Raw genomic sequence first — 112466 nt, 5'->3', positions numbered from 1 at the left:
CGCGGGCGGCGGTGTGCTTCGGTGTGCTACTCGCCGGCACCACCAGCTTCACGCTCGGCACGGCCCCCACGCGGTACGAGCAGCCGATCGCACCGGCCGCCCGGGTGGAGGGGGTGCCTCCGCTGGGCGGGCCGGAGAAGCTGACACCGCAGGACCTGAGGCTCCAGAAGGCACTGCGCGACGAACTCGCGCACGGCCCGGAACGCCTGGTGCCGCAGATCCCCTGACGAGCCGTCCGGTACCGCCCGGGACAGGTCCGTACGGGTACGGAAACGGCGTGGGCCCGCGCCCCTGCGAGAGGGGTGCGGGCCCACGCCGTTTCCGCGCGATGCGGGTGACGCGGTGCCGCGGCGGACGGGCCGCCACGGCGCGCGATCAGCCGGCGAGGATCTCGCGCGCCAGCTTGGCGGTCTCGGTCGGCGTCTTGCCGACCTTCACGCCGGCGGCCTCGAGGGCCTCCTTCTTGGCGGCGGCGGTGCCGGAGGAGCCGGAGACGATGGCGCCGGCGTGGCCCATGGTCTTGCCCTCGGGGGCGGTGAAGCCCGCGACGTAACCGACGACCGGCTTGGTGACGTTCTTCGCGATGTAGTCGGCGGCACGCTCCTCGGCGTCGCCGCCGATCTCGCCGATCATCACGATGAGGTCGGTCTCGGGGTCGGCCTCGAACGCCGCGAGGGCGTCGATGTGCGTCGTACCGATGACCGGGTCGCCACCGATGCCGACGGCCGAGGAGAAGCCGATGTCACGGAGCTCGTACATCATCTGGTAGGTCAGCGTGCCCGACTTGGACACGAGACCGATGCGGCCGGGCTTGGTGATGTCGCCCGGGATGATGCCGGCGTTGGACTGGCCGGGGGTGATGAGACCCGGGCAGTTCGGGCCGATGATCCGGGTCTTGTTGCCCTTCGCACCGGCGTACGCCCAGAAGGCGGCCGAGTCGTGGACCGCGATGCCCTCGGTGATCACGACGGCCAGCGGGATCTCGGCGTCGATCGCCTCGACGACGGCGGCCTTCGCGAACGCCGGCGGCACGAAGAGGACGGACACGTCGGCGCCCGTCTTCTCCATCGCTTCCTTGACGGACCCGAAGACGGGTACCTCGGTGCCGTCGAAGTCGACGGACGTACCGGCCTTGCGCGGGTTCACGCCACCGACGATGTTGGTGCCGTCGGCCAGCATGAGCTTGGTGTGCTTCATGCCCGTGGCGCCGGTCATCCCCTGGACGATGACCTTGCTGTCCTTGGTGAGGAAGATAGCCATGGTGTTGGAGTCCCTCGTCCCTTACTTCGCAGCCGCGGCGAGCTCGGCGGCCTTGTCGGCCGCGCCGTCCATGGTGTCCACGCGCTGCACGAGCGGGTGGTTGGCGTCGGAGAGGATCTTGCGACCCAGTTCCGCGTTGTTGCCGTCGAGGCGCACGACCAGCGGCTTGGTGACGTCCTCGCCCTTGGTCTTGAGCAGCTCCAGAGCCTGGACGATGCCGTTGGCGACCTCGTCGCAGGCGGTGATGCCACCGAAGACGTTGACGAAGACGGACCGGACGTCCGGGTCCCCGAGAATGATCTCCAGGCCGTTCGCCATGACCTCGGCGGAGGCGCCGCCACCGATGTCGAGGAAGTTGGCGGGCTTCACGTCGCCGTGCTTCTCACCGGCGTACGCGACGACGTCCAGGGTCGACATGACCAGACCGGCACCGTTACCGATGATGCCGACCTCGCCGTCGAGCTTGACGTAGTTGAGGTTCTTGGCCTTGGCAGCGGCCTCGAGCGGGTTGGCCGCGGCCTTGTCCTCGAGGGCCTCGTGGCCGGGCTGGCGGAAGTCGGCGTTCTCGTCGAGAGACACCTTGCCGTCCAGCGCCAGGATGCGGCCGTCCTTGGTCTTCACCAGCGGGTTGACCTCGACGAGGAGGGCGTCCTCGGCGACGAAGGTGTCCCACAGGGTCACCAGGGCCTCGGCGACACCCTCGGCCACGTCGGCCGGGAACTTCGCCTGGGCCACGATCTCGCGGGCCTTGGCGATGTCGACCCCGTCCACGGCGTTGACCGGGACCTTCGCGAGGGCCTCGGGGGTCTTCTCCGCGACCTCCTCGATGTCCATGCCGCCCTGCACCGAGGCCATGGCCAGGAAGGTGCGGTTGGTGCGGTCGAGGAGGTACGAGACGTAGTACTCCGCCTCGATCTCCGGGGACAGCTCGGCGATCATCACCTTGTGGACCGTGTGGCCCTTGATGTCCATGCCGAGGATGTCGGTCGCCCGGGCGACCGCCTCGTCGGGGTCGGCGGCCAGCTTGACGCCGCCGGCCTTGCCTCGGCCGCCGACCTTCACCTGCGCCTTGACGACGGACTTGCCGCCCAGCCGCTCGGTCGCCTCGCGGGCTGCCTCAGGCGTGTCGATGACTTCACCGGCCAGCACCGGTACACCGTGCTTGGCGAAGAGGTCCCTCGCCTGGTACTCGAACAGGTCCACGCGCGTCCGTCCCTTTTAGTGGTCTCGCGGTTCGTTTTCTGCGTGGGCGTGCCGCGAGGGCAACGTGACTGCGCGGTCACAGGGGAGGCGCACTCGGTGTTCCGGTACGCGGCATGTCCATCCGGCAGGTTATCCCCGCGCCCGGCAGGACCCTAAATTGCGGATCACACCTGAGCGGTGATAACGGTCACAGATCGCCCTGGTGACCGGGGTGCCGGGGACAAAACGGCACGTCGGCCGGGCCGCTCCGCAGTCCGCGCACCCCTCGCCGCGGGTCCCGTCGGCCGCGGCCGACGGGTGCTCCGAGCGGGCCTCGGCGGTGTCTCTCCGTGTCCGCCCGGACCTGCCGGCCGGTCAGGCGGTGTCCGGTACGGGCAGCGGCCGCCTCTCCAGGGCGGCCGCCATGACCTCCGGGAAGAGGTCGGGCGTACAGGCGAAGGCGGGGGTGCCGAGCGCGCCCAGCGCCGCCGCGTGCTCCCTGTCATAGGCCGGCGCCCCCTCGTCCGAGAGGGCCAGCAACGTCACGAACCGCACCCCGGAGGCCGTCATCGCCGCTGCTCGCCCGAGCATCTCGTCGCGGATGCCGCCTTCGTAGAGGTCGCTGATGAGCACGACGACGGTGTCGGCCGGACGGGTGATTCTCGACTGGCAGTAGGCGAGCGCGCGATTGATGTCCGTGCCCCCGCCGAGCCGCGTACCGAACAGCACGTCGACCGGGTCGTCCAGCTGGTCCGTGAGATCGGCCACGGCGGTGTCGAACACGACGAGCCGGGTCGTCAGGGTGCGCATGGAGGCGAGCACCGCTCCGAAGACCGCGGCGTGGACCAGGGAGGCGGCCATCGAGCCGGACTGGTCGATGCAGAGGATGACGTCCTTCTTCACGGACCGCGCGGAGCGGCCGTATCCGATGAGCCGCTCGGGAACGACCGTGCGGTGCTCGGGCAGGTAGTGCTTGAGGTTGGCCCGGACGGTGCGGCCCCAGTCGATGTCCTGGGGGCGCGGCCTGCCCGTCGCGGCCGAGCGGTCCAGTGCGCCGGTGAGCGTGGCCCTGGTGCGGGTGGCCAGCCGTCTCTCCAGGTCCTCGACGACCTTGCGGACGACGGCGCGTGCCGTCTCCCGGGTGGTCTCGGGCATCGCCTTGTGCAGGGAGAGCAGCGTGCCGACCAGGTGCACGTCCGGCTCGACGGCCTCCAGCATCTCCGGCTCCAGCAGCAGTCCGGAAAGCCCCAGGCGGTCGATCGCGTCGCGCTGCATGACCTGGACGACGGAGGCGGGGAAGTACGTGCGGATGTCGCCGAGCCATCGGGCGACGGCCGGTGCGGAGGCCCCGAGCCCGCCGGAACGCCCGGCCCCGGTCCGTCCGCCGGGCTTCTTCCCGCCGCCGTAGAGCGCGGTCAGCGCGCCGTCCATCGCCGTGTCCCGGCCGGTGAGCGGGCGTCCGGTGCTCTCGGCACCGTCCGGCCCGAGCACCATGCGCCAGCGCCGCAGCCGCTCGTCGTCCACCCCGCCGGCTGCTGTCTCCCCGGCTGCCGTCTCTCCGGCGGCCGTCTCTCCGGCGACTGTCTCTCCGGCGGCCGTCGGTGCCTCGTGCGGGGCCTTCTGCGGTACCTCCTGCGTGCCGCTGGTGTTCCGGGGCGGGGTCATCGGCTCGCCGTCCTCTCCTTTTCGGGCGTGCTGCCCGTGGTGGTGGTCCGTTCCTCGGTGCCGAGCCCGAGCAGCAGCCGCAGCACCGGGACGACCGCGTCGGCCCGTCGCTCGTCGAGTCCCGGGCCGAATCCGGCGGTCAGGGCGTCGGCCGTGCGGTGGGCGCCGCCGGGCTGCGGGCCGCAGCGGACCAGCTCACCCAGGGTGCGGCGCACCCCCGGGTCGTACGTCGAGAAGGTGCGCCGGAGCAGCGGCAGCACCGCGGTGAACGACGCGGGGGGTATGCCGGTCAGCCAGTCGTCGACGAGGCGCAGGAGGCGCTCGTCGTGGACGAGGAGCATGCCGCCGCCCGCCGCCCCGCCGACGAACCCCTCGATCCAGGCTGCGGCGTCGGCGGGTGGCGCGCCGGGCGAAAGGGCCAGGCCCATCAGCCGGGCGGCCTCTTCCTCGGGGAGGTGCCCGTCGTCGAGGAGCAGCCGGGTGGCTCGGCCACGGACGACTCCCGCGACCGTGTCCCGGGACGCCAGCTTGCGCAGGACACCGGCCCAGCGGCCCCGCAGTCCGTCTGTCGGTGCGTCGGCCGGTGCGTCTGTCGCCCCGTCGGCCGGTGCGGGCGCGTCTCTGTCCGTCGGATCGGCTTCTCCTCCGGCTCTGGCTCCGGCCAGCAGGGCTATGGCGCTGTGCACCCCGTCCACCCGGCGACGCTGTTCCTGGGCGCCGTCCGGGTCGAGGCCGGTGCAGGCGGGTGGCAGGCCGACGCAGACGCGTTCGGCGAGACCCACGGCGACCGCCGCCAGCGCGGCCGTGTCCGTGCCGCGTACGTCGCCGTAGCGCAGCGAACGGGCCAGCGCCGGCAGCGCGTCCGCGAGGTGGCCGACGTCCGCGTCGAGGGCGGCGCGGTCCGCGAGGGCGCTCATGACGACGGACAGCGCGTCGGCGGGCAGCCCGGCCGGCAGGCAACGCTCGGCGAGCGCGGTCACCCCGGCGAGCGTCGTCGCCGCCACGGCCTCGGACTCGGCGCGTGCGCTCGCGGCGGTCAGCACCGTGGTGCCCCACACGCCGGCCTCCGCGACCCGGACGAACAGCTCGGGCCGCCAGTGCAGCCGCCAGCTCTCCCGGAACGTACCCGTGCTGCCCCGGCCCTCCACGGGCTCGCCCCAGCCGACGCCGAGGAGCCGCAGCCGGTGCAGGAGTCTGCTGCGGGCCGCGTCGGTCTCCTTGCGCAGGTCGAGCTCCAGGTCCCGCCGCTCCGCCACCGGTCGCAGCCGGAGCGTGCGCTGCTGCCGGGTGAGGTCCCGCTGCAACGGCACGGCGGGCGCGCTGTCCGGCACCTCTCCGAGGGTCTCGCCGACGACCAGCCGGTCCTGGACGAGGGCGAGCGGGACGTCGGACCCCTCGCACATGACGGCGCGGACCGCGTCGGTGGCCTCGGCGAGCCCGGCGACCGGGCGGCCCCTCATCGCTGCCAGGGTTCCGGCGAGGCGCACCGCCTCGATGACGTCGGCGGAGGACACGAAGTGGTCCTCCTCGCGGAGCAGCCCGGCGGCTTTCGTCATCCAGCGTTCGAGAGGTCTGTCCCGGGCGTCGAAAAGGTGTCCGTACCAGCCGGGGGACTCGATCCCCGCGCCGTATCCGCTGTGCCGGGCGAGCCTTCGGTGGGTCCAGGGGACCCAGGTGGTCTCCGTCCTGACCTTGGGGATCCCCTTCAGGAGTGCCTTGTCCGCGGCGATGGTCGTGCGCGCGGCGAGCGCGGGGACGTGCCAGGCACCGCAGACGACGGCGACGCCGTCCCCGAACTCCTTGCGGGCGGCGCGCAGCCGGAGCCGCATGGCGGCCTCCCGGACGGCGTCCCGGGGCCGCCCACCGTCGCCGTGGACCTCACGCAGCGCCCCCATCGCCTCGGCGAGGGCGGCGAACGGTGCCCGGGGGTCGGCCGGTGCCCCGTCCGCCGTGCGGTGCTCGACCACGTCCTCCCACCAGCGCTCCGCGTCGTCGTACCCCGCGGCCGCGGCCAGCACGCCGATCGGGTCGACCGCCGGGGCGTCGTCCGGGCGGGCCTCCGGCTGCTCAGGCACAGCCAGGCCGTGCGCGGCGGGGAGGTCCATGAACCGCACCGGGACCCGGTGCTCAAGCGCCCAGCGGATCGCCACCCACTCCGGCGAGAACGCCGCCATCGGCCAGAACGCGGCACGCCCCGGGTCGTCCACCGCGTGGACGAGCAGGGCGACGGGCGGCCGCATCCGCTCGTCGGCGGCGAGCGGCAGCAGGGTGTCGGCCTCCGGCGGACCCTCGACGAGCACGGCGCTCGGCCGCGCGTGGTCCAGGGCGGCGAGCACCGCGCGGGCGGAGCCCGGGCCGTGGTGGCGCACCCCGAGCAGGAGCGGGTCCCCGGACGCAGCGGGCCGGTCCGTGCCCGCACCGACGCGCCGCGCACGCGCGGTCGTCTCACGGGCCGTCATGCGGAGACCTCGCGGCAGGCGCGGTAGAAGTCCTTCCAGCCGTCGCGCTCACGGACCACGGCCTCCAGATACTCCTGCCACACCACCCGGTCCGCGGCCGGGTCCCGGACGACCGCGCCCAGGACGCCGGCCGCCACGTCTCCGGGCCGCAGGACGCCGTCGCCGAAGTGGGAGGCGAGGGCGAGCCCGCCGGTGACGACGGAGATCGCCTCGGCCGTGGACAGCGTCCCGGACGGTGACTTGAGCTTCGTGCGGCCGTCCGTGGTGACGCCCTCGCGCAGTTCCCGGAAGACCGTGACGACGCGTCGGATCTCCGCCATCCCGTCGGGCGTCGGGGGCAGGTCCAGCGAGCGGCCGATCTGCTCCACGCGCCGGGACACGATGTCGACCTCGGCCTCGGGTGTGGCGGGCAGCGGCAGCACCACCGTGTTGAAACGTCGGCGCAGCGCGCTGGAAAGCTCGTTGACCCCGCGGTCGCGGTCGTTGGCGGTGGCGATCAGGTTGAACCCGCGGACTGCTTGGACCTCCTGGCCGAGCTCCGGGACGGGCAGCGTCTTCTCCGACAGGATCGTGATGAGCGCGTCCTGCACATCGGCAGGTATGCGGGTGAGCTCCTCGACCCGGGCAGTCATGCCGTCGGCCATCGCCCGCATGACGGGGCTCGGCACCAGGGCGTCGCGGCTGGGCCCGTGGGCGAGCAGCCGCGCGTAGTCCCAGCCGTAGCGCACGGCTTCCTCGGGGGTGCCTGCCGTGCCCTGCACGAGCAGGGTGGAGTCCCCGCTGACCGCCGCCGCCAGGTGCTCGGACACCCAGGTCTTGGCGGTGCCCGGCACGCCGAGAAGCAGCAGCGCCCGGTCGGTGGCGAGGGTACTGACGGCGACTTCGACGAGGCGGCGGGGCCCCACGTACTTCGGGGTGATCACGGTGCCGTCCGGGAGCACGCCGCCGAGGAGATAGGTGGCGACGCCCCACGGCGAGAGCCGCCAACGGGCCGGCCGGGGACGGTCGTCCGCGGCGGCGAGGGCTGTGAGTTCGTCCGCGAAGGCGTGCTCGGCGTGCGGCCTCAGCGCGCTGCCCTCCGCGGGGTCCCCGGCCCCCGCGGAAATGGTCGAGGCGGTGGTGGTCGAGGCGGTGCGTACGGACTCGGACACGGTCATGGATCCCCCTCCAGATCGTTCGACCCGATGTGTCCACCACCGTGCACCATGGCACTGACAATCGGCGGCCGAGCAGCGAACGCGCAGGTCGGAGGGGCTTGTCAGTGGTGCGTCCTACCGTCGTCACCATGCTGCTATCTCACGGGGGAGAACCCGCGCGCGCCACCGGGCCGGTGGCGCGCAGGACGGTGGAGCAGGTCCTGGCACTTGCTCCTGACGAGGTGTCACGCTCGGCCGGGCGCGCGCTCGGTTCGGGGCGTCTGTGGGCGGACGCGGGGCGTTCGGAGCCGAATGCGCTGTGGGGGCTGTGCCCGGGCGGCGGCGACCGCGTGTACCGCACGGTGGTCGACACCGACGGACCCGCGTACGGGTGCGACTGCCCCGGCCGGAAGGGGCCGTGCGAGCACGCGCTGGGGCTACTGCTGATGTGTGCCTCCGACGATCCCGCGCTTCGGGCGGGCGGGGCCGCGCCGGAGTGGGCCCGGGCATGGCTGGAGGGCCGCCGCCCGCCCGGGGCCGGGGAGTCCGGTGGGACGGGCGACGCCGGGAGCCCGACGGTCGGCGCGGCCACCGGCGCGTCCGGCCCCGCCGACCGGGAGGCGGCCGCACGGCGTGCGGCCCGCCGGGCCGAGCGCATCACGGGAGGCGCCCAGGAGTTGGAGCAGCGCCTCACCGACCTGTTGCGGGGCGGGCTCGCCGAGGCCGACCGCCCGGACTACGGCCTGTGGGAGGAGACGGCAGCGCGCATGGTCGACGCGCAGGCGCCGGGCCTCGCCGCCCGGGTACGGGAGTTGGAGGCGGTCGCGGCGTCGGGGACGGGCTGGCCGGTGCGCCTGCTCGAAGCGTGCGCGCTGCTGCACCTGCTGGATTCGGCGTGGCTGCGGCGCGAGCGGTTGCCCGCCCCGTTGGCCGCGACCGTCCGGACGAGGGTCGGGCTCACGGTTCCCGCCGAGGGGCCGCCCGTCCGCGACCGGTGGCTGGTGCTCGCCCAGCAGGACGGACCGGACGGCACGTTGGTGACCCGCCGCGTCTGGCTGTACGGCCAGGAGTCCGGGCGTACGACGCTGCTCCTGTCCTTCGGCGCCGCCGGACGCGCCCCCGCCCTCTCCCTCACGGTGGGCACGACGATCGACGCGGAGATCACGCCCTTTCCAGGCGGCGGCCGACTTCGGGGCGACCTGGGCGAGCGGTTCGGGACGCCCACCGAGGAGGCCCTCCCCCCGTCGGGTGGCACGCCGGCCGACGCCACCGGTGCGTACGGGCGCGCCCTGCACGACGATCCCTGGCTGGACGCGTGGCCGGTGACCCTGCATGAGGTCATACCTGTGCCGTCGGAGGGCGGTTGGCAGCTGGTGGGGGCGTCGGACGGCTCGGCCCTGCCGCTCACGGCTACGGCGTTGTCCCGCGCCGGTCTGTGGAAGCTGGTCGCGTTCGCCGGGGGCCGCCCCGTCTCGGTGTTCGGCGAGTGCGGCCATCAGGGGTTCGACCCGCTGGCCGCCTGGAGCCCGCACGCGGCGGCCGAGGGCGACCGCCACACAAAGGCGTGGGACGCGGAGGCATGGCCCCCGGACACCGCCGGGATCGTCGCCCTCACCTGACGCGGCCTCACCCTGGCCGCGACCGCCCGACACCGGAGGACGAAACCGCATGCCCGATCCAGCTCGAACCGCCCCCTCCGCATCGACGCCCGACACCAACGACACCGACGCCGACACCGACGCCGGCGTCTGCGGCGTCGGCGTCGGCGTCGAGAGCCGTGCCGCCGTCTTCGCACCGCCCGCCGCCGAGCGCGGTCTGCCGACGGGAGGTGTCCCCTGGGAGGAGCTCGTCACCGCGGCACTGCTGGGCACGGACCGGCGGCCGTTGCGGTCCGGCCCGTCGGCCCCGGGGACTTCGGGCCACCCGGCATCGGCTCCGGGTGCGTCGGCCGGTCCGGCGGCGCTTCTGGACGCGGCCGCGCTGCACACGGTGCGGCGACGGGCAGCGCTTGTGCCCGCCGTGGGCGCCGCCCCGCCCGTACCCGCGCCCACCGATCCCCGGCCGCCGCTGCCACCCGCCGCGCGGCGGCGGCTCGCGCAGCTGCTGGCCGACCGGTCCGCGCCGCCCGCCGGAGGCCGCCGGGGGTCGGCGCCCGACCTCACGGAGCTCATCCCCCAGTGGCTGGCCCTGGCCGGTGAGCGCGGCTACCGCGCCCCGGCCGAGCAGTTGCCCGCGCTGCTGGACGCGGCCCGGGCGCGCACGGACCTGCGCCCCCATGTGCTGTCCTTCGCGGGGCCGCGCGGGCTCTGGCTCGCGGCGCTGAACCCCGACTGGCGGTTCGCCCTGCGTGCCTCGACGGGTGCCCACCGCACCGCCACCGGGAGCCCCGGCGAGATACGACGGCTCTGGGAGGAGGGACTCTTCGCGGAGCGGGTCGCGCTGCTCGGTGCCGTACGGGCGCAGGACCCGGCGGCCGCCCGGGAACTGCTGGCCGGGACCTGGTCAGCCGAACGGGCCGAGGACCGGCTGATGTTCCTCGATTCCCTCCGTGCGGGGCTCGGCGCGGCGGACGAGCCGTTCCTGGAGGAGGCGTTGTCCGACCGGAGCCGCAACGTCCGTTCCACCGCCGCCGAACTGCTGTCCGCGCTGCCGGGCTCGGCACTGGCCCGGCGGATGGCGTCCCGCGCCACGACGTGCGTGAACCCCGACCGTACGGGCGACGCCTTGACCATCGCCGTGGAGGCCCCGCACGAATGCGACGCGGACATGCAGCGTGACGGCGTGACGCCGGTGCCGCCGTCCGGGCGCGGTGAACGCTCCTGGTGGCTCGGTCAGTTGGTGGAGGCGGCGCCGCTCTCCGTCTGGCCGGAGCGGTTCGGCGGACGCAGCGCACAGGAGATCGTCGCACTGCCGGTGGCCGACGGCTGGGAAGCGGAGCTGCACGCAGCCTGGTGCCGGGCAGCGGTGCGGCAACGGGACCCCGCCTGGGCCAGGGCCCTGCTGGGCGCCCCCTCCATACCCCCCGCCAACGGCCCCGGTACGGCCTCCCTGGCCGAGCGCTCACAACTCCTGGCGACCCTGCCCACCGCCGAACGGGCGGACTGGGTGGCCGGTTTCATCGCGGCGCACGGCTTGTCCGAGGCCTTCCAGCTGCTCGGCGTCTGTGCCCTTCCCTGGGCCGGCCCGCTCGGCCGCGCGGTGGTCGACGCGTTGGACATCGCCCGTGACGCGGGGAGCTACCCGTGGAGCTTCAGCGGTGTCATGGGGCTGGCCGAGCGGTGCCTCGACCCGGCCGAGGCGAACCGGCTCGAAGTCCTGACCGCCATCCAGGACGAACCGGAAGGCGCCTCACCGGGCGCGGGCGGCTACTGGTCGGAGGCGTTCCGGCGCCTGGTCTCCACCCTGCGCCTGCGCGCGGCCATGGCCGCGGAGCTGACACCGGACGGCACCACGGACGACGCAGCTCCGGAGCACGGCACGGAGGCATCGCCGGAAGGGCGGGCGGCAGCATCGTCCGCCACCTCGGACCGGGATCAGGGGGCGGCTGCTCCCGGCGCTCCGGGCACGGCGACATGACCGGCGGGCGTCCGCCGGTCACGTACCGGCAACGCCGACGGCCGACGAGCCGGGGCCGACGGGACCGGCGGGCGGGCCCGAACAACCGGTCCGATCCGGCTCAGCGGGCACCCACGGCTCGGGGAACCACAGCTCGGCCAGGCACCGGCTCAAACAGGCACCCGCTCAGACAGGCACCGGCTCAGCAGACAGCCAAGGCTCACTCGGACACCGGCTCGAGCAGCCACCCCCGGCATGGAGACCCCCGGTACGGAGACCCCACTCGGCTCGGGCAGCCCCGCCCCGACCTCCCGCCGGTCTCAGGCCTCCGCCGGCTGACGGACGTGGGCGTTCACCCAGTCCACGATCGAGGCCGTCGTCGCGCCGGGCGTGAAGATCTCCGCGACGCCCTGCTCCTTCAGCGGAGGGATGTCCGCCTCGGGAATGATGCCTCCGCCGAAGACCTTGATGTCCTCCGCGTCGCGCTCCTTCAGCAGCGCGATGACCTTGGCGAACAGCGTGTTGTGCGCGCCCGAGAGGATCGAGAGGCCGATCGCGTCGGCGTCCTCCTGGATCGCGGTGTCCACGATCTGTTCGGGGGTCTGGTGAAGGCCCGTGTAGATGACCTCCATACCCGCGTCCCGCAGCGCCCGCGCGATCACCTTGGCCCCGCGGTCATGGCCGTCGAGGCCCGGCTTGGCCACCACCACACGGATCGGACCGGTCACACCCATCACTGCCTCCACATGCGTCTCCCGTGCCTGACGGACCGGGGATGTGAACGAACGTTATCCACAGCATCCCGCACGGGGCCGTTTCGCGGTGGGCGGGGAGGGGGAAATCACACATGGGACATGTTCGCCAAGCGTCGCTCTCCCCATCGCGCGGCACGCCTGCCGCGCAGGGACCGACGTCAGGGGAGCCGCACGAGGTCGTCGTGCCACCGCGCCGTCAGCCGCACGGCACGGTGGCGCGGCCCCGGTCCACCCAGGATCGTGCGCCGGACCGCCCGGGCGGGCGGGACGGCCGCCGCGACTCCCCGTGAGGGCATACGGGGCAGGGAGCCGCCACCCCGCATGCCGTGCAGGAGGTCGGCCGATGAAGGTCCTGTCCTTCCTACCCCCGCTGCTGAGCCGGTCGTGTCCGCGCCCCGCCTGGCCCGCGTCGACACCACTGAGAGCCGCCGCCCTGGAGCTGGCGATCCTCGCCGGGCACCTGCTGGTCTACCCCTCGGGGCTGATCCCGCAGCGCCGCCCCCTCTCCCCCTCGCCCCGGTCCGACACGCCCGACACGCCCGACACACAGGACGGCACACCGGGCGACGGCACCGATCCCACCCGCCTCCCCCATCCGGCGGACAGCACAAAAAGCCTCACCGACCGCGCCGGGAACAACACGACCGGCAAGAAGCGCACGAAGAACACGAGGCCGCCGACCGCCGCGGCACCCGGCCGACCGTCCGCCGGTCCTGCTCCTCCACGGCTTCATCGACAACCGCTCCGTCTTCGTGCTGCTCCGCCGCTCGCTGGCCCGGCACGGCTGGCACCATCTGGAATCGCTCAACTACTCCCCGCTGACCTGCGACATCAGGGCGGCGGCCGAGCTGCTCGGCCGACACGTCGAGGAGATCCGGGCCCGCACCGGGCACAGCGAGATCGACATCGTCGGCCACAGCCTCGGCGGCCTGATCGCCCGCTACTACGTGCAGCGGCTGGGCGGCGACCGGCGGGTCCGTACCCTCGTCACCCTCGGCACGCCCCACGGCGGCACCGCCTTCGCCCCGCTGGCCGGAGCGCACCCGATCGTCCGGCAGATGCGCAGCGGCTCCGACCTGATCGAGGAGCTGCGCCGCCCCGCGCCGGGGTGCCGGACCAGGTTCATCAGTTTCTGGAGCGAGCTGGACCGGATCATGCTCCCGGTCGAGACGGCGTGCGTCGACCACCCCGACCTCGACGCCCTGAACGTCCGTGTCACCGGCATCGGCCACCTCGCGCTCCCCGTGCACCCGGCGGTCGCGGCCGCGGTCCGCCAGTACCTCGAATCGGACGCCGTCGCGGAGCGTCCCGGAGCCGCATCCGTCGCCTGAAACCCGATCCAGGACCTCGGGAATAGAACAAACATCGAACATAGGACCAAGCCTCCGCTTTCCGTTCACCGAAAGGCGGGCGATTGCCCCTTTCCTGGGGGCTCGGTGCCTGCGGAAGATTGTCGTCGTCGCATACCGCCGGGTACAGTCGCCGCCACTGCTCCCCCCTGGGATCCCCCCACCGGACCCCAGCACAGGTCCTGCTGCCGAGGCGAGAGAGAAGTTGGTGAACGACCAGCACCCCCACGCCGGGTATGCCGGATACGACAGTGTTACCACCGGCAGCTTCGACATCGATCCACTCTTCGGAACGCTCCCTGGTCACCAGGAAGACAGTCCCGACACGACGTACGGCAGCGGTTCCAGTACCCCGTACGGCGCGCCGGACACCATGTACGGCGGCTACGCCGAGACCGGCGGATCCGACCGGCAGCCGCAGCACGGCGGCGCGTACGACACCGGTCCGTACGTGACGAACGACCGGTACGGCACCGGCCACTGGGACACCGGGGCCCATCAACAGGCCTCCGTCTACGAGACCTACGGCGGCCAGAACCACCCGCAGGCTCAGCAGACCTACGAGACCACCGCCGTCTGGATGCCCCAAGTCGGCCTCCCCACCCAGGCCGACGCCCCCGACGCGACGGGCCAGTGGGACACCACCGGCTGGCAGCACGCCGCCGCCCCGGCCGACCCGTGGGCAGGCGGCGACACCGGCGCCTTCCCCACCGCCACGTTCGCCGACACGGCCTACGCCACCGGCACCTACGCGGCCCCGGACTTCCCCACCGGCGCCTTCGACACCTCCGGGTACGCGACGGCCGACACCGGGGCCTGGGACGCCACCGCCTGGAACACCGGCGACACGCCCGAAAGCGCCGCGTACGCCACCGAACAGACGTCGTACCAGCCGTACGAACACCGGGCCGATTCCCACGAGCCGTACGAGACGGCCGAGTTCAGCACCCACGACTACGCCGACGAGGCCCCCGCCGAGGAGCAGGCCCGCCCGTCGTCCGGGACCGAGGACGAGCCGTCCGCCGGGACCGACGGCATCCACGACGCGGTCACCGAGATCGCCGAGGTCATCGACATGACCGCGGCCCGCGTCCCCTCCCCCTCGGCCCCGGCGGGGCGTTCCGTCCAGCGCGGTGGCGGTCGTGGCCGCCGCCGTACACCGGCGAAGCGCTCCGCACTGCTCACCGTCGCCGTGCCCTCCGCCTGCGTGATGAGCGTCGCGGGCATCGCCGCGGCCTCCGTGGGCGGTGTGGGCGGCTCGGACGAGAAGAAGGACGACACCGCGTCCATGGCGGCCGCCGACACCGTCAAGCCGGCCGTGGCCAACAACAAGTTGGACACCCAGCTCGAGAACCTCAGTGCCGCCGGCGAGAACTTCGCCGACCGCGCCAGCCGTACCCAGGAGCGCCTGGACCTGAAGGAGCGTCAGGCCGCCGAGAAGAAGAAGCGCGCCGAGGAGGCGGCCCGTCGTGAGGCCGCGCGTCCCAAGTTCGTGCTTCCGGTCCAGCAGCACGGTCTCAGCGCCTCGTACGGTCAGGCCGGCGTGAACTGGATGTCCGTCCACACGGGCATCGACTTCCCCGTCTCGTACGGCACCCCCGTGATGGCGGCGACCGACGGCACCGTCCGCACCCAGTGGAACAGCGCCTACGGGAACATGGCCATCGTCACCGCCGCGGACGGCACCGAGACCTGGTACTGCCACCTCAGCACGACGCGGATCCGCGCCGGTTCGGTCAAGGCGGGTGACGTCATCGCGTACTCCGGGAGCTCCGGCAACTCCACCGGCCCGCACCTCCACTTCGAGGTGCGCCCCGGCGGCGGCGCGGCGATCGACCCGACACCCTGGCTCCGCAGCCACGGGGTCAACCCCAACTGACGTACCACGGACGGAGGGCCGGGGTGGCGAACAGCCGCCCCGGCCCTCCGTCCGTCCGGCCCTCCGGCCGTCAGAGCTTCTCGACCGGCGCGTACCGCAGGAGCAGCTTCTTCGGCCGCTCGTCGCCGAAGTCGACCGTCGCCTTGGCCTGGTCGCCGAACCCCTCGACCGCCGTCACCGTGCCCAGCCCGAACTGGTCGTGCGTGACCCGGTCCCCCACCACCAGGGTGACGACCGGCTTCTCCGACGTGCGCCGCGTCGCGAAGCCCGAAGGGCCGGACTTCGCGCGGGACGAGGAGAGCGAGGAGGTGATACCCGAGGTCGGGCCCGCCGGGGCCGCCATCGGGCCCTTGCGCTTCCACTCCAGGTGCTGGTCCGGGATCTCCTCCAGGAACCGCGACGGCGGGTTGTACGAGGGCTGCCCCCACGCGCTCCGCATCGCCGCCCGCGTCAGGTACAGCCGCTCCCGGGCGCGCGTGATGCCGACGTAGGCGAGCCGACGCTCCTCCTCCAGCTCCTTGACCTGGCCCAGCGCCCGCATGTGCGGGAAGACGCCGTCCTCCAGGCCGGTCAGGAAGACCACGGGGAACTCCAGGCCCTTCGCGGTGTGCAGCGTCATCAGCGTGATGACCCCGGACCCGTCCTCGTCCTCGTCGGGGATCTGGTCGGAGTCGGCGACGAGCGCCACCTTCTCCAGGAACTCGGCGAGCGTGCCCGCGCCCTCCTCCTCGGCCCGGTCCTGCTCGAACTCCAGGGCGACGGCGGCGAGCTCCTGGAGGTTCTCGACGCGGGTCTCGTCCTGCGGGTCGGTGGACGCCTGGAGTTCGGCGAGATAGCCCGTGCGCTCCAGCACCGCCTCCAGCACGACGGCGGGCCCGGCGCCCGACTCCACGATCGTGCGGAGCTCCTCCATCAGTGTGTTGAACCGCTTCACGGCGTTGGCCGAGCGGGCCGCCATGCCGTACGCCTCGTCGACGCGGCGCAGCGCCTGCGGGAAGGAGATCTTCTCGCGCAGCGACAGGGCGTCGATCATCGCCTCGGCCCGGTCGCCGATGCCGCGCTTTGGCACGTTGAGGATGCGGCGCAGCGGGACGGTGTCCTCGGGGTTGGCGAGGACACGGAGGTAGGCCAGGACGTCCCTGACCTCCTTGCGCTCGTAGAAGCGGACCCCGCCGACGACCTTGTAGGGCAGGCCGACGCGGATGAAGATCTCCTCGAAGACACGGGACTGGGCGTTCGTGCGGTAGAAGACCGCGACATCGCCCGCCTTCGCCTCCCCGGCGTCCGTCAGCCGGTCGATCTCGTCGGCGATGAACTGGGCCTCGTCGTGCTCGGTGTCGGCGACGTACCCGGTGATCCGGGTGCCGGCTCCGGCGTTCGTCCAGAGGTTCTTGGGGCGGCGGCTCTCGTTGCGCTCGATGACGGCGTTGGCCGCGGACAGGATCGTCTGCGTGGAGCGGTAGTTCTGCTCCAGCATGATCGTCGTGGCGTCCGGGTAGTCCTCCTCGAACTGGAGGATGTTGCGGATGGTCGCGCCCCGGAAGGCGTAGATCGACTGGTCCGCGTCACCGACGACGCACAGCTCGCCGGGGGCGTCCTTCTCCCCGGCCGGGCCGACCAGCTCGCGCACCAGGGTGTACTGGGCGTGGTTGGTGTCCTGGTACTCGTCGACAAGGACGTGCCGGAAGCGGCGGCGGTAGTGCTCGGCGACGTCGGGGAACGCCTGGAGCAGGTGGACCGTCGTCATGATGATGTCGTCGAAGTCCAGGGCGTTGGCCTCGCGCAGCCGTGCCTGGTAGAGCGCGTACGCCTGGGCCAGCGTCTTCTCGAAACCGTCCGCCGCCTGCCCGGCGAACGTCTCCTCGTCGATCAGCTCGTTCTTCAGGTTGGAGACCTTCGCCGTGAACGACTTCGGCGGATACCGCTTCGGGTCGAGGTCCAGGTCACGGCAGACCAGCGCCATCAGCCGCTTCGAGTCGGCGGCGTCGTAGATGGAGAACGACGAGGTGAAGCCGAGGAGCTTGGACTCGCGGCGCAGGATCCGCACGCAGGCGCTGTGGAACGTCATGACCCACATGGCGTTGGCACGCGGGCCGACGAGGTCCCCGACGCGCTCCTTCATCTCGCCGGCGGCCTTGTTGGTGAACGTGATCGCGAGGATCTGCCCCGGGTGCACCCCGCGCTCGGCCAGCAGGTGGGCGATCCGGTGGGTGAGCACCCGGGTCTTGCCCGAACCGGCACCGGCGACGATGAGCAGCGGGGACCCGGCGTGCACGACGGCGGCGCGCTGCTCGGTGTTCAGCCCGTCGAGCAGCGCCGCGGAGTCGATGACGGGGCGCGGGGCGCCGTCGCGGTAGTGCGTCTCACGCGGCGGCGGAGGCGTGTCGAAGACGTCGCCGAAGAGACCCTCCGGCACCGCTTCTTCGGGTGCCTGCTCCTCGGGAGGCGGCGGGGGGCCTTCGTCCGCCTGCTGGAGACCGGTCAGGAAACTGTCGTCAAAGAGGCTGCTCATCGCCATACGAGTCTAGGTGCCCGCACCGACAGTGCGGGCGGCATCGTGACGAAGCCCGCTCACGGGCACGTACGGGGACGGCGCGCTCACGGAGCGTGGGAGAACGGGCGGGCGCGCCCGCCGGAAGGAGCGCGGGGCGACGAAGGTCACGAAAATGTATCGGGCATATCGAACATCAACCTTCACAGGGGCACCACGCTTTGGCTAGCGTGCTCGGTCAGGTGACCCGTTTCCCCTCCGAGGCGAACCACGCCGCGCGGGCGCCTCCGCCGAATCCGTCCTTCCTCGCGGGAGACCGGAACCGGGGACCCACACGCAGCACCGGGGTGAATCGGTCCGGCTCCATGGACCGTAGGGCAGCCTTCCGTTCCGCCCGAACCTCCCCCAGTGCCTGAACGGACTGGTGGGACCCCATCGCCAACCCGGTAGGCGGCCCACGGAAGGAGATGCCGGCCTTGGCGTCGCATCGCAAACCGCGCACCCGCCTGAGCGCCACCCCCGCCGTCGGTCTCACCACGGCGGCGCTCGCCTCCGTCACCCTGCTCTCCACGCAGAGCGCGACGGCCGCCCCGGCCCGGCCGGCGCCCACCATCGAGGAAGTACAGAAGAAGGTCGACGACCTGTTCCGGCAGGCAGGCACCGAGACGCAGAAGTACAACGCGGCCAAGGCCGCCTCCGCGAAGCAGCGCGCCGAGGTGGACGCCCTGCTCCAGGCCGCCGCCGAACGCGCCGAGAAGCTCAACGAGACCCGCCGTGAGCTGGGCCACTACGCGGCCGCGCAGTACCGCGACGGCGCCATCGCCCCGACCGCGACGTTCTTCCTGGCGGACGACCCGCAGTCGTACTTCGATCAGGACCAGCTGATGGACCGGATGACCAGCCGGCAGCAGAAGGTGGTCGCGGACTTCCGTACGCAGCAGAAGGAGGCGGCGACGAAGCGGGCCGAGGCGACGAAGAGCCTGGAGACGCTCACCGCCTCGCAGGCCGAGCTGCGTACCAGCAAGCAGCAGGTCCAGGAGAAGCTGTCCGAGGCCCGCACCCTGCTCTCGAAGCTGACCGCCGAGGAGAAGAAGCGCCTCGCCGAGCTGGAGCGGAAGAAGGAGGCGGAGGCCAAGCGGAAGGCTGATGAGCTGGCCCGCCAGCAGGCCGCCGCCGCGAAGGAGAAGGCCGACCGGGCCGCGAAGGAGAAGACCGCGGACCAGAGCTCGGGGACGGGTACCGGCAGCAGCACCGACACGGGCTCCGGATCCGACAGCGGCTACGCCTCCCAGGCCGAGAAGGTCCTGGCCTTCGCCCGCGCGCAGATCGGCAAGCCGTACGTCTGGGGCGCGACGGGCCCGTCCTCGTACGACTGCTCCGGGCTCACCCAGGCCGCGTGGAAGGCGGCCGGCGTCTCCCTGCCCCGCACTACCTGGGACCAGGTCGAGGTCGGCACCCGGGTCGCCACCGCGGACCTACAACCCGGTGACCTGGTCTTCTTCTACGACGACATCAGCCACGTCGGCATCTACAAGGGCGACGGCATGATGATCCACGCCCCGAAGCCGGGGGCGAACGTCCGCGAGGAGTCGATCTACTACATGCCCATCTACGGCAGCGTGCGCCCGGCCTGACCCGGGACGTGCGGTGTAGGGCCGCTTTAGATCTGTCGGATTCTCAGCGAGCGCACGATCTGGGAGCAGATCGGCGGCGACCTGGACTTCACCTCTGGCCACATCGTCAAGAGCGCGTTCCTGACGACCCGGGCCCAGAAGTTTCCACATGAGGTCAAGGTTCTGGTCGAGGCGATCGGCGACAAGCTTCCCCGCCGGGACAGCAACCAATCGTGACCCCGTTCGAACTGGTCACTGCTGGCTGTTGAACCGCCTCAGCTGTCGGACAGCCGCCAGTGGCTTTGTTCACGAGAACCGGTTCTCGTGAACAAAGCCACCCAGGAGATTCAACACCACAGTGCACAAGCGGTCCCGAAAAGAATCAAGGGCGCTTGACACGATTCATCCACCATGGCGCATCTGGCGGCGCGAACGGGTCCTTCACCGTTCGCCTCAGGAACCGTTCATCAAGTGGCTCGATGAGCGCCCGCAGGTCCCGAGCCGACCTCGGAGACAGAGCATGAGCAAGTGTTTCCAGGACGCCACGACATCGCTCCGGACCAATGTCCTCGCCTGTCTCGTGGTCGTACCAATTGTCGTACCGCGTCGCCCTCGTATACATCACGCCGCGTCCAGGCTGCCGACAGATCCTCTGCCAATGCTCCAGAGCTTCGTGGGCGGCGCCAATCCACAAACGCTGCCGCTCAACGCGAGCAATCTCCGCCAATACGTGGGACGACAAGCCAGCAACCGTGGCTCGACGTTCCCATTGCCGCAAGTGCCGTGGCAGGTCACGACGGACCTGCGAAGGACGCCTACGAGGCATGGGCCTTTCGTGTGTTGGACATGGCGTCCATCATGCCCTCCCTCACGCCGCCCGTCATCCCTTTGCGGCGGTAACCAGTGATCTCCGGCAGGACACCCAAGGAATCGGACAGATTGATGAGAAGAATCTCCCGACAGAACGCTGAGAAGGCACCAAGCCTGCCCAGGTCAGCGGCCGCCCGTCGGACAGGAAGAACGAGAACCTACATGCGGCGGGGGGGCGGACCGTCCGGCCCGCCCCCCCCGCCGCACGGGGTACCGCCTCCGGCTCAGGTCCAGAGCGTGGCGATGAAGATGTTGGCGACCGTCAGCCCGCCGACCGCCGCGAACGCGCCCTTGTCGACCCTCTCCTCGTCCCGCTTCACATAGACGAGCGCCAGGATCACGATCAGGAGCAGCAGCTTCACCCCGACCTTGACGTTGTTCACGCTCTGGTCGTCGGCCTGGTTGAGGCCGACGAGGGCGACACCCGTGACGAGCATGGTGAGCGCACCGTGCAGCATCGCCGGCACGAAGCGGGCGGTACCCGCCCCCATGGCCTTCATCTGGGTCAGGAAGCCACCCAGCAGGGCGGCGATGCCGATGATGTGCAGAGCCACGACGACATGGATGAGTGCGTTCATGGCCGCAGCCTAGCCACGGGCATATCACCACTCTTCAGCCAGGTACGACTTACCTATCGGCCCGCTCGCAACCGGACCGGATGGCCGGACTCCGGTTGGCTATTGCGGTCATTTTCGAAAATAGAAACGTCACAACAGGGCAAATAGCAGTCATTACGACTCTTCCCCGTGCCTCGGGCTTAGCGTCCCTCCCAGGTACCGCCGGAAGTCCGGCGGGCCCGCCGGCACCTCCCCGACGGGCAGTCGAACGGAAGGACCCACGCCCCCGTGGCCGCCCAGCGCAAAGCCGCTCATCGCAAGCCCAAGCAGCGTCTGTTCACCGGACCTGCTGCCCGCACCGCAGCCACCCTGGCCCTCGCCGGGGCGGCGACCGCGACCGCCTTCGACGGCGCCGCACAGGCCGAACCCCAGCTGACCCCGGCCCAGGTCAAGGCGAAGGTCGACCGGCTGTACCACGACGCCGAGGTCGCCACCGAGAAGTACAACGGAGCCAAGGAGAAGGCGGCCGCCTCCGAGAAGTCCCTCGACGCGCTGCGCGACGAGGCCGCCCGCAGGACCGAGCGCCTCAACGCCGCGCGCAACGCCCTCGGCTCGTTCGCCACCGCCCAGTACCGCACCGGCGGCATCGACCCGGCCGTCCGGCTGGCCCTCTCCTCGGACCCCGACCAGTACCTGGAGCGCGCCGCCTTCGAGGACCGGGCCGGTGACCGCCAGGCCGGAGCGCTCAACGGGGTACGCCGACAGGTCTCCGAGATCGCCCAGTTGCGCGCCCGTGCCGAGAACGAGCTGGAGGCCCTCACCTCCCGCCGGGCCGAACTCCGCAAGCAGAAGGACACCGTCCGCACCAAGCTGGCCGACGCCCAGCGGCTGTTGGCCACCCTGACCGCCGCCCAGCGCGCCGACTACGAGCGCGCGGCCGACGACGCCCACGGCGGTTCCGCACGCGCCGACCGAGGCATCCCCCGCGGCGCCACCGCCGCCCCGAACGCCCGCGCCGCGCAGGCCGTCGCCTTCGCCTACGGGGCCCTCGGCAAGCCGTACGTCTGGGGCGCCACCGGCCCCGACTCCTTCGACTGCTCCGGCCTCACCCAGGCCGCCTGGCGCGCCGCCGGCGTCTCCCTGCCCCGCACCACCTACTCCCAGATCAACGCGGGCAACCGCGTCTCCCGCTCCGAACTGGCCCCGGGCGACCTGGTGTTCTTCTACTCCGGGATCTCCCACGTCGGGATGTACATCGGCGGCGGCCAGATGATCCACGCACCGCGCCCGGGAGCCCCGGTCCGGGTCGCACCGATCAGCGAAATGCCGTTCGCGGGGGCGACCCGGGTCGCGTAGGCTCCGCGGGCTCAGACCAGCCGTCGCGCCGTCGCCCAGCGCGTCAGTTCGTGGCGGTTGGAGAGCTGGAGCTTGCGCAGCACCGCCGAGACGTGGGACTCGACCGTCTTCACCGAGATGAAGAGCTGCTTGGCGATCTCCTTGTACGCGTACCCGCGGGCGATCAGCCGCAGCACCTCGCGCTCGCGCTGCGTCAGCCGGTCCAGGTCCTCGTCGACCGGGGGCGCGTCCGTGGAGGCGAAGGCGTCCAGCACGAAACCGGCCAGCCGCGGCGAGAACACCGCGTCGCCCTCCTGGACCCGGAAGACCGAGTCGACCAGGTCGCTCCCGGTGATGGTCTTGGTGACGTAACCGCGGGCACCGCCCCGGATGACACCGATGACGTCCTCGGCCGCGTCCGACACGGACAGCGCCAGGAACCGCACCGGGTCCTGGACCGCGCCCATCATCGGGGCGCACCGGCGCAGCACCTCGACACCGCCGCCGCCGGGCAGGTGGACGTCGAGGAGGACGACCTCGGGGCGGGTCGCCGTGATCACGGTGACCGCCTGGTCGACGTCGGCGGCCTCGCCGACGACCTCGACACCGGTCTCCTCGGTGCGGCCGATCTCGGCCTGGACCCCGGTGCGGAACATCCGGTGGTCGTCGACGAGCACGACCCGTACCCGGCGCTCCGGGCCCCCGGTCGCTTCGGTGTTCTCGGTCATTGACCCGCCCTCTCCATCTCCAGCTCGACTTCCGTGCCCCCACCGGGCACCGAACGCAGCCGCGCCGTACCGCCGTTGCGCTGCATCCGGCCGATGATCGATTCTCGTACGCCCATCCTGTCGCCGGGAACGGCGTCCAGGTCGAAGCCCGGCCCCCGGTCCCGTACGGAGACGAAGACCGTGTTCCCCTCCACCTCCGCGAAGACCTGTACGGCACCGCCCTCGCCACCGTACTTGGCGGCGTTGACCATCGCCTCACGCGCGGCCTGCATCTGTGCCGTCAGCTTCTCGTCGAGCGGGCAGTCGCCGACCACGACGACCTCCAGGGGGACGCCGTGCTTGTCCTCGACCTCGGCGGCGGCGCGCTTGACGGCCTCGGCGAGCGTCCCGGGTTCGTCGGCCTCGTCCTTGCCGGTGCCCTCCGGGTCGTACAGCCAGTTCCGCAGCTCCCGCTCCTGGGCGCGGGCGAGCCTGCGGACCTCGCCGCCGTCGTCGGCGTTGCGCTGGATCAGGGTGAGGGTGTGCAGGACGGAGTCGTGGACATGGGCGGCGACCTCGGCGCGTTCCTGGGCGCGGATGCGCATCAGGCGCTCCTCGGAGAGGTCCTGGGTCATCCGGACCAGATAGGGCCCGGCCAGCAGCGCGATGCCGGTGAGCACGGCGATGGCGGCGGTGAGTACGTTGCCGAGCTGGGCCGCCGAGCCGCGCACCACCATGAAGACGGCGAGGCCCAGCCCGACGAGGGCGACACCGGCCAGGCCCCGGGCCAGTTGCAGCACCCGGCGACGGCGGCCGACCTCCATCCAGCGGGCCCGGCGCGCGTTGTCGGCCTGGCGCCACACCAGGACCGAGCCCGCGCCGATCAGCAGGGTCGGCCAGATGTACCGGTCGGCGCCGTTGCCCATGTCGACGTTGCCGACGAAGATCATGGCGCCGATGAGCAGTGCGACCAGGGCGAAGACCTGCCCCCGGTCCGGCTTGCGGAGCCGGCGCCGTCCGTCCGGGGCGGTCTCGAAGACGGACCGCGGGGCCTCGACCCCGCCCACGCCGAGCGGGACCACGATCCAGAACACCGCGTAGAGCAGGGCGCCGAGCCCGTCGGCGAAGAACAGCCCGAGGAAGAGGAAGCGGATCCAGGCCACCGGCAGCCCCAGGTGCCCGCCGAGCCCGCGTGCGACGCCCCCGAGCATCCGGCCGTCGGCGCTGCGGTACAGCTTGCGCGGCGGCGGCTCCTCCAGGTCCGGGGTGGCGGAGCTCGGTGCTCGGGTCGTGGCGGATGGCATGGACCGATGGTCACACGCGGCGGCCGGTGCGGGCATCAGGGTCCGCCCCGGACGCGACCCTGATGCCCGCGGGGCTCCGCTCCGTCCCGGGGGCCGCCACCCAGGGGCCGATATCAGGGACCGACCAGGGTCGCCGTGGGTCCCGGCGGCAGGCGCGGGCCGTCACCATGGAGTCATGACCGTTCCCCAGGACACCGCTCCCGGTGTCGCACCGGCCCCCGGGCCCCGGCCCCCGTTGCGGCGCACCCCCCGGCAGAAGGCCGTGGCCGGTGTGTGCGGCGGGCTGGGCCGGTACTGCGACGTGGACCCGGTCATCTTCCGGATCGTGATCGGTGTCCTCGCGGTCACCGGCGGAATCGGCCTGATCTTCTACGGCTTCGCGTGGCTCCTCCTGCCCCTGGAGGGCGAGGAGGAGAACGAGGCCCGGAAGCTGCTGTCGGGCCGGGTCGAGGGCGCGTCCCTGGTCGCGCTGCTGTTCGCGCTGGTGGGCTGCGGCCTCCTGCTGTCGATGCTGCACAACGGCGGGATGCTCGCCTTCGCGGCGATGCTGTCGCTGGCCGTCGTCGGCTTCTCGGTCTGGACCCAGCACCGCGGGACGACGGTCCACGAGGAACCGCCGGGCGCCGCGGCGCAGCCCCCCAAGGCCACCGCGCACGCCACCGCCCACGGGGCACCGCCCGAGGTGAAGGCTCCGCCCACACCGGGCAGCCCCTCCTGGTGGCGGGACCCGATCGTCAAGGACGGTACGACCGGGCCGGTGGGCCCCGGGTACCTGTGGGGCCCGGCGGACCAGTCGCTCGACGAAGGCGCGCCGCGTCGATTCAGGGCGGCCACGGCCGACGTCTCACGCGTCCGGCGCGGGGCGCCGGAGACCCGGGGGCCGCGGTCGATCGGGGGCCTGGTCTTCCTGCTCGCCCTGGTCGCGGGCGGCCTGGGCACGGGGCTGAGCTGGGACACCCACCCGCTGGGCACGAGCCTGCAGTTCGGCCTCGCCGCCGCCCTCGCGGTGTTCGGCCTCGGCCTGCTGGTCGCCTCGGTCGTCGGCCGGACCGGCTTCGGCACGGTCATGCTGGCCGTGATCACGGCGGGCCTGCTGGCCGGCGCGTCGGCCGTGCCGAAGGAGATCGGCACCGACTGGGTCCGCGAGGAGTGGCGGCCGGCCTCCGTCGCCACGGTCCAGCCCCGGTACGAACTGGGCACCGGCGTCGCACGGCTCGACCTGTCCCACCTCGACGTCCCGGTGGGTGACACCGTGCGTACCGGCGTCGAGGTCGGGGCGGGCGCCGCACGTGTCGTCGTACCGAACGGGGTGACGGTGCGGGTGGTCGCCGAAGCGGGCCTCGGCGACATCCGGCTGTTCACCGCCGCTCCTGACGGCGTGCGCCTGGCCACCGACCTGCGCACCCGGCGCACCTTCGGCCCCCTGGAGGACAGCAAGCCCGCCGGCACGGTCGTACTGGACCTCGAAGTCGGCATCGGACAGGTGGAGGTCAGCCGTGCTACGTCATGAGATCCGTCCGGGCCGTGCGGTCGCGGGCCTCGTCATGCTCGCCCTGGCGGGCGGCTACGCGGCGGACGCGGCAGGGTCCTGGCGCGTGCCGTGGACGTTCTTCCTGCCGCTGTTCTTCGGTGGCCTCTGGCTCGCGGCGACGGTGACGTGGGTGAGCTACCGGATGCGCCGCCGCCGGGACGCGAGGAACGTGTCGAGGGACAGGACCTCCGCGCCGGCGAGCAGCAGGGGCAGCCAGGCCATGAGGTAGGCCAGGTCGTTGCCGTAGTAGTAGGGCGTGGACTGCCAGCTCACCGTCAGCCACAGGCTCAGCGAGATCAGGGCGCCGCCGAGCGCCGCGATCCGCGTCCACAGGCCGAGCAGGGTGGCGAGACCGACGAGGAGTTCCCCGACGGCGATCGCGTGGCCGAAGCCCTCGGGGCTCTTCAGTCCCAGGTCGACCAGGGCCGGGATCGCGGAGCTGTCGCGGACCGACTCCATCAGCTCACCGATCGATCCCGGGCCGCTCGCCGACAGGAACGCGCTGTCCGTCAGCTTGTCGAGACCCGCGTAGACGAAGGTGACGCCCAGAAAGATCCGCAGGGGCAGCAGCGCGTACTGCCGCGCCAGGTCCCGGACGCCCCTCGGTTCGCGTAGCCCGTAGGACCCTGTGCCGTACCCCTGCATCACTGCCCGCCTTCCGTTGGCCTTTCAACAGACCTTACGGAGGCGGGGGCACGGCGTAGCCGGTGGGTCAGTCCGTGACGTCGATGGCGCAGGGTTCGGTCTCCACGCCCGCCGCGGTGATGACCTGCACGTCCACGACCCCCGGTTCGACCTCGACCGGCACCGGCACGGTCAGCACCGTGTCGGCCGGGTTGGCGAAGCCCCCGGCGACCGGGATCAGCGGCACGTGGACGTGCACCCGGCCGATCCGGACGACGACCCGGGCGAGGCGGTCCGGGCTGCCCGCGCCCGGCGGGACGAAGCCGGCGCCCCGGATCTCGATGTCGTCCCCCGTACGGATCGGGGCGTCCAGGTCCCCGGCCTCCCGGGCCCGGACCACCGACAGGACGACGGGGCGGCCGCCCTCCGCGTACTTCCCGGCGAAGTACGTCGCCGCGGAGACGACCACCAGCAGCGCCAGGCCCCACGGCAGGTCCGGCAGCTGCTCGGGACGGCGGGCGAGGCGCACCGCCGCGAACAGCACGGCGACGGTACTGACCAGCACGTACTGCACATCCGTGAAACTGCCGCGCCCGGAGTCGTCGGTCAGCAGATCGGCGGCCCGGGGCCGGTCGGCCCGCAGCTTCTGCAGCCGCTGCCCGAGGACCCGTACGGTCACCACCCGGCGCACGACGACGGCGACGGCGCACACCAGCGCGAGCACGGTGAGCACCCCGGCCGAGCGGACCAGGTCCAGCCCCTCGATCAGGGCGTCCCGGTCGGTGTGGGCGGAGGCACCGGCCAGCTGGAGGGCGAGCACGAGCACCGCGAAGACGGCGAGCAGCACCCAGGAGGCGGCGACCGTGCGGGAGGTGGAGAGCCGGTTGTCCTCGCCGATCAGCGGGGCGAGCAGCCCGCCGCGGGCCCGGTGGACCTGGGCGGCGACGGTGAGCAGGGCCGCCGTGACCAGTCCGGCGATCAGGCCCGCGGTGCGGGCGGTGGACCAGCCGGCGCCGATGGCGGTGACGGTCTCGCCCAGGGCCAGGAGGACGACGGCGCCCCAGACGATGACCAGGGTGCGCTGCCGGACGGTGTGGAGCCAGGCGTCACCGGCCTCGCGGCCGCGCTCGGCGAGCGTCCGGGCCGTCTCGGTCAGCTCGTCCGACACCCACTGCCGGGACGCCGAGGCGGACTGGGCGACCCCGGCGGGCAGCCCTTTGCCGGTGGCCAGTTCGTCCCGCAGGGTCAGGAAGGCCGCCACGGCCCGGCGGTGCCCCTCGCGCGCTCCGTGCGGGCAGTCGCCGCACGTGCAGCTGCCTGCGTGCGTGCTCTTCGCCCTCGCCTCGTCCAACGCCACGGAGAACGCCACCCTTTCCCGCTCCGGTACAACCAACTCACCTGTGATTTCTGCGAATTGTGCCGTACGGAGCGGGATCCGCCCACATCGGGGCAGCCTGGCGGCAACCCTTGCACCCATGTGCGAATTTCAGGCGGCCAGGACGAGGTAGGCGAGGCCCAGCGTCCCGCGGTGGCCCCCGTAGTAACCGGTGCGCCGGGCGTCGACGCCGCGGTCACCTCGGCGTGCAACGGGTGCCCGGGATGGGCCAGGGCCCAGCGCTCGCCCCGGCCGATGTTGGCGGCGGACTCGAAGAGGTCCCACTCGCGCTGGTCGGCCACGGTCACCTGGAGCGGCCGGAGCCCCACGGCCTCGGCCTGCCGGATCAGCTCCAGCAGCGAACCGAAGTCGTCCGGCCCCGCCAACGCGGCGGGCGACGGCTCCCGCTCCCAGAACCCGCCCCCGCACAGCACCCGGCCCCCGGGGCGGGCGCGCAGGCAGCGATCAGCCGGGCGGCGTGCTCCTCGGACAGCGGGGTGTTCCAGGTGAGGCGGTCGTTGCCGGGGCGGACATGAGGGCCCGTGCGTCGTCTGCGGTCATGGGGCGGCACCCTTCCACGGGCAGGGCCTCGTCTCCTCGGCCGGCGTACCCGGCCCATACGACGGTGCCGCCGCCCGAACCAATGGACGACGGCACCGGTGCTGACCTCAGGGGGTCCGGAGGAGGGGGGTCACTCCCACTCGATGGTCCCCGGCGGCTTGCTCGTCACGTCGAGCACCACGCGGTTGACCTCGGCGACCTCGTTGGTGATGCGGGTGGAGATCTTCGCCAGCGTCTCGTACGGAAGGCGCGACCAGTCGGCCGTCATCGCGTCCTCGGAGGAGACCGGGCGCAGCACGATCGGGTGGCCGTAGGTCCGGCCGTCGCCCTGGACGCCGACGCTCCGGACGTCCGCGAGCAGGACCACCGGGCACTGCCAGATGTCGCGGTCCAGACCGGCCGCCGTCAGCTCCTCGCGGGCGATGGCGTCGGCGTCGCGCAGCAGGTCGAGCCGCTCCTTGGTGACCTCGCCGACGATACGGATGCCGAGGCCGGGGCCGGGGAACGGCTGGCGCTGGACGATCTCCTCCGGCAGGCCGAGCTCCTGGCCGACCATCCGGACCTCGTCCTTGAAGAGCTGGCGCAGCGGCTCGACGAGCTGGAACTCGATGTCCTCGGGGAGGCCGCCCACGTTGTGGTGGGACTTGATGTTGGCGGTGCCGGTGCCGCCGCCGGACTCCACCACGTCCGGGTAGAGGGTGCCCTGGACGAGGAAGGCGACGTCCTCGCCCTCCGCGGCCTCGGCCACGATCTCCGCCTGGGCCTGCTCGAAGACCCGGATGAACTCGCGGCCGATGATCTTCCGCTTCTGTTCGGGGTCGCTGACCCCGGCCAGCGCGTCCAGGAAGCGCTTCTCGGCGTCGACGACCTTGAGCTGGACGCCGGTGGCGGCCACGAAGTCCTTCTCGACCTGCTCGGTCTCGCCCTTGCGCATCAGACCGTGGTCGACGTACACGCAGGTGAGCTGGGAACCGATGGCCTTCTGCACGAGGGCCGCGGCGACCGCGGAGTCCACGCCGCCGGAGAGGCCGCAGATGGCGCGCTTGGTGCCGACCTGCTCGCGGATCAGGGCGATCTGCTCCTCGACGACGTTGGTGGTCGTCCAGGTCGGCTCGATGCCGGCGCCCCGGTAGAGGAAGTGCTCCAGGACCTGCTGGCCGTAGGTCGAGTGCATGACCTCCGGGTGGTACTGGACGCCGTAGAGCTTCTTCTCGTCGTTCTCGAAGGCGGCGACCGGGACGACGTCCGTGGACGCGGTGACGGTGAAGCCCTCGGGGGCGGCGGAGCAGGCGTCGCCGTGCGACATCCACACGGACTGCTCGGCGGGCGTGCCCTCGAAGAGGGTGGAGCCGGACTTGGAGACGGCGAGCGGGGTGCGGCCGTACTCGCGGGCCCCGTTGTCGTCGACCGTGCCGCCGAGCGTGGTGGCCATCAGCTGGAAGCCGTAGCACATGCCGAAGACCGGGATCCCGGCCTCGAACAGCGACCGGTCCAGGCTGGGCGCCCCCTCCGCGTACACCGAGGACGGACCGCCGGACAGGATGATCGCGCGCGGGTTCTTGGCCAGCATCTCGGCCACCGGCATCGTGGACGGGACGATCTCGCTGTAGACCCGGGCCTCACGGACACGGCGGGCGATGAGCTGGGCGTACTGTGCGCCGAAGTCGACTACGAGAACCACGTCGGTGGTGGTGTCGGGGGCGGCGGGGGGTGCTGCTGGCACTGGGCGGCCTTCCGGCGGTGGAGAGGGGTGTGTCCTCCCGATTCTACCGGGCTCGCGGCTTTGCCCCGCCGGGCTCCCGTCTCACGATCCGGGCCGGGGGTTGGACCCGGTGGCTCGGCGGGGTCCATACTTGCGCCCATGCGTCAGCACACGACCTTCGTCTTTACCTATGGCACCCGGCCCGCCGGCTGCCATGGTCGTGCTGCTTGAGCAACTGACAAGCACCTTTCCAGGCGCCCCGGGCCGACAGGCCAGGGGCGCTTCGGCGTTGCGAGGCCGTCGGTCCGGGGAGCCGCACCCCACCGGGAGTCACAGATGACCAGCACCGCACCCGCGAAGACGGCCGCCGAGCGGACCGGCGCCCACACGACCGAGGCCGCCTCCCTGATCGGCGACGCCAGGACCCGCATCGACGCCCTGGACGACCGGATCATCGGTCTCGTCCAGGAACGGATGGCGGTCTCCGCGGTGATCCAGGAGGCGAGGATCACGTCCGGCGGCCGCCGGGTGAACCTCTCCCGCGAGATGGATGTCCTCGCCCACTACAGCGACGCCCTGGGCAAGCCGGGCACGGCACTCGCCATGACGCTGCTGGAGCTGTGCCGCGGCCGGGTGTGACGCCCCGGGGAGGCTGTACGGCCGCACCCGCGTTCGGGCCCGCACTCACCCGTACGGCGCGTGACCGGCGCCCCGGGGTCCTCGTTGGTCCGGATGTCCGTGCCAGCCAGGGGCGGCAGCGAGAGAGATCCACGCGTGGCTCCGCCGGGACGTGTGACGTACCTCAGGTATGGGACGTGTGACGTACCTCAGGAATGTCGTGGGACCGCGTTCCGGCGCGTGTGACCGGTCGGCAGGGGACAGCAGCCCGGTCACTCCTGTGCGGCCGGCCCCGGGGACGCCCGGGACCGGCCGCCCGCGGAGACGGCGACCGCACCGCCCGCCTCGTCTCGGTCCACACCTCCGGCCCATCTCATCCGCGCGCGGAACGGCGCCGCGTCGTCGCGTACAGGACACCGCCCGCGGCCAGGGCGGCGACCGCGGCTCCGGCGGCCGCCGGCGCGACCGTACCGGTGGAGGCGAGCGAGCCTCCGGGGGCCGAAACCGCAGAGCCGGACGTGCCGGTGGAGCCCGGCGCGGACGGGGCGCCGGCGGTGCCGGGGCCGAAACCGCCCGAGGCTCCGTCCGTGGGACCGCCCGGGGCACCTCCTGCGGAGCCGCCGGTGCCGCTGGAGCCCTCCGTCGTACCGCCGGTGTCACCGGAGCCGGGCGCGTCCCCGTTCAGCACCCAGCGGGCGGCGTTGTTCGCCGGCTCGGGGTCGAAGGGCAGTTCCTCCTCCCAGGGGCCGCGGACCAGGACCGTGCCCGCCGCGTCCGGGACCACATCGGTGATCTTCAGCTCGAACGGCAGGATCGTCTCGGCCCCGTCCCGCACGGTCATCGACGAGGAGCAGCGGTAGCGTTCGGCGCCGAGCCGCCCCTCCCCCTGCCGGTCCTCGGGGGTCACCGCCTGGCAGGACGGCGGCTTGCCGGTGACCTCGGTGCCTTCGGGGACGGTGAACTCGAAGGTGGCGACGGGCTCGCCGGAGCGGATGTTGCCGATCCAGGCCGGTCCGTCGTTGCGGTGGCCGACCCTCGCGGTCACCGTGTCGCCCACGGCACCCTCGCCGGTGCCGCCGACCGCCACGAAGTCCGCGGTGTTCTCCGTGCGGAAGTCGGCCTCCTGCTGGTTGTCCCAGGGGGCGAGATCCGCGCCCCGGGCAGAGGCCGCCGCCTTCGTCAGGGTCAGCTCGGGGCCGGTCCCTTCGCGGAAGGCGGCGCCCGCACGCTGTGCGGAGCGCTGGGCCGGGCCGTCCTCCGCGACGCGGTAGACGAACGTGTCGTGGTAGGCGCGCTCGCTGGCCTTCACGGACAGCGGGACGCCCAGCGTGTAGGTCGCGCCCGGTTCGAAGGAGCCCTCGACGGAGCAGAGCGCGGTGGACCAGGCGAAGGCGTCGAACGGGTCCTCGCCGGCCTCTCCGTTGTAGACGCAGTTGGCGTAGCGCTCGGGGATCTCCAGGCCGCGCGAGTACCTCAGGGTGAGCAGGACGCCGTCGGCGGCCCGTGTCCCCTGGTTGCGGAAGGTGATCGGGGCGGGCTGGGCGTCGCCCGGCCGGAGGTTCCGCTCGAAGGGCAGCCGCTTCGTCACCAGGTCGGGTCCGCCAACAGTGACCCTCGTGGAGAACGGCGTGAAGGTGACGCCGTCCGCCGAACCCGTCACCTCGATGGTGCCGGTCGCCCCCTCCTCGCTGCCCTCGGCGGCCACCAGGTCGAAGTCGGCGACGGCGCCGAGTCCGGCGTACACGCCGTGGTCGTGGCAGACGGCCCGCGGGCCGTCGATCTCGCAGTCGGACCCGGTGTCCTCGGCCGGGGCGAGGACGGCGACGCCCTCGATCCCGCCGAGGTCGAGGGTGTAGGTCACCTCGCCCTCGTATCCCGCGCCGTCCGGGTCCGGGTTGTGGACGGTGATCTCCAGTGCGGACGCCTGCGGGGATCCGGTCGCCGGGTAGGGGTGGACGGCGGTCTCGGCGGGGCCGCCGAGCGTGAGGACGGGGTCGGCCGCGTGCGCCGGCGCGCCCACGGCGAGAGAACCCGCCGCGAGCAGCCCGGCGGCGGCAAGACGGCCGGCGGTGCGGCGCAGCACGGTTCTCGGGGAAATGCGTGTCATCGCGAACCTCGGGGTCGGCAGAGCTGTGTGACCGCTGTGGCGCGGTACGGGGTCGACCGCGCCGCCCGCCCGCAGAGTCGCACCGGGCGTGATCAGCGGATGGGGCACAGTACCGGTGCGCCGCATCGGCGCACGAGATGTGGCGAGCACCACATAAAGATTCTGTGAGCGTGCGGACAACCGTTGACCCGGTTCACAGGTCATGCATGGCGAACACACCGGCTCGTTCCGTGCCCCACAACGGCAGGCCGTCCATTTTTTCGCCGTACCGCAACCCGCGCGGTACCACGGACCCGTTGAGGCCCACATGAAGCTTCGCCGCACCATGGCGCTCGCCGCTGCCACCGCCGTCATCGCACCCGTCGTGCTCCTCTCGGCCCCGGCCGCGTACGCCGACCCGGAGACGACCACGGCCGAGACCGCCTCCCCGGACCCGTCCGCCTCCCCGTCCGACGAGGAGACCGCTCCCGAGGAGACCACTTCCGAGGAGACCGCTTCCGGGGAGACGAAGTCGCCCTCCCCGGACACCGAGGCGTCCGAGTCCCCCGCCTCGGAGGCCACCGAGGAGGCCGGGAAGCCCGGGGAGGGCGGCACGAAGCCGTCCGCCTCCCCGTCCACGACGGCCCCGGCGACCTCGAAGCCGACCGCCACGCCCTCCGAGGAGACGGACCCCGAGGAGGAGACCCCGGCGTGCGAGCCGCGTCCGCTGGAGCTCTCCGTCAAGGGGCTCGCCGGCAAGATCGTCCGGGGCAGCGGCTGGCACACGTTCGAGCTGAACGCCTACAACGACTCGAAGAAGACCGTGCACAACGTCCTGTTCTACGCGGGCGCCTCGACGGACAAGCACGGCGACGACCTCTTCACCACGAAGCAGGTCGAGCTCCAGGCCCTCGCCGAAGGGACCTGGGAGGAGGTGTCCGAGGCAGATCTGACCGCGGGCATCGTCGGCGCGACCGACGTGATCAAGCCGGGCTACGAGGTCGACATCCCGCTGCGCGTCAAGGTGAAGAAGAGCGCCCCGGTGGGTGCGGGCTTCACCCTCGGCGGCGGGCTCGTCTTCGGTGACGACAGCGTGTCCGAGCCGTGCTTCACGGACGTCAGCTACAGGTTCCAGATCGTCGAGGCCGGTGACGAGGACGGTTCCAAGCCCCAGGAGGGCGGCAAGATCCCCGTCCCGTCGACGACGAAGCCGAACGCCGGCACCGCCCAGCTCACGGGCAGCCTCGCCGAGACCGGTTCGTCCTCCTCCACTCCGGTGATCGCCCTCGCGGGCGGTGCGGCCGTGGTGCTCGGCGCCGGTGCGATGTTCGTCGTGCGCCGCCGCAGCAACGGTGGCGCCGCCGCGTAAGGCGCGCCGGTACCGCCTGAACGCCTGAGGGGCCGCACCCGGCGAGGGTGCGGCCCCTTCGGCGTACCTTCCGGGGGCCCGGTCAGGCGTCGGTGGCGGCCTGCTTCGGGGGGACGACCGGGATCCCCAGGAACGGCAGCCTCAGCGCTCCGAACGCCTCCTCGGGCACCGCGGGCGCCTGCGGCTCGACCGCCGCCAGCCGCGCGTAGGCCTCGTCCTGTGCCGGGCGCGGGTCGTCCTCGCCCTTGTTGGGCCAGAACGACATGGCCCGTTCCGCCTGCGCGGTGATGGTCAGTGACGGGTTGACGCCGAGGTTGGCGGAGACCGCCGAGCCGTCGACCACCGAGATCCCCGGGTGCCCGTAGAGCCGGTGGTACGGGTCGATGACACCGGTCTCCGCGCTCGCCCCGATCGGGCAGCCGCCGAGGAAGTGCGCGGTGAGCGGGGTCCCCATCAGCTCCCCGATGTTGGACCCGGCGAAGCCGTTGATCTCCTGGGCGAGCAGGGTGGCGCCCTGGGTCGCCTCCGCGATCTGCGTCGGGTTCGGGGCGCCGTGGCCCTGCCGGGCGGTGAGCAGCCCCTTCCCGATGCCTCCGGGCTTGCGGTACGCCGTCAGGGAGTTGTCCAGCGACTGCATGACGAGCCCGATGATGGTCCGCTCCGACCAGCGCCGGTTGGACAGCGAACGCATCGTCAGCAGCGGGTGCTTGGCGACGTTGCCGAGCCAGGCCAGCACCCGGTGCGAGCTGTAGGGGACCTGGAGGACGGTCAGCGCCCCCATGGCGTTGGAGCCCCTGCCGTACCGCACGGGTTCGATGTGGGTGTTCTCGTCGGGGTGGACCGAGGAGGTGATGGCGACGCCCTTGGTGAAGTCGGCCTTCGCGATCCCGTGCTTCTTCCGGTAGCGGCGGTCGCTGGTCTGTGCCCCGACCAGGCCCTCGGAGTTGGTCCGGGTCAGTTCACCGAGCCGCGCCGAGATCCTCGGCAGCAGGCCCTGGTCCTTCATGGTGTGCAGCAGGGTCTGGGTGCCGTACGTGCCCGCCGCCACGACCACCCTGCGGGCGCGCAGCACGGTGGGCCTCGCCTTGCGGCGGCGGTGGGTGGGCACGGTCGACACCCGGTAGCCGCCGTCCGGGTCGTCGGTGACGGCGACGACGGACGTCATCGGGTGGATGACCGCGCCGGCCTTCTGTGCCAGGTGGAGGTAGTTCTCGTTGAGGGTGTTCTTCGCCCCGTGGCGGCAGCCCGTCATGCACTCGCCGCATTCGGAGCAGGCCCGGCGGGCCGGGCCCGCGCCTCCGAAGTAGGGGTCGGGGACCTCCGCGCCGGGCTTCGCCCGCGAGGCGCCGTCGGCGTCCTGGCCGTCGCCGAAGAAGACGCCGACCGGGGCGAAGTGGAAGGTGTCGCCGACGCCCATCGTCTCGGCGGCGGCCCTGAGGTGGACGTCCGCGGGGGTCATGGTCGGGTTCAGCCGCACCCCCAGCATCCGCTTCGCCTGGTCGTAGTAGGGGGCCAGCTCGTCCTGCCAGTCGGTGATGCCGGCCCACTGGCGGTCCTCGAAGAACGGCGCGGGCGGCACGTACAGGGTGTTGGCGTAGTTGAGTGATCCGCCGCCGACCCCCGCGCCGGCCAGCACCATCACCTTGCCGAGCAGATGCACCCGCTGGATGCCGAAGAGGCCCAGCGCCGGGGCCCACAGGTAGTTCTTGATGTCCCAGGAGTTCTTGGGGAGGGTCTCGCGGGTGAAGCGGCGCCCCGCCTCCAGGACGCCGACCCGGTATCCCTTCTCGCTCAGCCGCAGGGCCGAGACCGCGCCGCCGAAGCCCGATCCGACGACGAGGACGTCGTAGTCGTACGCGGCGTCGTCGGCCGCCGGGACGGCCCGGGCGGCCGGTTTCTGGGCAGGGCTGTCCTGGGGCATGGCTCTCCTCGGTAAGAAAGGCCGGGTTCGGGGCGGTGGCGGGAGGGGCTGGTCAGCGGAGCCGGAAGGCCTTCATCGCCTTGAGGCTGCGGCTCATGAAGGCGGCGTACTTCTCGTCGTCCATCCCGAAGGACGGGGCGAGCGGCATCAGCCGCTGCTGGGCGACGGTCTGGGCCTCGGTGTACTTGAGGATGCCCTCGGAGCCGTGCCGCCGGCCGAGACCGGAGTCCTTCATGCCGCCCATCGGGGACTGGACGCTGCCGTACGCCGGTGCGTACCCCTCGTTGATGTTGACGGTGCCCGCCCGCAGCCGGGCGGCGATCCGGTGGCCACGGGCCGCGTCCTTGGTCCAGACGCTGGCGTTGAGGCCGTAGGGGGTGGCGTTGGCGAGGTCCACGACCTCGTCCTCGTCGGTGAAGCGGTAGAGGGAGACGACCGGCCCGAACGTCTCCTCGGTGCACACGGCCATGGGCTCCTGGACGTGGTCGAGGATGGTCGGCTCGTAGAAGAGCGGCCCGATGTCCGGTCGGGCGACCCCGCCCGCGAGAAGGGTGGCGCCCTTCTCGACGGCCTCGCCGACGTGCCGGGCGACGGTCTCCAGCTGCCGCTCGCCGACGAGCGATCCCATGTCGGCGCCGTACGCGAGGGAGTTGCCGAGCCGCATCGCCTTCGTCCGGGCGGCGAAGCGCTCCACGAAGGCGTCCGCGACGGACGCGTGGACGTACAGCCGCTCGATGGAGATGCAGAGCTGCCCCGCGGAGGAGAAGCAGGCGCGGACCGCGCCGGCCGCCGCCTTCTCCACGTCGGCGTCCGCGAGGACCAGCATCGGGTTCTTGCCGCCGAGCTCCAGCGAGACGCCGACGAGCCGGGCAGCGGCCCGCTGGGCGACGTCGCGGCCGGTCCGGGTCGATCCGGTGAACGAGACGTAGTCGGCGCGGGCCACGACCTCGGGACCCACGACGGGGCCCTCCCCGAGGACCACCTGGAACACCTCGGCCGGGAGACCGGCCTCGACGAGCAGATCACGGGCCCACAGGGCGGTCAGCGCGGTCTCCGTGTCGGGCTTCATCACGACGGCGTTGCCGGAGACGAAGGCGGGCAGGGCGTCACCGACGGAGAGTTCGAGCGGGTAGTTCCAGGGCGCGATCTGGCCGACGACCCCGCGCGGCTGGCGCAGTTCGGTGACCTTGGTGAGTGTCGGCACGACACCGGTGTGCCGCTTCGGCCTCAGGTACGCGGCGGCCCTGCGCCCGTAGTGCCGCGCCGAGACGGCCACGGCCTGCACCTCTTCGTGGGCGTGCAGCCGGGCCTTGCCGGTCTCCAGCTGGATCAGGTCGAGGACCTCGGACTGGCGCTGGAGGACGAGGTCGTGGAAGCGCAGGAGCACGGCGGCCCGGGTCCGGACGGATGTCGCGGCCCAGGCGGGCTGGGCGGCGCGGGCGCGCCGGAAGGCGGTCTCGACGTCCTCGGGGGTGGACTCGGGCAGGTCGGCCAGCTTCTCCCCGGTGAAGGGGGTGTGGTTCGCCGTGCGGCCGGAGCCGACGACTCCACGGATCAGCCGGGCGATCACCTCGGGGGTGACCACGTCGGCGGCGGTGCGCACCCCCGCGGGGGCCGGGGCCACCGGGTTGGTGCCGACGCGGGTACCGGAAGCGGCGGCGGTGGTCGAGGAGGCCTGCGAGTCCGTCATGAGGGCGAGAGTATGTCCCGTCGCCCGCTTTGGGTACCCGTCGGTAACAGGTTTTCGCCGACCCTCCACCACTCCCGCCCGCGCCCGACAACCGAGCCAGCGATCACTGGCGGCATAACCGCTGATCAGGGGCTACTTCGCCGGCGGAGGCCAGGATGCGTGGGGCGCGGGACCTCAAACGACCGTGACGCGGATCTTTCCGGCCGCCCCCGCCGTGCGATGCCCCGCGGCGCCCCGCACGGGTGGTGTCAGCCCTCCTGCGCCGGGGGCTGCCAGCTGCGCAGCATCGTGTCGAAGAGCTGCCGGCTCTCGGCCCAGTCCTCCTCGGGCCCGGTCAGGTAGAGCGCGTACTCCGGCCCGCCCGTCTCACCGAAGTACATCTGGTCGATCCCGTGGCGCGGCCCCGGGTGGTCCTTGGACTCGACCCAGGTGAACTCCCACAGGGAGCCGGGGCGGTCCCGGAACACGTTCGACTCCAGCGCCAGCCGCTCGTAGTCCGGCAGCCTCTTCGCGAGGTCCTTCTCGATGCCCACCATGTGGAGGTAGGAGTTGTCGAAGTCGGGGTCCGGGTCGACGCCGATCCGTATCCGGTGCGCCCCGTCGTCGGGGGTGTAGTCGATCTGGCCGTCGTTCACCTGCCGGGTCCAGCCCTCGGGCACGGCGAGGCTGAATCCCTCCGGGTCCTCGACGCGGTTCCAGCCGTCGGGTATCTCCTTCGTGACGGGCTGCGCGTCCTCGGACGGCGTGTCGGAGGAGTCCGACGCCCCGGCCTCCTCGGGGTCGGCGGACGCGTCGGACGTCGGCGGCTCGGTGGTGGTCCCGTCCTGCGCGACGACACCCGGCTCCCGGCCGTTGTCGTTCCCGCCCATCTTCATCGCGGCCAGTCCCGCCGCCCCGCCGAGCACCGCCGCCACCACCACGACCAGCGCGGCCGTACGCCACCGGGCCCGGCCGCGCCGGGCGGCGGGCGCGGCGACGGAGGCGGGGGCAGGAACCGGAGGGGGGACGGCCTCCTGCGGGAGGCGGGCCGTCGCCCCGTCCGGCACGGAAAACGCGTGCACGTCCTCGTCGGAGAGCCGCTGTGTCGGCACGTGCGCCTGGGCCGCCCGGGGCTTGCGGCCCTCCATGGCGTCCAGCAGCATGCGCTCCGTCTCCGCGGCCGTCGGCCGGTCCTCGGGGTCCTTGCGCAGCAACGCGATGATCACGGGCGCCAGGGCGCCGCCGCGCTCCGGCGGCGGCGGCTCCTCCGCGACGACGGCCTGCATGGTGGAGATCGGCGACGTACGGCGGAAGGGCGAACGCCCCTCGACCGCCGTGTAGAGCGTGGCCCCCAGCGACCACAGGTCGGAGGCGGGCCCGGGGTCGCCGCCCCGCACCCGCTCCGGCGCCAGGTAGTCGATGGAACCCACCAGTTCACCGGTCCGGGTGATGGTGGAGTCACCCTCGATCGCGGCGATCCCGAAGTCGGTCAGCAGGACCGTTCCGTCCCGGGCGAGCAGGACGTTGCCCGGCTTGACGTCACGGTGCAGCACCCCGGCACCGTGCGCGGCCCGCAGGGCGCTGAGCACATGGAGACCGATCCGGGCCGCCTCGCGTGGCTCGATCTCACCGGTGTCCTTCGTCGCGTCGGCGAGCGAGGGCCCGTCGACGTACTGCATGACGATCCAGGGCCGGTGGTCGTACTCGATGACGTCATGGACGGTGACGACCCCGGGATGGGTGATCCGGGCGGCGGCACGCGCCTCCTTCTGCGTACGGGCGTGGAGGACGGCCCGGTCCGCCTCGGCCACGTACAGCCCTGCGGTCAACTCCTTGACGGCGACGGTGCGGTGCAGCACCTCGTCGTGGGCGCGCCACACCTTGCCCATGCCGCCGCGCCCCAGGACGTCCCCGAGCCGGTACCGGCCCGCCAGCACGAGCCCCGATTCCGTACCCTGCGCCTGTTCCACGTGTGCCCCGCCCCATTTCCTCGAGCTGCCAGGTTACGGAGGGGAGGCGCCGACGCGTAACCGGGCACGGCCCACGAGATCGCACTGTGATCCTCGGAGGACCGCCTGACGCCTGATCAGGCGCCTACCCGGTAGCTGGAGACGGCCTGTTCGTAGATGTCCGTGACCTTGTCCCGCTCATCCTCCGGGCCGATGACCTGCACGATGTGATAGCGGCCGGACACGATCATCACCAGGTTACGGACGTACACCTCACGGCCGTTGCTCTCCTGCCAGGTGAACTGGCCTTCCGCCATGACCTGTTGCCCGACGTCGACCCGGCGCAGGCCGGACGAGCTGGCCCAGCTGGACGCCCGGAAGGGCTCCAGCTCGGGCTCGCGGCTGCGCTGGTAGTCCAGCGGATCGGAGCCGTTGGCCTTGACGGTGTCCCGACCCGGCACGACCAGCACACTGAACCCGTCGCTGCCGTAACGGACCTGACGGTCCGCATTGGCCGGGCTGCGCTGGAAGTCCTTCGGTACGCCGATCTCGAAGCCCTCCGCGTCCTTGCGCAGCGCGTACCCGGGGGCGAGCGCGACGGCTGAGCGACTGGTCTGCGGCCGCTGCGACCCCGTACCGGCACCGGACGACGCGGAGGCCCCGCCCGACGGGCTTCTCCCCGGGTCCGGGTCCGGGCCAGGGTCGGCGGGCGCGGCGGATCCGGTGGGCCGGTCCCGGGCGCCGGTGTCCGTGCCGGTGCCGGAGTCGGCCCCGGGCATGAACACGAAGGCGTAGACCACGGCGGCGGCCATCAGCAGCAGTATCAGCACGAGCAGCAGCCGGCCCAGCCGTCGCGGCGACCGGCCGCCGGGCTGCCGGGCGGGCGGGGGCGTGCGCAGCACCTTGGGCCCCTTGGGCTCCCGGGGCGCGCGCGGCGGCTTCTCGTACCTCGGCTGCTCGGTCGTCTCCAGGCGCTGCCGCCTGCCCTGCCGGTGCCGGCCGTGGGCCGAGCCGCGACCCCAGCCCCTGCGGACGAGCTCGCCCCGGCGGCGTACGACGGGCAGCCGGGTGGTGTCCGTGGGCGGCAGGGAGACGACGTCGATGCCCGCCTCCGGCTCGGGGGCGGACCGTACGAGGGAACGCAGCCAGCCGCGCAGCTCCTCGAAGTCGGGCCGTTCCGTGGGGTCCTGGCGGAGCAGCGACTCGACGACCGGACGGAGCGGACCGCACTCCTCGGCGAAGGCGGGCGGTTCGCCGCAGACCATCTGGACGAGCTCGGCGGCGTTCTCCTCCGGGTAGGGGGCGTGGCCCTGGACGGCCCGGTAGAGCAGGGCGCCGAGCGCCCAGAGGTCGGTGGAGGGGCCGATGGGCGGGGCCAGCTGCCAGTTGTCGTGGACGGGGCCAGCCTGTTCGGGCGCCCAGCGCTCGGTGACGGCCCCGACGACGGCGATGCGGGCCTGCCGGGCGCGCTCGGCGGCGAGAGGGGTGGCGGGGCCACGGTAGGCGGGGGTGTCACCACCGCCCGCGACGACCTCGTCCCACCCGCCGGCGGAGGCCCGGGCGCCCACCGGCTGCGGCAGGCGGTCGGCTCGTCCGTCGCCCCGGGTCTCGGGCTTCTCCAGCCCGCGCCGGGAGTCGGCCCGCAGCTCGTCCCGCCCGAAGCCGCCGGTGGAGCCACCCGCGGGGACCGGGCGGCCGGCGCCGGGTCCGTCGTCCCAGGTCCCGGCGAGGTGCACCCGTCGCCCGGGGGGCCGGGGCCCCTCGGGTCCCTCGTCGTCCTCGTCCTCGCCCTCGTCGTCGTAGGGGTCGCCGTCGCCGTACGGGCCGTGGAAGGGCAGCTCCGCGGGCCGCCCCCAGGCCCCGGACAGCTGCGGGCGCCCCGGAACGCCCGGCCCAGGCGGACCTGGGGTGTCTTCGGACCCGCTGCCGCCGTCACCGGTGCTGCCGCTCCGTGGTGCGGGCGGGGCGTCATCGGACCTGGCACCCGGGCCGTCGGCGGAGGCCGCGCCGGAGCCATCGGCGGGCCCCGGTATGCGGCCCCAGCTCATGCCCTCGGCCGGCCCGGCTCCCGTACCGCCGTCGGCGCCCGACGGCGTCCCGGGACGCGCGTCCGGACCGGGGGCGGCGGGAGAGGCGGCGTCGGCGCCGTCCTCGCGCCGCGGGTTCTCGTGGGCGCGGGCCGCCGCACGGGCGCCCGCCCGGTAGGCGGCGATGGCTCCGGCGCGGGCGGCCCGCAGCTGAGCCGCGCTGCCCGCGCCCGGCTCCGCCTTCGACTCCGCGAGGGGCACGGCCGGGTGCGCCGGACGGGGGACGAGCTCCTGCCGCTCCGGCCCGGGACGGCCGACCGGCGGCACATACGGCGAGGGCGACGGCTCGATCTCCAGGGGCTCCCGCGATGCGGGCACCCCTACGGACGACGCCGGGCCGGGGCCGTCCTCCTCGGGCGGCTGGGGAAGTCCGCGCGGCTCGGACGGCTGGAACAGTTCGCGCGGCTCGGACGGCTGATGCAGTTCGCGCGGCTCGGGCAGGTCCGGCGAGGTCGGCGGCCCCGGCGTCTCCGGCGCGGCGGCCTCGGCCGGGAACCCCTCGTACGGTCCGGTCGGGCCCGTCTCGACCGCCGGCGGGCCGTAGCCGCCCTCCTCCTCGGGCCGCGGCACGGGCACGTACCCGCACAGCGCCTCCTCGGCGGCACCGGCCGCCAGGCCGGTCAGCACCACACGGCCGTCGTCGCAGACCAGCACCGTGCGGGCGGTGATGTTGCGGTGCGTCCAGCCGTGCGCGTGCAGCACCCGCAGGGCGGTGAGCACGTCGGAGCCGATCTCCGCGGCCCGGTACGGGTTGAGCGGACGCTCCGCGAGGAGCGCGGCGAGCGGCCGGGCCGCGACCAGTTCGCTCACTATCCAGAGCGAACCCGCCTCGGCGAACACGTCGAAGACCTGGTCCAACCGCGGGTGGTCCGGCACCTGGGCGGCCGCCTGCGCGGCCTCTATCGCCCGCCGGACAGCGGGGTCGGTGGACCTGCGCACGGTACGCCCGGTCGCCCGGCGGGCCGCCGACGCGACCCCGTCGGCGTCCAGCACCTCCGCGTCCACGACCTCCGGCAGCGGCACCTGGCGGACCAGGACCTCCTGCCCGCTGTAGGTGTCGAACGCCCGGGTCTCCACCAGTTCGTACGCATCGGACGGAGGCAGCGGAAGGCGGTAGCGGTCGGCAAGAACCCGACCCGCGTAGTCGTCCACGAGGCCTCCCCAGAGCGCACGATCTCCCGGTCACGGAGACCGCATCAATCCGTCAATTGCGGTCACTTGCTGTGCAATTGACCCATGATCCCGGATGCGTACGGTCCATGGCCTCTCACGATACGTGGCAAGTCGCCGCCGTGCCGCAGGGTCGGGGCAACCCGGTGGTCCCGACCCGGTAACGGGGCCTGCCGGGCCGTCAGTCGGTGGGTGCGAACGTGCCGAACGCCGTCTGGCGCAGCTTGGCGCACTCGGCACCGTCCCACTCGCTCTCCTCGCAGCTGATCATGATCGAGTAGCCGTGGGTGGCGTCGACCTTGAAGCCCCGGTTGAGCACCCGGACCCGCATGCCCTTCTGCGTACGGACGAACTCCCAGTCGGCGACGGTCGGGTAGCCGTTGTAGTCGACCTTGTCGATACCGATGTGCTTGTAGCCGCTGCTGCTCCCGGCAACGGCTCCCCGCAGGCCGCGCCACGCGGCCGCGGCGTCGGTGCCGGGCGAGGAGTTGTAGTCGACCTGGACGCGCGGGAAGCCGCCGTCGGCGTTGTAGATGCCGCCCGAGTTGCTGCCCGCGATGCCGTTGCGTGCGAAGTTCTCGGGCAGCGCCATGGTGAAGTGGAACCGCGTGTCGGTGACCTTCTTGTACCCGTCCGGAACACCGTCCTCGGCCGGGTCGTCGGTCACCGAGGCCGACGGTGAGGTTCCGTCGGTCGCCTCGCCCGTCTCCTGGCCCTGGCCGCCCTTCTGCCCGTCCTTCTGGCCGCCGCCGTCCGTCTCGGCGCCGCCGGACTCGTCCCCCTTGCCGGAGCCGCCGCCGGTGTCACCCCCGTCCGCACCCGCGGAGGAGACGGTGTCGCCCTTGCTCCCGCCGCCCGAGGCGCTGTCCTCGTCGTCGCCCCCGAGGGTGAGCGCGAGGACCGTACCGAGCACGGCGAGCACCACGACACCGGCGATGATCGCCAGGGTGCGGCGCGGCACGACGTCGGTGATCGAGGCGCGCGTGGAGGCGGGAGTGCCTGCCGGCCGAGGCGTCGCGGGGCCGGAGACCGCGGCCGTGGTGGCCGTGACGGCCGGGGACTTGGCGTTCCGCGCGGACCGGAGCGCGCCGCGCAGCCGCTCCCGGGTGCTCTCCCCGATTCCCGTACCGGACCCGCTGCCCGTGCCGGCGGCTCCGCGACCGGAGCCCGTTCCGAACCCGTTCGCCGGACCCGCTGCCGCACCACCGCCCGCTCCCGGAAGCGCCCCCGAACCGGCCGCGGCGCCCGCACCGGCGGCCGGGGCCTGAGCCGCGCCGGTCCCCGAGGTGCCCGCGCCGGCCGGACCGCTCGCGAACCCGGCGCCCGCCGCGCCCGCGGCCGCCGCCCCGGCCGCCTTCTTCCGCCCGGAGCCCTTCCCGCCCTTGTCCGTGCTCTTCGCGCCGGGGATGGGCAGCGCCATGATTTGTGTGGCGTCGGCCGGCGGTGCCGGCGGAACCTCCGGCGCGTTGATGACCGCGTTGAGCAGGACGCGTGCCCCGGCGTCGTCCAGCCGCTGCTCGGGGTCCCGGGTCAGCAGCCCGTAGATGACCTCCGTCAGGGGGCCGGCGTTCTTCGGCGGGTCCACCGGTTCGGTCATCACGGCCGTCAGCGTGGCGATGGCCGAGCCCTTGTCGTACGGCGGGCAGCCCTCGACGCACGCGTAAAGCAGGCCGCCGAGCGACCACAGGTCGGCCGGCGGTCCCGGCTTGTGGCCGCGGGCCCGCTCCGGCGAGATGTACGAGGGGGCGCCGACCAGCATGCCCGTCGAGGTCACGGAGGGGTCGCCCTCGACCTGGGCGATGCCGAAGTCCGTGAGGACGACCCGGCCGTCCTCGGCGATCAGGACGTTGGACGGCTTCACGTCACGGTGCAGGATGCCCTCGCGGTGCGCCGAGCGCAGCACGTCGAGGATGGCCAGGCCGACCTCCGCCGCACGCCGGGGCGTCAGCACCCCGTCCTCGCGGATCGCCTCCGCCAGCGACTTGCCCTCGATCAGCTCCATGACGATCCACGGGCGGTCGTCCTCGTCGACCACGTCGTAGACGGTCACCGCGCTGGTGTTGCGGATCCTCGCGATCGCCTTCGCCTCGCGCAGGGTGCGCGTGATCAGCCTGCGCTTCTCGTCCTCGTCGATGGCCGAGGGGAACCGCAGTTCCTTGACCGCCACCGTGCGCCCCAGCGTCTCGTCGGCAGCGCGCCAGACCGTGCCCATGCCGCCCCGGCCGAGCACCTCCCCGAGCCGGTACCGCCCCGCGAGAAGACGCCCTTCCTTGTCCCGTTGGGGCTCCCGTGCCTGCTCCGCCTCCGACATGCGTCCCCTCTGCGATCAACCCGCCCTGGCAGAGCGTTCATTGTCCCTCACCCCGGGACCGCTCATGGTCCCGGGTCCGGGGTCGGTCGTGGTGTGGCCGGAGGAAGGAGCCGCCGACCGTACCGATGCCCGAAGCACCGCGCGCCGCCCGGCCGGTGCTGGTTCCGCTCACCCCGCCGGCCGTCGCACCGCTCGGTGAACCACACCGCACCACCGCATCGTCCTACCTCCACCGGCTCGTCGTCGAGGGGCAGGCTTCCGCGCCCGCACTCCCGGCCGGTGACCCGTGCTCAGCAGCCTACGAGACGTACGGCTCGGCCGGGACCGGCATCTCATCCGGCGACCACTTACGGGCGCGCGGCGTCACCGAGGCACCAGTCGCGAGCGTCGTCCTCCGGGTCGCGGCGGAAGGAGGGCCGAGGCCGACGGACAGCGTCGCACACCACCAGCCGTGGCTGATACGCGGTCAGGGCGACGTCGGACGCAGCGTCACCTTCGCGCTCCCCGCTCACTCACGGGTCCGTCCGCGGCGGTGCCTCCCGCAGCACCGTCCGTGTCACGAGGGTCACCTCACGGGCAGTCACGCACGGACGTCCGCACCGGGGGGCGGCCGGCACGTCCGCATCCACCGGGTCACCACGGGCCGCTGGACGGCCACCGGCCTCGAACCCGGCCTCTTGCGGGCCGCGTTCCCCGGCCCGCAAGCCCCCGGACCCCCGGCATCCCGCCGGAGGTCCGCCCACCCCGACACAGAACGGCGCGGAGCGACTCGGAGCGACTCGGAGCGGCTCAGAGCGGCACGATGTCCGGCGCCCCCAGCCGCGCCGCGTCCGCCGTCAGGTCGTCGGGCTGCCGCTGCGACTCCCGCTCCGCCTCGACCCGCTTGCGGTAGTGCTCCACCTCCCGCTCGACCTGGCTGGTGTCCCAGCCCAGCACCGGCGCCATCAGGTCCGCGCACTCCCGGGCGCACCGGGTGCCCCGGTCGAAGGTCTCGATGGAGATCCGGGTCCGCCGGGTCAGTACGTCGTCGAGATGGCGGGCGCCTTCGTGCGAGGCGGCGTAGACGACCTCCGCCCGCAGGTAGTCCTCCGCCCCGGCCAGCGGTTCGCCGAGCGCCGCGTCGGCCTCCACGAGGTCGAGCACCTCCTCGGCCATCGAGCCGTACCGGTTGAGCAGATGCTCGACCCGGACGACGTGCAGACCCGTCCGGGAGGCGATCCTCGCCCGGGCGTTCCACAGGGCGTGGTACCCCTCGGCACCCAGCAGCGGCACGTCCTCCGTGACGCACTGGGCCACGCGCTGGTCCAGCCCGTGCACCGCCTCGTCCACGGCGTCCTTCGCCATCACCCGGTACGTCGTGTACTTGCCGCCCGCCACGACGACGAGCCCCGGCACCGGATGGGCCACCGTGTGCTCCCGTGAGAGCTTGCTCGTCGCGTCCGACTCACCGGCCAGGAGGGGCCGCAGCCCCGCGTAGACGCCCTCGACGTCGTCCCTGCTCAGCGGGACGTTCAGCACCGAGTTGACGTGTTCGAGCAGGTAGTCGATGTCGGCGCTGGAGGCGGCCGGGTGCGTCTTGTCCAGGTCCCAGTCGGTGTCGGTGGTGCCGATGATCCAGTGCCGGCCCCACGGGATCACGAAGAGGACGGACTTCTCGGTCCGCAGGATCAGCCCGGTCGTGGAGTGGATGCGGTCCTTCGGCACGACGAGGTGGATGCCCTTGGACGCCCGGACGTGGAACTGCCCGCGCTCCCCGATGAGCGCCTGGGTGTCGTCCGTCCACACCCCGGTCGCGTTGACCACCTGCTTGGCCCGCACCTCGTACTCGCCGCCGCCTTCGACGTCCTCGACGCGTACGCCGACGACCCGCTCGCCCTCCCGGAGGAAGCCGGTCACCCGGGCCTGGTTCGCCACATGCGCGCCGTAGCCCGCGGCGGTGCGGACCAGGGTCGCCACGTAGCGGGCGTCGTCCATCTGCGCGTCGTAGTACTGGAGGGCGCCGACCAGGGCGTCCTTGCGGAGGGCCGGCGCGACGCGCAGGGCGTGGCGGCGCGAGAGGTGCCGGTGCATGGGCAGCCCGCGGCCGTGGCCCGAGGACACCGACATCGCGTCGTACAGCGCGACGCCCGAGCCCGCGTACAGCCGCTCCCACCCCTTGTGCTGCAGCGGGTAGAGGAACGGGACGGGCTTCACCAGGTGCGGGGCCAGCCGCTCCAGGAGCAGCCCGCGCTCCTTCAGCGCCTCCCGCACGAGCGCGAAGTCCAGCATCTCCAGATAGCGCAACCCGCCGTGGATCAGCTTGCTCGACCTGCTGGACGTCCCCGAGGCCCAGTCACGCGCTTCGACGAGGCCGGTCGAGAGTCCTCTGGTGGCGGCGTCCAGCGCGGTCCCGGCGCCGACCACGCCCGCCCCCACGACCAGCACGTCCAATTCGCGCTCGGCCATCGCGGCCAGCGCCTCGGCGCGCTCCGCGGGTCCCAGTGTCGCTGTCCTCACTGCTGCCTCCCGGTATCCCGGTATTCCGGTCATCTGGGTGCTTCGGCGTGGGGAGCGCGGTCGGCCGCACGGCCGGACGGCTGCACCCACTCTCCGATTCTGTCCGCGCTCCGCGACTTCAGCCACCGCCTGTGGACAACACCCGGTCGACGAGACCCGCAGAATGCGACATATAGGTCATATATACGCCTAGTCTGACATTGCATTGTCCACAGCAGTTGCGCTTTCCGCCTCTTGGTCTTAAAGGGCCCGCTCCCCCACCCGCGCTCTGTCGCCGGGCCCCTCAAGGCCTTCGTTCGGATCAGGCCCCAGGCCCCAGGGAAGGACGGCCCTCCACATGCCCGCAGACCTCGCTGTCATCGGACTCGGCCACCTCGGCCTGCCCCTCGCCCAGGCGGCCGTCGCCGCGGGGATCCAGACGGTCGGCTACGACACGGATCCGCGCCCGTACGCCGAACTCTCCGCCGGGCGTACTCCGGTCGAGGGATCCCTCAGCGCCTCGGACATCCGCAGGATGCTCTCGGGCGGCTTCCGGCCCACCGCGGACCCCGCCGAACTCGGCCGGGTCCGCACCGCCGTGATCTGCGCACCGACCCCGCTCGGCCCCGACCGCGCACTCGACCTCGGCCCCGTCAGCGACGCGACCCGCGCGCTGGCCGCCCGGCTGCGGCCGCACACCACCGTCCTCGTCGAGTCGGCCGTACCGCCCGGCACCACCGAGAACGTCGTCCGGGCGCTCCTGGAGGAGGGCTCGGGCCTGCGCGCGGGACGCGACTTCCACCTCGCCCACTCCCCCGCCCGCCTCGACCCGGGCAACCGCACCCACGTCCTCGCCAACACCCCCAAGGTCATCGGCGGCCTCACCCCCGCCTGCACCGAGTCCGCCGCCGCCTTCTACAGCCGGCTCACGGACAAGGTGGTCCGGGCCAGAGGGCCGCGCGAGGCCGAGATGACCAAGGTCCTCGAAACCAACTTCCGGCACGTCAACATCGCGCTGGTCAACGAGATGGCGGTGCTCTGCCACGACCTCGGGGTCGACCTCTGGGACGTCATCAGGTGCGCCGAGACCAAGCCCTTCGGCTTCCAGCCCTTCCGACCCGGACCCGGCGTCGGCGGCCACGCCGCACCCCTGGACCCCGGATACTTCCCGTACACCAGCCACACGCCCGGCCACCCGCTGCGCATGGTCTCGCTGGCCAAGGAGATCAACGACCGGATGCCGAGCTATGTGATCCAGCGCTGCGCGACCCTGCTGAACGAACACGGCAAGTCCGTGCGGAGCGCCCGGGTCCTGCTGCTCGGGGTCACCTACAAGCCCGACCTCGCGGACCAGGAGGCCTCCCCCGCCCGCGAGATCGCCGGCCGGCTCATGGACATGGGCGCCCAGATCGGCTACCACGACCCGCACGTCCTGGACTGGCGGGTACGCGACGTGCCCGTCCCGCGCGCCGACTCGCTCTACGAGGCCGCCGCCGGGGCCGACCTGACGGTGCTGCTCCAGCACCACCGCACGTACGACCTCCAGGGACTGGCCGTGAAGGCCCAACTCCTCCTGGATACAAGGGGAGCCACCCCGGCAGGCGCCGCGCACCGGCTCTAGGGCCCAAGCCCCGCAAGGGATTCACGGTGCCCTGTGTCCGTCGTGCCTGCTAGCCTGCGGCGTCACTCGTCGCACAGCAGTGCGCATCTGTCCCAGGGGGAACACCACCATGAGCCAGCCCGTCCAGCCGCCGAACCCGCCTCAGCAGCCTTACGGCGGCGGACAGCCCGCCGAGGGCAACCCGTACGCGCAGCAGCAGCCCGGTACCCCGTACCCGCCGCAGCCCGGCGCGCCGACCGGGAACCCGTTCGCGGGGCAGCAGCCCGGGCAGTTCGGTGGTGGCAATCCGTTCGCCCCGGCCGCGCCGGTGCGCAACAGCCTGGGACTCGGCATCCTCGCCGCCGTCGTCGCCGCCCTCGTGTCCGCCGGTGTCTACGGCGGGATCATCGGCGCCACGGAACACGAGATCGGCTACGCGGCTGTCGGTGTCGGCTTCCTGGTCGGCTTCGCCGCGGGCAAGATCGGCGGACGCAACCCCGTCCTGCCGGTCGTCGGCGCGGTCCTCGCCCTGGTCGGCGTCTACGGCGGCCAGCTGCTGGGAGAGGCGATCATCGCCACCAAGGTCGCACCGGTCACCGTCTCCGAGATGTTCTTCGACTACTTCGGCGTGCTGAACGAGGCGTGGAAGGAAGACTCCAGCCTGATCAGCTACCTCTTCTTCGTGATCGCCGCTGTCGCCGCCTTCTCGTCCGCCAAGAAGGCCGCCGGCTGAGCACCACCACGCGTACGCCAGGGCCCGGACCACGATGCGTGGTCCGGGCCCTGGCGTATCGGGACGGCGAGGTCAGCGGCGGTGCTGCGAGTCCGCCACCGTCACCTCGACCCGCTGGAACTCCTTGAGGTCGCTGTAGCCGGTGGTGGCCATCGCGCGGCGCAGGGCGCCGAAGATGTTCATCGAACCGTCCGGGTTGTGCGACGGCCCGGTCAGGACCTCCTCCGTGGTGCCCACCGAGCCGAGGTCGACCAGCTTGCCGCGCGGCACGTCCTCGTGGACGGCCTCCATGCCCCAGTGCCGGCCGCGGCCGGGCGCGTCCGTGGCGCGGGCCAGCGGGGAGCCCATCATCACGGCGTCCGCACCGCAGGCGACGGCCTTCGGGATGTCACCGGACCAGCCGACGCCGCCGTCCGCGATGACGTGCACGTACCGGCCGCCCGACTCGTCCATGTAGTCACGGCGGGCACCGGCCACGTCGGCGACCGCGGTCGCCATCGGGACCTGGATGCCGAAGACGTTGCGCGTGGTGTGCGCGGCGCCGCCGCCGAAGCCGACGAGGACACCGGCGGCGCCGGTGCGCATCAGGTGCAGGGCGGCGGTGTACGTGGCGCAGCCGCCGACGATGACCGGGACGTCCAGCTCGTAGATGAACTGCTTGAGGTTCAGCGGCTCGGCGGCACCCGAGACGTGCTCCGCGGAGACCGTCGTACCGCGGATGACGAAGATGTCCACGCCCGCGTCGACGACGGCCTTGGAGAACTGCGCGGTGCGCTGCGGCGAGAGCGCGGCGGCGGTCACGACGCCGGAGTCGCGCACCTCCTTGATGCGCTGCCCGATCAGCTCCTCCTGGATGGGGGCGGAGTAGATCTCCTGGAGCCGGCGGGTCGCGCTCTCGACCGGCATCTCGGCGATCTCGTCCAGCAGCGGCTGCGGGTCGGCGTGCCGCGTCCACAGCCCCTCGAGGTTGAGGACGCCGAGGCCGCCCAGCTCACCGATGCGGATGGCGGTCTGCGGGGAGACCACCGAGTCCATCGGGGCGGCCAGGAACGGCAGCTCGAACCGGTAGGCGTCGATCTGCCAGGCGATCGAGACCTCCTTCGGGTCACGGGTACGCCGGCTCGGTACGACAGCGATGTCGTCGAACGCGTATGCCCTGCGGCCGCGCTTGCCGCGCCCGATCTCGATCTCAGTCACGATGGTGTGGCCTTTCCCTCTACGTCTGCGCTGTCCAGTATCCCCGACGCACGCGTGAGGGGCGGTCCCGGGAACCCCGGCCCGCCCCTCACCTGCGCTGCTGGCTTACTTCCTGCTGTAGTTCGGCGCCTCGACCGTCATCTGGATGTCGTGCGGGTGGCTCTCCTTGAGCCCCGCCGAGGTGATGCGGACGAAGCGGCCCTTGCTCTCCATCTCGTCGACGGAGGCGGCACCGACGTAGCCCATGGTCTGGCGGAGGCCGCCGACCAGCTGGTGCAGGACGTTGGCCAGCGGGCCGCGGTAGGGCACCTGCCCCTCGATGCCCTCGGGAACGAGCTTGTCGTCCGAGGACACCTCGGCCTGGAAGTAACGGTCCTTGGAGTACGAACGTCCCTGGCCACGGGACTGCATGGCGCCCAGAGAGCCCATGCCGCGGTACGACTTGAACTGCTTGCCGTTGATGAAGAGCAGCTCGCCCGGGGACTCCTCGCAGCCCGCGAGGAGGCTGCCCAGCATCACGCTGTCCGCCCCGGCGGCCAGTGCCTTGCCGATGTCGCCGGAGTACTGCAGGCCTCCGTCGCCGATCACGGGGACACCCGCGGCACGCGCGGCGAGCGCGGCCTCGTAGATCGCGGTGACCTGCGGGACGCCGATACCGGCTACCACGCGGGTGGTGCAGATCGAGCCGGGGCCGACGCCGACCTTCACGCCGTCGACACCGGCGTCGATCAGCGCCTGGGCGCCGTCGCGGGTGGCGACGTTGCCGCCGATGACGTCGATGCCGACGCTCGACTTGATCTTCGCCATCCAGTCGAGGGCGTTGCTGTTGTGTCCGTGCGAGGTGTCGACGATCAGGAAGTCGACCCCCGCGGAGGCGAGCGCCTGCGCACGGTCCAGCGCCTCGGGGCTGGCGCCGACGGCCGCGCCGACCAGCAGACGGCCTTCGGCGTCCTTGGCGGCGTTCGGGTACTGCTCGGCCTTCTTGAAGTCCTTGACCGTGATGAGGCCCTTGAGGATGCCGGCGTCGTCGACCAGCGGCAGCTTCTCGATCTTGTGGCGGCGCAGCAGCTCCATGGCGTCCACGCCGGAGATCCCGACCCGCCCGGTGACGAGCGGCATCGGCGTCATGACCTCGCGCACCTGGCGCGCCCGGTCCGACTCGAAGGCCATGTCACGGTTGGTCACGATGCCGAGGAGCTTCCCCGCGGAGTCGGTGACCGGCACCCCGCTGATGCGGAACTTCGCGCAGAGCGCGTCCGCCTCGCCGAGCGTGGCGTCGGGGTTCACGGTGATCGGGTCGGTGACCATCCCCGACTCGGACCGCTTCACCAGGTCGACCTGGTTCACCTGGTCCTCGATCGAGAGGTTGCGGTGCAGGACGCCGACGCCGCCCTGACGGGCCATGGCGATCGCCATCCGCGCCTCGGTCACCTTGTCCATGGCGGCCGACAGCAGGGGGATGTTCACCCGTACGTTGCGCGAGATGAGGGACGAGGTGTCGACCGCGTTGGGCAGGACCTCTGACGCGCCCGGCAGCAGCAGCACGTCGTCGTATGTCAGCCCGAGCCTCGCGAATTTCTCGGGCACTCCGTCGACGTTTGCAGTCATGACACCTTCCCCAAATGGCCTTGATCGGTGCGGATGTCCATGCTAACGGGCTCGCGGGCCGTCTCATTCCACCATCAAGATCACCCGGACGCTCCGTGCGTTCCCACGAAGCCCCGGGCGTGGCCACGGCCGGGTTCCCACGCGGTCAGGGTGACGAAGCTCCCACCGGTCCGGCTCCGCGGACCGCCAGATCGCCCTACTGCCCAGCGAGAGCCCGCAGCCTGCTCAACGCGCGGTGCTGGGCGACCCGGACCGCGCCCGGCGACATCCCCAGCATCTGTCCGGTCTCCTCCGCGGTCAGCCCCACCGCGACCCGCAGGACCAGCAACTCGCGCTGGTTCTCCGGGAGGTTGGCGAGGAGCTTCTTCGCCCAGGCCGCGTCGCTGCTGAGCAGCGCGCGCTCCTCCGGCCCGAGTGAGTCGTCGGGCCGCTCGGGCATCTCGTCGGAGGGCACGGCCGTCGATCCCGGATGGCGCATCGCGGCGCGCTGGAGGTCGGCGACCTTGTGGCCCGCGATGGCGAAGACGAAGGCCTCGAAGGGCCGTCCGGTGTCCTTGTAACGGGGCAGCGCCATCAGCACCGCGACACAGACCTCCTGGGCGAGGTCCTCCACGAAGTGACGGGCATCACCGGGCAGCCGGCTCAGCCGGGACCGGCAGTAGCGCAGGGCAAGGGGGTGGACGTGGGCCAGCAGGTCGTGCGTGGCCTGCGCGTCGCCGTCGACGGCACGGTGCACCAGAGCACCGATCGCCGTCGTCTCGTCGTCGCGCATCGGACCATGGTGCCTTGAGGCCGTCTGATCCGTGGCATCGCGTCCCGAGTTGTGCACCGAAGCGTTATGAGCGGGTGCGCCGGATGTCATGTCCTGCGCCCTCCCCTTCCGCTCGACCGAATCGTTCCCGAGGAACTCCACACCTCAAGGATGCGGCATCGGCCGGGAAGCGTCACATAGCACCGGCGGGGCCGGTCCGGCGGCGGGTCCGGTGCCCACGGCGCCCCGTCCGCGGGACGCGGACGGGACCGTGCGACCGCCGGGCCGCCGCGGGTGTCAGCGGACCAGGCCCCAGCGGAAGCCGAGCGCCACGGCGTGCGCGCGGTCCGAGGCCCCGAGCTTCTTGAACAGACGCCTGGCGTGCGTCTTCACCGTGTCCTCCGAGAGGAAGAGCTCGCGCCCGATCTCCGCGTTGGAGCGGCCGTGGCTCATGCCTTCGAGCACCTGGATCTCCCGCGCGGTGAGCGTCGGCGCCGCCCCCATCTCGGCGGACCGCAGCCGGCGCGGGGCGAGCCGCCACGTCGGGTCGGCCAGCGCCTGGGTCACGGTCGCCCGCAGCTCGGCGCGCGAGGCGTCCTTGTGCAGATAGCCGCGGGCACCGGCGGCGACCGCGAGCGCGACCCCGTCCAGGTCCTCGGCGACGGTCAGCATGATGATCCGGGCGCCGGGATCGGCGGAGAGCAGCCGCCGGACCGTCTCCACACCCCCCAGGCCGGGCATGCGTACGTCCATCAGAATCAGATCCGAACGGTCGGCTCCCCAGCGGCGGAGGACTTCCTCGCCGTTGGCCGCCGTCGTCACACGCTCGACGCCGGGCACGGTCGCGACCGCGCGACGAAGCGCTTCTCGGGCAAGCGGGGAGTCGTCGCAGACGAGGACGGATGTCATGACCGTCCTCCGCAGCTGATGCGCGTCACCTTGAGCCTCCAGGCTGATACAAGTCGTCACCTGTGCGGTCGACCCCCTCGGACATCTGCCCGAGCTCGTTCTCCGTCAACCGCCTCCCCCTTCTCAACGACGGTCACTCGAAAGAGTTACGGGTCGAAGCATCCGGTTCGGCACTCTAAGTGAGGGGCCGCGTACGGAGGAGAACGACGCGGCGTCCACCGCCCACCGATCGAGCCACTCACCCTCACACATGCCCCATTTAGCGGGTTTTCTTCACTTTTGCTGGCGTCTGTAGCTAGATTCGCAAGAAGTCATATTTACATCTACTAACACCATGGATGTACGGTCGGAACTCCGGCCACCGACGATCACCTCATACGGCCACCGACGGTCGAGCAAGCCGTTCCGACTCAGCAAGGTTTCGAGGGGACACGCAATGGCAGATTTCTCCCGCCTTCCCGGACCCAACGCAGATCTGTGGGACTGGCAGCTGCTGGCCGCCTGCCGCGGGGTCGACAGTTCGCTGTTCTTCCACCCCGAAGGAGAACGAGGCGCGGCCCGGAGCGCCCGTGAGACCTCGGCGAAAGAGGTCTGCATGCGCTGCCCGGTGCGCGCCGAGTGCGCGGCGCACGCGCTCGCGGTGCGCGAGCCCTACGGCGTCTGGGGCGGCCTGACGGAGGACGAGCGCGAGGAGCTCATGGGCCGCGCCCGGAACTGTCTGATCACCGCCCACTCCGGCGCCCCGCAGAACGACCCCGGCCCCTCCTGACACCCCGCACGCCGCAACCGAACGCAGAAACGTTTCTTCGGACCCACGCCCCCGGGACGGCCCGGGTCAGCGTGCGGCCGCCCGCGCCAGCTGGTCCAGGGTGGCCGCCACCGCGGGGACCTGGGCGAGGTCCGGCAGGGTGAGGGCGACGATCTCCCGCTCCACCGCCGGCTCCACCGTCACGGTGCGAGCCCCCTTGCGGCGCACCGACTCCATGGCCAGCTCCGGCAGTACGGCGACGCCGAGGCCCGCCCCGACCAGCCCGATCACCGCGGGGTAGTCGTCGGTGGCGAAGTCGATCCGGGGGGTGAACCCGGACGCCTCGCAGACCTCCACCAGCTGGCGCCGGCAGCGCGGGCAGCCCGCGATCCACGGCTCGTCGGCCAGCTCCCCGATGCCGACCGCCTCCGCGCCGGCCAGCCGGTGCCCCTCCGGGACCAGTCCGATCAGCCGGTCCGCGAGCAGCGGGCGTACCACCAGGTCGTCCCACTCTCCGCCGGTCTCCCCGTAGCGGAAGGCCAGCGCGATGTCGCAGTCCCCGTCGCGCAGCATCTCCACCGAGCGCGGCGGCTCCGCCTCGACCAGGGAGACCCGGGTGCCGGGGTGCTCGGCGCGCAGGGCGGCCAGCGCGCCCGGGACCAGGGACGAGCTGCCGCTGGGGAACGACACGAGCCGGACCCGCCCGGCCCGCAGCCCGGCGATCGCCGCGACCTCCTCCTCGGCTGCGGTCAGTCCCGCGAGGATCCCCGACGCGTGGCGGACCAGCGCCTCCCCGGCCTGGGTGAGCCGCATCTCGCGCCCCGTACGGATGAGCAGCGGGGTGCCCGCCGAGGACTCCAGGGCCTTCATCTGCTGGCTGACCGCGGGCTGGGTGCAGCCCAGCTCACGCGCGGCGGCGGAGAACGAACCGGTGGTCGACACGGCGCGCAGGACTCGGAGATGACGGGCTTCGATCACCCTTCAACCATAAGCGGTGCTTGCAGGTCGAGCGAATTATTCCGAGGCGCCTTTGAGGGCCGAATGGTTAGTGTGTGCGCCATGAAGCTGCTGACCGTGAATCTGGGACGGCCCGAGGCCTCCGTCCACACCAACGGCCCCGACGGGCTCACCGGTATCGACAAGCGCCCGGTCGACGGGCCCGTCCAGGTGAGCGATCCGGGGGCGAAGGGTGTCGGCGGCAGCGGGCTGGCCGGTGACTCGGTGTGCGATCTGCGCCACCACGGCGGTTCCGACCAGGCGGTGTACGCCTTCGCGCGTGAGGAGCTCGACGTCTGGGAGCAGGAGCTGGGCCGGCCGGTGCCCAACGGTTTCTTCGGCGAGAACCTGACGACCTCGGGTGTCACGGTCAGCGAGGCGCTGATCGGGGAACGCTGGCTGGTCGGCGGCGAACTGGTCCTGGAGGTGACGTCCGGCCGTATCCCGTGCCGTACGTTCGCGGGCCAGGTGGGTGAGCGGGGCTGGGTGAAGCGGTTCACCCAGCGGGGCGTGACCGGCGCGTATCTGCGGGTCATCCGTCCCGGGACGATCCGGGCGGGCGACCCGGTCGAGATCGTGCACCGGCCGGAGCACTCCGTCACGGCCGCCCTGCAGTTCCGTGCCGTGACGACCGAGCGGCAGCTGCTGCCGAGTCTGCTGGCCGCCGGGGACGCGCTGCACGGTGAGTCGCTGCGGACGGCCCGGGAGTTCGTGGCCGCCCGGCGTTCCTGACCGCTCCCCGGGCTGGTCGGCGGCCCGTGCCCCCGGGGCACTAACGTGCCGCGTATGACGACTGCACTGATTACGGGCGCGACGGCGGGCCTCGGCGCCGCCTTCGCACGGCGGCTCGCGGCCGACGGGCACAACCTTGTGCTGGTGGCACGTGACACCGAGCGGTTGCGGGTCCAGGCCACGGAGCTGCACGACCGGCACGGCATCGAGGCTGAGGTGCTGACGGCCGACCTCTCCACGGACGCGGGGATCGAGACGGTCGAGGCACGGCTGGGCGACCGGGTCAGCCCGGTCGACCTGCTGGTCAACAACGCCGGGTTCGGCAACAAGGGGCGTTATCTGGACGTACCGCTGGCCGACGAGCTGACGATGCTGAAGGTGCACTGCGAGGCGGTGCTGCGGCTGACGTCGGCCGCGGTGACCGGCATGCGGGAGCGCGGTCGCGGCGGGGTGGTCAACGTGGCCTCGGTGGCGGCCTTCCTGCCCCGGGGCACGTACGGGGCGTCGAAGGCGTGGGTGGTGCAGTTCACCCAGGGCGTGGCGAAGGACCTGGCGGGCACGGGAGTGCGGCTGATGGCGCTGTGCCCCGGCTTCGTGCGGACCGAGTTCCACGAGCGGGCCGGTATGGGCACCGGCAACATCCCCGGCTGGATGTGGCTGGACGCCGACAAGGTGGTCACCGCGGCCCTGGCGGACCTGACCCGGGGTACGTCCGTGTCGATTCCCGACCCGCGGTACAAGGCGCTGATGGGTCTGGTGAAGGTGACTCCCCGGGCCCTGCTGGGCGGGGTCACCTCACGTGCGGGCCGCACCTACGGCCCGCGGTAGGCGGGCGAGCCACGGCCGAGGCCCGGTGCCCCCGCGACGGGGGCACCGGGCCTCGGCTGTGTACGGAGCCGTACTAGTGGGAGTGGCCGTGACCGTGGCCGTGGCCCGCCTCGGCCTCTTCCTCGGCCGGCTTCTCGACGACCAGGGTCTCGGTCGTGAGCAGCAGCGACGCGATGGACGCGGCGTTCTCCAGGGCGGAGCGGGTGACCTTGACCGGGTCGATGACGCCGGCCTTCACCAGGTCGCCGTACTCGCCGGTCGCGGCGTTGAAGCCCTGGCCCTTGTCGAGCTCGGAGACCTTCGAGGTGATGACGTAGCCCTCGAGGCCCGCGTTCTCCGCGATCCAGCGGAGCGGCTCGACGGCGGCGCGGCGCACGACCGCGACACCGGTGGCCTCGTCACCGGTCTTGCCGAGGTTGCCCTCGAGGACCTTGACGGCGTGGACGAGCGCGGAGCCACCACCGGAGACGATGCCTTCCTCGACCGCGGCGCGGGTCGCGGAGATGGCGTCCTCCAGACGGTGCTTCTTCTCCTTGAGCTCCACCTCGGTGGCGGCGCCGACACGGATCACGCAGACGCCGCCGGCCAGCTTCGCGAGGCGCTCCTGGAGCTTCTCGCGGTCCCAGTCGGAGTCCGTGGACTCGATCTCGGCCTTGATCTGGTTGACGCGGCCCTTGACGTCGGCGGAGTCGCCGCCGCCGTCGACGATGGTCGTGTCGTCCTTGGAGACGGTGACGCGGCGGGCGGTACCCAGCACGTCCAGACCGGCCTGGTCGAGCTTGAGGCCGACCTCTTCGGCGATGACGGTCGCACCGGTGAGGGTGGCGATGTCGCCGAGCATGGCCTTGCGGCGGTCGCCGAAGCCCGGGGCCTTCACCGCGACGGCGTTGAAGGTGCCGCGGATCTTGTTGACGACGAGGGTGGAGAGCGCCTCGCCCTCGACGTCCTCGGCGATGATGAGCAGCGGCTTGGAGCCACCCGCCTGGATGACCTTCTCCAGCAGCGGGAGCAGCTCCTGGATCGAGCCGATCTTGCCCTGGTGGATCAGGATGTACGGGTCGTCGAGGACGGCCTCCATACGCTCCTGGTCGGTCACCATGTACGGCGAGAGGTAGCCCTTGTCGAAGGCCATGCCCTCGGTGAACTCGAGGTCCAGACCGAAGGTGTTGGACTCCTCGACGGTGATGACACCGTCCTTGCCGACCTTGTCCATCGCGTCCGCGATGAGCTCGCCGACCTGCGGGTCCTGCGCGGAGAGCGCGGCCACGGCGGCGATGTCGGCCTTGTCGTCGATCGGGCGGGCGGTCGCGAGGAGGTCCTCGGACACGGCCTGCACGGCGGCGTCGATGCCCTTCTTCAGGGCGGCCGGGGAGGCACCCGCGGCGACGTTGCGCAGGCCCTCGCGCACCAGCGCCTGGGCGAGGACGGTGGCGGTGGTGGTGCCGTCACCGGCCACGTCGTTGGTCTTGGTCGCCACCTCCTTCACCAGCTGGGCGCCGAGGTTCTCGTACGGGTCGTCGAGCTCGACCTCGCGCGCGATGGTGACACCGTCGTTGGTGATGGTGGGGGCACCGAACTTCTTGTCGATGACGACGTTGCGGCCCTTCGGACCGATCGTCACCTTCACGGTGTCGGCAAGCTTGTTGACGCCGCGCTCAAGGGCGCGACGGGCGTCCTCGTCGAACTTCAGGATCTTCGCCATGGGCTGAGATGTGTCCTCTCGAACGAACTGCGCCCCTTGCCGCCCGGCTAGTCATCTCGCAGGGGGCCAGGGGCGCAGAACGGAAGCAAACGTGGGTGAATTACTTCTCGACGATCGCGAGAACGTCGCGCGCCGAGAGGACGAGGTACTCCTCGCCGTTGTACTTCACCTCGGTGCCGCCGTACTTGCTGTACAGCACGACATCGCCGGTCTTGACGTCGAGCGGCAGGCGCTCGCCGTTCTCGAAGCGGCCCGGGCCCACGGCCAGGACGACGCCCTCCTGGGGCTTCTCCTTGGCGGTGTCCGGAATGACCAGGCCGGAAGCCGTGGTCTGCTCGGCGTCGAGCGGCTGGACCACAATGCGGTCCTCGAGCGGCTTGATCGCAACCTTGGAGCTGGTGGTCGACACGATCCGGTCTCCCCCTTCGGAGATCTCACGGGGTTTAACAGTCTGTGGGGTGGCGACCAGGTCGATCCGTCGTCGCGGGTGCCGGACCTGCCCTGTCGCGCGGTGGTGCTGGCACTCTCCAGGGGGGAGTGCCAGACCTGAGACTATGGCCGCGGTTAGCACTCGGTCAAGCGGAGTGCCAATTCGGCACTCTCGCGTGGCGTGGACGGACCGTCCTCACGCCCGGCACAACGCGGAACCCCGCCGCGGCGTTCCGCACGGCGGGGTCCGGTCCGGGAGCGTTCCGTCAGACGTAGTCCTCCAGCCTGGCCACCGCGTATCCCTTGTCGGTGACCGTCTTCATGACGTGGCGGACCATGTCGGCCATGGACGCGTCCCAGTCCGACCGCCCGCGGAAGTGGGTCAGGATGATGTCGCCGGGGTGCAGGTCCTGGTCCCACTCCCGCCACTCCATGTGGTCGGGGAACGCCTCGGCGGCCCACAGGGGCACGGCCTTGACGCCGCAGGACTTGGCGATGCGCAGGGTGTCGCCGTTGTAGTTGCCGTACGGCGGCCGGAAGAGCGCGGGCCGCTTCCCGAAGTGCTCCTCGATCTTGTCCTGCTCGCCGCAGATCTCCTCGCGCTGCTCGTCCGCCGAGAGACCGGGCAGGTAAGGGTGGTTGAGCGTGTGGTTGTTGAGGGTGACGCCGCGCTTCTGCATCTCCGCGAAGTAGCCGTAGTCGTCGTTCACCTCGTAGTCGCTGAGGAAGGCGCTGTACGGGATGTTCAGCTCCGTCATCATCCGCAGCAGTTCGGGGTCCTTCTCCGCGCCGTCGTCCATCGTCAGGAAGACGATCCGCTCCTTCGTCGGCACGGTGGTGAAGACCGGGGGAAGGTCCTCGCCCTCGGCGCCGTCGATCTCGAACCCCTCGCGGGTGGCGATGCGGGGTTTCCGCGCGGGCGGTTCCGGGGCGGCCAGGGGGACCTGCGCGAGCCCCCACTTCTTCGCGGCGACCACGCGTGCGGCCTGCTGCTGCTTCCTCTCCTCGGCCCGGGAGTCCACCGCGGGCGCGGGCCCCGCCTGGGCGGCCGCCGCCCCCGGCCGGCCCGCCGCGGGCGAGGCCGGCTGTTCGCGGACCGGTGTGTCACCGCCCCCGTCGGCGCACCCGGAGGCGAGGGCGGCGACCAGCAGGGCGGCCGCGAGCGCGCAGACCGGTCTGTGGGGTTTCACGGAGAATTTTTCGTTTTGTCGTACTGTCTGCATGGCGCCGCATCCTGCCAGCCGTGTTCCGGGCCCCCGTCCCGACACTCCACCGGCTCCGCCCGGTCTCCCCGACTGGCTCACAATGGACCGGTGAACGCCCTCCCCCCGCCCGACGCCGCCCGCCCGACCGCAGAGGCCGGCCCGGCCGACCCGCTCGCCGCCCTCGCCGCCCTGCGCACCCCCCAGGGCACCGCTCTCCTGGACGAACTGCGCGACCACGACCCCGCCCGGGAGCTGGCCACCGCGACCCGGCTGCGCCGCAGCCATCCGGCCCACCTGGTCTCGGCGGCGCTCGGCCAGGCCCGGCTGCGGCAGCGCGCGGTGGCGAAGTTCGGGGCGGCGGACGCGTACCGGATGTTCTTCACGCCCGACGGGGTGGAACAGGCGACGCGTACCCCGGTCGCCACCCACCGCGCCGAGCGGTTCGCCCGGCTCGGCGGCGTCCGGAGCGTCGCCGACCTGTGCTGCGGGATCGGCGGCGACGCGATCGCCCTGGCCCGGGCGGGCATCTCGGTGCTGGCCGTGGACCGTGATCCGCTCACCGCCCAGGTCGCCCGCGCCAACGCGGAGGCCCTGGGCCTCCAGGACCGCATCGAGGTCCGGTGCGCCGACGTCACGGAGATCGACACCACCCCGTACGACGCGGTCTTCGTCGACCCGGCCCGACGCGGCGGGCGGGGCCGGATCTTCGACCCGGAGGCGTACTCGCCACCGCTGTCCTGGGCGACCGAGGCCGCGCTGAAGGCTCCGCGCGCCGCCCTGAAGATCGCTCCGGGCGTCCCGCACGAGGCCGTCGGACCGCAGGCCGAGGCCGAGTGGATCTCGGACGGCGGTGACGTCAAGGAGGCCGTGCTCTGGTTCGGCGAAGACGTCGAGCCGGGCACCTTCCGGGCCACCCTGCTCCCGTCCGGCGCGACCCTCAGCGCCGCCGGCCCGCTCCCCGCCCCGCCCGTGGGCCCGGTCGGCCGCTATCTGTACGAACCGGACGGCGCCGTCATCCGGGCACATCTGGTCGCCGCCGTGGTGGAGGAGTGCGGCGGCCGGCTGGTCGACGAGACGATCGCGTACGTCACCGCGGACGAGCCGTACGTGTCGCCGTACGCGACCGGGTACGAGATCACCGATCAGCTGCCCTTCAACATGAAGAAGCTGAAGGCCCTCCTGCGGGAGCGGCGCGTCGGGGTCCTGACCGTCAAGAAGCGCGGCTCCGCGGTCGAGCCGGAGGAGCTGCGCCGGAAGATGAAGCTCCAGGGACCGAACGCGGCGACCGTCTTCCTGACACGGGTGGCCGGGGCCCCGACCATGCTGGTCGGGCAGCCGATGAAGCGGCCCTGATCAGCGGCGGGCCGTCCGCAGCACCCAGCGGCGGTGGGTGAACGCCTTGACCAGGCCGATCAGCCCGGTCAGCCAGGCGATGAGGCCGAGCCCCATCCACAGGGCCACCATCCCGTAGGTGTCCTCCCCCGGCCGGGCCGTCGCCGGGACGGACACGCACACGAACAGGCCCACCGCGCACAGCAGGAACGACAGCACCAGCCAGACGGTGCTCGCCCGGGGTGCCCGCAGCCGCAGGTCGCCCTCCGGATCGGGCTCCAGCCCGCCCCACGCGTCCATGAGGCGGCGTACCCGCCGGTCACGCGCCACGCCCAGGGCGACGAACACGGCGGAGGGGACGAGGCAGCAGATACCGACGACGGCGAGGGCGACGCCCAGCATCACACCGAAGGGGTCGGAGCCCTCCTCGAAGGCGAGGAGGCCGGAGCCGACGAGTCCCCAGCCCACCGCGCCGAGACCCGCCCACACCAGCAGCACCCCCAGGGACCCCGGGCCGATGTGCGTCCTGACGAGTTCGCCCAGGACCACCGCCCGGTCCCGGAGCAGGGCGTCACGGTCGGGCCAGGTGCGGATCCCGACGGGCGGCGGAGGCGGCGGGAGCGGTGAACGGCGTGCCATGCACGGGAGGTTACCGATCCCGGGGCCTCGGGCCGGGTCACGACCGGTGGGACGGTCAGGGGGTCAGCGGGTAGGAGGCCCGGCCGGACGCCTCGTCGATCTCGTCGTGGGCCTTGGTGAGCAGCTTCATCGCCAGCTCGTTCAGTGCCCGGGCGCCGGCGATCTCCTCGCCCACCCTGGGCTGTTCGGTGTCGGATGGGTGGCGGCTGGCGTATCCGTGGGCGCGCACCTCGGTCCCGTCGCCGAGCCGTACCAGGGCGGCGGCGCGGGTCCGCTGGGTGTCCTCCTCGAATTCCAGCTCGATGTGCCATCCGACCGTGGCCTGCGTCATGTCGGTCACCTCCCGGGAGTCCTGCTTCAAGGGTGCGCCCGTCGGCCGGAGGGCGCACGCGCCGCCGGTTCGGAGCCTGTCCCGGTGACCGCTCCGTCGCAGGACCCGGCAGGCTCTCAGGCGTTGCGGAGCGTCTCGACGTCCAGCTTCCGCATCCCGAGCATCGCCTTCATGACCCGCTCCGCCCTGGCCTTGTCGGGGCCGCCGAGCAGCTCGGGCAGGACGCGCGGGACGATCTGCCAGGAGAAGCCGTACTTGTCCTTGAGCCAGCCGCAGTCGCTCTCCGCGCCGCCCTCGGTGAGGGCGGCCCAGAGCCGGTCCACCTCTTCCTGGGACTCACAGTCGACGGAGAGGGAGACCGCCTCGGAGAAGGTGAACGCGGGGCCGCCGTTGAGCGCCGTGTACTCCTGGCCGGCCAGCCGGAAGTCCACGGTGAGCACGGTGCCGGTCTCGCCGGGGGCAGCCTCGCCGTTGTAGGTGATGTCCAGGACCGCCGAGTCCCCGCCGAAGACGGAGACGTAGAACTCCGCGGCCTGCCGGGCCTGGTCGTCGAACCACAGACAGGGCCTGATCTTCTGCATGGTCTTCTCCCTCGCGCGGTGCGGGTGCGTCCCGAGGACGCTGTGCAAGGTAGACCGGTCCGGGCCCGGGAACTCATCGGGACACGCCCTGCGGCGTGTGCCGCTCAGCCGTCCGCGGGACCGAGCGACTCGAAACGCCAGCGGTGCACCGCGCGGGTCACCAGCTCCGCGTCCGGCTCCGGCAGCTCCGGCAACTCGGCGTCGTACGCGGCGTCCCACCAGGTCAGGACCAGCACCCGGTCCTGCGGGGCGCGCAGCAGTTCGCTGCCCAGCGGCCGCCGGGCCAGCTCGGCCGTGCGGGCCCGGGCCCACTCCAGCAGCTCGGAGCCCCGGCCCGCGGTGGCCCGGGCCTCCCACATCAGGGCGACGGTCATGAGTACAGGTTTTCCTTGCTGACCTCGTGCACGTGGTCGTGGCTGTGCGCCCCCGGCACGTGTGTCTCCGTCACCGGCAGCGAGGAGTCCGCGGAGAGCTCCAGGTCGGAGGCGGGGCGGTTGCGGGCGACCATCTCGGCGCCCAGGGCGGCGACCATCGCGCCGTTGTCCGTGCACAGTCCGGGGCGGGGCACCCGCAGCCGGATCCCGGCCCGCTCGCACCGCTCCTCGGCCAGCGCGCGCAGCCGTGAGTTGGCCGCGACCCCGCCGCCGATCATCAGGTGGTCGACGCCCTCGTCCTTGCAGGCCCGCACGGCCTTGCGGGTGAGCACGTCCACGACGGCCTCCTGGAAGGACGCCGCCACGTCGCGCACGGGCACGTCCTCGCCGGCCGCCCGCTTGGCCTCGATCCAGCGGGCCACGGACGTCTTGAGGCCGGAGAAGGAGAAGTCGTACGGGGCGTCGCGCGGGCCGGTCAGCCCGCGCGGGAACGCGATCGCCGCCGGGTCCCCCTCGCGCGCCAGCCGGTCGATGACCGGGCCACCGGGGAAGCCGAGGTCCAGCACCCGGGCGATCTTGTCGAAGGCCTCGCCCGCCGCGTCGTCGATGGTGGCGCCCAGCGGCCGTACGTCGGCGGTGATGTCGGGGGCCAGCAGCAGCGAGGAGTGCCCGCCGCTGACCAGCAGCGCCATGGTCGGCTCGGGCAGCGGGCCGTGCTCCAGCTGGTCCACGCAGATGTGCGAGGCGAGGTGGTTGACGCCGTACAGCGGCTTGTCCAGCGCGTACGCGTACGCCTTGGCCGCCGATACCCCGACGAGCAGCGCGCCGGCCAGTCCGGGTCCCGCCGTGACCGCGATGCCGTCGAGGTCGCGGGCGCTGATCCCGGCCTCCTTCAGGGCGCGCTCGATGGTGGGGACCATCGCCTCCAGGTGGGCGCGGGAGGCGATCTCCGGGACGACCCCGCCGAATCGTGCGTGGGTGTCGACGCTGGACGCGACGGCGTCGGCGAGCAGCGTCGTACCGCGCACGATGCCGACGCCGGTCTCGTCGCAGGAGGTCTCGATACCGAGTACGAGCGGTTCGTCAGCCATCAGTCTGTCTCTGTTCCTTGTACGGTCAGGCGCATGACGAGTGCGTCGATGTTCCCCGGCTGGTAGTAGCCCCGGCGGAAGCCGATGGGCTCGAAGCCGAAGCGTTCGTAGAGCTTCTGCGCGCGGGTGTTGTCGACACGGACCTCCAGGAGCACCGCCGCGCACTCGAAGGCGGTGGCGTGCCGGAGCAGGTCGGTCAGGAGTTCCGAGCCGAGTCCGCCGCCCCAGTGGCTCCGGCTCACGCCGATCGTCTGGACGTCGGCGAGGTCGCCGGCCGAGGCGAGGCCCGCGTAGCCGACGACGCGGCCGTCGGCGGGGTTCTCGGCGACGACGTAGCGGTGGGTGGCCCGGGGGCCGCGGGCGCGCGCCAGCTCGGACCAGAACATGCCGGCCGACCAGGCGTCGTCGGGGAACAGCTCGTGTTCGAGCTCCAGCACCGGGTCGATGTCCCACCAGCGCATCTCGCGGAGCACAGCGGTCGCGGTGGTCACTGCGGAGTGACCACCTTGTAGTTCTTCGGGACCTGGGCGTCGGGCCTGCGCAGGTAGAGCGGCTGCGGGGGCAGCAGTTCCCGGCCGGCCGCCAGCCGCTCGGCGGCGACGGAGGCGAGGGCTCCGGCGCTCACGTGCTCGGGCCCCCGGGCGTCGGGGAACGCCTCCCGGTAGAGCAGGGCGCCGGCCCCGACGACGGGCAGTCCGGCGAGCCGCTCGGCGATGTCGGCGGGCCGGTCGACGGCCGGCTCGCCGGTCCGGGTGCGGCCGTCCTCGTAGCGCGCCCAGTAGACCTCCTTGCGGCGCGCGTCCGTGGCCACCGCGAAGGGGCCCTCGACGCCGGCCGCGTGGGCGAGGCCGTCGAGGGTGCACACACCGTGCACGGGTACGGCCAGGACGGAGCCGAACGTCGCCGCGGTGACCAGGCCGACGCGCAGCCCGGTGTACGGGCCGGGGCCGACCCCGACGACCACGTCCGTGACGGCGTCGAGCTTCACCCCCGCCTCGGCGAGGACCCGGTCGACGGCGGGCAGCAGCAGTTCCCCGTGCCGGCGGGCGTCGACCTGACCCGTCTCGGCGACGACGCGGTCGCCGTCGTGCAGGGCGACGGTGACGGCGGGGGTGGCGGTATCCATGGCGAGCAGGAGCACACGAACAGCCTACGGCTCCGCCGACCGGCCGATCGCAGCCCGTACGGCTTCCCGGCGGGCGCCCGCGCTGCTGGTAGCGTCGCGCGGGTAGCCGGGATGTACGACGTACATGCTTGTAGGACATACGACGGACGGCCTGTGGAAGGGAGCTCACGGTGGCCAAGGGCAGCTCCGCGATCGTGGCCGGTCTCACTGCCGCGGCGGTGGCCGCGGTGGGTTTCCTCGCCTGTCAGGCGTCGGCGAACGCGCCCGACTCGGTCGGCGCGCCCTCGGCCGGGGCCTCTGCCGGCGTGAGCCCCGGGGCGTCCCCGAAGCCCGGACCGCCCAGGAGCCCGACGGCCGTCCCCGCCGACTCCGGTACGGGAGCGCGCGTCGTCTACGCGCTGGCGGAGCGGCGGGTGTGGCTCGTGGACGCCCGGGAGAAGTCCCTGCGGACGTTCCCGGTCATGCCGAGTTCGGTCAGCCCGCTGCCCGGCGAGTACCGGGTGTCCTCCCGCTCCGGCAGCATCAAGGGCTCGGACGGGGTACCGATCGAACACGTGGTGCGGTTCGCGGACGTCGGTGACGTGTCGGTGGGGTTCAGCGCGGCGCAGGACGGCTCGATGAAGGCCCCGGACCCCTCGATGAAGACGGGCGGGGTCCGGATGGAGCGCACCGACGGCAACGCGCTGTGGACCTTCGCGACGATCGGCGCGACGGTGGTCGTCGTTCCGTAGGACGGGCCGGCTAGGGCTTGTTTCGAAAGTAGCGCCGTCCGCCCGGAGGGCGGGTCCGACGGCGTCTGGTGCGTGCGATCGCAAGGCGGAGGGTCGCCCCGATACTGGATGTATCGGGGCGATACCGACAACGCAGCGAGCGTGCGTGCCAGGCGTCGCCGGACAGGCGGGACTTTCGAAACAAGCCCTAGGCCGCGTCGCGTCGGGCGCTCAGCGGGGTCTCCTCGTCGGCGTCGGCCGCCGGTTCCTCGCGGGGCGGTGTCGAGACCGCCGTCGCGGCGGCACAGGAGGCCAGCAGGTCCTTCATCGACACGGCGGCCGGTGCCGGCGGATCCGTCCGCGGCACCTGCGGCTCCACTTCACGCTCGGGTGTCGGCATGCATGCCTCCTCGGGCCTTGGCTCAGGACGTGGTTAGGTAGACCTAACCAAGTCTCCTTTCCCATGTGACCACGCCCGCCGCCCTCGGCGCAACATTTTCCCGACGCCTTGTCGGGAAAAGAGGGATCAGGCCCCCGGAAGCTCCGTCCGCAGCCCCGACCAGCGGGCCCCGATGCCGACCAGCCGTACCGTGCGCCGCTCGTCGTCGGTGTCGCCGACCGCGCGGTCGATGACCACGTGCAGCCGGTCCTCCGCGAGCTCCTCCACCTTGCCGTCGCCCCACTCCACGACGACGACCGACTCCGGCAGCGACACGTCGAGGTCCAGGTCCTCCATCTCGTCGAGCCCGCCGCCCAGGCGGTACGCGTCGACGTGGACCAGGGCGGGACCGGTGCCCAGCGGCGGGTGGACGCGGGCGATCACGAACGTGGGTGAGGTCACGGCACCGCGTACGCCGAGGCCCTCACCGAGACCGCGGGTCAGGGTGGTCTTGCCGGCGCCGAGTTCGCCGGTGAGCATCACCAGGTCGCCGGGGGCGAGCACGGCCGCGATGCGGCGGCCCAGATCCCGCATCTGTTCGGGGGACTCGACGGCGAGGTCCAGGGTGACGGTGCCCGGTGCGCCGGCGGCAGCCGCCGGGCCGTTCTGCGCTGCTTCCATGCGGGCAACGGTAGAGGATCAGGGCGCTTCGGCCGGAACCGCTCCGATCCGTACCAGCAGGTCCGCGAGCCGGTCCGTGACGGTCTGCGGGTGCTCCAGCATCACCAGGTGCCCGGCGTCCGGCACGATGACCAGTTCCGCGTCCGGCAGCTGGTCCGCGATGGCCTCGCTGTGCGTGCTGGGGGTCACCAGGTCCTTGTCGCCGGCCAGGATCAGCACCGGGACGTCCCGGAAGGCGGGCAGCGCCCCGCTCTTGTCGTGCTCGGTGAAGGCGGGGTAGAACTCGGCGACCACGTCGATCGGGGTCGACTCGATGAGCCGCTCCGCGAACCGCGACACGGCCGGGTCCACGTCCCGGGAACCGAACGAGTACCGCTTGATCAGCCCCGCGAACAGGTCCGCGGTCGCCCGCCGCCCCCGCTCCACCAGCTCCGTCTGCGAGCCGAGGGCCCTCAGCACCCCGGGCAGCACCCGGCGTACCGCGTTCACGCCCGCCACCGGCAACCCGAAGTTCACCTCGCCGAGCTTCCCGCTGGAGGTCCCGACGAAGGCGACCGCGGCGACCCGGTCACGGATCAGTTCCGGGTGGCGGTCGGCGAGCGCCATCATCGTCATGCCGCCCATGGAGTGCCCGACCAGCACCAGCGGGCCCTCGGGGGCCGCCGCGTCGATGACCGCCTTCAGGTCGCGTCCCAGCTGGTCGATGCCGAGCGGTACGCCCTGGGCCTGGTCGCGGCCCCGCCCGGACCGGCCGTGGCTGCGCTGGTCCCAGTGCACCGTGCGGACCAGGCCGCGCAGCGCGGCCCGCTGGAAGTGCCAGGAGTCCTGGCTGAGGCAGTAGCCGTGGCTGAAGACGACGGTGACGGGGCCGGGCGCCTTGCGCCCGAAGAGCCGGCGGCGGCGCGGACCGGTGCCGCTTCCCTTCGCGCCGGGGCCGGGGGCGGATTCCGGTTCGACCTCGTCGACCTCGTAGTACAGCTCGGTTCCGTCGTCCGCGACGGCCCGGCCGGGCTGCCCGCGCAGCGAGCCGTACGGGCCGGAGGCGTCCAGGGCCAGCCGGGCCTTCTTGCGCATGCCGCGCCCGACCGTGAGCCGCTCGACGGCGACCCCGGCGGCCGCGCCCGCCGCGAGCACCCCTATCGCCGCTCCGGCGAAGCCCGCCCGGCGCCAGCCGGCCGCCGCGACGGCCGCCGTCGCCGCCACGTCCCCCGCACCCGCGGTGGTCTCGCTCACCGTGCCGTACTCCTTCGCCGTCGTCTGCCTCGTCGGTGGAGGGCCCGGACGCGCCGGGCCGGGTGTCAGCCCCGCTCGGGCGAGGCGTGCAGATGGACCCGGGGCACGCGTCCGCTGATACGGGTGACGATCTCGTAGCCGATGGTGTCCGCCGCCACCGCCCAGTCCTCGGCGCCGGGCTCGCCCTGGTCCCCCGGTCCGAACAGCACCGCCCGGGCGCCGGGCCGCGGGGTGTCGCCCCCGAGGTCGACCACGAACTGGTCCATGGCGACGCGACCCGCGACGGTGCGGACGGCACCGTCGATCAGCACCGGCCCCCGCCCGGAGGCGTGGCGCGGGATGCCGTCCGCGTAGCCGAGCGGTACCAGGGCGAGCGTCGTCTCGGCGGAGGTCGTGTAGTGGTGGCCGTAGCTGATGCCGTGGCCCGGCGGCACCTCCTTGACGAGCGCCACCGAGGCGGAGAGCGTCATCACGGGGCGCAGCCCGAAGTCCGCCGGGGTGCCCAGGGCGGGGCTGGGCGAGAGGCCGTACATGGCGATCCCGGTACGGACGAGGTCGAAGTGGGACTCCGGGAGGGTGAGGGTGGCCGGGGAGTTGGCGATGTGCCGCACCTCGGGCCGCACGCCCTCCTTCTCGGCGTACGCCACCATGTCGCGGAACGCCGTCAGCTGGGCCGCGATCGACGGGTGGCCCGGCTCGTCGGCGCAGGCGAAGTGGGACCAGAGACCGGTGACGCGCAGGGTGCCCGCCTCCTCGGCGCCGCGGGCGGCCGAGACGAGTTCCGGCCAGTCGGCGGGCTGGCAGCCGTTGCGGCCCAGTCCGGTGTCGGCCTTGAGCTGGACCCTGGCCGGCCGGCCCGCCGCGGTGGCGGCCTCCACGACCTCGCGCAGCGCCCACATCCCGCTCACCGAGACGTCGATGTCCGCCTCGATCGCCTCGCGCCAGGGCCCGCCCGGCGTCCACAGCCAGCACATGACCCGGCCGCCGACACCGGCCTCACGCAGGGCGAGGGCCTCCTGCGGGGTCGCGGTGCCCAGCCAGGTGGCCCCGGCCTCCAGCGCCGCCCGGGCGCAGGGCAGCGCGCCGTGTCCGTACGCGTCGGACTTCACCACGGCCATGAGCTGCGCCCCGGACGCCCGCGCCCGCAGGACGCGCACGTTGGCGCGCAGGGCGGCGAGGTCGATCTCGGCACGGGCTCTCAGGGACGCTGTCTCATTCATAACGGGCCCAGTCTCTCACTGGCCCGTGGCCGCGCCCTCGGCCTCCCGGGCCGGGAGAGGCGTCAGCGGCGGCGGGCGAGGTGTTCCAGGTGGTCCACCAGCACCGGGACATGGCTGTCCGCGACGTCCTTCACGGCCGTGACGAGGGTGACCGGTCCGCCCGCGCCGAGCAGGCCGGCCAGCTCGTCGACGGCCCGGGTGTGCGCCGGGTCGCCGAGCTCCGTGCGGTAGCGGTCCACGAAGCCGTCGTGGCGGCCCTCGGGATCCTGGTGGTACCAGGACCGCAGCTCCTTCGACGGGGTGACGTCCTTGGCCCACACGTCGACGGCGGCGCGCTCCTTGGAGATCCCGCGCGGCCACAGCCGGTCCACCAGCACCCGGGTCCCGTCGACCTCCTCGGGCGGGTCGTACACCCTGCGTACGCGTACGGCGTCGTCCACGGCCCTCACCCTTCCGGTGCGTCCTCCCCCGGTCCCAGCGTGGATCAGTCGCAGACGTCCCGCCATGCCGCCGGGATCGCCCCGGCGACGTCCCGGGCCGCCACCGGTGCCCCGTCCGAGGCGCGGCGGGCGGCCAGTCCGTGCAGATAGGCACCCGCCGAGGCCGCGTCGCGCGGCTCCAGGCCCGCCGCCAGCAGCGAGCCGGTCAGTCCGGACAGGACGTCGCCGCTGCCCGCGGTGGCCAGCCAGGAGGTGCCGGTCGGGTTGACGCGTACCGGGACGTCGCCGTCCTGCGCGATCAGGGTCGTGGACCCTTTGAGCAGCACCGTGGCGCGAAAGCGCGCGGCCAGTTCCCGTACGGCGTCGAGCCGTCCCGCCTCGACCTCCTCGCGCGCGACCCCGAGCAGGGCGGCCGCCTCCCCGGCGTGCGGGGTGAGCACGGTCGGCGCGGTACGGGCCCGTACGGTGTCGCCGTCCATCAGCCGCAGCCCGTCGGCGTCCACCAGCACCGGGACGTCGGCGGCCAGCACGTCGGTCACCGCCGCGACCGCGTCGGAGCCGTCGCCGAGCCCGGGTCCGACCACCCAGGACTGCACCCTCCCGGCCTCCGACGGCCGCCCCGGGTGCACCAGGGTCTCCGGGAAGCGGGCGATCACCGCGTCCGCGCCCGGACCGGAGTACCGGACCGCGCCCGCTCCGCCGTGCAGCGCGCCCGCGACGGCCAGGACGGCCGCGCCCGGATACCGCTCGGAGCCGGCCGCCACCCCGACCACACCCCGTCGGTACTTGTCGCTCTCGCCGGTCGGTACGGGCAGCAGGGCGGCGACGTCCGCGTACTGGAGGGCCTCCAGGTCGGGCCGCGCGGGCAGCTCGGGGCCCAGGCCGATGTCGACGAGGTGTACGGCGCCCGCGTACTCGGCGGCCGGGTCGATCAGGAGGCCCGGTTTGTAGGTGCCGAAGGTCACCGTCGCGTCCGCCCGGACGGCCGGGCCGCGCACCTGACCGGTGTCCGCCTCGACGCCGCTCGGCAGGTCCACGGCGAGCACGGGCGCCCGCCCGGCGGTCGCCTCACGCACCAGCCGCTCGGCGTCGGGACGCAGGCCGCCGCGCCCGCCGATCCCGGTGATGCCGTCGACGACGAGGTCGACGGCCCCGAGATCGCCCGGGGCGTCGATGACCTGGCCGCCCGCCGCGCGCAGGGCGGCGAGCCCGCCCGGGTGCGCCTTGTCGGGCGCGGTCAGCACCGCGCGGACACCCGCCCCGCGCCGGGCGAGGGCTGCCCCCGCGTAGAGCGTGTCGCCGCCGTTGTCGCCGCTGCCGACGAGAAGGAGCACCCGGGATCCGTACACCCGGCCGGTGCGCCGCAGCAGGTCGCCGCAGGCGACGGCCAGTCCCGCGGCGGCGCGCCGCATCAGCGTGCCCTCGGGGAGCCGTGCCATCAGTGCCTGTTCGGCCGCCCGTACGGTCTCGACGTCGTACGCATGTCGCATGTGTTCAACCCTCCGCGATCACGACGGCCGACGCCACCCCCGCGTCGTGGCTGAGCGAGACGTGCCAGCCGCGGACCCCGAGTTCGGCGGCCCGGGCAGCCACCGTCCCGCGCACCTCCAGCCTCGGGCGTCCGCTGTCCTCGACGCACACCTCGGCGTCCGTCCACAACAACCCACCGGGTGCCCCGAGCGCCTTGGCCAATGCCTCCTTGGCGGCGAACCGGGCCGCCAGCGACGCCGTCCCACGCCGCTCACCGCCCGGCAGCAGCAGCTCCGCCGGAAGGAAGAGCCGCTCGGCCAGCTGCGGCGTACGCTCCAGCGCCGCGCCGAAGCGTTCGATCTCCGCCACATCGATCCCGACCCCAATGATCACGCGCTCACTCACTCACTCGACTGTCACGGACTTCGCCAGGTTGCGCGGCTGGTCCACCTCGTTGCCCCGGGCGGTCGCCAGTTCGCACGCGAAGACCTGCAGCGGCACGGTGGCGACCAGTGGCTGGAGCAGCGTAGGCACAGCCGGGATCCGGACGAGGTGGTCGGCGTACGGGACGACCGTCTCGTCGCCCTCCTCGGCGATGACGACGGTACGCGCCCCGCGGGCCCTGATCTCCTGGATGTTCGACACGATCTTGTCGTGGAGGACGGAGCGGCCGCGTGGGGACGGCGCGATGACGACGACGGGCAGGCCCTCGTCGATGAGCGCGATCGGCCCGTGCTTGAGCTCTCCCGCGGCGAAGCCCTCGGCGTGCATGTACGCGAGTTCCTTGAGCTTCAACGCGCCCTCCAGGGCCACCGGGTAGCCGACGTGCCGCCCCACGAAGAGCACGGTGTCCCGGTCGGCGAGGGTCCGGGCGAGCTCCCGTACGGGCTCCATCGTCCCCAGTACCTCCTCGACCTGGCGGGGGATCTCGGAGAGCTGGCGGACCACGGCGCGGATCTCGTCGCCCCACTTGGTGCCGCGGACCTGGCCGAGGTAGAGCGCGACCAGGTAGCAGGCCACCAGCTGGGTCAGGAACGCCTTGGTGGAGGCGACCGCGACCTCGGGGCCGGCGTGCGTGTAGAGGACGGCGTCGGACTCCCGGGGGATCGTCGAGCCGTTGGTGTTGCAGACGGCCAGCACCCGGGCCCCCTGCTCGCGGGCGTGGCGCAGGGCCATCAGCGTGTCCATGGTCTCGCCGGACTGGGAGATGGCGACGACCAGGGTGCGCCCGTCCAGGATCGGGTCCCGGTAGCGGAACTCGCTGGCCAGCTCCGTCTCGCAGGGCAGCCGGGTGATGTGCTCGATGGCGTACTTGGCGATCATCCCGGCGTGGAAGGCGGTGCCGCAGGCGACGACGACGACCTTGTCGACCTCCCTCAGCACGTGCGGCGGGATGCGGACCTCGTCGAGGTGGAGCGCGCCCGAGGTGCCGACGCGGCCGAGGAGGGTGTCGGCGACGGCCTTGGGCTGGTCGGCGATCTCCTTGAGCATGAAGGAGGCGTAGCCGCCCTTCTCGGCGGCGGAGGCGTCCCAGTCGACGTGGTACTCGCGCGTCTCGGCGCCGGCTCCGTCGAACCCGGTGACCTTCGCCCCGTCCCGGTGCAGCTCCACCACCTGGTCCTGGCCGAGTTCGATCGCGGAGCGGGTGTGGGCGATGAAGGCGGCGACGTCCGAGGCCAGGAACATCTCGCCGTCCCCGACGCCCACGACCAGCGGTGAGTTGCGCCGGGCGCCGACGACCGTGCCGGGCTCGTCCGCGTGCACCGCGACGAGGGTGAAGGCTCCCTCCAGGCGCCGGCACACCTGCCGCATCGCCTCGGCGAGGTCCCCGGCCGAGGAGTACGCCTCCGCCAGCAGGTGGGCCACCACCTCGGTGTCGGTCTCGGAGGACAGGTCGTGGCCCCGGCCGGTCAGTTCCTCGCGCAGGAGGGCGAAGTTCTCGATGATCCCGTTGTGCACGACGGCGACCCGGCCCGCGTTGTCCAGATGCGGATGCGCGTTGGCGTCGGTCGGCCCGCCGTGGGTGGCCCAACGGGTGTGTCCGAGGCCGGTGTTCCCGGCCGGCAGCGGACGCTCCTTCAGCTCCTTCTCCAGATTGACGAGCTTCCCGGCCTTCTTCGCACCGGCCAGGGAGCCGTCCGCGAGGACGGCGACGCCCGCCGAGTCGTAGCCCCGGTATTCGAGGCGCCTGAGTCCCGCGACGACGACGTCCTGCGCCGACTGCCCACCGACATAACCCACGATTCCGCACATATCGGCACCCTAAGGCCGCAGTGCCGCCGGTGGCGGTAGCCAGGCCTTCCCGCACGGTCCGCGTGGTCGTGGCGCGCCCGGCCGCGGTGGAGCGGTGCGGCGGGCCGGGCCGCACCGCTCCACCGGGGTCAGCGGCCTCCCGCTCCCCCGCCGCTCACACGGAAGGAGGCGGAGCCGCGCCCCCTCAGGGCCCCTGCGTCAGGAACGCCTGGGCGTAGGCCGTGGTGCCGAGCTTGTTGGGGTGGTAGCTCTCCCGGCTGAGGCAGGACGTGCCCCACGGCCAGCCGCACAGCGACGGGCCGTCGCCGTGACCGAAGTCGCCCTCCCCCTTGGGTCCGAGGACGAGTCCGTTGATCCCCTCCGGATTGTCACAGGCCCGCTTCCCCTCGAAGGCGGCCTGCGCGGAGCGGTACTTGACGCCGCTCCCTGCCATCGAGAGGGCCATCGTCCTCAGCTTGCCGTCCCAGTACTCCGCCATGTCGTTCAGGATCTGGCGTTCCGCGACACCCAGGACCGCGGTGCAGGCCGGGTTCAGGCTGAAGAGGGCCGGATAGCCCATCAGCACGATCGTGGCCTTGTCCGCCTTGGTGTGGATGTCGGCGAGCAGCGACCGCGTGTCACTCACCACGGTGTCGATCTCCGCCTTCATGGACGCCTCGCTCGGGCACCCGAGGAACGCGCAGTCGGTGATCTTCTGGTCGAAGCGCAGATCGTTCCCGCCGATGGTCAGCGCGACCAGTGTGGTGTCGGAGCTGAGTACGCCCGAGTCGACCTGCACCTGCTCGTGGAAGTTGCCGTCGTACCCCCAGTCGTCGGGGCTCCCGCTCACCTGCCAGGTCCGGGCACCGGAACAGGCGGTGAACTGGAAGTCCATCGACGGGTCGTTCCGGTCGGCGAGCGTTCCCACCGATTCCGTCTGCCCCGGCAGTACGGCCTTGCGCGACCAGGCGTTCGCGCTGCGCCGGCAGCCGTTCCAGGTGTCCTTGCCGAAGTGGAGGTTGCTGGCCTCGTCGTAGTCACCGGCTCCCTCGCCCGAGGTGTAGGAGTCGCCCATCGCGACCACCATGTCCTTGGGCTTGCCGGACAGGGGCTGGAAGGCGACCGCGTCCCAGGCGACGTCGTGGTCGGCGGTGCCGTCGTCGGTCTCGTTGTCCAGCATGACCCGGGGCGTTCCGGAGAACTGGTAGGTCCCCAGCGGCACCCAGGTGTTCTTGCGGTGCCGTGTGTTGATGTAGCGGTCCCGGGTGGTGCCGTTGCCCAGGTCGATCCGGTAGTGGGCCTGCTGGGTGTGGGCTCCGGTGTCCGGCACGTGGACCAGGACCCGGGCCCACTGTTTCAGGCTCTTGTTCAGGGTCCAGGTACCGGTCACCCGCATCTCGTTGATGCGTTTGCTGGAGTCACGGGTGTGGGCGAACCAGTAGTGGGCGCCGAAGCCGCCTCCCACCTGCTGGAAGTCCTCCTTGCCCTCGTACGTCCCGTTCGATGCGGCGAAGTCCCAGGTCAGCGAGCCCGAGCTGGTCCAGGACTTGGAGCAGTCGGTCCGCATCGCCGGCACCCCGGGCGCCACGTCGTCGATGACCAGGGCGTTCGAGGGGAGGCCGTCGAGCGTGCAGGCCGGCTTGCCGCTGTTGCCCCGGCCCAGTTCCGACCGCAGCGTCTTGTAGGTCAGGGTCTCGAACCCGCAGTCGCCCCTGCACCCCTTCCACTGGGCGTTCCCGCCGTACCAGAGGTCCTCGAAGCAGGCCACGGTGGTGCACTCCGGGGGATAGTCGGAGTCGCACCCGTTGGTGGGGTTGCAGAAGGCGTCCAGCGGCGGCTTGATGGCCGACGTACGGTACTCGGCGTCGTTCCACCAGGCGGCCTGGTAGCCGTGGGTGTTGCTGTCGTTCTCCTCGCCGGCGTCGCTGTAGGCCCGGCCGGTGTCGATGGGGAAGGCGGCCCAGCCCATCACCTTCTCGGGGTAGGACCACTTCTGCGGTTCCGCCGCGTCGGCGTAGCTGTTGTTGTCGAGGAAGGCGTGGCGGTCGGCCGGGTACTTGGGGTTGGCCGGGTTGTTGAGCCAGCCGAGACCCCAGTTGCCGCTGACCCCGGGCACGTTGAAGCCGAGGTTGTAGTTCCACACCGCGGCGAACCAGTTCTCGATGTTCTGTGGGTCGTCGTCGTTGATCTCGATGAGATGCGCGGGGTTGTGCACCTCGTTCCACTTCTTGGCGAGCGTCTGGGCGGCGACGGCCACGTTGGCCGTGTAGTCGAGGGCGATGGCCCGCTGCTCGTCGGCCGTGAACGGCATCGGCTTGCCGGGCTGGGAGCTCATGCCGTCCGTCTGCTGGCCCATGCCGTAGCCGCAGTCGGCCTCGTCCCAGTCGATCGTCCAGTACTTGTCCGGGTCGTAACCGGGCGTACCGGGGTAGATGTTGGTGCCGTAGAAGTTCCCCACCAGGGGGTTACCGGTCTGGCCGGGCAGGACGTGGTGGGTGGACTGCCACATGTTGGACTCCTGCGCCAGGACTCCGAGGAGCACCTGGGCCGGGATGCGGGAACCGGCCGGAGCCCCTTCGAGATCCGGCAGCGGGAACATCGTCGACGGCGACACCGACGAGCCGAGGCCCGCCTGCGCCCGCCAGCCGCCCTGTGTGATGTAGCCACTCGTGAGGTTGCCGCGGATCGCCATGTCGACGGCCCACTCGACCTGGTTGGGGGTGGGCTGCAACGCCTGCTGGTTCGGGTCGTTGCGGGGCACGGCACACGAGGCCTCGGGGTCGTACGTCGTCTTCGACGAGTCCACCGCCGCCGTGCCGGCGCGGGCGGCCGCTCTGCCCGCCCCGCCGTCTCCCGCCCGGACCGCGCTCCTCAGCGCGGGGGACGCGGTCTCCTCGACGGGCGCGGTCTCGCCGGGGACGGTGAACTCCAGCTTCTCGTCCGTCTGTGGCACGCGCGCGTCGATCCGGTACGGCAGATCGCCCTCGGCGACCAGAGCGGTGAGCGGATCCGACCCGTGGGTGCGCAGCCCGGTCGAGACCGCCTTGTCCACGGCCAGGCGGCCGTGGGAGGAGACGGCCGTGCCGGCCGTGACGTCGAGACGGGCGATGCTGCCCGGCAGCGCGGCGACGTCCTTCGGCTTCCCGGTGAGGAACAGCCGGCCCCCGGTGCCGGCGGAGAGGCCGACCGAGCCGAGGTCGCCGTGGGCGAGGGTGCTGAGCTTGCCGCCCACGGCACGGCGTACGGTCACCTTCTCCCCCTCGCGCTGGAGGAAGCCGACGCCTCCCTCGGCGTCCGGGTGCAGGTGGAAGGCGGGTCCCGTCGTCCGGCCGATCCGCTCGGTGCCGCCGTCGGCGCTCACCCGGGTGAGGCTGCTGCCGCGGGCGGCCACGATCCCGTCCCCGACGGGCACGGCCGAGGTCACCTCGCCCGGCACGGTGAGGGTCCGGTCCACCGTCGCGTCGGCGGTGTCCACGGTCAGGAGCCGGGTCTCGGCCACCTTCTCGTCGCCCGACTGGGTCAGGACCACCGTCTCGCCGGTACCGCAGCCGGGGTTGAAGTAGGCCAGCGAGACCTGCTCGCGCAGCTTGGTCACCGTACGGGAGTCGAGGTCCACCACGGCCGCGAACGCCCCGCGGTCGAAGAGCGCCGGTTCGTTGGTGAACTCCCTCGGCGCGTAGGCGACGACGGCGCGCTTGCCCGAACCGGTGACGCACACGTTGCCGATCCAGGCGTCGGTGTCGAAGCCGTCCTCGCGCAGCGTCGCGGCCTCCCGCCACCGGTAGGCCTCGGAGCTGTCGGCGACCAGGACGTGCAGCCCCTGCGGGTCGCCGACGACGGTGACGGCCCGGTCGTCGGAGCTCCGCCAGCCCTTGGGCAGTTTGCCGTCCGGCTCGGTCACCTTCGAGGGGTCGTCGGCCGCTTCGGTCCGCTCGGCCGCGGGCCTGGCGTCGGCGGCCGTCGCCGCGCCGCCGTCCCGCTCGTTCGCGGCCGCCCACGCGTAGGCCGGCAGCAGCGACGCGGTCATCACCGTGGCCGCGATCGTGGCCCATCTCTTTCTTCGTCCTGAGGTTCTCATTGCACCTTCCGTGGTGGGTGTGCCGTGCCTGACGGAGCCTCCGGGGCGAAACGGGGACGGCCGCACGCGTCCTCCTCCCCGCGGGCTCCTCACATCCGGGACGCGTTCCTGATGGCGTCGGCCACCTGCTTCTTCTCCGCGTCCAGGACCAGCTGGTTCTCCTCGATGAACTCCCGTTGCATCCGCGTCTCGACGGAGAACCAGACGCCCACGAGATCGGTCTTCTCCTTGCACGTCACGTCGGTGACGGCGGTCCGGATCTCCTCGGCGGACGGCGTGCTGGATTCCCCGAAGTGCGCGAAGGGGGCGTTCTGCGGGTCCGTGAACCGGTAGCCGCTGCTCCGCATGCAGGCGGACCAGCGCTTGATGACGTCCTGGACCGCGGGGTCGCCGAGCGAGTTCTCGTAGCTCTTCCGGTTCAGCTCGCCGGTCTTGGTGTCGCCGAACTCCGCGCCCAGCTTCCGGCTCGCCTCGCCCAGGCAGCCGTTCTCCGGGATCCCGCTGCCGGTGGGAGCCGCCATGCCCTCGGGTCCGGGCGCGGTACGCCCCATGAGGGCCTGCCACTCCGCCTCGGTCGGGTTCACGTCCGCGTTCACCTTGCTGATGTCGACGGACGGGACCTGGTAGCCGAGGGTCTCGGACTCCTCGAGGTCGGTGATTCCGTAGCGGCGTGGCATGTTGGCGTCGTTGGAACTCGGGGGCGGCATGAGCCCCAGCTCGGGTACCCGGTACCGGAAGCCGAGGCGCTTCATGCACGCGGCCGCGAGCCGCTGCTTCGACCTCTCGATCTGCAGCCCGTCCGCGTAATTGAGCATGTACGCCTCCAGGGGAAGCGCCAGCCCCTTGGTCAGGCCGCTGACGGGCACCACGGGCGGCCCCTTCACCTCGCCGTTCTCGGCGGAGCCGATCGCGGCCGACGACGCGCCCTCCTCCTGCGCGGAACAGGCTGTTCCGCCCAGGAGGAGGGCACCCGCCAGGGTCCAGGCCGAAACCGCCCTGCGTGCGGTGTCGCGCACAGGGATCACAGGCCCCGCTGCGAGGCGTTCTGGTTGTGCAGGCTGCTGTTCAGGTCCTTGCAGTTGTTGGGTCCGAAGTCCTGGGACACGCCCGCGTAACCGCTGTTGTAGTAGACCCGGTACTTCGCCCACGTGCTGTCGACGCAGGCGTGCCCGGCGTTGTTCTTGACGGCCTGCCCCTGCCCGGCCCCGTTGGTGGTGCCGCCGAAGACGTAGACGACCGAGCCGTTGTCGTAGTTGTAGATGTCACCCATGAACCCCGAGGCCGCGCCGTAGCCGTAGGCCTTCGAGTTGTAGTAGAGGGTCAGGTGGTTGGCCGTCTGGCACCACCCGGCAGCCGTCCGCACACACTCGCCGTAGCGGTACTCCACGGCCTGCGCGGAAGAGCTGAAAACCGACACCGTGAGTCCGGCCGCCGCCGCTGCCACGGCCAGTGCGCGCTGGATCTTCTTCACTTGGTCTCCCCAACTTGGCTGATTCGGCCCTCCTCCCGGTTCGGGAGAAAGGAACCTGGCCACGCTCTCCGGGAGACCCGGGGGCTAGCATCCAGAACGGCGGGACTGGCGCAATTACGCCAGCGCGGCTGCCCCATTGGTCGCCTTCTGTGAAGCTTGTGCACCTGTTGTGTGCGCACGGTCGTTCTTAGAGTGATCACTACCGCTGACCGCCATCAGCCCCACAGGCGCGGCTGATCGACATCAATCACACCGAAGGGTGACATGAGCACATCCGTGGAAGCCGACGAGCTGGAGCGGTGCATCCTCGATCTGCTGCACGAGGGCCTCGACGACGCCGCGATCGCACGCCGCTTGGGGGTCGGCCACCGAACGGTGCAGCGCCGGGTGCGCGGCCTGATGGAGCGGTGGCAGGTCGTCGGCCGGGTCGCCCTCGGCGCCCGCGCCCAGGAATTCGGCCTGCTGAAGCGCTCGGACCGAGCCGCGTAGCCACCGCTCGGCAGATTGCGCACCACCGGCCGAATTACCCCCTTTCCACCCTCCTGCACCTGGAATGCAATTACGGTGCCCACGGCCTCCGGAAACGTTGTTGATCACGTGGGGGTTTCGTGCTTGGATGGTGAAACGGGGCTCGACATACGAAAACCCGGGAAGCGGCGGAAACACACTCCCCCTTCCCGGCACCGGCACTCTCTTCGAATGCGCTCCCCGTAGCTGCTTTTCATGTGATCAAGCGTTATTGGGGGATGACCTTGAATGAGAGGACACGTGTCGCCGTCCAGCGGTGGGGCCCGGTGTTCACGAGCCTCTTGGCCGCCTCCCTCCTGGTCGGCTGTGCGTCGCGGGAGCCGGCCCCGGACGCCGGCCCCGGGATCAAGGCCCCGGTTCTCCTGAAGAGCACCGACCTGCGGCTTCCGCTGGACACCTATCTCTTCTCGCCCTCCGAGCAACAGCGGATGGAGGAGGCGAGGGCCGCGCTCGACACGGTCTGCATGCGGCGGCTCGGCCTGGACTACGACCCGGGACCCGTCGGGCCTCCGCTCGGCCCCCGAAGCCTGATGGACCGTCGTTACGGGGTGACGGACGAGGCCGAGGCCGCCTCCGACGGGTACCACCTGGGCGACCGCGACCCCCGCACCCGTACGGCGCCCACCCGGGAGCCGTTGACCGACGCCGAGAACAGCGCCCTCCTGGGCTCCTCCGAGGGCGCGTCCGCCGACGACGGCGCGTCCCTGCCGGACGGACGGCCGGTACCGGCCGGAGGCTGCGTGGGGGAATCGACGAAGAACCTGGCGGGTGGCGGCCGACTGGGCCCGACCGATCCGGTCCGGAAGGCCAACGCCGAGACCTTCAAGTCCTCCATGGCCGACGCGCGCGTGGTCGAGGTGTTCGGGGCGTGGTCCCGGTGCATGGAGAAGCGGGGCCACGCGTACGCCGATCCGTTCGCCGCGATGAGTGACCCCCGGTTCCAGGGCGCCGAGCCCGCACCGGACGAGCCGGAGGTGGCGGTCGCCGATGTCGCCTGCAAGAAGCGGACGAACCTGGTCGGGACCTGGTTCGCCGTGGAGACCGCCCAGCAGGAAAAGCTGATCGCGCGGAACCGGTCGACGTTCGACGACGCGTTGAAGAGCAAGAAGGAGCAGCTCTCCAGGGCTGCCGAGGCTCTCGGTAATTCCCGGTGAGCGGATCGGACACATCAAGCCGATAAATCGTGCAGCAGAGTTTTCGCGGCCGTGTGAAAAGCGCGTCCGAATACTTTCCGCTGCCCTGCGTCCGGCAAACGTGCCGGACGTCGAATCAAGAATCCGAGAGGGAATCTCATGAAGCGCAAGATGACGCTCGCCGCCGTCGCCCTGGGAGCCGCACTGGTGACGCCCTTCATGGCGTCCACCGCCCAGGCCACGGAGTCGTCCACCGTCGCCGAGGTCACGCCGATGGCCGCCTCCGACTGTCCGACGGGCAAGTTCTGCTTCTTCTACAACTCGGGCCTGGCCGGCTCGCACAACGAGCTGAGCGGCGTCAACGTACCCAACCTCGCCAATTACACCTTCACGAGCTCCGGCGCGGGCAAGGGCCAGTCCGTCAAGAACAACGCCGCGTCGGCCCAGAACAACAACCACTGCAACGCCACGGTGTTCTACAACTCCAACTACGCCGGAGCCTCCGACTGGTTCGGCTACCGCAACGGCGGGCAGCTCGTGAACACCTACAACAACAACGCCTCCGTGTACTTCGCGTCCTTCTGCGGCTGACACACCCGGCCGGCCACGACGGCCCGCCGGTTCTCCGGCGGGCCGTCGCCCGTTCCGCCGGAGAACCGGCGGAACGGCGGGCCGTGAGCCGTGCGGGGCGGGCGGGCGGGCCGTGCGAGGTCCCACGTGACCGACCCCACCCCCCGCTCCGTCAGAACTCCCGCAACAATGAAGAGGTGATCACTTCACCCGCACGGAGCCCCCGGCGCACCGACCACGCGCCGACGCCCTACGTCGACCTGACCCGCGCGGAGTGGAGCGCGCTGCGCGACAAGACGCCCCTTCCGCTGACCGCCGAGGAGGTGGAGAAGCTGCGCGGCCTCGGCGACGTCATCGACCTCGACGAGGTGCGGGACGTCTACCTGCCGCTGTCCAGGCTGCTCAACCTCTACGTCCAGGCCACCTCGGGCCTGCGCGGCGCGCTCAACACGTTCCTCGGGGACGCGGGCAACGGCCACGGTGAGCAGCGGGGCACCCCGTTCGTCATAGGGGTCGCCGGAAGTGTCGCCGTGGGCAAGTCCACCACCGCCCGCATCCTCCAGGCGCTGCTGGCCCGCTGGCCGGAGCACCCCCGGGTGGAGCTGGTGACCACCGACGGCTTCCTGCTGCCGATGAAGGAGCTCGAGGCGCGCGGCCTGATGTCCCGCAAAGGGTTCCCGGAGTCCTACGACCGGCGGGCGCTGACCCGGTTCGTCGCCGACATCAAGGCGGGCAAGGACGAGGTGACGGCCCCCGTCTACTCGCACCTGATCTACGACATCGTCCCGGACGAGCGGCTCACCGTGCGCCGCCCCGACATCCTCATCGTCGAGGGCCTGAACGTGCTGCAGCCCGCGCTGCCCGGCAAGGACGGCCGCACCAGGGTCGGCCTCGCGGACTACTTCGACTTCAGCGTGTACGTCGACGCCCGCCCCGAGGACATCGAGGCCTGGTACCTCCACCGCTTCCGCCGGCTGCGCGAGACGGCCTTCCAGAACCCGTTCTCGTACTTCCGCAAGTACACCCAGGTCTCCGAGGAGGAGGCGCTGGACTACGCGCGCACCATGTGGCGGACGATCAACAAGCCGAATCTCCTGGAGAACGTGGCACCGACCCGGAGCCGTGCCACGCTGGTGTTGCGCAAGGGGCCCGACCACAAGGTCCAGCGCCTGTCGTTGCGCAAACTCTGAACCCGGGGAGTCGCCGCCGTGCTCCATCTGCGCCTCATCGTGCCCGCCGACCGCACCGACGAGGTCGTGGAGCTGCTGGAGCGGACGGCGGGCACCGCCCACCTCGCGGTACTGGCCGGCGCCGCGCGCAGCCCGGCCGGGGACGTGGTCCTGTGCGACGTGGCACGCGAGGCGGGTGACGAGCTGATCGACGCGCTGCGCGGGCTCGGCATCGACCGGACCGGCGCCATCACCGCCGAGACCATGGATCTCACCCTCTCGGCGGACGCCGACGACGCGGAGCGGCAGGCGCCCGGCGCCGGTGCGGACGCGGTGCTGTGGGAGGAGCTGACCGAGGTCACGCACGAGGAGTCCGTCTTCAGCGCCACCTATGTGGCGTTCCTCGGCGTCGCGGTGATGCTGGCCGCCTGCGGGGTGATGCTCGACAACGTGATCCTGATCGTGGGCGCGATGGCGGTGGGCCCGGAGTTCGGGCCGCTGGCCGGGATCTCGACGGCTCTGGTGCAGCGCGCCCCGCGCCTGGTCGCCGCGTCGTTGTGGGCGCTGATCGGCGGGTTCGCCGTCGCGGTGGTGCTGACGGCCGGGTTCTCCTGGCTGATGGACGCCCTCGGCCTCTTCCACGCCGGCATGGTCACGGCGCACCGGCCCAACACCGGTTTCATCTGGCATCCGGACGGGCTGTCGTTCGTGGTGGCGATCCTGGCGGGCGTCGCCGGGACGCTCTCGCTGACCTCGGCGAAGTCCGGGGCGCTGATCGGCGTGGCGATCTCCGTGACCACGGTGCCGGCCGCCGCCAACGCCGCGGTCGCCTTCAGCTACCAGGACCTCACCCAGGCCTGGGGTTCCACCGAGCAGCTGCTGGCCAACCTCGGGGGCATCGTCCTGGCGGGAACGCTGACGCTGCTCGTGCAGAAGGCGCTGTGGGGCCGGCAACGCAGGACGGACCCGGCGGTGAAGCCGGATCCGTCCAGGTGAGCGGGTCCGTCAGCCCAGGGCCGACTTCACCACGTCGGCCAGCTGCCCGGCCACGGCGCGCGCCTGCTCGATGTCGGCGGCCTCGACCATGACCCGCACCAGCGGTTCCGTACCGGACTTGCGCAGCAGCACCCGCCCCGTGTCACCGAGGTCGCGCTCGGCCCGGGCGACGGCGGCGGCCACCTCGGGCGAGGTGTCGACGCGTGACTTGTCGACGTCCGGGACGTTGACGAGGACCTGCGGGAGGCGCACCATCACCCCGGCGAGGTCGGCGAGCGTACGGCCGGTGGCGGCGACCCGGGCCGCGAGCATCAGGCCGGTCAGCGTGCCGTCGCCGGTGGTGGCGTGGTCCAGGACGATGACGTGGCCGGACTGCTCACCGCCCAGTGCGAAGCCCTCGGCCTTCATGGCCTCCAGCACGTAGCGGTCGCCGACGGCGGTCTGGACGAGCTGGATGCCCTCCCGCTCCATCGCCGTCTTGAAGCCGAGGTTCGACATGACCGTGCCGACGACGGTCTCCTTGCGCAGCTGTCCGGCCTCGCGCATGGCGACGGCGAGCACGGCGAGGATCTGGTCCCCGTCGACCTCCTCGCCGGCCGCGTCCACGGCCAGGCAGCGGTCCGCGTCGCCGTCGTGCGCGATGCCGAGGTCGGCGCCGTGCTCGACGACGGCGGCCCGCAGCAGCTCCAGGTGGGTGGAACCGCAGCCGTCGTTGATGTTCAGGCCGTCCGGCTCGGCGCCGATGGTGACGACCTCGGCGCCGGCGCGGGCGAACGCCTCCGGCGAGACCCGGGCGGCGGCGCCGTGCGCCTCGTCCAGGACGACCTTCAGGCCGTCGAGCCGGTTCGGGAGGACACCGATGAGGTGGGCCACATAGCGGTCGAAGCCCTCGGTGTAGTCGGTGACGCGGCCGACTCCGGCACCGGTGGGACGGCTCCACGGCTCACCGGTGCGGTGCTGCTCGTAGACCGTCTCGATACGGTCCTCCAGCTCGTCGGCCAGCTTGTGGCCGCCCCGGGCGAAGAACTTGACGCCGTTGTCCGGCATGGCGTTGTGACTGGCCGAGAGCATGACACCGATGTCGGCGCCGAGCGCACCGGTCAGGTACGCCACCGCGGGGGTCGGCAGCACGCCGACCCGCAGCACGTCCACTCCCGCGCTGGCCAGGCCCGCCACGACGGCGGCCTCCAGGAACTCCCCCGAGGCGCGGGGATCACGTCCCACCACGGCGGTCGCCCGATGCCCCTCGAAGGTGCCGGCCTCGGCCAGTACGTGCGCCGCCGCGACCGAGAGTCCGAGCGCGAGCTCGGCCGTCAAGTCCGCGTTGGCGACACCGCGCACGCCGTCCGTGCCGAAGAGTCGTCCCACTGGTGTCCTCCGAAGGTGCTCAGAAACCGCAAAACCAACGCAATGAAAACAGGGCATAGCCACGCACGACGCGACAGAACATACTGCGGCGCGCCCGCCAGCCCGATAAACGTCTTAAGCCGTTATACGCCCGCGAGGGCCGATAAACGAACGCCCCGGCAGCACGAGGTGTGCCGCCGGGGCGAACGTGTACAGCAGATGAGCAGGCGATTTAGCGCTTGCTGTACTGCGGGGCCTTACGGGCCTTCTTGAGACCGGCCTTCTTGCGCTCGACCGCACGGTCGTCGCGGGAGAGGAAGCCGGCCTTCTTCAGCGTGGCGCGGTTGTTGTCCACGTCCGCCTCGTTCAGCGCACGGGCCACGCCGAGGCGCAGGGCACCGGCCTGACCGGAGACGCCGCCACCCGAGATGCGGGCGATGACGTCGTAGCGGCCGTCGAGCTCGAGCACCTTGAAGGGCTCGTTGACTTCCTGCTGGTGCACCTTGTTGGGGAAGTAGTCCTCAAGGGTGCGACCGTTGATCTTCCACTTGCCGGAGCCCGGAACGATCCGGACGCGGGCGATGGCGTTCTTGCGACGGCCCAGGCCGGCCGCGGGCTGCGGGTCGCCGAAGCGGCCCGCGAGCGACTCGGAGGTGTACTCACCCTCGACGGGGACCTCCGACTCGAAGGTGGTCACCTCGGCGAAGGTCTCTTCGCCCTCGGTGCCCTCGACGGGCGTCTCAACAGTGGTCTCGGCCACGATTCTCCTCAGATCTTTCTGTACGTCTTAGGGGGGAGGCCGGAACTACTGCGCGACCTGGGTGATCTCGTACGGGACCGGCTGCTGCGCAGCGTGCGGGTGCTGGTCACCCGCGTAGACCTTCAGCTTCGAGAGCATCTGGCGACCCAGGGTGTTCTTGGGGATCATGCCCTTGATGGCCTTCTCGACGGCCTTCTCCGGGTTCTTGGAGAGCAGCTCGTCGTAGCGCACGGAGCGCAGACCGCCCGGGAAGCCGGAGTGGCGGTACGCCATCTTCTGGGTCTTCTTGTTGCCGGACAGGTGAACCTTGTCGGCGTTGATGATGATGACGAAGTCGCCCATGTCCATGTGGGGGGCGTAGATCGCCTTGTGCTTACCCCGGAGGAGGTTCGCAGCCGTGGTGGCCAGACGGCCGAGAACGATGTCCTCGGCGTCGATGATGTGCCACTGGCGAGTGACATCGCCGGGCTTAGGGCTGTACGTACGCACTTCGTAGCCTTCGCTTCTTCAGTGGATGGGTCCAGACACATGGCACCTCTGAAGCGATCATGCAGCTGGGGCTCACAATGCCGGGGACGCTGCCCGTATGCGAGCCACTGGTAACTGCTCCAGAGAACCTACGTAAGGGCCCCTCGCGTGAGAACGACCAAGCCAATACGCATAACGAACCAGAAGACTACCGTCCGGCCCCCGCGCGGGTCAAAACGCCCCCGCGCGGGTGACCGTTCCCGTCCTACCTGGCGCGTTGCACCCTGCGCTCGTCCCAGACCGGCTCCGCGGCCTCCCGCACGACCCCGTCCGAGCCGAAGACGAGGAACCGGTCGAAGGACTTCGCGAACCAGCGGTCGTGGGTGACGGCCATCACCGTGCCGTCGTACACCTCCAGCCCGTCCTGCAAGGCCTCGGCCGACTCCAGGTCCAGGTTGTCCGTCGGCTCGTCCAGCAGCAGCGCGGTGGTGCCGGCCAGCTCCAGCAGCAGGATCTGGAAGCGGGCCTGCTGCCCGCCGGACAGCCTCTCGAAGGCCTGGTCGCCCTGGCGCTCCAGCTCGTAGCGGCGCAGCACGGACATCGCGCCGCCGCGGTCCTTGGCGTGCTCCGTCCACAGGATCTCGACGAGCGTCTTGCCGAGCAGCTCCGGGTGGGCGTGGGTCTGCGCGAAGTGCCCCGGCACGACCCGGGCACCGAGCTTCCACTCCCCCGTGTGCGCCACCGGCTCCCCGGCGAGCAGCCGCAGGAAGTGCGACTTGCCCGAGCCGTTGGAGCCGAGGACCGCGACGCGCTCGCCGTAGTAGATCTCCAGGTCGAACGGCTTCATCAGCCCGGTCAGCTCCAGGTTGGCGCAGGTCACCGCCCGCACCCCGGTGCGTCCGCCGCGCAGCCGCATCCGGATGTCCTGCTCACGCGGCGGCTCGGGAGGCGGGCCCGCCTCCTCGAACTTCTTGAAGCGGGTCTGCATCGCGTGGTAGCGGTTCGCCATGTCGGGGCTGTTCGCCGCCTGCTGCCGCATCCGCAGGACGAGCGCCTTCAGCCGGGCGTGCTCCTCCTCCCAGCGCCGCAGCAGCTCCTCGAAGCGCGCGAACCGCTCCTTGCGGGCCTGGTGGTACGTGGCGAAGCCGCCGCCGTGCACCCACACGTCCGAGCCGGCCGGGCTCGGCTCCACGCTGACGATCTTCTCGGCGGCCCGGGAGAGCAGTTCCCGGTCGTGGGAGACGAACAGGACCGTCTTACGGGTCTCCTTGAGCTTCTCCTCCAGCCACCGCTTGCCGGGCACGTCCAGATAGTTGTCCGGCTCGTCCAGCAGCAGCACCTCGTCCGGGCCCCGCAGCAGCGCCTCCAGGACGAGCCGCTTCTGCTCGCCCCCGCTGAGCGTGCGCACCTCGCGCCACTGCGCCTTCTCGTACGGGACGCCGAGCGCGGCCGTGGTGCAGATGTCCCAGAGGGTCTCCGCCTCGTACCCGCGTGCCTCGGCCCAGTCGCTGAGCGCCTGCGCGTACGCCATCTGCGCGGCCTCGTCGTCCACCGTCAGGATGCGCTCCTCGGCCGCGTCGACGGCCCGGGCTGCCTCCCGGATGCGCGGCTGGGCCACGGACACCAGCAGGTCGCGCACGGTCCGCTCGTCCCGTACGGAGCCCACGAACTGGGCCATCACGCCCAGCCCGCCGCTCACCGACACCGAGCCGCCGTGCGGCTGGAGCTCTCCGGCGAGGAGTCTCAGGAGGGTCGTCTTGCCCGCCCCGTTCGCCCCGACGAGGGCGACGACCGCCCCGTCCGCCACCCGGAACGAGGCGTCGCCGAGCAGCACCCGCCCGTCCGGCAGGTAGTACTCCAGATGGCCCGCTTCAAGATGTCCCATGACAGCATTGTCACGGCCCGCGAAGCCGTGGCCCAACCGGTTTACCGCCGGTCTGTGCCGTGCCCGGCCATGTTCGCCGGGAGCGGCACTAGGATTCGCGCATGAGCTTTGGGCAAGGGGGGCCCTCCTGGGGGCCGGGAGGACCGGGAGAGAACCGGACTCCGGACTGGGCGGCACTGGCCGAGGCGTCCGCGGCGCGCGGCCGGCGCCGGAAGTGGCTGATGATCGGGGGCGGCGCGCTCGCCACCGCGGCCGTCGCCGCGATCGTGGCCACCGCCGTCATCACGACCGGCAACCACGGCGGCGCCTCCGCGTCGGACGGGAAGACGAGCCAACTGCCCGCCCCCGAGGATCTTCCGGAGCAGAGCACGGCGCCGCAGCCCTCCTTCTCGTCCGTCGCGCCCCCGCCCCCGCCGGACCCGAAGGACTACATAGCCGACGCCCGCAAGGACAAGGCCCCCGTCACCGTGGACGCCTTCTTCCCGGGCAAGAAGCTGACGATGGGCGACCGCGTCTACGCCAAGGGCGCCACGCACGACACCAGGAGCTGCGCCGCGACCACCCAGGGCGCCCTCGGCTCGATCCTCACGGCCAACGGCTGCGACCAGGTCGTCCGCGCCACGTACAGCAAGGACGGGGTGGCCGTCACCGTCGGGCTCGCCGTGTTCGCCACCGAGGCCGAGGCGAAGAAGGCGGCCCAGGAGGCGTCCGGCGGCCTCGCCTCCCTCAGCGGCGCGGGCGTCCCCACCTTCTGCCGCGGCGGCGCCGTCTGCCGGCGCACCTCCAACTACTACGGCCGCTACGCCTACTTCACGGTCGGCGGCTTCACCGACGGCACGAGCGTCACCAAGGCGGACAAGGACGTCTTCGCGGCCGGCAACGACGTGCGGGACTTCACCTTCCGCCAGATCCGCCACCGAGGCGAGGTCCAGGCCTCGGCCGCGGCCGAGCCCCCCACCACCTGACGCCCGCTCAGCAGCAGCCCGCGCCCGGCAGCGACCTGACGTTACGGGCCTCCACGGCGCGGGCCGCCAGCAACGCGTCCGCCGGGTAGGCGACTTCCTCCAGCGTCAGCCCGTGCGGCCGCACCACGTGCACCGCCGGGTCCCGCACCCTCGCGGCCAGCACCTCGGCGGGCCAGCCGGCCGGGCGCCGCCCGTCACCGACGAACAGGGCCGCGCCGATCAGCGCCCGCACCATGTTGTGGCAGAAGGCGTCGGCCTGCACGGTCGCCGTGAGCACGCCGGACTCCCCGTCCCGCACCCAGTGCAGCTTCTGGAGCGTGCGGATGGTCGTGGCACCCTCACGTTTCTTGCAGTACGCGGCGAAGTCGTGCTCACCCGTCATCCGTGCCGCCGCCTCGTTCATCGCGTCCAGGTCCAACGGCCGGTCGTGCCACAGCACATGACCCCGCGTCAGAGGATCCACGCCACCCGGCCGGTCCCCCACCCGGTACGCGTAACGCCTCCACAGCGCGGAGAAGCGCGCGTTGAACCCCGCCGGGGCCTCCTCGGCCCGCCAGATCCGTACGTCCAGCGGCAGCCGCCCCGCCATCCGGCGCAGCAGCTTCTCCCGGTGCTCGGCCCACACCTCCACCGGCAGGTCCACGTGCGCCACCTGCCCGCGCGCGTGCACCCCCGCGTCGGTGCGCCCGGCGACCGTCAGGTCGTACGTCACCGACGACCGGGTCACCGTCCGCAGCGCGTCCTCGATCTCGCCCTGCACGGTCCGCCTGCCGGTCTGCTTCGCCCAGCCCGAGAAATCCTTCCCGTCGTACGAAAGGTCCAGCCGTACCCGCACGTATCCGGGCTCTGCCTCGTCACTCACCCGCGCATCCTCTCAAAACCGAACGGGCCCGCACCGCCCCGGAGGGTGGTGCGGGCCCGCGACGGGGTCGTCAGGACGCTCAGGCGTCCTTGGACTCCTCGGCGGCCTCGTCGGCCGGCTTGGCGTCCTCGACGGTCTCGGCCGGAGCCTCGTCCTTCTTGAGGGCGTCTTCCTTGACCGCGCGCTTCGTGGCGGCCTCGGCCTCACCGGTGGCCTGCTGGGCCACGGTCAGCGCCTCGACCAGCTCGATGACGGCCATCGGGGCGTTGTCGCCGCGACGGTTGCCGATCTTGGTGATGCGGGTGTAACCACCGGGGCGGTTCTCGTACCGCGGGGCGATCTCGGTGAAGAGCGTGTGCACGATGCTCTTGTCCGTGATCGACTGCAGCACCAGGCGACGGTTGTGGATGTCGCCCTTCTTCGCCTTGGTGATGAAACGCTCGGCGACCGGACGCAGGCGGCGGGCCTTGGCCTCGGTCGTGGTGATGCGGCCGTGCTCGAACAGCGACTTCGCGAGGTTGATGAGAAGAAGCTTCTCGTGCGCGGCGCTGCCGCCCAGACGGGCACCCTTGGCGGGCTGAGGCATGGTTTTCTCCTTGTGTGCTGCACCGGCCGTATCAGGTACCGGTGTCAGTTCCCGCGAGGCGGTCGCCCCGCGGAAGTCGTGCGGCCCCACCCGGCACGGGGACGCCCCTCACAGGGCGCCCCGGCCGGGGAACGGCTCAGTACTGCTCGGTCTCCACGAAACCGGCGTCCGCGTCGTCGTCCGCGCCGAAGGCGTCCGCGGCGGCGGTCGGGTCGAATCCGGGCGGGCTGTCCTTGAGCGCCAGGCCCATGCCGGCCAGCTTCGCCTTGACCTCGTCGATCGACTTGGCGCCGAAGTTGCGGATGTCGAGCAGGTCCGCCTCGGAGCGGGCGACGAGCTCGCCCACCGAGTGGATGCCCTCGCGCTTGAGGCAGTTGTACGAACGGACCGTGAGCTCGAGCTCCTCGATCGGCAGCGCCAGATCGGCGGCGAGCGCGGCGTCCGTCGGGGACGGGCCCATGTCGATGCCCTCGGCGTCGATGTTGAGCTCGCGCGCCAGGCCGAACAGCTCGACCAGGGTCTTGCCGGCCGACGCCATGGCGTCACGGGGACGCATGGCCTGCTTGGTCTCGACGTCGACGATCAGCTTGTCGAAGTCGGTGCGCTGCTCGACACGGGTCGCCTCGACCTTGTACGTGACCTTGAGCACCGGCGAGTAGATGGAGTCGACCGGGATACGGCCGATCTCCTGGCCCACCTGCTTGTTCTGGACGGCGGAGACGTAGCCGCGACCGCGCTCGACGGTCAGCTCCATCTCCAGCTTGCCCTTGCCGTTCAGCGTGGCGAGGACCAGGTCCGGGTTGTGCACCTCGACACCGGCCGGCGGCGCGATGTCCGCGGCGGTGACCAGGCCGGGGCCCTGCTTGCGCAGGTACATCACGACCGGCTCGTCGTGCTCCGAGGAGACGACCAGCTGCTTGATGTTGAGGATGAGGTCGGTGACGTCCTCCTTGACACCCGGCACGGTGGTGAACTCGTGCAGGACGCCGTCGATCCGGATGCTGGTGACAGCGGCACCGGGGATCGAGGAGAGGAGGGTACGACGCAGGGAGTTACCGAGGGTGTAGCCGAAGCCCGGCTCCAGCGGCTCGATCACGAACCGGGAGCGGAACTCGTCGACGACCTCTTCGGTCAGCGACGGACGCTGAGCGATAAGCATGGGGAGATCCTTCAGTCGTGGGCACCCACTATTTGATGCCCGACAGATGAAACAAGGATACGGGCGGCACGCCCCCGAAGGGACATACCGCCCGGATCCAGCGCTACTGCCGCACGGCCGTCACCGGCCGTGACGGGTCAGACGCGGCGACGCTTCGGCGGACGGCAGCCGTTGTGCGGCGTCGGGGTGACGTCCTGGATCGAACCGACCTCGAGGCCCGTGGCCTGGAGGGAGCGGATCGCGGTCTCACGGCCGGAGCCGGGACCCTTGACGAAGACGTCGACCTTGCGCATGCCGTGCTCCTGCGCGCGGCGGGCGGCCGACTCGGCGGCCATCTGCGCGGCGAAGGGGGTGGACTTGCGCGAGCCCTTGAAGCCGACGTGGCCGGCGGAGGCCCAGGAGATCACGTTGCCCGAGGGGTCCGTGATCGAGACGATGGTGTTGTTGAACGTGCTCTTGATGTGCGCGTGGCCGTGAGCGACGTTCTTCTTTTCCTTGCGACGCACCTTCTTGGCTGCGCCCTGACGACCCTTGGGGGGCATGTCTGAACTCCAGATGGAGAGGGGAGGTGATCGGTCCTACAGCGAAGACCGCTGGTTGCTGCGCACGTCCGGTGGACCGGACCCGCGCAGTGCGTCCGCTGAGGACTACTTCTTGCCCGGCTTCTTCTTACCGGCGATGGCGCGACGCGGGCCCTTGCGGGTACGCGCGTTCGTGCTGGTGCGCTGACCGTGGACCGGCAGACCGCGACGGTGCCGGATGCCCTGGTAGCAGCCGATCTCGATCTTGCGGCGGATGTCGCCCTGGATCTCGCGGCGGAGGTCACCCTCGGTGCGAAGGTTGGCGTCCACGTACTCGCGGATCTTGACCAGGTCCTCTTCGGCCAGGTCACGAACACGGGTGTTCGGGTTCACGCCGGTGGTGGCGAGGATCTCCTTGGACCGGGTGCGCCCGATACCGAAGACGTAGGTGAGGGCAACCTCCACGCGCTTTTCGCGCGGGATGTCAACACCTGAAACGCGTGCCATTCAATGGCTCCAGTTGTCATGTCGGGGGTCTTCCGCAGTACCGCTCCCGAACGCCGACCCCGGCCCCTGAGGGAGGAGTGGTACGCCCGGGTCCCCGGCCCCCGCCGGAGGTGTCGTCAGCCGTGGCTTGGACGGGCACTGCGTATGTACGTGTACGTGCGTCGCGCGAAGAGCTGCGAGATGCAGGTGGTCGTGCGTCAGCCCTGGCGCTGCTTGTGGCGCAGGTTGTCGCAGATGACCATGACCCGGCCGTGACGGCGGATCACCTTGCACTTGTCGCAGATCTTCTTGACGCTCGGCTTGACCTTCATGGGATGTCAGGTTCTCCGGGTCAGTGCCAACACCACGCCGAAACGGGGCGGCGGCAAGATCTACTTGTAGCGGTAGACGATCCGGCCACGCGTGAGGTCGTACGGAGAGAGCTCCACCACGACCCGGTCATCCGGGAGGATACGGATGTAGTGCATCCGCATCTTGCCGCTGATGTGCGCGAGGACCTTGTGACCGTTCTGGAGTTCAACCCGGAACATGGCGTTCGGGAGGGACTCGATCACGGTGCCCTCAATTTCGATGGCACCTTGCTTCTTGGCCACGCTTCGCCTTTCGAATCGGCTACCTTGATCGGCTCACCACACCGGGTGTGCAGACATACGGGCACACTGATGCACGAGAGCCGACGAGTCAGTCTACGTCAGCGGACTCCAAAAGACGAATCCGTCAAGTTTGCCCACTTCCTCTGATCCTTAGACACAGATCAGAGGGCGGAACCGGTGCGCGGGGTCAGCACTTGGGGTCCCCCCGGTCCTCAAGACCTTGAGGAAGGATCCGGCGCGACCTCGACCCCGTACCTGGCGAGCCGCTCCCGGCCGCAGTCCGGCGCGGTCAGCACCAGCGGGCCCTGCTCGGTGAGCGCGATGGAGTGCTCCCAGTGCGAGGACCAGGACTTGTCGGTCGTGAGGACCGTCCACTCGTCGGCGAGGACCTCCGTCCGAGCCGTGCCCAGGGAGACCATCGGCTCGATCGCCAGGCACACGCCGGGGACGAGCTTGATGCCCTTGCCGCGCTTGCGGGAGACGTAGTTCAGCAGGTGGGGATCCATGTGCATCTCGGTGCCGATGCCGTGGCCGCCGTAGTCCTCGATGATCCCGTACTTGCCGGTCGCCGGGCGGGGCTGGCGGCGGATGTAGGACTCGATGGCCTTCGAGATGTCGACGAGCCGGTTGTTCACCTTCATCGCGGCGATACCGGCCCACATGGACTCCTCGGTCACCCGGGAGAGCTCGACCAGCTCCGGAGCGTGTCCGGTGCCCACGAAGGCCGTGTACGCCGCGTCACCGTGCCAGCCGTCCACGATGGCGCCGGCGTCGATGGAGATGATGTCGCCGTCCTTGAGGACGGTCTTGTCGTCGGGGATGCCGTGCACGACCACCTCGTTGACCGAGGTGCAGATCGTCGCGGGGAATCCGCCGTAGCCCAGGAAGTTCGACTTCGCGCCGTGGTCCGCGATCACCTTGCGGGCCACCTCGTCCAGGTCCCGCGTGGTGGCACCGGGGACCGCCGCCTCACGGGTGGCGGCGTGAATGGCGGCGACCACCAGGCCCGCCTCGCGCATCTTCGCGATCTGCTCGGGGGTCTTGATCTGCACCATTGCTCGGCGCCTTTCTGCCTGCGGTGGGGAACGGACGATGCCGTACTCCACGATACGGCGCACACAGTCGGCCGCGGCGCCCGATGGCGCCGCGGCCGACTGTGGTGGTACGGGGTGGAGCCGCTCAGCCCTCGGACTTCTTGAGGGCCTCCATCGCCCGCTCGGTCACCTCGGTGACCTTGCCGAGCGCGGAGATCGTCACGACCAGACCCTGGGTCCGGTAGTAGTCGATGATCGGTTCCGTCTGCGTGTGGTAGACCTCGAGCCGGGTGCGAACCGTCTCTTCGCTGTCGTCGTCACGCTGGTACAGCTCGCCGCCGCACTCGTCGCAGACACCGTCGGTCTTCGGCGGGTTGTACGTCACGTGGAAGACGTGCGAGCTGTCGTTACGGCAGATGCGGCGGCCCGCGATGCGCTTGACCACCTCGTCCTCGGGGACCTCCAGGTCCAGAACCGCGTCCAGCGTGACGCCCTCCTCGCGGAGCATCGCGTCGAGCGCCTCGGCCTGACCCACGTTGCGCGGGAAGCCGTCCAGCAGGAAGCCGTTCCCGGCGTCCGGCTGGGCCATGCGGTCCTTGGCCATTCCGATGGTGACTTCGTCCGGCACCAGCTGTCCCGCGTCCATGTAGGCGCGGGCCTGCTTGCCAAGGTCCGTGCCCTGGCTGATGTTGGCGCGGAAGAGGTCGCCCGTGGAGATGTGCGGAATCGAGAGATTCTTGGCAAGGTACGCAGCCTGCGTACCCTTGCCGGCACCGGGCGGCCCGACGAGGACGATTCGCATCAGCGGAGGAACCCTTCGTAATTGCGCTGCTGGAGCTGACTCTCGATCTGCTTCACGGTCTCCAGACCCACACCCACGATGATCAGGATGCTCGTCCCGCCGAACGGGAAGTTCTGGTTCGCACCACCGAAGCCCGCCAACGCCATCGTCGGCACAAGAGCGATCAGACCCAGGTACAGCGATCCCGGCCAAGTGATCCGGTTGAGCACGTAGCTCAGGTACTCGGCAGTAGGTCGACCGGCCCGGATACCCGGGATGAAGCCACCATACTTCTTCATGTTGTCGGCGACTTCCTCGGGGTTGAACGAGATCGCCACGTAGAAGAAGGCGAAGAACACGATCAACAGGAAGTACGTCGCGATGTAGTAGGGGTGGTCGCCCTTGACGAAGTGGTCCTGGATCCAGGTCGCCCAGCCCGCGGTGGAATTGGAGAACTGAACGATTAGAGCAGGGATGTAGAGCAGCGAAGAAGCGAAGATGACGGGGATCACACCCGCCTGGTTCACCTTCAACGGGATGTACGTGGACGTACCGCCGTAGGACCGGCGCCCGATCATCCGCTTCGCGTACTGCACCGGCACGCGGCGCTGGGCCTGCTCGACGAAGACGACGAGGCCGACCATCACGAAGCCGATCAGGATGACCGTGATGAACTCGATCCAGCCGTCGGCCAGCTTGCCGCTCTCCTTGATGGCCCACAGGGCGGCGGGGAAGCTGGCGGCGATCGAGATGAACATCAGGATCGACATGCCGTTGCCGATGCCGCGGTCGGTGATGAGCTCACCGAGCCACATGACGGCGGCCGTACCGGCGGTCATGGTGATGACCATGACGACGGTGGTGAAGATCGACTGGTTCGGGACGATCTGGTTGGCGACGGGGCAGCCGCTGAACAGCGCGCCGCTGCGCGCCGTGGCGACGAGTCCGGTGCCCTGGAGGATGGCGAGGGCGACCGTCAGATAACGCGTGTACTGCGTGATCTTGGCGGTACCCGACTGCCCCTCCTTCTTGAGGGCTTCGAGCCTGGGGATGACGACGGTCAGCAGCTGAAGAATGATGCTGGCCGTGATGTACGGCATGATGCCGAGCGCGAAGATCGTGATCTGCAGCAGTGCACCACCGCTGAACATGTTCACCAGGCCGAAGAGGCTGTTGTTGCCATCGCTTGCCTGATCAACACAAATCTGGACGTTCTCGTAGCTCACCCCCGGTACGGGAATGTGCGCACCGAGACGGTAGAGCACGATGATGCCGAGCGTGAAGAGCAGCTTCTTGCGCAGGTCGGGCGTCTTGAACGCCCGGGCGAACGCGGTGAGCACGGTGCCTCCTGCGACCCCCGCGCAAAGCGTGAGGTGACGGTCTTGAGGATCGACGAATAGGTAACAGCCAAAGGTCCCCGGGCGGTTGCCCAAGGCGTACCACAGCTACAGTGCACGCCACCTTACCGGCGGACATGCCCCCCTAGGAACGACCAACCGGGGATGCCCCATATGAGAGGCATCCCCGGTCGGATGTTCAGACCACCTGCTTGTCCGAGTTGTCTCAGACGAGTTCGGTGACGGTGCCGCCGGCGGCGGCGATCTTCTCCTTGGCGGAGCCGGAGACGGCGTCAACCGAAACCTGCAGCGCCACGGAGATCTCGCCCTGTCCGAGGACCTTGACGAGGTGGTTGTTACGCACGGCGCCCTTGGCGACCAGGTCGGCCACCGTGACCTCTCCACCCTCGGGGTAGAGCGTCGCGAGCTTGTCCAGGTTCACGACCTGGTACTCCGTGCGGAACGGGTTCTTGAAGCCCTTGAGCTTCGGGAGACGCATGTGGAGGGGCATCTGGCCACCCTCGAAGCGCTCCGGAACCTGGTAACGAGCCTTCGTACCCTTGGTACCACGGCCTGCGGTCTTACCCTTGGACGCCTCACCACGACCCACACGGGTCTTGGCGGTCTTGGCGCCCGGGGCAGGCCGGAGGTTGTGGGCCTTCAGCGGGCTGTTCTCCGCCATGTCAGTCAACCTCCTCAACCGTCACGAGGTGGCGGACGGTGTGCACCATTCCGCGGAACTCGGGGCGGTCCTCCTTGACAACCGAGTCGTTCAGGCGCTTGAGCCCGAGCGAACGCAGGGTGTCGCGGTGGTTCTGCTTGCTGCCGATGTACGACTTCGTCTGCGTGATCTTGAGGCGAGCCATTACGCACCCGCTCCCGCACGCGCACGCAGCAGAGCCGCGGGGGCGACGTCCTCGAGGGGCAGACCACGGCGAGCCGCGATCTCCTCGGGACGCTGCAGGCCCTGAAGGGCCGCCACGGTCGCGTGCACGATGTTGATCGGGTTCGACGAACCGAGCGACTTCGACAGGATGTCGTGGACGCCGGCGCACTCCAGGACGGCGCGCACCGGGCCACCCGCGATCACACCGGTACCGGGGGAAGCAGGCTTCAGCAGGACGACGCCCGCAGCCTTCTCGCCCTGGATCGGGTGAGGGATGGTGCCCTGGATACGCGGCACCTTGAAGAAGCTCTTCTTGGCCTCTTCGACGCCCTTGGCGATGGCCGCGGGAACTTCCTTGGCCTTGCCGTATCCGACACCGACGGTGCCGTCACCATCGCCCACCACGACCAGCGCGGTGAAGCTGAAGCGACGACCACCCTTCACTACCTTGGCGACGCGGTTGATCGCGACGACACGCTCGACGTACGCGGTCTTCTCGGCGGCTGCGCCACCGTCACGGCCCTTCCGGTCCCGCCGCTCGCCGCCACCGGCACCGCTTCCGCGGCGCTGGGGTCCAGCCATTGGATTTACCTCTCTCTGTTACGTCCGCTGTGCGTAGGAACCGGGGCTAGAACTTCAGCCCGGCTTCACGGGCGGCGTCAGCCAGAGCGGCAATCCGCCCGGCGTACTGGTTACCACCGCGGTCAAACACGACGGCCTCGACGCCTGCAGCCTTGGCACGCTCGGCGACCAGGGCGCCGACCTGCTTGGCCTGGGCGCTCTTGTCACCCTCGCCACCACGGATCGACGTGTCCAGGGTCGACGCCGACGCGAGCGTGTGGCCCGCGATGTCGTCGATGACCTGGGCGACGATGTGGCGGTTGGAACGCGTCACGACCAAGCGGGGACGCTCCGGCGAACCGGAGATGTGCTTGCGGACGCGGATGTGGCGCCGCTTGAGAGCCGCGCGCTTGTACGCGTCGCCCTTGGCGATCTTCACACCGTATGCCATGGCTACTTACCAGCCTTTCCGACCTTGCGGCGGATGACCTCGCCCGCGTACTTGACGCCCTTGGCCTTGTACGGGTCGGGCTTCCGCAGCTTGCGGATGTTGGCGGCTACCTCGCCGACCTTCTGCTTGTCGATGCCCTCGACGCTGAGCTTCGTGGGCGACTCGACCTTGAAGGTGATGCCATCCGGAGCCTCGATGAGGATCGGGTGGCTGTAGCCCAGGGCGAACTCCAGGTTGGAGCCCTTCGCCTGGACGCGGTAACCGACACCGCTGATCTCGAGCGCCTTGCTGTATCCCTGGGTCACACCGGTGATCATGTTCGCCACCAGCGTGCGGGACAGGCCGTGGAGGGCCTTGTTCTGACGCTCGTCGTTCGGGCGGGAGACGTTGAGCACGCCGTCCTCACCCTTGGTGACCTCGATCGGCGCGGCGACGGTGTGCGTGAGGGAACCCTTGGGGCCCTTCACCGCGACCGTGCGGCCATCGATGGTGACGTCCACACCGGCGGGAACCTGGATGGGGAGCTTGCCGATTCGCGACATGAGCTTTTCCTCCGTTCCCGACTACCAGACGTAGGCGAGGACTTCCCCACCTACGCCCTTCTTGCTGGCCTGCTGGCCGGTCAGGAGACCGTGGGACGTGGAGATGATCGCCACGCCCAGGCCGCCGAGGACCTTCGGCAGGTTGGTGGACTTTGCGTAGACACGCAGACCCGGCTTCGAGATGCGCTTGATGCCGGCGATCGAACGCTCGCGGTTCGGGCCGAACTTCAGCTCGAGGACGAGGTTCTTGCCGACCTCGGCGTCCTCGACCTTCCAGCCGGTGATGAAGCCCTCCTGCTGGAGGATCTCCGCGATGTGCGACTTGATCTTGCTGTGCGGCATCGAAACATCGTCGTGATACGCCGAGTTCGCGTTGCGCAGACGCGTGAGCATGTCTGCGATGGGATCAGTCATGGTCATGAGTTGGCCTTCGGCCTCTCTCGCCGGGGTTTCCTGTATGCGCCATCCCTCTCCCCACTCAGTGGCGGGACGGGTGCGGTGCGGGGACCTACGGCGTAGTAAGTCGGTCAGGGCGGCAGGCGCCCAACCCTTCAAGCCTACGGCATGAAGAGCGGGGCTCCTGCCGACCAGATACTTACCGAGAGCTTTCCGGTACCTCCGACGCCCAACAGGCGAAGGAGAGTTACCAGGAGCTCTTGGTCACGCCCGGCAGCTCGCCACGGTGAGCCATCTCACGAAGGCACACGCGGCACAGGCCGAACTTGCGGTAGACGGAGTGGGGCCGGCCGCAGCGCTGGCAGCGGGTGTACCCGCGCACGCCGAACTTCGGCTTACGGGCGGCCTTAGCAATCAGAGCCTTCTTCGCCACGGTCAGTTCTCCTTGAACGGGAAGCCGAGGTGACGAAGCAGGGCACGACCCTCGTCGTCGTTGGTCGCCGTGGTGACCACGGTGATGTCCATGCCCCGGACCCGGTCGATCTTGTCCTGGTCGATCTCGTGGAACATGACCTGCTCCGTGAGACCGAAGGTGTAGTTGCCACGGCCGTCGAACTGCTTCGGCGACAGGCCACGGAAGTCACGGATACGCGGAAGCGCGAGCGACAGCGTACGGTCCAGGAACTCCCACATGCGGTCACCACGGAGGGTGACGTGGCAGCCGATCGGCTGCCCCTCACGCAGCTTGAACTGCGCGATCGACTTGCGGGCCTTGGTGACGGCCGGCTTCTGACCGGTGATCGTGGTGAGGTCCCTGACGGCACCGTCGATCAGCTTGGAGTCGCGGGCGGCGTCGCCCACACCCATGTTGACCACGATCTTGACCAGACCGGGGACCTGCATGACGTTCTCGTACGAGAACTCCTCACGCAGCTTGCCGGCGATTTCCTCGCGGTAGCGCGTCTTGAGACGCGGCGCAGTGGTGGTCGTCATCAGATGTCCTCACCGGTCCGCTTGGCAACGCGGATCTTCTTGCCCTCGTCGTCAAAGCGGTAGCCGACGCGGGTGACGACCTTGTTGCCGTCCTTCTCCACGACCAGCTGAACGTTGCTGACGTGAATCGGGGCCTCGGTGGTGACAATGCCACCCGTCTGCGAACCGCGAGCCGTCTGACCGGCCTTGGTGTGCTTCTTGACCCGGTTGACACCCTCGACGAGGACACGGTCCTGAGCGGGGAAGGCAACGATGACCTTGCCCTGCTTGCCCTTGTCCTTACCGGTGATGACCTGAACCAGGTCGCCCTTCTTGATCTTCATGCTTACAGCACCTCCGGCGCGAGCGAGATGATCTTCATGAACTTCTTCTCGCGCAGCTCTCGGCCCACGGGGCCGAAGATACGGGTGCCGCGGGGGTCGCCGTCGTTCTTGAGAATGACAGCGGCGTTCTCGTCGAAGCGGATGTACGAGCCATCCTGACGACGACGCTCCTTGACGGTGCGAACGATGACGGCCTTGACGACGTCACCCTTCTTCACGTTGCCACCGGGGATCGCGTCCTTGACGGTGGCGACGATGACGTCACCGATGCCCGCGTAGCGGCGACCCGAGCCACCGAGAACACGGATGGTGAGAATTTCCTTCGCACCCGTGTTGTCGGCGACGCGCAGTCGCGACTCCTGCTGGATCACGTCTATCTCCTGATCGTCTGCCGGTTCCCGGCAGGGGCTCCTTCGCGGGAGCCCCTGCCGAGCCTGGCGGAACTGGCCTGAGGGGAATTCCCCTCAGGGATTACTTGGCCTTCTCGAGGATCTCGACGATGCGCCAGCGCTTCGTCGCGGACAGCGGACGCGTCTCCATGATGAGGACGCGGTCGCCGACACCCGCGGCGTTCTGCTCGTCGTGGGCCTTGAGCTTGTTCGTACGGCGGATGACCTTGCCGTACAGCGCGTGCTTGACGCGGTCCTCGACAGCGACGACGACGGTCTTGTCCATCTTGTCGCTGACGACCAGACCCTCACGGGTCTTGCGGAAGCCGCGGTCGCCCGCGGTGGAACCGCTCTTGTCTGCAGTGGTCTCAGTCACAGTGCTCTCGCTCATCAGACGCTCTCCACCGTCTCGATGCCCAGCTCGCGCTCGCGCATCAGGGTGTAGATCCGGGCGATGTCCTTACGGACGGACTTGAGCCGACCGTGGTTCTCGAGCTGGCCCGTCGCCGCCTGGAAGCGGAGGTTGAACAGCTCTTCCTTGGCCTCGCGGAGCTTGTTGAGGAGCTCCTCGTTGCCCAGCTCGCGCAGCTCGGACGCCTTGGTACCGGCCGACATCACGACTCACCTGCCTCGCGCCGAACGATCCGGCACTTCATCGGAAGCTTGTGAGCAGCGCGGGTGAGCGCCTCACGAGCAATCTTCTCGTTCGGGTAGGACAGCTCGAACATCACCCGACCGGGCTTGACGTTCGCGATCCACCACTCGGGAGAACCCTTACCGGAACCCATGCGGGTCTCGGCCGGCTTCTTCGTCAGGGGGCGGTCCGGGTAGATGTTGATCCAGACCTTGCCGCCACGCTTGATGTGGCGGGTCATCGCGATACGAGCTGCCTCGATCTGGCGGTTCGTCACGTACGCCGGGGTCAGCGCCTGGATGCCGTACTCGCCGAACGCAACCTGCGTGCCACCCTTGGACATACCGCTGCGCTTCGGGTGGTGCTGCTTGCGGTGCTTGACCCTACGGGGGATCAGCATTTCGGTCAGGCCTCCGTTCCGGTGCTCTCAGCCGGAGCAGCGGCGGCGGGAGCGTCGGCCTTGGGGGCCTCGGCTGCCGGCGCGGACTGCTGCGGCTTGCGGCCGCGACCGCCACGCTCGCCACCACGGCCACCACGGCCGGCCGGGCGGTCAGCGCCGCCACGAGCCGGACGGTTGCCGGCGCGAGCCGCTGCGTTCTCGGCGCGGACCTCGGCGATGTTCTTGACATCGCCCTTGTAGATCCAGACCTTCACACCGATGCGGCCGAAGGTCGTCTTGGCCTCGAAGAAGCCGTAGTCGACGTTCGCACGGAGCGTGTGCAGGGGCACACGGCCCTCGCGGTAGAACTCCGAGCGGGACATCTCGGCGCCGCCGAGGCGGCCACCGCACTGGATCTTGATGCCCTTGGCGCCGGCCTTCATCGTGCTCTGCATGCTCTTGCGCATGGCACGACGGAAGGAGACGCGGGAGGAGAGCTGCTCGGCGACGGCCTGGGCCACCAGCTGAGCGTCCACCTCGGGGTTCTTGACCTCGAGGATGTTCAGCTGGACCTGCTTGCCGGTCAGCTTCTCCAGCTCGCCACGGATGCGGTCGGCCTCGGCGCCACGGCGGCCGATGACGATGCCCGGGCGGGCGGTGTGGATGTCGACGCGGACGCGGTCGCGGGTGCGCTCGATCTCCACCTTGGAGATGCCGGCCCGCTCCATGCCCTTCGTCATCATGCGACGAATGGCGACGTCTTCCTTGACGTAGTCCTTGTACAGCTTGTCGGCGTACCAACGGGACTTGAAGTCCGTGGTAATGCCGAGTCGGAACCCATGCGGGTTAACCTTCTGGCCCATTACCGGGTTCCTTCCTTGCTGCTGACGACCACGGTGATGTGGCTGGTCCGCTTACGGATCCGGTAGGCACGGCCCTGAGCACGCGGACGGAACCGCTTCAGGGTCGGGCCCTCGTCCACGTACGCCTCGCTGATGACCAGCGAAGAGGCGTCGGTGTGGTCGTAGTTGTGTGCAGCGTTGGCGATGGCGCTGTCCAGCACCTTGCCAACCGGCACGCTCGCGGCCTGCGGGGCGAAACGCAGGACCGCCTGAGCCTCCGTGGCATCCATGCCACGGATGAGGTCCACCACGCGGCGGGCCTTCATGGGCGTGACGCGGATGTACCGCGCCTGGGCCCTGGCTTCCATGGTTGTCCCTTCGGTGTGAGTCATAGTCGTTTCCACCCCGCGCTTAGCGGCGCTTCGACTTCCGGTCGTCCTTGACGTGGCCGCGGAAGGTGCGAGTCGGCGAGAACTCGCCGAGCTTGTGGCCGACCATCGACTCGGTGACGAACACCGGGACGTGGATCTTGCCGTTGTGCACCGCGATGGTGTGACCCAGCATGGCCGGGACGATCATCGAGCGACGGGACCAGGTCTTGATGACGTTCTTGGTGCCTGCCTCGTTCTGTACGTCCACCTTCTTGATGAGGTGTCCGTCGACGAAGGGCCCCTTCTTGAGACTGCGCGGCATCTAAACCCGCTCCTAGCGCTTCTTGTTCGTCTTGCGGCGGCGGACGATGTACTTGTTGCTCGCCTTCTTGGGAGAACGAGTACGACCCTCCTTCTGACCCCACGGCGAGACCGGGTGGCGACCACCGGAAGTCTTGCCTTCACCACCACCGTGCGGGTGGTCAACCGGGTTCATCACGACACCGCGGACGGTCGGGCGAACGCCCTTCCAGCGCATGCGGCCGGCCTTGCCCCAGTTGATGTTCGACTGCTCGGCGTTGCCGACCTCGCCGATGGTGGCGCGGCAGCGGGCGTCGACCAGCCGGATCTCGCCGGACGGCATACGAAGGTGGGCCATCGTGCCCTCCTTCGCCAGCAGCTGCACGGAGGCACCCGCGGAGCGGGCGAACTTCGCGCCGCCGCCGGGCCGCAGCTCGATGGCGTGGATCGTCGTACCGACCGGGATGTTGCGCAGCGCCAGGTTGTTGCCCGGCTTGATGTCGGCGCCCGGACCGTTCTCGACGCGGTCACCCTGCGACAGACCACGGGGGGCGATGATGTAGCGCTTCTCGCCGTCCGCGTAGTGCAGCAGCGCGATGCGCGCGGTGCGGTTGGGGTCGTACTCGATGTGCGCGACCTTGGCCGGCACGCCGTCCTTGTCGTGACGACGGAAGTCGATCACGCGGTAGGCGCGCTTGTGGCCACCACCCTGGTGGCGAACGGTCACACGACCGGCGTTGTTACGGCCGCCCTTGCTGTGCAGGGGGCGGACCAGCGACTTCTCCGGCGTGGACCGCGTGATCTCGACAAAGTCGGCGACGCTGGAGCCACGACGGCCCGGGGTCGTCGGCTTGTACTTGCGGATACCCATTTCTCAGTCCTCGTCCGATTCCGGACGACTCGACCTCCGTCAGGAGGTCGGGCCGCCGAAGATGTCGATACGGTCGCCCTCGGCGAGGGTCACGATGGCGCGCTTCGTGTCGGCGCGCTTGCCGAAACCGGTGCGGGTGCGCTTGCGCTTGCCCTGCCGGTTGATCGTGTTGACCCCGGTGACCTTGACCGAGAAGACCGCTTCCACGGCCTGCTTGATCTGGGTCTTGTTGGAGCCGGGCGCGACGATGAACGTGTACTTGTTCTCGTCGAGCAGCGCGTAGCTCTTCTCGGAAACGACCGGCTTGACGAGAACGTCGCGCGGGTCCGAGTAGGTCTTGCTGGTAACGGTCGCCTCACTCATCAGGCGGCGCTCCCTTCGGTCTCAGCGGTCTGGGGGCCAGACACGAAGGACTCGAAAGCGGCCTGGGTGAAGACCACGTCGTCAGAGACGATCACGTCGTACGTGTTCAGCTGGCCCGGCTCCAGGATGTGCACCTGGGGCAGGTTGCGCGCGGACAGCCACGCGGCCTCGTCGGAACGCTCGGCGACCAGGAGCAGGTTGCTGCGCTCCGAGATCTTGCCGAACAGCGTCTTGACGGCCTTGGTGGAGATCCCACCCTCGACCACGCCGGTGACGACGTGGATGCGGGAGTGACGCGCCCGGTCCGAGAGGGCACCGCGGAGGGCGGCGGCCTTCATCTTCTTCGGGGTGCGCTGCGAGTAGTCACGCGGCTGCGGGCCGTGGACGACGCCACCGCCGACGAACTGCGGTGCGCGGGTCGAACCCTGGCGGGCGCGGCCGGTGCCCTTCTGGCGGTACGGCTTGCGGCCACCACCACGGACTTCGCCGCGGCGCTTGGTCTTGTGCGTGCCCTGACGGGCAGCTGCCAGCTGTGCGACGACGACCTGGTGGATCAGCGGAACGCTGGTCTTCGCGTCGAAGATCTCCGCGGGGAGCTCGACGGTACCGGCCTTGTCGCCTGCCGGCGAAAGGATGTCAATGGTGCTCATTACCTCAAGCCCCCTTGGCCGCGGTACGGACCAGGACGAGGCCGCCGTTCGGACCGGGGACCGCGCCCTTGATGAGCAGCAGACCCTTCTCCGCGTCGACCGCGTGGATGGTCAGGTTCTGGGTGGTGACGCGCTCGTTACCCATCCGACCGGCCATGCGCATGCCCTTGAAGACACGCCCAGGGGTGGCGCAGCCACCGATCGAACCGGGGGAGCGGTGCTTGCGCTGGACGCCGTGACCGGCACCGAGGCCCTTGAAGTTGTGACGCTTCATGACACCGGCGAAGCCCTTGCCCTTGCTCTTGCCCGTGACGTCGACCTTGACGCCGGACTCGAACACCTCGGCAGTGACCTCCTGGCCCAGCGTGTACTCGCTGGCGTCAGGGGTGCGGAGCTCCACCAGGTGGCGGCGCGGGGTCACGTCGGCCTTGGCGAAGTGGCCCTTGAGGGGCTTGTTCACCTTGCGCGGGTCGATCTCGCCGAAGGCGATCTGGACCGACTCGTAGCCGTCGCTGTCGTTCGTGCGGACCTGGGTGACGACGCAGGGCCCGGCCTTGACGACGGTCACCGGGACAACCCGGTTGTTCTCGTCCCAGACCTGGGTCATGCCGAGCTTCTCGCCCAGGACGCCCTTAATGTTCTTAGCCATCTCGCGCGTCACCTCAGAGCTTGATCTCGATGTCGACGCCCGCCGGCAGGTCGAGACGCATCAGCGAGTCAACCGTCTTCGGCGTGGGGTCGAGGATGTCGATGAGGCGCTTGTGCGTGCGCATCTCGAAGTGCTCGCGCGAGTCCTTGTACTTGTGCGGCGACTTGATGACGCAGTACACGTTCTTCTCAGTGGGCAGCGGCACCGGGCCCGCGACCGACGCACCAGTGCGGGTCACCGTCTCGACGATCTTCTTCGCCGAGGAGTCGATGACCTCGTGGTCGTAGGCCTTGAGCCGGATGCGGATCTTCTGTCCCGCCATGGCTACTAGTAGTCCTGTCTCTCATAACGCTCTGGAACCCGACGGTTCGGTAACTCCGTCTCCGACCCACGCGGTCGGGCGTGTCGCATCCCCTCTACGAAGATCTCCCGAAGGATTTCCCAACCAAGGGGGTGCGGGCCGAAACCGCGCTGCCGGGGGCGAAACCCCACCGGGTGCCTGGTCAGCGCCCCACTGACGCTTCCCGGAAGATTCCCGTACGTCCGACCCGCATGGGGCCGACGAGTACTGTGGGACTCGCTTCCGGTCCTCCCGGCGGGAGGCGCGCAGCATTGACACTCAACCGAGCAACCTGGCTAGTGTGACACACGGGCAGCGGCGCTGGCCAATCGGGTCGGGGATCTTACCCCCTGCGAGGGACCGGTCAAACGCAGGCGCCCGCGCGAAGCGGCCGTTCGCCCGGCGGCCACCCGTTCGACGCCCAGCCGGTCCGTGGTGTTCGGGGCCCTTCGGCACATGCCTCGACGGAGCCGGCGTCACCCGCCCCACCGGTCGTGGTGTCCCTCGTGCTCGGCTCCGGCCATGAACCACGAGCACCGCCGTCCGGGGGCGCGCACACGGTACGGGCGCCCCGGGCCCGAGCCGGCTCCCGGGCCCCGCTTAATCGGTTTACCGCCGGCCGGCCCGGTTGGTAGAACCCTCGCATGCTCATAGGTGGCAAGGTCGGGCTCCGGGCCCGGCACGAGGAAGACGCCCCGGTCCTGCGGGCCGAGCTCTACAACGACGTGGTCAACGGCTCACGGGCCGACGGCCGTCCGTGGCGGCCGATCGCTCCCGGCTCGAAGGACCCTCGGCTCGTCGTGGACGAGACGGAGCACGGGAACGTCCCGTTCTCCGTGGTGGAGCTGGAAGGCGGCACGCTGATCGGCGTCGCGAACCTGTGGGGCATCGACACCCACAACCGGTCCGCGCACGTCGGTCTGGGACTGCTCCCGTCCTGGCGCAGCAAGGGCTACGGCACCGACGTGGTCGCGACGCTGTGCCACTACGGCTTCGTCGTGCGCGGCCTGCACCGGCTCCAGATCGAGACCCTGTCGGACAACACCGCGATGCTGCGCTCCGCCGAGCGCAACGGCTTCGTCCGCGAGGGCGTGCTGCGCTCCTCGGCCTGGGTGCTGGGCGAGTTCCTGGACGAGGTACTCCTCGGGCTCCTCGCCGAGGAGTGGAAGCCGGACGCGCAGGGCTGAGCCCCCGGCCGGGGCCGGCCCGGTCCCGGCGGCCTGCCCCACGCGGCCGTCAGGTACGCGTGACCGTGCCGCAGACGTCGTCGTCCAGCCATTCGCTGCGGTCGTAGGGATCCATGGCGGACCCGTCGGGCGCGGTCCCGGGGGCGTCACCCGGAAACGTCGGGTGCAGGAAACCGTCGTACACGTCGCAGGCGCTGTTGCCGACGTTCCGGTCCGTCCGCAGCACGGAGAGCTTGCCCCGCGTCGAGACCCACCGCGCCGGGTCGAACACCGCCGTCGTCATCCGCCGCCGCACGATCGTCCGCGTCACGTCGTCACCGCCCGCCTTCACCAGCGGATAGACGAAGGTGTAGTCGGCGTGGACCTCGACCGAGCCGGCCTTGCCCGCTTCGAAGGTCATCCGCCCACGGGTCTTGACCACCTCTCCCAGCAGCCGTGCCTCGTCCGGGTCGAACCGGGTGAACAGCGTCAGCGGGTCCTGGTCCCGAGTGGGCTCGCGCAGTCCCCGCTCCACCTCCTCCAGCCAGCCCTCCTGGAGCGGATCGAGCAGCTCCAGGGCCTTCCCGGGACGCTCCCCGCGCAGGGTGGCGGGGTCGAGGTCGGCCTCGACGAGGAGTTGTTTCGTCATGCGCAGGGCGTAGGCGACCTGGTCCCTGTCCAGTCCTCCGACCGCCTTGGCCTCGGGGATCTCGATCCCCTGCGCACCGTCCGCCCAGCGGAGCGCGGGCGAGCCCCGGAACGGCTCCTCACGGGTCGGCCCGAGCGGGTCGCCCCCGTCCGGGGGCGGGGCGGTCGGCGGCGCCGTCTCGGCGGGCAAAGGCGTCGTGTCCGCGGCCCGGCCGCCTCCCGGGAGGTGATCGGTCAGCAGGCTCGGCCGCATGGCGACGACCAGGGCCCCCGCGACCACGACCATGCCCAGCGCCCCGGCGACACGGCGCCGCTTGCGCGTGCGCCCGTTCATCTCCTGCCAGGCGGGGCCGGTACGCCAGCCCTCCGGCTGCCAGGGTTCGGCGGGCACGCTCTTCCCACGCCGGCGCCACCGGCCTCGCCGGGTACGCGCGGCCTCCTCGTCCAGGGCGCGCAGCCGTCCGGTGACCATACGGGCACGGGCCGAGGGTTCCTTCGGGGCGTCGGCGGTCCCGCGCTCCGCGTGCCGGAGGAACTCCTCCCACTGCTCGTCCGTGGGAGAAACCTCGTCCCCGGACCGCTCCGGACGCTCTTCCGACGGCGTGCCGTTCCTGCTCACTGCGGTGCCCACTCCCCTGCTGGTGCTGTCATGGCTAGTTCATGGCGTCCTGTTCCGGAGGACAAGGGGCCGACGCCTTCCGTGACGATCATGTGACTGTTCCGGGGGGATCTCGGGCGCCGGCCCGCCCGTGACCGTCCTGGTTGACAGGTGGCGCCGGATCCGTGCAAGGAGCGCGGTGTCGCGTGGCGCCGGCCACAGAGCTGTGGGCCGGCCGGCGATCGGGCGGACACCCTTCTTCCAAGGGGTCCGTCATGAGTTCGTACTCCGCGCCCTGTACATGACGTAGCGCAGCCGCACGTCGTCTCCCTCCGCCCCCACGGCACCGGCACATCGCCGTGTGCCGTGCCTCGGCGGCTCCCGCACCGGCGCGTGTTGCACGCCGCCGCGTCCGGAGACCGTGCTGCCCTCCGTCCGGGGCCCCGGCGAGCGCCCGCACCGGGGCTCGGCCCGCAGATCCGGCAGCGGTGCCTGGCGTTCTGCCAGGCCCTGGAGTTCCACCACGTCAGCGAGGCCGCCGAGCCGCTCTGCTGTCCGCAGGACGAGGAGCGCGCACCGGCCGCGGACCCCGCCGTGTGACCGGCGCCCGCCGGATCGGCGGGAACCTGCCGCAGGCCCAGGGCCCGGGCGCCGCGACCGGTCCGGGCCCCCGGCCATGTCGTCGGGGCCGGGGGCCCGTTCCGTACGCCACAGGCCCGACGGTCCAGGCAACCGGCCCCCGTCGATCCACGTCTGTCCGTGCGGGGCGGCCCGACCGGCCGGCCTCCGTCGATCGACGGGTACGCAGCACCAGGCAGCCGGCCGCCCGCTGCGGGGGAAGCGGATGGAGCTCACGGCATGACGGATCGATCCCGCGCGCACCTGGACGTCCCGGGCCCGGCGCGGACCGGTGTGCGGCGCCGCGCGGTCGTCGCCGCGCTGGCCGCCGGTACCGGTGCCGCCGCCCTCGGTGCCTGTTCCGTGCCGCCGCCCCGGCGCAGCGACGCGCCCGCCGACCCGGCGCCCGGCCTGGCGACAGGCACCGGCCGGCGGGCCCTGATGATGCAGATACTCGCCCACCCGGACGACGACCTGTACTTCATGAACCCGGACACCCAGCAGGCCCTCGACGCCGGTACCCCCTTGGTCTGCGTCTACCTCACGGCGGGCGAGGCCGACGGCGTCAACAAGATCCCGGGCGCCCCGCGGCCCGCCCCCGACAAGGCCGCCTACTCCTCCGCCCGCCACCAGGGTCTCCGCCAGGCGTACGCGACCCTGCTCGGGCTGGACCGGTTCACGCCCTGGGAGACGACCGTCGCCGAGCTCGACGGCCACCACCGGGCCGAGGTCGACATCCTCACCGACGGCGTGCGCCAGGTCGAGCTGGTCTTCCTGAACACCGCGATGCACACCACCCGCCACCGCCTCGGGCTGCCCAGCCTCTGGCAGGACCGGCACCTCTCCCTGCGCACCGTCGTCGCCGACGGATCACCGCTGCGGCACGCCGGTTCGTACACGTACGACGGGCTGCTGGACGTGCTCGTCGGGCTGCTGGAGCGCCACCGCCCCACCGTCGTCCACACCCTGGACCCCGACCCGGACATCCAGCACAGCACCGAGACCGCCCGCCGCGCGGACAGCGAGCAGCGCGGCTACTCCGACCACGCGGACCACACCGCGGCCGCCTGCTTCAGCTGGGCCGCGATGATCCGCTGGGTGGCCCGGACGACGGCCGCGGGCGGTGCGGTCCCGACCTTCGCGGTGACGTCCTACCGCGCCTACTACAACCGGCACTGGCCCAAGAACCTGCCGCCGAAGGTGCTGGCCGAGAAGGCCTCCCACCTCGTCCCGTACGGCGGCGCACCCGACTGGGAGTGCGGCAACCCGGCCGGGTGCGGTGACTACAACGTGGGCGGGAAGCGGCCGCTGACCAACCGCAAGGGATGGGTCCGCTCCACCCACCACCGCTACCCGGGGCCCCGCGTCGTCACGGCCACCGGGCCCGACGGGCGGCTCGCCGCGTACGCCGTGCTCGGGCTGCGTCTGCGCCGCTGGCGCGAGAGCGCACCGGGCAGCGGTCTCTGGGGGCCGCCCGAGGACCTCGGCGGCGGACCGCTGGCCCCCGCCCTGGGCTCGGCCACCGCACCCGACGGACGGCTCCTCCTCTTCGGTCTGCGCTTCTCCGCGCTCGGCGGACACGGCGCCGACAACGAACGCGAGATCGCGCTCCTGGAACAACGCGCCCCCGGCGGGGACTTCGCTCCCTGGCGTGGCCTCGGCACGCCCTGCCCCGACCGCGACGAGGGCCGCCGCATCGGTGTCCCGGTGGCCCAGGCGGCCCCCGACGGCCGCGTCCACCTCTTCGTACGGACCGCCGAGAAGGGCCTCGCCACCCGGGTGCGGGACGCGTCCGGCCGCTGGGGCGCCTGGCGGGACATGGGCGGCGGCGAGGTGCAGGACGGCCTCACCACCACCGTGGACGGCGACGGCCGGGTCCATGTGTACGGGGCCGGCCACCACGC

General features: G+C 71.4%; 107 protein-coding genes and 2 pseudogenes (2 of these 109 cut by a window edge). 26 read left to right on the top strand and 83 right to left on the bottom strand.

Translation table 11 applies throughout. The features are described 5' to 3' along the window. Window positions 1–227: the final stretch of a helix-turn-helix domain-containing protein gene (locus tag SACTE_RS20265; protein ID WP_014047873.1), read on the top strand. The gene continues 1168 nt to the left of window position 1, outside the view; only the last 227 of its 1395 coding nucleotides appear in the window; its start codon lies off the left edge, out of view; its stop codon occupies window positions 225–227. A 148-nt stretch (window positions 228–375) separates the two neighbouring features. On the opposite strand, the gene sucD is transcribed toward SACTE_RS20265, so the two are convergent. From sucD to SACTE_RS20240, 5 genes are all read right to left on the bottom strand, one after another. Further along, entirely contained in the window at window positions 376–1260 is an 885-nt protein-coding gene (sucD, locus tag SACTE_RS20260) for a succinate--CoA ligase subunit alpha (RefSeq protein WP_014047872.1), read from the bottom strand. 21 nt (window positions 1261–1281) lie between these two features. Then, window positions 1282–2463 carry an ADP-forming succinate--CoA ligase subunit beta gene (gene sucC, locus SACTE_RS20255; RefSeq protein WP_014047871.1) on the bottom strand — a complete coding sequence of 394 codons (1182 nt, stop codon included), beginning with the start codon at window positions 2461–2463 and terminating at the stop codon, window positions 1282–1284. A gap of 354 nt (window positions 2464–2817) precedes the next feature. Further along, window positions 2818–4107, bottom strand: a complete 1290-nt coding sequence (locus SACTE_RS20250; protein WP_014047870.1) for a VWA domain-containing protein — start codon at window positions 4105–4107, stop codon at window positions 2818–2820. After that, window positions 4104–6566: a DUF5682 family protein gene (locus SACTE_RS20245; RefSeq protein ID WP_014047869.1), complete on the bottom strand. Its 2463-nt coding sequence runs from the start codon at window positions 6564–6566 to the stop codon at window positions 4104–4106. Before SACTE_RS20245 ends, SACTE_RS20250 begins: the two co-directional genes overlap by 4 nt. After that, window positions 6563–7723: an AAA family ATPase gene (locus SACTE_RS20240; RefSeq protein ID WP_014047868.1), complete on the bottom strand. Its 1161-nt coding sequence runs from the start codon at window positions 7721–7723 to the stop codon at window positions 6563–6565. Before SACTE_RS20240 ends, SACTE_RS20245 begins: the two co-directional genes overlap by 4 nt. A gap of 128 nt (window positions 7724–7851) precedes the next feature. On the opposite strand from SACTE_RS20240, the gene SACTE_RS20235 reads away from it, so the two are divergent. Then, complete coding sequence (locus SACTE_RS20235) at window positions 7852–9321, top strand: SWIM zinc finger family protein (protein ID WP_078492699.1); 1470 nt, start codon at window positions 7852–7854, stop codon at window positions 9319–9321. A gap of 49 nt (window positions 9322–9370) precedes the next feature. Further along, on the top strand, window positions 9371–11278 hold the full coding sequence (locus tag SACTE_RS20230) for a DUF5691 domain-containing protein (protein ID WP_014047866.1): 1908 nt from the start codon (window positions 9371–9373) through the stop codon (window positions 11276–11278). Window positions 11279–11577: 299 nt separating this feature from the next. Here the strand turns inward: SACTE_RS20230 and SACTE_RS20225 are convergent, their stop codons facing one another. Further along, on the bottom strand, window positions 11578–11991 hold the full coding sequence (locus tag SACTE_RS20225; protein WP_014047865.1) for a cobalamin B12-binding domain-containing protein: 414 nt from the start codon (window positions 11989–11991) through the stop codon (window positions 11578–11580). 364 nt (window positions 11992–12355) lie between these two features. On the opposite strand from SACTE_RS20225, the pseudogene SACTE_RS20215 reads away from it, so the two are divergent. Both SACTE_RS20215 and SACTE_RS20210 read left to right on the top strand, forming a co-directional pair. Then, window positions 12356–13343 (top strand): annotated as a pseudogene (locus SACTE_RS20215) (alpha/beta fold hydrolase). Window positions 13344–13569: 226 nt separating this feature from the next. After that, on the top strand, window positions 13570–15240 hold the full coding sequence (locus SACTE_RS20210; protein WP_014047864.1) for a M23 family metallopeptidase: 1671 nt from the start codon (window positions 13570–13572) through the stop codon (window positions 15238–15240). A gap of 70 nt (window positions 15241–15310) precedes the next feature. Here the strand turns inward: SACTE_RS20210 and pcrA are convergent, their stop codons facing one another. Beyond that, complete coding sequence (gene pcrA / locus SACTE_RS20205) at window positions 15311–17752, bottom strand: DNA helicase PcrA (RefSeq protein ID WP_026359188.1); 2442 nt, start codon at window positions 17750–17752, stop codon at window positions 15311–15313. Window positions 17753–18198: 446 nt separating this feature from the next. On the opposite strand from pcrA, the gene SACTE_RS20200 reads away from it, so the two are divergent. Continuing rightward, window positions 18199–19365, top strand: a complete 1167-nt coding sequence (locus tag SACTE_RS20200; RefSeq protein ID WP_014047862.1) for a C40 family peptidase — start codon at window positions 18199–18201, stop codon at window positions 19363–19365. A 1073-nt stretch (window positions 19366–20438) separates the two neighbouring features. Here SACTE_RS20200 and SACTE_RS20195 read toward each other — a convergent pair. After that, window positions 20439–20792, bottom strand: coding sequence for a hypothetical protein (locus tag SACTE_RS20195; protein WP_014047861.1), 354 nt, complete (start codon window positions 20790–20792; stop codon window positions 20439–20441). A gap of 267 nt (window positions 20793–21059) precedes the next feature. Here SACTE_RS20195 and SACTE_RS20190 point away from each other — a divergent pair, with 267 nt between their 5' ends. Next, window positions 21060–22127 (top strand): NlpC/P60 family protein, encoded by a 1068-nt coding sequence (locus SACTE_RS20190; protein ID WP_014047860.1) that lies wholly within the window; start codon window positions 21060–21062, stop codon window positions 22125–22127. A gap of 11 nt (window positions 22128–22138) precedes the next feature. On the opposite strand, the gene SACTE_RS20185 is transcribed toward SACTE_RS20190, so the two are convergent. Next, a complete protein-coding gene (locus tag SACTE_RS20185) occupies window positions 22139–22834 on the bottom strand; it encodes a response regulator transcription factor (RefSeq protein ID WP_014047859.1) in 696 nt (231 codons plus the stop codon). Beyond that, entirely contained in the window at window positions 22831–24117 is a 1287-nt protein-coding gene (locus tag SACTE_RS20180; protein ID WP_026359187.1) for an ATP-binding protein, read from the bottom strand. The genes SACTE_RS20185 and SACTE_RS20180 overlap by 4 nt, the downstream gene beginning before the upstream one ends. Window positions 24118–24292: 175 nt before the next feature. On the opposite strand from SACTE_RS20180, the gene SACTE_RS20175 reads away from it, so the two are divergent. After that, the gene (locus tag SACTE_RS20175) at window positions 24293–25627 is read left to right on the top strand and encodes a PspC domain-containing protein (protein WP_014047857.1); all 1335 of its coding nucleotides are present in this window, start codon (window positions 24293–24295) and stop codon (window positions 25625–25627) included. A gap of 156 nt (window positions 25628–25783) precedes the next feature. Here SACTE_RS20175 and SACTE_RS20170 read toward each other — a convergent pair whose 3' ends face one another. From SACTE_RS20170 to guaA, 4 genes and pseudogenes are all read right to left on the bottom strand, one after another. Further along, window positions 25784–26293, bottom strand: a complete 510-nt coding sequence (locus tag SACTE_RS20170) for a DoxX family protein (RefSeq protein ID WP_014047855.1) — start codon at window positions 26291–26293, stop codon at window positions 25784–25786. A gap of 67 nt (window positions 26294–26360) precedes the next feature. Continuing rightward, window positions 26361–27629, bottom strand: a complete 1269-nt coding sequence (locus SACTE_RS20165; RefSeq protein WP_026359186.1) for a hypothetical protein — start codon at window positions 27627–27629, stop codon at window positions 26361–26363. Between the two features lie 129 nt (window positions 27630–27758). Then, window positions 27759–28208 (bottom strand): annotated as a pseudogene (locus SACTE_RS35130) (hypothetical protein). A 130-nt stretch (window positions 28209–28338) separates the two neighbouring features. Continuing rightward, window positions 28339–29931: a glutamine-hydrolyzing GMP synthase gene (gene guaA / locus SACTE_RS20160; RefSeq protein WP_014047853.1), complete on the bottom strand. Its 1593-nt coding sequence runs from the start codon at window positions 29929–29931 to the stop codon at window positions 28339–28341. Window positions 29932–30246: 315 nt separating this feature from the next. Here guaA and SACTE_RS20155 point away from each other — a divergent pair, with 315 nt between their 5' ends. Continuing rightward, window positions 30247–30549, top strand: a complete 303-nt coding sequence (locus SACTE_RS20155) for a chorismate mutase (RefSeq protein ID WP_014047852.1) — start codon at window positions 30247–30249, stop codon at window positions 30547–30549. A 352-nt stretch (window positions 30550–30901) separates the two neighbouring features. Here SACTE_RS20155 and SACTE_RS20150 read toward each other — a convergent pair whose 3' ends face one another. Beyond that, on the bottom strand, window positions 30902–32635 hold the full coding sequence (locus tag SACTE_RS20150) for a hypothetical protein (protein ID WP_014047851.1): 1734 nt from the start codon (window positions 32633–32635) through the stop codon (window positions 30902–30904). Window positions 32636–32942: 307 nt separating this feature from the next. On the opposite strand from SACTE_RS20150, the gene SACTE_RS20145 reads away from it, so the two are divergent. Further along, complete coding sequence (locus tag SACTE_RS20145) at window positions 32943–33983, top strand: LAETG motif-containing sortase-dependent surface protein (RefSeq protein ID WP_014047850.1); 1041 nt, start codon at window positions 32943–32945, stop codon at window positions 33981–33983. Between the two features lie 82 nt (window positions 33984–34065). On the opposite strand, the gene SACTE_RS20140 is transcribed toward SACTE_RS20145, so the two are convergent. The 6 genes from SACTE_RS20140 to SACTE_RS20115 all read right to left on the bottom strand — a co-directional run bounded on the left by SACTE_RS20140 (window position 34066) and on the right by SACTE_RS20115 (window position 47586). Next, on the bottom strand, window positions 34066–35904 hold the full coding sequence (locus tag SACTE_RS20140; protein ID WP_014047849.1) for a GMC family oxidoreductase: 1839 nt from the start codon (window positions 35902–35904) through the stop codon (window positions 34066–34068). Window positions 35905–35956: 52 nt separating this feature from the next. Beyond that, window positions 35957–37594: a succinic semialdehyde dehydrogenase gene (locus SACTE_RS20135; RefSeq protein WP_014047848.1), complete on the bottom strand. Its 1638-nt coding sequence runs from the start codon at window positions 37592–37594 to the stop codon at window positions 35957–35959. Between the two features lie 248 nt (window positions 37595–37842). Further along, complete coding sequence (locus SACTE_RS20130; protein ID WP_014047847.1) at window positions 37843–39543, bottom strand: serine/threonine-protein kinase; 1701 nt, start codon at window positions 39541–39543, stop codon at window positions 37843–37845. Window positions 39544–39659: 116 nt separating this feature from the next. Further along, window positions 39660–42761 carry a protein kinase gene (locus tag SACTE_RS20125; RefSeq protein ID WP_014047846.1) on the bottom strand — a complete coding sequence of 1034 codons (3102 nt, stop codon included), beginning with the start codon at window positions 42759–42761 and terminating at the stop codon, window positions 39660–39662. A gap of 199 nt (window positions 42762–42960) precedes the next feature. Then, window positions 42961–45090 (bottom strand): serine/threonine-protein kinase, encoded by a 2130-nt coding sequence (locus tag SACTE_RS20120; protein ID WP_014047845.1) that lies wholly within the window; start codon window positions 45088–45090, stop codon window positions 42961–42963. Between the two features lie 789 nt (window positions 45091–45879). Continuing rightward, a complete protein-coding gene (locus SACTE_RS20115) occupies window positions 45880–47586 on the bottom strand; it encodes a glycerol-3-phosphate dehydrogenase/oxidase (RefSeq protein ID WP_014047844.1) in 1707 nt (568 codons plus the stop codon). 337 nt (window positions 47587–47923) lie between these two features. On the opposite strand from SACTE_RS20115, the gene SACTE_RS20110 reads away from it, so the two are divergent. Then, complete coding sequence (locus SACTE_RS20110; protein ID WP_014047843.1) at window positions 47924–49186, top strand: nucleotide sugar dehydrogenase; 1263 nt, start codon at window positions 47924–47926, stop codon at window positions 49184–49186. Between the two features lie 109 nt (window positions 49187–49295). Continuing rightward, window positions 49296–49898: a hypothetical protein gene (locus tag SACTE_RS20105; RefSeq protein ID WP_014047842.1), complete on the top strand. Its 603-nt coding sequence runs from the start codon at window positions 49296–49298 to the stop codon at window positions 49896–49898. Window positions 49899–49970: 72 nt separating this feature from the next. Here the strand turns inward: SACTE_RS20105 and SACTE_RS20100 are convergent, their stop codons facing one another. From SACTE_RS20100 to SACTE_RS20085, 4 genes are all read right to left on the bottom strand, one after another. Continuing rightward, window positions 49971–51095: a GuaB3 family IMP dehydrogenase-related protein gene (locus SACTE_RS20100; protein ID WP_014047841.1), complete on the bottom strand. Its 1125-nt coding sequence runs from the start codon at window positions 51093–51095 to the stop codon at window positions 49971–49973. 105 nt (window positions 51096–51200) lie between these two features. Then, window positions 51201–52703, bottom strand: a complete 1503-nt coding sequence (gene guaB, locus SACTE_RS20095) for an IMP dehydrogenase (RefSeq protein WP_014047840.1) — start codon at window positions 52701–52703, stop codon at window positions 51201–51203. A gap of 196 nt (window positions 52704–52899) precedes the next feature. Further along, window positions 52900–53475 (bottom strand): sigma-70 family RNA polymerase sigma factor, encoded by a 576-nt coding sequence (locus tag SACTE_RS20090; RefSeq protein ID WP_014047839.1) that lies wholly within the window; start codon window positions 53473–53475, stop codon window positions 52900–52902. A 276-nt stretch (window positions 53476–53751) separates the two neighbouring features. Beyond that, a complete protein-coding gene (locus tag SACTE_RS20085; RefSeq protein WP_003948568.1) occupies window positions 53752–54363 on the bottom strand; it encodes a response regulator transcription factor in 612 nt (203 codons plus the stop codon). A 436-nt stretch (window positions 54364–54799) separates the two neighbouring features. Here SACTE_RS20085 and SACTE_RS20080 point away from each other — a divergent pair, with 436 nt between their 5' ends. After that, a complete protein-coding gene (locus SACTE_RS20080) occupies window positions 54800–55132 on the top strand; it encodes a WhiB family transcriptional regulator (protein WP_014047838.1) in 333 nt (110 codons plus the stop codon). A 66-nt stretch (window positions 55133–55198) separates the two neighbouring features. On the opposite strand, the gene SACTE_RS20075 is transcribed toward SACTE_RS20080, so the two are convergent. Then, window positions 55199–56089, bottom strand: a complete 891-nt coding sequence (locus SACTE_RS20075) for a LysR family transcriptional regulator (RefSeq protein WP_014047837.1) — start codon at window positions 56087–56089, stop codon at window positions 55199–55201. 81 nt (window positions 56090–56170) lie between these two features. Between SACTE_RS20075 and SACTE_RS20070 the strand changes: the two genes are divergently transcribed. Together SACTE_RS20070 and SACTE_RS20065 are read left to right on the top strand one after the other, a co-directional pair. Continuing rightward, entirely contained in the window at window positions 56171–56839 is a 669-nt protein-coding gene (locus tag SACTE_RS20070) for an MOSC domain-containing protein (RefSeq protein ID WP_019993546.1), read from the top strand. A gap of 54 nt (window positions 56840–56893) precedes the next feature. Beyond that, a complete protein-coding gene (locus SACTE_RS20065; RefSeq protein ID WP_014047835.1) occupies window positions 56894–57667 on the top strand; it encodes an SDR family oxidoreductase in 774 nt (257 codons plus the stop codon). A gap of 73 nt (window positions 57668–57740) precedes the next feature. Here the strand turns inward: SACTE_RS20065 and groL are convergent, their stop codons facing one another. The 3 genes from groL to SACTE_RS20050 form a co-directional block, all read right to left on the bottom strand. Then, the gene (gene groL, locus SACTE_RS20060; RefSeq protein WP_014047834.1) at window positions 57741–59369 is read right to left on the bottom strand and encodes a chaperonin GroEL; all 1629 of its coding nucleotides are present in this window, start codon (window positions 59367–59369) and stop codon (window positions 57741–57743) included. Window positions 59370–59469: 100 nt separating this feature from the next. Continuing rightward, window positions 59470–59778, bottom strand: a complete 309-nt coding sequence (groES, locus tag SACTE_RS20055; protein ID WP_003966899.1) for a co-chaperone GroES — start codon at window positions 59776–59778, stop codon at window positions 59470–59472. A gap of 286 nt (window positions 59779–60064) precedes the next feature. Next, entirely contained in the window at window positions 60065–61021 is a 957-nt protein-coding gene (locus tag SACTE_RS20050) for a polysaccharide deacetylase family protein (RefSeq protein WP_014047833.1), read from the bottom strand. 171 nt (window positions 61022–61192) lie between these two features. Here SACTE_RS20050 and SACTE_RS20045 point away from each other — a divergent pair, with 171 nt between their 5' ends. Then, window positions 61193–62356 (top strand): methyltransferase domain-containing protein, encoded by a 1164-nt coding sequence (locus SACTE_RS20045; RefSeq protein ID WP_202529545.1) that lies wholly within the window; start codon window positions 61193–61195, stop codon window positions 62354–62356. Here the strand turns inward: SACTE_RS20045 and SACTE_RS20040 are convergent, their stop codons facing one another. The 7 genes from SACTE_RS20040 to tsaB all read right to left on the bottom strand — a co-directional run bounded on the left by SACTE_RS20040 (window position 62357) and on the right by tsaB (window position 66477). Then, window positions 62357–62974 carry a hypothetical protein gene (locus SACTE_RS20040; RefSeq protein ID WP_014047831.1) on the bottom strand — a complete coding sequence of 206 codons (618 nt, stop codon included), beginning with the start codon at window positions 62972–62974 and terminating at the stop codon, window positions 62357–62359. A 55-nt stretch (window positions 62975–63029) separates the two neighbouring features. Continuing rightward, complete coding sequence (locus SACTE_RS20035) at window positions 63030–63305, bottom strand: DUF1876 domain-containing protein (RefSeq protein ID WP_014047830.1); 276 nt, start codon at window positions 63303–63305, stop codon at window positions 63030–63032. A 116-nt stretch (window positions 63306–63421) separates the two neighbouring features. Then, entirely contained in the window at window positions 63422–63886 is a 465-nt protein-coding gene (locus SACTE_RS20030) for a VOC family protein (RefSeq protein ID WP_014047829.1), read from the bottom strand. A gap of 104 nt (window positions 63887–63990) precedes the next feature. Further along, window positions 63991–64260, bottom strand: coding sequence for a hypothetical protein (locus SACTE_RS20025; RefSeq protein WP_014047828.1), 270 nt, complete (start codon window positions 64258–64260; stop codon window positions 63991–63993). Beyond that, on the bottom strand, window positions 64257–65351 hold the full coding sequence (gene tsaD / locus SACTE_RS20020; protein ID WP_014047827.1) for a tRNA (adenosine(37)-N6)-threonylcarbamoyltransferase complex transferase subunit TsaD: 1095 nt from the start codon (window positions 65349–65351) through the stop codon (window positions 64257–64259). The genes SACTE_RS20025 and tsaD overlap by 4 nt, the downstream gene beginning before the upstream one ends. After that, complete coding sequence (gene rimI, locus SACTE_RS20015) at window positions 65351–65842, bottom strand: ribosomal protein S18-alanine N-acetyltransferase (RefSeq protein WP_014047826.1); 492 nt, start codon at window positions 65840–65842, stop codon at window positions 65351–65353. The genes tsaD and rimI overlap by 1 nt, the downstream gene beginning before the upstream one ends. Next, window positions 65839–66477, bottom strand: a complete 639-nt coding sequence (gene tsaB, locus SACTE_RS20010) for a tRNA (adenosine(37)-N6)-threonylcarbamoyltransferase complex dimerization subunit type 1 TsaB (protein ID WP_014047825.1) — start codon at window positions 66475–66477, stop codon at window positions 65839–65841. The genes rimI and tsaB overlap by 4 nt, the downstream gene beginning before the upstream one ends. Before the next feature lie 170 nt (window positions 66478–66647). Here tsaB and SACTE_RS20005 point away from each other — a divergent pair, with 170 nt between their 5' ends. Then, complete coding sequence (locus tag SACTE_RS20005) at window positions 66648–67208, top strand: hypothetical protein (protein WP_014047824.1); 561 nt, start codon at window positions 66648–66650, stop codon at window positions 67206–67208. A gap of 187 nt (window positions 67209–67395) precedes the next feature. On the opposite strand, the gene SACTE_RS20000 is transcribed toward SACTE_RS20005, so the two are convergent. The 11 genes from SACTE_RS20000 to SACTE_RS19950 all read right to left on the bottom strand — a co-directional run bounded on the left by SACTE_RS20000 (window position 67396) and on the right by SACTE_RS19950 (window position 80391). Continuing rightward, window positions 67396–67587, bottom strand: a complete 192-nt coding sequence (locus tag SACTE_RS20000; protein WP_014047823.1) for a hypothetical protein — start codon at window positions 67585–67587, stop codon at window positions 67396–67398. Between the two features lie 126 nt (window positions 67588–67713). Next, entirely contained in the window at window positions 67714–68247 is a 534-nt protein-coding gene (tsaE, locus tag SACTE_RS19995; RefSeq protein ID WP_014047822.1) for a tRNA (adenosine(37)-N6)-threonylcarbamoyltransferase complex ATPase subunit type 1 TsaE, read from the bottom strand. A gap of 18 nt (window positions 68248–68265) precedes the next feature. After that, a complete protein-coding gene (locus SACTE_RS19990) occupies window positions 68266–69480 on the bottom strand; it encodes an alpha/beta hydrolase (protein WP_014047821.1) in 1215 nt (404 codons plus the stop codon). A gap of 65 nt (window positions 69481–69545) precedes the next feature. Next, complete coding sequence (gene alr, locus SACTE_RS19985; protein WP_014047820.1) at window positions 69546–70700, bottom strand: alanine racemase; 1155 nt, start codon at window positions 70698–70700, stop codon at window positions 69546–69548. 62 nt (window positions 70701–70762) lie between these two features. Next, complete coding sequence (locus tag SACTE_RS19980) at window positions 70763–71140, bottom strand: DUF488 family protein (protein ID WP_014047819.1); 378 nt, start codon at window positions 71138–71140, stop codon at window positions 70763–70765. Between the two features lie 44 nt (window positions 71141–71184). Further along, complete coding sequence (locus tag SACTE_RS19975; RefSeq protein WP_014047818.1) at window positions 71185–72630, bottom strand: bifunctional ADP-dependent NAD(P)H-hydrate dehydratase/NAD(P)H-hydrate epimerase; 1446 nt, start codon at window positions 72628–72630, stop codon at window positions 71185–71187. A gap of 4 nt (window positions 72631–72634) precedes the next feature. Next, complete coding sequence (locus SACTE_RS19970) at window positions 72635–73003, bottom strand: holo-ACP synthase (RefSeq protein WP_014047817.1); 369 nt, start codon at window positions 73001–73003, stop codon at window positions 72635–72637. 12 nt (window positions 73004–73015) lie between these two features. Then, entirely contained in the window at window positions 73016–74863 is a 1848-nt protein-coding gene (gene glmS / locus SACTE_RS19965; RefSeq protein WP_014047816.1) for a glutamine--fructose-6-phosphate transaminase (isomerizing), read from the bottom strand. A gap of 184 nt (window positions 74864–75047) precedes the next feature. After that, window positions 75048–78920, bottom strand: a complete 3873-nt coding sequence (locus tag SACTE_RS19960) for an SGNH/GDSL hydrolase family protein (protein ID WP_141708062.1) — start codon at window positions 78918–78920, stop codon at window positions 75048–75050. 89 nt (window positions 78921–79009) lie between these two features. Continuing rightward, window positions 79010–79936: a hypothetical protein gene (locus SACTE_RS19955; RefSeq protein ID WP_019993541.1), complete on the bottom strand. Its 927-nt coding sequence runs from the start codon at window positions 79934–79936 to the stop codon at window positions 79010–79012. A gap of 5 nt (window positions 79937–79941) precedes the next feature. Beyond that, window positions 79942–80391 carry a hypothetical protein gene (locus SACTE_RS19950; RefSeq protein ID WP_014047813.1) on the bottom strand — a complete coding sequence of 150 codons (450 nt, stop codon included), beginning with the start codon at window positions 80389–80391 and terminating at the stop codon, window positions 79942–79944. A 264-nt stretch (window positions 80392–80655) separates the two neighbouring features. On the opposite strand from SACTE_RS19950, the gene SACTE_RS19945 reads away from it, so the two are divergent. The 5 genes from SACTE_RS19945 to SACTE_RS19925 all read left to right on the top strand — a co-directional run bounded on the left by SACTE_RS19945 (window position 80656) and on the right by SACTE_RS19925 (window position 84787). After that, on the top strand, window positions 80656–80880 hold the full coding sequence (locus tag SACTE_RS19945) for a helix-turn-helix domain-containing protein (RefSeq protein ID WP_014047812.1): 225 nt from the start codon (window positions 80656–80658) through the stop codon (window positions 80878–80880). 305 nt (window positions 80881–81185) lie between these two features. Next, window positions 81186–82073, top strand: coding sequence for a hypothetical protein (locus SACTE_RS19940; RefSeq protein ID WP_019993539.1), 888 nt, complete (start codon window positions 81186–81188; stop codon window positions 82071–82073). Between the two features lie 138 nt (window positions 82074–82211). Continuing rightward, on the top strand, window positions 82212–82643 hold the full coding sequence (locus tag SACTE_RS19935) for a peptidase inhibitor family I36 protein (protein ID WP_014047810.1): 432 nt from the start codon (window positions 82212–82214) through the stop codon (window positions 82641–82643). A 176-nt stretch (window positions 82644–82819) separates the two neighbouring features. Continuing rightward, on the top strand, window positions 82820–83812 hold the full coding sequence (gene coaA, locus SACTE_RS19930; RefSeq protein WP_014047808.1) for a type I pantothenate kinase: 993 nt from the start codon (window positions 82820–82822) through the stop codon (window positions 83810–83812). An 18-nt stretch (window positions 83813–83830) separates the two neighbouring features. After that, window positions 83831–84787, top strand: a complete 957-nt coding sequence (locus SACTE_RS19925) for a DUF389 domain-containing protein (protein ID WP_014047807.1) — start codon at window positions 83831–83833, stop codon at window positions 84785–84787. 9 nt (window positions 84788–84796) lie between these two features. Here SACTE_RS19925 and glmM read toward each other — a convergent pair whose 3' ends face one another. The 4 genes from glmM to SACTE_RS19905 form a co-directional block, all read right to left on the bottom strand. Continuing rightward, window positions 84797–86155 (bottom strand): phosphoglucosamine mutase, encoded by a 1359-nt coding sequence (gene glmM / locus SACTE_RS19920; RefSeq protein WP_014047806.1) that lies wholly within the window; start codon window positions 86153–86155, stop codon window positions 84797–84799. 211 nt (window positions 86156–86366) lie between these two features. Further along, a complete protein-coding gene (gene rpsI, locus SACTE_RS19915; protein ID WP_014047805.1) occupies window positions 86367–86894 on the bottom strand; it encodes a 30S ribosomal protein S9 in 528 nt (175 codons plus the stop codon). Window positions 86895–86939: 45 nt separating this feature from the next. Then, window positions 86940–87383, bottom strand: coding sequence for a 50S ribosomal protein L13 (gene rplM / locus SACTE_RS19910; RefSeq protein ID WP_014047804.1), 444 nt, complete (start codon window positions 87381–87383; stop codon window positions 86940–86942). Between the two features lie 244 nt (window positions 87384–87627). Next, entirely contained in the window at window positions 87628–89247 is a 1620-nt protein-coding gene (locus tag SACTE_RS19905; protein WP_014047803.1) for an ATP-binding cassette domain-containing protein, read from the bottom strand. Between the two features lie 101 nt (window positions 89248–89348). Between SACTE_RS19905 and SACTE_RS19900 the strand changes: the two genes are divergently transcribed. After that, window positions 89349–90212, top strand: a complete 864-nt coding sequence (locus tag SACTE_RS19900) for a hypothetical protein (RefSeq protein WP_014047802.1) — start codon at window positions 89349–89351, stop codon at window positions 90210–90212. Window positions 90213–90219: 7 nt separating this feature from the next. Here SACTE_RS19900 and truA read toward each other — a convergent pair whose 3' ends face one another. The 31 genes from truA to rpsJ form a co-directional block, all read right to left on the bottom strand. Further along, complete coding sequence (gene truA, locus SACTE_RS19895; RefSeq protein ID WP_014047801.1) at window positions 90220–91074, bottom strand: tRNA pseudouridine(38-40) synthase TruA; 855 nt, start codon at window positions 91072–91074, stop codon at window positions 90220–90222. 79 nt (window positions 91075–91153) lie between these two features. Further along, window positions 91154–91660 carry a 50S ribosomal protein L17 gene (gene rplQ / locus SACTE_RS19890; protein ID WP_014047800.1) on the bottom strand — a complete coding sequence of 169 codons (507 nt, stop codon included), beginning with the start codon at window positions 91658–91660 and terminating at the stop codon, window positions 91154–91156. Between the two features lie 136 nt (window positions 91661–91796). Further along, window positions 91797–92819: a DNA-directed RNA polymerase subunit alpha gene (locus SACTE_RS19885; RefSeq protein ID WP_003966937.1), complete on the bottom strand. Its 1023-nt coding sequence runs from the start codon at window positions 92817–92819 to the stop codon at window positions 91797–91799. 137 nt (window positions 92820–92956) lie between these two features. Further along, window positions 92957–93361: a 30S ribosomal protein S11 gene (gene rpsK, locus SACTE_RS19880; RefSeq protein WP_003956432.1), complete on the bottom strand. Its 405-nt coding sequence runs from the start codon at window positions 93359–93361 to the stop codon at window positions 92957–92959. Window positions 93362–93466: 105 nt separating this feature from the next. Beyond that, window positions 93467–93847, bottom strand: a complete 381-nt coding sequence (rpsM, locus tag SACTE_RS19875) for a 30S ribosomal protein S13 (RefSeq protein ID WP_014047799.1) — start codon at window positions 93845–93847, stop codon at window positions 93467–93469. A gap of 197 nt (window positions 93848–94044) precedes the next feature. Continuing rightward, the gene (gene rpmJ / locus SACTE_RS19870) at window positions 94045–94158 is read right to left on the bottom strand and encodes a 50S ribosomal protein L36 (RefSeq protein WP_003956441.1); all 114 of its coding nucleotides are present in this window, start codon (window positions 94156–94158) and stop codon (window positions 94045–94047) included. A gap of 60 nt (window positions 94159–94218) precedes the next feature. Beyond that, window positions 94219–94440: a translation initiation factor IF-1 gene (infA, locus tag SACTE_RS19865; protein ID WP_014047798.1), complete on the bottom strand. Its 222-nt coding sequence runs from the start codon at window positions 94438–94440 to the stop codon at window positions 94219–94221. Window positions 94441–94652: 212 nt separating this feature from the next. After that, window positions 94653–95495, bottom strand: a complete 843-nt coding sequence (map, locus tag SACTE_RS19860; protein WP_014047797.1) for a type I methionyl aminopeptidase — start codon at window positions 95493–95495, stop codon at window positions 94653–94655. A gap of 124 nt (window positions 95496–95619) precedes the next feature. Next, window positions 95620–96276, bottom strand: a complete 657-nt coding sequence (locus SACTE_RS19855) for an adenylate kinase (protein ID WP_014047796.1) — start codon at window positions 96274–96276, stop codon at window positions 95620–95622. Next, complete coding sequence (gene secY, locus SACTE_RS19850; RefSeq protein WP_014047795.1) at window positions 96276–97595, bottom strand: preprotein translocase subunit SecY; 1320 nt, start codon at window positions 97593–97595, stop codon at window positions 96276–96278. Before secY ends, SACTE_RS19855 begins: the two co-directional genes overlap by 1 nt. 223 nt (window positions 97596–97818) lie before the next feature. Next, window positions 97819–98274, bottom strand: a complete 456-nt coding sequence (gene rplO / locus SACTE_RS19845) for a 50S ribosomal protein L15 (RefSeq protein ID WP_014047794.1) — start codon at window positions 98272–98274, stop codon at window positions 97819–97821. A 1-nt stretch (window position 98275) separates the two neighbouring features. Beyond that, complete coding sequence (gene rpmD, locus SACTE_RS19840) at window positions 98276–98458, bottom strand: 50S ribosomal protein L30 (RefSeq protein WP_003966943.1); 183 nt, start codon at window positions 98456–98458, stop codon at window positions 98276–98278. Beyond that, the gene (rpsE, locus tag SACTE_RS19835) at window positions 98458–99060 is read right to left on the bottom strand and encodes a 30S ribosomal protein S5 (RefSeq protein ID WP_014047793.1); all 603 of its coding nucleotides are present in this window, start codon (window positions 99058–99060) and stop codon (window positions 98458–98460) included. Before rpsE ends, rpmD begins: the two co-directional genes overlap by 1 nt. Before the next feature lie 46 nt (window positions 99061–99106). Then, complete coding sequence (gene rplR / locus SACTE_RS19830) at window positions 99107–99490, bottom strand: 50S ribosomal protein L18 (protein ID WP_014047792.1); 384 nt, start codon at window positions 99488–99490, stop codon at window positions 99107–99109. Between the two features lie 2 nt (window positions 99491–99492). After that, the gene (gene rplF, locus SACTE_RS19825) at window positions 99493–100032 is read right to left on the bottom strand and encodes a 50S ribosomal protein L6 (RefSeq protein WP_014047791.1); all 540 of its coding nucleotides are present in this window, start codon (window positions 100030–100032) and stop codon (window positions 99493–99495) included. Window positions 100033–100053: 21 nt separating this feature from the next. After that, complete coding sequence (gene rpsH / locus SACTE_RS19820) at window positions 100054–100452, bottom strand: 30S ribosomal protein S8 (protein WP_014047790.1); 399 nt, start codon at window positions 100450–100452, stop codon at window positions 100054–100056. A gap of 223 nt (window positions 100453–100675) precedes the next feature. Beyond that, on the bottom strand, window positions 100676–100861 hold the full coding sequence (locus SACTE_RS19815) for a type Z 30S ribosomal protein S14 (RefSeq protein WP_003948630.1): 186 nt from the start codon (window positions 100859–100861) through the stop codon (window positions 100676–100678). 2 nt (window positions 100862–100863) lie between these two features. After that, on the bottom strand, window positions 100864–101421 hold the full coding sequence (gene rplE / locus SACTE_RS19810; protein ID WP_014047789.1) for a 50S ribosomal protein L5: 558 nt from the start codon (window positions 101419–101421) through the stop codon (window positions 100864–100866). Beyond that, a complete protein-coding gene (gene rplX, locus SACTE_RS19805) occupies window positions 101421–101744 on the bottom strand; it encodes a 50S ribosomal protein L24 (protein ID WP_014047788.1) in 324 nt (107 codons plus the stop codon). Before rplX ends, rplE begins: the two co-directional genes overlap by 1 nt. A gap of 2 nt (window positions 101745–101746) precedes the next feature. After that, window positions 101747–102115, bottom strand: coding sequence for a 50S ribosomal protein L14 (rplN, locus tag SACTE_RS19800; RefSeq protein ID WP_003966950.1), 369 nt, complete (start codon window positions 102113–102115; stop codon window positions 101747–101749). A 100-nt stretch (window positions 102116–102215) separates the two neighbouring features. Beyond that, on the bottom strand, window positions 102216–102524 hold the full coding sequence (gene rpsQ / locus SACTE_RS19795) for a 30S ribosomal protein S17 (RefSeq protein ID WP_014047787.1): 309 nt from the start codon (window positions 102522–102524) through the stop codon (window positions 102216–102218). After that, on the bottom strand, window positions 102524–102748 hold the full coding sequence (gene rpmC / locus SACTE_RS19790) for a 50S ribosomal protein L29 (protein ID WP_014047786.1): 225 nt from the start codon (window positions 102746–102748) through the stop codon (window positions 102524–102526). The genes rpsQ and rpmC overlap by 1 nt, the downstream gene beginning before the upstream one ends. Then, the gene (gene rplP, locus SACTE_RS19785) at window positions 102748–103167 is read right to left on the bottom strand and encodes a 50S ribosomal protein L16 (protein ID WP_014047785.1); all 420 of its coding nucleotides are present in this window, start codon (window positions 103165–103167) and stop codon (window positions 102748–102750) included. Before rplP ends, rpmC begins: the two co-directional genes overlap by 1 nt. A 5-nt stretch (window positions 103168–103172) precedes the next feature. Continuing rightward, window positions 103173–104009: a 30S ribosomal protein S3 gene (gene rpsC / locus SACTE_RS19780; RefSeq protein WP_014047784.1), complete on the bottom strand. Its 837-nt coding sequence runs from the start codon at window positions 104007–104009 to the stop codon at window positions 103173–103175. Beyond that, window positions 104009–104356 carry a 50S ribosomal protein L22 gene (rplV, locus tag SACTE_RS19775; RefSeq protein ID WP_004571827.1) on the bottom strand — a complete coding sequence of 116 codons (348 nt, stop codon included), beginning with the start codon at window positions 104354–104356 and terminating at the stop codon, window positions 104009–104011. Before rplV ends, rpsC begins: the two co-directional genes overlap by 1 nt. A 43-nt stretch (window positions 104357–104399) precedes the next feature. Next, window positions 104400–104681 carry a 30S ribosomal protein S19 gene (gene rpsS / locus SACTE_RS19770; RefSeq protein WP_003966956.1) on the bottom strand — a complete coding sequence of 94 codons (282 nt, stop codon included), beginning with the start codon at window positions 104679–104681 and terminating at the stop codon, window positions 104400–104402. Between the two features lie 12 nt (window positions 104682–104693). Beyond that, on the bottom strand, window positions 104694–105530 hold the full coding sequence (gene rplB, locus SACTE_RS19765; protein WP_014047783.1) for a 50S ribosomal protein L2: 837 nt from the start codon (window positions 105528–105530) through the stop codon (window positions 104694–104696). 39 nt (window positions 105531–105569) lie between these two features. Continuing rightward, window positions 105570–105893 carry a 50S ribosomal protein L23 gene (gene rplW / locus SACTE_RS19760; protein WP_003966958.1) on the bottom strand — a complete coding sequence of 108 codons (324 nt, stop codon included), beginning with the start codon at window positions 105891–105893 and terminating at the stop codon, window positions 105570–105572. After that, the gene (gene rplD, locus SACTE_RS19755; RefSeq protein WP_014047782.1) at window positions 105893–106543 is read right to left on the bottom strand and encodes a 50S ribosomal protein L4; all 651 of its coding nucleotides are present in this window, start codon (window positions 106541–106543) and stop codon (window positions 105893–105895) included. Before rplD ends, rplW begins: the two co-directional genes overlap by 1 nt. A gap of 4 nt (window positions 106544–106547) precedes the next feature. Next, the gene (gene rplC, locus SACTE_RS19750; RefSeq protein WP_014047781.1) at window positions 106548–107192 is read right to left on the bottom strand and encodes a 50S ribosomal protein L3; all 645 of its coding nucleotides are present in this window, start codon (window positions 107190–107192) and stop codon (window positions 106548–106550) included. Between the two features lie 13 nt (window positions 107193–107205). Then, complete coding sequence (rpsJ, locus tag SACTE_RS19745) at window positions 107206–107514, bottom strand: 30S ribosomal protein S10 (protein WP_003948644.1); 309 nt, start codon at window positions 107512–107514, stop codon at window positions 107206–107208. 662 nt (window positions 107515–108176) lie between these two features. Here rpsJ and SACTE_RS19740 point away from each other — a divergent pair. After that, window positions 108177–108719, top strand: a complete 543-nt coding sequence (locus SACTE_RS19740) for a GNAT family protein (protein ID WP_014047780.1) — start codon at window positions 108177–108179, stop codon at window positions 108717–108719. A 49-nt stretch (window positions 108720–108768) separates the two neighbouring features. Here SACTE_RS19740 and SACTE_RS19735 read toward each other — a convergent pair whose 3' ends face one another. Further along, on the bottom strand, window positions 108769–109965 hold the full coding sequence (locus tag SACTE_RS19735; RefSeq protein WP_014047779.1) for a hypothetical protein: 1197 nt from the start codon (window positions 109963–109965) through the stop codon (window positions 108769–108771). 372 nt (window positions 109966–110337) lie between these two features. On the opposite strand from SACTE_RS19735, the gene SACTE_RS33365 reads away from it, so the two are divergent. Next, complete coding sequence (locus SACTE_RS33365) at window positions 110338–110544, top strand: hypothetical protein (RefSeq protein ID WP_093565433.1); 207 nt, start codon at window positions 110338–110340, stop codon at window positions 110542–110544. Between the two features lie 258 nt (window positions 110545–110802). Next, window positions 110803–112466 carry the 5' portion of a PIG-L family deacetylase gene (locus SACTE_RS19730; RefSeq protein ID WP_014047778.1) on the top strand. Its footprint extends 418 nt past the window's final position, so only the first 1664 of its 2082 coding nucleotides appear in the window; the start codon lies at window positions 110803–110805; the stop codon falls past the right edge of the window.

This window comes from Streptomyces sp. SirexAA-E, assembly GCF_000177195.2.
GTDB lineage: Bacteria > Actinomycetota > Actinomycetes > Streptomycetales > Streptomycetaceae > Streptomyces > Streptomyces flavovirens.
This window is presented reverse-complemented; position numbering and strand designations above follow the sequence as displayed.

Bases quoted from the DNA above. Each gene is read 5' to 3' on its own strand.
- guaB (WP_014047840.1), bottom strand. From the start codon at position 52,703: ATGACTGCAAACGTCGACGGAGTGCCCGAGAAATTCGCGAGGCTCGGG.
- SACTE_RS20085 (WP_003948568.1), bottom strand. From the start codon at position 54,363: ATGACATCCGTCCTCGTCTGCGACGACTCCCCGCTTGCCCGAGAAGCG.
- SACTE_RS20200 (WP_014047862.1), top strand. From the start codon at position 18,199: ATGCCGGCCTTGGCGTCGCATCGCAAACCGCGCACCCGCCTGAGCGCC.
- SACTE_RS20050 (WP_014047833.1), bottom strand. From the start codon at position 61,021: ATGCAGACAGTACGACAAAACGAAAAATTCTCCGTGAAACCCCACAGA.
- tsaD (WP_014047827.1), bottom strand. From the start codon at position 65,351: ATGGCTGACGAACCGCTCGTACTCGGTATCGAGACCTCCTGCGACGAG.
- tsaB (WP_014047825.1), bottom strand. From the start codon at position 66,477: ATGGATACCGCCACCCCCGCCGTCACCGTCGCCCTGCACGACGGCGAC.
- rpmD (WP_003966943.1), bottom strand. From the start codon at position 98,458: ATGGCTCGCCTCAAGATCACGCAGACGAAGTCGTACATCGGCAGCAAG.
- SACTE_RS19960 (WP_141708062.1), bottom strand. From the start codon at position 78,920: ATGAGAACCTCAGGACGAAGAAAGAGATGGGCCACGATCGCGGCCACG.
- SACTE_RS20235 (WP_078492699.1), top strand. From the start codon at position 7,852: ATGCTGCTATCTCACGGGGGAGAACCCGCGCGCGCCACCGGGCCGGTG.
- SACTE_RS20245 (WP_014047869.1), bottom strand. From the start codon at position 6,566: ATGACGGCCCGTGAGACGACCGCGCGTGCGCGGCGCGTCGGTGCGGGC.
- SACTE_RS20185 (WP_014047859.1), bottom strand. From the start codon at position 22,834: ATGACCGAGAACACCGAAGCGACCGGGGGCCCGGAGCGCCGGGTACGG.
- rplR (WP_014047792.1), bottom strand. From the start codon at position 99,490: ATGGCATACGGTGTGAAGATCGCCAAGGGCGACGCGTACAAGCGCGCG.
- SACTE_RS20040 (WP_014047831.1), bottom strand. From the start codon at position 62,974: ATGGCACGCCGTTCACCGCTCCCGCCGCCTCCGCCGCCCGTCGGGATC.
- rpsE (WP_014047793.1), bottom strand. From the start codon at position 99,060: ATGGCTGGACCCCAGCGCCGCGGAAGCGGTGCCGGTGGCGGCGAGCGG.
- SACTE_RS20140 (WP_014047849.1), bottom strand. From the start codon at position 35,904: ATGCCCCAGGACAGCCCTGCCCAGAAACCGGCCGCCCGGGCCGTCCCG.
- SACTE_RS20180 (WP_026359187.1), bottom strand. From the start codon at position 24,117: ATGCCATCCGCCACGACCCGAGCACCGAGCTCCGCCACCCCGGACCTG.
- SACTE_RS20150 (WP_014047851.1), bottom strand. From the start codon at position 32,635: ATGACACGCATTTCCCCGAGAACCGTGCTGCGCCGCACCGCCGGCCGT.
- rplF (WP_014047791.1), bottom strand. From the start codon at position 100,032: ATGTCGCGAATCGGCAAGCTCCCCATCCAGGTTCCCGCCGGTGTGGAC.
- rplQ (WP_014047800.1), bottom strand. From the start codon at position 91,660: ATGCCTCAGCCCGCCAAGGGTGCCCGTCTGGGCGGCAGCGCCGCGCAC.
- rplC (WP_014047781.1), bottom strand. From the start codon at position 107,192: ATGGCTAAGAACATTAAGGGCGTCCTGGGCGAGAAGCTCGGCATGACC.
- SACTE_RS19935 (WP_014047810.1), top strand. From the start codon at position 82,212: ATGAAGCGCAAGATGACGCTCGCCGCCGTCGCCCTGGGAGCCGCACTG.
- rpsQ (WP_014047787.1), bottom strand. From the start codon at position 102,524: ATGAGCGAGAGCACTGTGACTGAGACCACTGCAGACAAGAGCGGTTCC.
- SACTE_RS19905 (WP_014047803.1), bottom strand. From the start codon at position 89,247: ATGGGACATCTTGAAGCGGGCCATCTGGAGTACTACCTGCCGGACGGG.
- tsaE (WP_014047822.1), bottom strand. From the start codon at position 68,247: ATGGAAGCAGCGCAGAACGGCCCGGCGGCTGCCGCCGGCGCACCGGGC.
- SACTE_RS20110 (WP_014047843.1), top strand. From the start codon at position 47,924: ATGCCCGCAGACCTCGCTGTCATCGGACTCGGCCACCTCGGCCTGCCC.
- SACTE_RS19740 (WP_014047780.1), top strand. From the start codon at position 108,177: ATGCTCATAGGTGGCAAGGTCGGGCTCCGGGCCCGGCACGAGGAAGAC.
- rpsJ (WP_003948644.1), bottom strand. From the start codon at position 107,514: ATGGCGGGACAGAAGATCCGCATCCGGCTCAAGGCCTACGACCACGAG.
- SACTE_RS20230 (WP_014047866.1), top strand. From the start codon at position 9,371: ATGCCCGATCCAGCTCGAACCGCCCCCTCCGCATCGACGCCCGACACC.
- rplE (WP_014047789.1), bottom strand. From the start codon at position 101,421: ATGACGACCACCACTGCGCCGCGTCTCAAGACGCGCTACCGCGAGGAA.
- rplD (WP_014047782.1), bottom strand. From the start codon at position 106,543: ATGAGCACCATTGACATCCTTTCGCCGGCAGGCGACAAGGCCGGTACC.
- rplW (WP_003966958.1), bottom strand. From the start codon at position 105,893: ATGAGTGAGGCGACCGTTACCAGCAAGACCTACTCGGACCCGCGCGAC.
- rpsK (WP_003956432.1), bottom strand. From the start codon at position 93,361: ATGCCCCCCAAGGGTCGTCAGGGCGCAGCCAAGAAGGTGCGTCGCAAG.
- groL (WP_014047834.1), bottom strand. From the start codon at position 59,369: ATGGCGAAGATCCTGAAGTTCGACGAGGACGCCCGTCGCGCCCTTGAG.
- SACTE_RS20000 (WP_014047823.1), bottom strand. From the start codon at position 67,587: ATGCCGACACCCGAGCGTGAAGTGGAGCCGCAGGTGCCGCGGACGGAT.
- pcrA (WP_026359188.1), bottom strand. From the start codon at position 17,752: ATGAGCAGCCTCTTTGACGACAGTTTCCTGACCGGTCTCCAGCAGGCG.
- rpsC (WP_014047784.1), bottom strand. From the start codon at position 104,009: ATGGGCCAGAAGGTTAACCCGCATGGGTTCCGACTCGGCATTACCACG.
- SACTE_RS19975 (WP_014047818.1), bottom strand. From the start codon at position 72,630: ATGCGACATGCGTACGACGTCGAGACCGTACGGGCGGCCGAACAGGCA.
- map (WP_014047797.1), bottom strand. From the start codon at position 95,495: ATGGTGCAGATCAAGACCCCCGAGCAGATCGCGAAGATGCGCGAGGCG.
- rpsM (WP_014047799.1), bottom strand. From the start codon at position 93,847: ATGGCACGCGTTTCAGGTGTTGACATCCCGCGCGAAAAGCGCGTGGAG.
- SACTE_RS20025 (WP_014047828.1), bottom strand. From the start codon at position 64,260: ATGACCGTCGCCCTGATGTGGGAGGCCCGGGCCACCGCGGGCCGGGGC.
- SACTE_RS20030 (WP_014047829.1), bottom strand. From the start codon at position 63,886: ATGCAGAAGATCAGGCCCTGTCTGTGGTTCGACGACCAGGCCCGGCAG.
- SACTE_RS20090 (WP_014047839.1), bottom strand. From the start codon at position 53,475: ATGCGCGACGACGAGACGACGGCGATCGGTGCTCTGGTGCACCGTGCC.
- SACTE_RS20250 (WP_014047870.1), bottom strand. From the start codon at position 4,107: ATGACCCCGCCCCGGAACACCAGCGGCACGCAGGAGGTACCGCAGAAG.
- rplO (WP_014047794.1), bottom strand. From the start codon at position 98,274: ATGGCGGAGAACAGCCCGCTGAAGGCCCACAACCTCCGGCCTGCCCCG.
- SACTE_RS20195 (WP_014047861.1), bottom strand. From the start codon at position 20,792: ATGAACGCACTCATCCATGTCGTCGTGGCTCTGCACATCATCGGCATC.
- SACTE_RS20155 (WP_014047852.1), top strand. From the start codon at position 30,247: ATGACCAGCACCGCACCCGCGAAGACGGCCGCCGAGCGGACCGGCGCC.
- rplV (WP_004571827.1), bottom strand. From the start codon at position 104,356: ATGGAAGCCAGGGCCCAGGCGCGGTACATCCGCGTCACGCCCATGAAG.
- rplX (WP_014047788.1), bottom strand. From the start codon at position 101,744: ATGAAGATCAAGAAGGGCGACCTGGTTCAGGTCATCACCGGTAAGGAC.
- SACTE_RS20175 (WP_014047857.1), top strand. From the start codon at position 24,293: ATGACCGTTCCCCAGGACACCGCTCCCGGTGTCGCACCGGCCCCCGGG.
- SACTE_RS20080 (WP_014047838.1), top strand. From the start codon at position 54,800: ATGGCAGATTTCTCCCGCCTTCCCGGACCCAACGCAGATCTGTGGGAC.
- SACTE_RS20065 (WP_014047835.1), top strand. From the start codon at position 56,894: ATGACGACTGCACTGATTACGGGCGCGACGGCGGGCCTCGGCGCCGCC.
- rpsH (WP_014047790.1), bottom strand. From the start codon at position 100,452: ATGACCATGACTGATCCCATCGCAGACATGCTCACGCGTCTGCGCAAC.
- SACTE_RS19900 (WP_014047802.1), top strand. From the start codon at position 89,349: ATGAGCTTTGGGCAAGGGGGGCCCTCCTGGGGGCCGGGAGGACCGGGA.
- rplP (WP_014047785.1), bottom strand. From the start codon at position 103,167: ATGCTGATCCCCCGTAGGGTCAAGCACCGCAAGCAGCACCACCCGAAG.
- SACTE_RS20105 (WP_014047842.1), top strand. From the start codon at position 49,296: ATGAGCCAGCCCGTCCAGCCGCCGAACCCGCCTCAGCAGCCTTACGGC.
- SACTE_RS19885 (WP_003966937.1), bottom strand. From the start codon at position 92,819: ATGCTTATCGCTCAGCGTCCGTCGCTGACCGAAGAGGTCGTCGACGAG.
- rpmJ (WP_003956441.1), bottom strand. From the start codon at position 94,158: ATGAAGGTCAAGCCGAGCGTCAAGAAGATCTGCGACAAGTGCAAGGTG.
- rplB (WP_014047783.1), bottom strand. From the start codon at position 105,530: ATGGGTATCCGCAAGTACAAGCCGACGACCCCGGGCCGTCGTGGCTCC.
- SACTE_RS20225 (WP_014047865.1), bottom strand. From the start codon at position 11,991: ATGGGTGTGACCGGTCCGATCCGTGTGGTGGTGGCCAAGCCGGGCCTC.
- rpmC (WP_014047786.1), bottom strand. From the start codon at position 102,748: ATGTCGGCCGGTACCAAGGCGTCCGAGCTGCGCGAGCTGGGCAACGAG.
- SACTE_RS20135 (WP_014047848.1), bottom strand. From the start codon at position 37,594: ATGACGGACTCGCAGGCCTCCTCGACCACCGCCGCCGCTTCCGGTACC.
- SACTE_RS20120 (WP_014047845.1), bottom strand. From the start codon at position 45,090: ATGTCGGAGGCGGAGCAGGCACGGGAGCCCCAACGGGACAAGGAAGGG.
- SACTE_RS20170 (WP_014047855.1), bottom strand. From the start codon at position 26,293: ATGCAGGGGTACGGCACAGGGTCCTACGGGCTACGCGAACCGAGGGGC.
- SACTE_RS20145 (WP_014047850.1), top strand. From the start codon at position 32,943: ATGAAGCTTCGCCGCACCATGGCGCTCGCCGCTGCCACCGCCGTCATC.
- SACTE_RS19855 (WP_014047796.1), bottom strand. From the start codon at position 96,276: ATGCGAATCGTCCTCGTCGGGCCGCCCGGTGCCGGCAAGGGTACGCAG.
- alr (WP_014047820.1), bottom strand. From the start codon at position 70,700: ATGAATGAGACAGCGTCCCTGAGAGCCCGTGCCGAGATCGACCTCGCC.
- SACTE_RS20070 (WP_019993546.1), top strand. From the start codon at position 56,171: ATGAAGCTGCTGACCGTGAATCTGGGACGGCCCGAGGCCTCCGTCCAC.
- SACTE_RS19945 (WP_014047812.1), top strand. From the start codon at position 80,656: ATGAGCACATCCGTGGAAGCCGACGAGCTGGAGCGGTGCATCCTCGAT.
- SACTE_RS20240 (WP_014047868.1), bottom strand. From the start codon at position 7,723: ATGACCGTGTCCGAGTCCGTACGCACCGCCTCGACCACCACCGCCTCG.
- glmS (WP_014047816.1), bottom strand. From the start codon at position 74,863: ATGTGCGGAATCGTGGGTTATGTCGGTGGGCAGTCGGCGCAGGACGTC.
- SACTE_RS20035 (WP_014047830.1), bottom strand. From the start codon at position 63,305: ATGACGCAGGCCACGGTCGGATGGCACATCGAGCTGGAATTCGAGGAG.
- rpsS (WP_003966956.1), bottom strand. From the start codon at position 104,681: ATGCCGCGCAGTCTCAAGAAGGGGCCCTTCGTCGACGGACACCTCATC.
- sucD (WP_014047872.1), bottom strand. From the start codon at position 1,260: ATGGCTATCTTCCTCACCAAGGACAGCAAGGTCATCGTCCAGGGGATG.